We start from the raw sequence: 115,343 nt of genomic DNA on the forward strand, positions 1-115,343 counted from the left end.
GTTTTTTAAAATACGCCCGCCTGGGACAAACCAAAAACCTTGCGCCGGCCGATTGTTACGCCGGCCTAATAGTATTTGTCCCTGCGCATTTTCAACCAGCAAATCTATCGACACCAAGGGCGTACTTGCTAATACGGTGGTAAACGTAGTGTTATCTAAAAACATCAACCTATGCTCTAAAATTATCCTGGTTTTCCAAAAACCATTGATAGGCGTTGCGCAAGCCTGTCTCTAGTTCAATAGAATACTGCCAACCCAGCGCCTTTAGACGGTCAACATTCATCAACTTGCGTGGCGCGCCATCTGGCTTAGAGGTATCCCAGACAATGCTTCCCTTAAAGCCAACTACCTTCGCTACCGTCTCCGTCAGTTGTTTAATCGTGCAATCAACACCGGTGCCCACATTAATATGGCTTAACATGGGTTGGGTATTCGCTTCATAGGTAGCGCTATCCAATTGCATTACAAAAATGCTGGCAGCCGCCATATCGTCAACATGCAAAAACTCCCGCATTGGCGAGCCACTGCCCCAGGCAACAACTTCAGCAGCACCCGCAAGCTTCGCTTCATGAAAACGGCGTAACAAGGCAGGTATCACATGGCTATTATTCGGGTGAAAGTTGTCATTAGGGCCATATAAATTGGTTGGCATAACACTGCGGTAATCACGGCCATACTGGCGGTTATAACTTTCACACAGCTTAATACCGGCAATTTTTGCTATCGCATAAGGCTCGTTAGTGGGCTCTAAAGTACCGGTGAGCAGTGCATTTTCTGCCATAGGCTGAGCAGCTAATTTCGGGTATATACAGCTTGAACCTAAAAATAACAGTTTCTGTACATTATTAAGGTGAGCTGCATGAATAATATTGGCTTCAATCATCAGATTTTCGTATATAAAATCAGCCGGATAGGTGTTATTGGCAATAATACCACCCACTTTAGCCGCAGCTAAATAAACTTGATCTATCTTTTCTGATTGGAAAAATTCAGAGACAGCATGTTGATTTGTCAAGTCCAGTGTTTTACGACTACGCAAAATCAGCTCAACATTTTCTTGCGGCTGTAATTGCCTAACAATCGCGGACCCAACCATGCCAAGATGACCAGCTACAAATATTTTTTTCTTCATAATACGCTTTTCTTTCTATTGTTTATATTTTGGGTTATCAGTAATTCGTCAGCGTTATTCAATTTAAGCAGATTGCAGGCATTCTGATATTTTTCTGAACTGCTGCGCAAATGCCTGAGGAATTAATTTCTCTGCAAGATGAAAGGTGTTATTCCCAACCCCGATACCACCATAGAAGCCTGCTTCAATATGTGTATGGTAGTTGTCCAGCCAGGATTTTTCCCAGTCGGTTTCATGCTCGAATTCGGCAGCATCTGGCATATCAGCCAGTTCATAAACCAACTGCCCTTCGTGATACCTTGCATCAATCCAAAACGAAGGCAACTTTTTACTCCAGACATAGGGTGCAAAAAAGTTGTTGTAACAAACCGTCTGGCCGGCCAGCAAGTGTTCAACAGCTCCCTCTCCTGGATGAACTGATCGTTGATCCATAAATATCAGTAGCTTTTTATTTTTTTTAATCAATCGATCCATTCGACTGAGTTCATAAAGGTTATGACCACCCATAAATCGAGGGCCTAAGTTTATGGCTCTTTTATCCGAAGACAAATTAGTAACGGGAATAACGGCAGACTTTATATAATAAAGGTCAGGCAACAACGTCATTAATGCTGCTATTGCACCCGGCACAATACTATGAGAAGTTACCAAAACAAACGGTTTATTATTAAATAAACTTAACCGACTTAGCACCTGCTCATGGATGTTGCCTTTGCGTTGCATTAAACAAGCAACTCCATCATCAGTAGACAAAAATGGGGGTAATGTATTTTGCAATGCTGTGAGTGCTGACTTTTGATGCAGCCAACTGTCAAAGGTATAATTTTTCCCTTCATATTGCCATAAGTACCGCCACATAATCCGGTTGTCTATACTCTCCCAAACGGGCGGTACTATTACTTGGTTGTCTAAAATACGATTAAATTGCAGATTAGTGGCTGGGGTAATCTCATCATTATTAACCTGCTGAATGAGCTGATTAAAAAGCTCTGGGAGTTCTGCTCTCAGATAAAAGTAATGGGTTTGCAATAACTCTCGGTGTTGTTGCCTGTCCTCACTGAGTTGGGCTAATAAAGCATTTGCTTGCTGCTTGTTTCCATGGGATAACAGTAACCAAGGCACCTGCATCGGGGGCATTCCCTGTAATCGCACCATAAACAACGCTAGCACGCGCTGAGAATCCAGAGTTCGTTGGTTAATCTGCAACCGTACAACCAATCTTAACAGATAATTGGCGGCTATCTTCTTCGCATCGAAATAACGTTTATCAAGAAGCACTAAAAGATCATCAAACGCATTAAACGTGATGAAAAAGCTAAACAGAAGATTCATCAAATCCAGTGAGTCAGGTAGAGATTTTAATGAACGAAGCAGCAGCTCAATGCCTTCATCAAAACGCAGATTACCTAATAGACCTTTGACCATTTCAATGGTTATTTTTTGACATACCGAGATATCTGTTTGGTAAAATAACACGCGGGCTGAATCGATATCGCCAAGTAAGCACAAAATTTTAATTTTCTGCGCAATAAGCTCAGGCTCACTCTCAGCGTTAACAGTGTGCAAATCAATTAGTGCATCAGTAAATTTAAATTCGGCCAGTTTAGCATTAACCCGCTTTTCTAACTCATTCGGTAGTGATAACGCCAAGTGTATTAAGCTCCCTTACTCCAAAAAATCTGTGCTAAACGACACCATAAGCATTGTCTAAAGCGGTTTACAATTTTTCTTTAGTTAAAAGAAGTGTTCCAATAAGCACAGCATCAAGGCCGCTAGTCATAAAAACACTTAAAGCATCGTTAACTGAGTGTACTATGGGTTTGCCCATTACATTAAAGCTTGTATTAAGTAATATAGGCACACCTGTTAGTTCACCAAAATACTCCGTCACACTTTTTAACCAAGGCGCGGTTTCAGTAGTTAACGTTTGTAATCGTCCTGTGCCATCCTGATGGACAACAGCGGGAACTTGTTCACACTCCGGATACTTCCATTTTAATGTAAAAGACATATACGGTGACGGTTGAGGGTCAACAAACCAATCGGCGACTTTCTCAAGAGGGATCACAGGTGCAAACGGCCGATAAGACTCGCGCCCTTTTATCACTGCATTGATCTTGGCTTTCATCTCGGGCGAACGCGGATCAGCTAATATGGAGCGGTTACCCAAGGATCTGGGTCCAAACTCAGCTGCACCGCGCATCACACCAATGATTTTGCCCTGGGCAAGCAATAAGGCGACTTCCTTAGCACCATCGCCGTCACAATATCTAGCATGATAAGCCCCTGCGTTGCTAAAAATTTTATCAATTTGTGCTCCAAATGGCTGACTTCCCAAATAAACACCATACTGATTATGAGGTATTGCGGCATCTCGGCCCGATTCAGAAGTCGCTTTTTGCCAAGCGAGTAACGCAGCACCAACCGCATTTCCATCATCGGCTGGCGCACTCGGTACATGTACCTTTTTAAAAGGCGTTGTCTTAATAATTGTTCCATTAAAAGCCGAATTTAATGCACAACCACCCGCTAAAATCAGATTATCACTGCGAGATTGCACATAAACATCGGCTAGTATTTTCTGCGCATACAAACTAAAAGCAGCCTGAGCAGAGGCAGCTAAATTAGCCGCCTCCATATAAGGCTTATTTTTAAACGAAACGCTAGATTCAAAAAAAGGAATGGTTTCGGCTAACAATGACCGGTTGCCCCAATGAATGCGACCATCGGCAATTTCAAGCAGGTTAGATAATCTGTTTACCCATTCCTGATCAGGCTTACCAAACGCGGCCAGCCCCATCACCTTCCATTCCTCACCTTTTACCGAACTAAACCCACATAACTCAGTTAGCCATGCGTAAAATGCGCCTAAACTTCCTGGCCCCCAGGAACGCCATATGCGTTTAATTTTGCCATCAGACCAAGTAAACAAAGACGCTGCGCCTACTTCGCCTTCACCGTCCAAAATAACACAGGCAGCATTATCGAATGGCGCAGAATAAATAGCGTTTGCCGCATGGCACAGATGATGATCAAACCGCCATACACTTTCACTGACCCGATCCCCAAGTACATAATAGATGTTTTGTCCAGCATATTCTTGTTGCTGCTTCTGCAAAGATGCCATCCAGTCAATAACTTGAGAAGAAATAAAAGCATCCTGTGGATTAGCAATCGTATCTGTTTTAGCAGCCTGCCAGCTTGTTGCAATTTGAAACTGTGCAGCAGGATCATCAGCAAGAATGCGCTCAAAAACCGGGCTAATATGATTAAGTTGGTCAGGCATTGCTCCCCACGCCCTTTTATCTTGCAAAAAACGCTCGGTAGCTTCTGCCAAAATAACCTTACCCTGATCATTAACAATAGCAAAGGCGGGATCATGGCCAGTTGTAGAGAGGCCAACAAAATAGTTACTCATTTTATTTCATTCATTCTTACTATTGCATCGGCGACTTGTTTGGCGGTTTTGTACTGAAACATCACTATTGGTTCTATTTCTAACTCAAACTCATCTTCTATTTTCCCACATAACAATACTGCATATAAGGAGTCCACTCCTACAGCAGCAAGTAAAGTATCAGCGAATAATTCTTCGCGTGGTTTTTTACATAACTGCGCCACATTATCCAAAATAAAGTCGATAATGTTCTGATGATTAGCTTGATTCAATTATAATAACCTCTTGATATGAATATGATTTACATTTATAACTCAGAATTAATGTGGAACATTAACAGGCGAAACCAGAATTTGCTTGTATGCATAAGCAATGTTTAATTCGTCATCTGCAACTTTATGTAACACATTAAGATGGGTAAAACGTGCCATAAACATGGGCACAAGCTCTTTGAGGATCCGCTTTGACAACATCGCACCTACGCAAAAATGCGTTCCAAATCCAAAATCTAACTGCTTAGCTATTTTGTTATTAACTTCAGATTTTATTACAGCTTGCTGTATATCAATCAGTACGGTCATCCCCTCATTGATCTCAAGACCTTCTAATAATATCTTTTTCTTAGAAATACGGTGAATGTATCTAGGCGCAGTAGATAAATGAAACAGGAAATCAAACTGATCTTCAAACTGTGCAACAGTTAGCGCCTTACCATTATTTTCAGAATAAATAAGTGCCAACATATTAACAGTGGTCTGAACTAAGGGTGCCATGGCCGCATACATTGCCGTTACAAAGGCATAGCAAGTTAGCTGGTCAAAAGGCTTGTCAATTTGCACTTGTTCCAATAAAGATTTAGTGGGCAACTTACGATCACCGGTATTCGTTTGCCCAGCCGCCTCCGTAGTTGCTGCCTCTAGCATTTTTATAAGATATTTAAAATCAGATTCACTCTGAAGCCTTTGCTTAAGCGGCAACATTGGCTCTACCATGCGCTGAAGCACCGTAGCTATGCGATCAAAATCTTTTTTATTACTCGGGAAAACCCCCAGTAATGGGCGGGCTATTCTGTCGAAAATTGGCAGGCCAACATTGGCAACTAAATCAAATGAGCCAAGTAAAGGCAAATCATTAATAATGCTCTTAATTTTCTCGGAAAAAAAAGCATCCCACTGCTTGAGATTACTTCTGCTTAAAAACTCCAAAGCGATCTGGCGCAGCATTTTGTGCCGTGAGTTCTCCAGAAAAAACGGTGAAGCATTCACAAAACACCGGGTCATTTCAAACGATTTACCAGATGCCTCTTCCAAGCGTTCTAGATATTGATAAAGATTCGGTATCTCAAAGTATTCATTTTTTAAAATTTGCAAAGCAAGCTTGTAATCAGTTATAAAAACCATGTTAGGGTTGTTTGCAAATTCGTCAATCTGGCGCATATCCGTTATCACTGCTTATTTCCTTGTTCCTCATCTCCCAATAAGACACTGGCAGAAGCGATCCTCTTAGCTAATAGAGATGACTTAAATATTACACTGTGTTGTTCAACCCTAACATCTGGGAACCGCCGAAATAGACCGGAGATAAAAGTCACAATCAGTTGACGGGCTAATTCAGAGCCAGGGCAACGATGAACACCTGCCCCAAACGCAAGATGGCGCTCTGGAGGGAAGTTGGCAATCTGTTCATATTCACAATTACGAAAGTGAGACTTATCCCGGTTGACCGATGGCACATGAATAAACAGAGAGTCATTCTTTTTTAGCTCTATATCGTCTATCACTACATCCGCAGATGCCACTCTGGTCAAATATTCCGTAGATACACAAAACCTTACCAACGTCTGAAAATATGCTGCCACCCACTTTTTATCAGAAAATTTAGACCGCAAGGGCTTCGAAAGAGAGTCGTTTTTAATCACGATGTGCGAAATAGTCTCGCTGCTCGTACGCGAGGCAATTAGAAGTATTGCTATGGTTGCAGCGATTTGATCTAACGAATAAGACCTATTTTCGCCCATTAGCTTACTATGAATATCATACATTAAGCCTGATTTACGTGGGTTTTTCAGCTGCTCAATAATAGAAGTGATCATATTACGCAATACGGCTTGTATTTTTAGTAGCGTTTTTACTGACTGAACAGGCTCTACTATTTTTACACTTACATCGACATCTCTTAAAAACGACCTAACACAAACTGGCGCATAGCCAAATACCCGTTGAACCAAACCCACAAAAAGTGGCTCTTCAATGTCACAAACAATATCGACTACGCCAGATTTTTGCGCCAAAGTAAACAATACCTCTTCACAAACATCGTCGATAATCAATTGATACCGAGATACGTTTTCTGGTCCAAGGGGTTCACGCAATCGCTCTTTTATATCTTGATGAATACTACCTTGCATAAAAAACAACATCTGCTGTGAATAAGCAATAAGTAGCTTTAGATCGACGTTGGCACTATTTTGTATTTTCTCTAAATAATCAACTGGTGAAGGTGCCAGCATAACAGGTTTTGCTAAACACTTTTGTGCTGCCTGATGCAAGCATATTAATGGCCGTTTAGAATGCTGCATGCTACTCCTCGCGCTTCACCCAGCGCTGGATCTTACCACTTGTTGTTCGAGGTAGGGTATTACGTTTGTATAAGTCTATATCTCGTACAAATACCCCAAAAGCATCATTAAAAGCTAACTGAAGCGCCACAGCGATTTCGTTATGCGATAAATTGCTTTGGTTTTGGTAGGTCTCAATCGAGAAACGCAACACATCACCACCTTCCGCTAGTTGAAGTATAATTGCGTGAGGGTTAAGTTGCGGGCAAATTTTATTTGCCAACACAGCAAAATCAAATGGATAGAGGGTTTTCCCCCTTAGTTTGATAATATCTTTTAATCTACCAGTTATAGTTAAAAAATCATTTTGGATGATACCCACATCACCCGTTTTAATCCAACGACGTTGCTGATACTCGAATGAAGGTAGTTCACCTGAAGTGTAGTTTAGCGCCACAGCATCCCCGGTAAGGCAAATTTCACCTTCCAGGCCGTCTTCAAGTGATTCATTATTTTTCAGGGAAAAAATACCTATATCAGCGTGTTCCCGTCCTAAGTAACAAGGTAATGTATTATCACTTTTAGGCTTCATCAGCAGCGGCAAAGCACAAGAGTCTTGTCCCTCAATACACCTTTCGCCACCAGCGAATAATACGGTTTCAGCAAGCCCATAGCAGGCAAAAAACGCACTTTCTGAAAATCCAGCATCAGACAACCCTTCAACTAGATGTTGCTTAAGGCTTGCAGGAATATAGTCAGCACCACAAAAAGCTGAAGTCCAACAACTCAAATCCAGTTCAGCTTTTAACTTGCTGTTCAGATAGCGCAGACAAAGCTCATAGGCAAAAGGGGGACCGCCACTAAAGTTTACTCTATACTGACTAATAAGCTTTAACCAGATTGATGGACGACTTATAAAATCCTTAGACGCCATCATCATTATCCAACCGCACGCCAATATGGGATACAGAATACCGCCAAACAACCCCATATCATGATAATGCGGCAACCAGTTTAAATAACGATGCTGCTCTCCGAGTTTCCAGCTCTGGCGCATCTTCGCAAAATTAGCGAGTATCATTTTCCCGGTAAGCAACACCCCTTTAGGACTCGCGGTAGAACCTGATGAATACTGAATTATCGAGATATCATCCACTGGTTGTAAAAACTCAGTAACTGGCTTTAACACGTTAGCCTTCGCCAACAAGCTTTCAACCGTAACAATCTCAATATTTGGTAAACGCTCTGCTATCTTTTGCTCATCACTGGTATGAACAATCGCCCACTTAAACTTAGTGTCATTATGTATAGCAGATAAACGCTGATAGTCTTGGTCTTTTGTAGGAACCGGACAAGGTGCAATAGTCGTACCGGCGTAAATACCGGCAACTAAAACAGATAAAAACGCCAAACCTCCATCCAACAACACCAAAACCGGTGCTTGCGCTAAATGAGTGTCTATAAACACGGCAGCTAGTTGACGCGCTTCGGTATCAACAGCCGTGCCACTTACACCGGTAACGTGGCCAGACTGATACTGGTTGATAGCACAGGCATGCTTATTGGCTGTGAGGCTTGCATGTAACTGCTGAGCAAGGAACTGTGATTGAATAATAAAAACTCCGATTAATGACCTTTAGGCGAATTTTTAAAACACTTTACACCTAAGGTCAGTGAAAAATGAGCAAAAGCGATCAACACTACTATTTTATTTTCCTGGCAAATAAAATCCAACCTCGCGATACGGTTTGATAGCCCTTTGATCTTAGTAAAGCTTGTATTTCCAGCAGTGGGCTTTGGCCATTGCGTTCTGGCGAGCAGTCAATAGCAAGCTTTTGTATAAGATGCGCCTGCATGCCTTTCACTATTTCTAATTCAACCCCTTCTGCTTCAATTTTGGCAAAAGTAAACTTATCAATGTTATGTTTTTGAGCTAAGGCATCAATGCTCAATACCGGCACTGTGCGTGATTCCAAACGGTTGCCCGCATCTGGCGCTAACATACTATGTTCAACCGGATTATCGACCACATTGATGATCATTTCGCCAACACAATCATACAAACCGGCACATTCAATACTAACGTTATCAAATTGAGCGGTATTTTCGGCAATAAAACGACAATTATTAGTGTCTGGCTCTACACAGAGTACTTTGCAACCTAGTAAAGCCGCCGCATAAGCAAAGCCACCAACAAAAGCACCGCAATCCAGCACAGTGTCACTGCCGTTAATGTCTAAAAAACCCGGTAGAGTGTACTTGCGATATAGCCATTCATTGTAACCAAATGAGCACATTAATAACTTTACTGATGGTATACCTAATGGAAACCGAAAGGCCCTACCCTTTGAAATGATCTCCCAACCATCGCTAAGTTGTTTAGCTGATAGAGGATATCTACGCTGATTAAGGTGAGTTACGTTTGCATATAATTCGAACTGCTGCGTTATCGGTAACGTACTGCAAGCTCTTCGGATAGCAATATCAATCTGCAACTCATTTTTAGACAAAGGAAGAAAATAATTATCGCTATTAGATCTATAACCTTGCTCTTCAGCAAATACCCGAACCCATTCATCACAGATTTTGCCATAATCAAAGCGTTGCTGAACAATTTCAGGGCCATTATTACCAAGGCTTGCTGCATAATCAGGGTTTTTAAGCATACAAATGAGGTTATCTGCCAACTCTTGTACACCTTGCCCCAACAAACCAGTAAGGCCATCATCAACAACATCAAGAATACCTTCCGATGCAGCGGATACAACAGCAGTACCAGCGGCTAAAAATTCAATAGCAGAACCTGGGCAGTTTTCACCTTTACCGGTGGGATTAACTACACCGCAAAGCGCTTGTTTAAGAAGTGGAATTTTTTCCACGCCCATAACACCTTTAAAGTCGACGGAGGGTAACCTATTTCCTTGTTTATCAATCAAGTACGGAATAATCGTTTCATTTTCAAAGGCCTCATCTGCTACACCCCACAAACCAAGCTTGGCATTACGGTTATAAAGCTGACCCGAGCCTATAACAACCAACCTTGCGTTTGGGCATTTTTCAAGCACCCGAGGCCAAGCCTGAGCCAATAGTCCAAACCCTTTTACCGGTATAAGGGAGCCAGTATAAACAACAAGATTTGGATCTTTGTTACAAATCCCTTGATATGCAAAAGGGTAAAACCCGTTGTGGATCCGGGTTAGCTTATGCTGAATATCGCTATGATAAATTGCTCGCTTTTGCCATTCTCCCACTGGAATAAAGCGCCTTACGTTTGGTGCATTTGCCAAGGACTCAATAATATTATTCTGCGGCGTGTTGTGGGCCCAGATAATAAATTTAATCGCATAAACCTGAATACGCTCAACTAACTTTGCAGCGTCTTCACGCACCGTAGGCCGCCAGACAAAAAACTCAAATCCTTGTTCGAGCGCTTTTTCCACTGCAATTAAACAGTTATCTGCCTGCTCTGTGCTTAACTCCTGAGGTAATAATTGCGTAGACTGCGCAAATATTTTAATCTGAAAAAAGTCGTATCGGCGGTGCAATTCCAACGGCAAAGTCACAAAATTAAACTCAGTCCCGCCAATACCAGGGTTACCCTTTTCAGGTTCGCGCAAATCGACGCTTTTTATATTTTTATTTTCCAGATAAAAGGCTATTTTCACAAATTTTGCCATCCCAAAGTTTTTGCAGTGCGTTATTACTATCAGTATAAAAGTCTAAAACTGACTGTTTGGTCTGTGGTGATAATGTATATTGAGCTTTCGGCATTAACTTAAGCGCATTGTTTAGTAGCAGCCGGTTAGTAAGTGAACTGTTAAACCCCGCCAGTTGCTGCCACCGTTGGCGCTGCCGCAGCCTATTGTAGATTTGGGACAAACCTCGATTTTCGACCTGATTAGATAGACGGCTCTCCACAAAATCGCGGGTCACGCCAAGTAAGTTGGCCCACGCCTCATAAAAGCGATAAGGCGCATCTTGCAGCCATTCGTAGCGTATAACCGTTAATCGATTAGCGCCAAATAACCGCTGACATTCACATATTAGATCATAGTAGTTCAATGCGGCTCTCGCTTTTACTAATTGAGGATGCAATAAAAACTTCACCACCCATTCCTCAAACGTATAAGGAGAGCCTCTAGTTAAATTAATCGGATCAAAAGGATGATCAGTATATTGAGAATGCAACCAGCTTAACTGATCTCTTATTACGATTATGATCTTTGCATTAGGAAAAACCGCTTTTATACGATAGAGTTTTTCGTACACCGGTATAGATGAGAAAAATGCCGAGGTTAATGCTTCATGGCTCAGCAAGCTTACGCTGTGCTCGCTATGAGCATTGAGCAACACTTCCCACATGTCCTTAAGCGAATCCGGGCTAACCTCTGGCTGATTATGCAACGCTTTATAAAACGCAAATACTCTGTTGTCTTTTAAATAAAGACTATTCAGGCCTTCTGCTATTTCATTACTACCAGCGACATTATTAGTAGGGTAAAGCGAAAAATTATTTACGTTAGGAACAAACGGAAAAAGCTTCTTTTGCAATGTACTGCTGGCGGTTTTGGGTAAGCCTATATGAAAAATGTATTGCTGATGATTTTCCGTCATGTATTCATCCATATATTTAGCAACAGCTGATACTCTTTTGCTGTATTGGCTCGTTTTACATGTGTTTGCATTTTTTGGGTATCGGTCTCATCAATACCTTTAGGATGAATACGAGATACAAACTTGGCATAGTCTTTATTATAAGAAAGATCAGTTGCCAGCAAAGGCTCAATAGTATACGCATTCACTCGTTCAAACTTGGCTGCCCAGTTGTGTATGAAGATATCAGAGGTAGTTTCAATTGCTACAAACCTGCTTAGCAAAAGCCTAGCCATCGCTTGATTTAAAATGAAAGCAACATTACTCATAACCACGGCCTGGGTAATGTTTACTTCTTGCTTTTCTAATAACGAGACTTGCGTGTCTAAACCAGAATGCCCCATTCTGATCAACAACGGTTCTTCAGTTTGAAGGTTTATTTTATCCAGCGCCAGGCTTAACAACCCCATGGCACCGGGGTAAAACAATACATCATCCTCGCATATCATGGTAAGCCCTTCGTGGATAGCGGCTTTAACCCAGGCTTTTTTAAAAGCCAGCCAGTTGGCAACTTGTTGTGGAATTAGAATATTGTTAGGGCAGCTGCAACTCCGTTGATTGCACCGAAAACAATTAGGGGGCGCTTTTACGCGGTTACTCAGATAAAACTGCTTTACCGCCTGGCTGTTGTAAGCTACGCCATCACTAAACGTAAAATTATCTATGCCTATCTCTGTAAAATGGCGTTTTACGTGCTCACGACGCTCTGTATCTTCAGGTAAAGACACCACACAAACCTGTTGAATTCGATTATCCGGCATATAGCGCTCCTAAAAAATGACACAGCCAGAGACGATTTTAAGCTAAATACGTGCCGTCTTGGTGGGTGAAGCCGGTAATAAAGGCCTTTTCCATACAAACAGGAGCACCAGGCGCCCGTTTGTATTAGAACGTTAAGCGTTATTCTACAGACACAGGCAATTCATAACCATGTTGCTTTAACAGTGCATGACGTTTCGCCGCTTTTAAATCTTCAGCCACCATTTCTGCACACATTTCTTGGGTAGTAATCTCCGGCACCCAGCCCAGTTTTTGTTTGGCTTTGCTTGGGTCACCTAATAGCGTTTCTACCTCAGCCGGGCGGAAATAGCGTGGGTCTACTTTAACAATAACATCCCCCACTTTTAATGCCGGAGCATTGTCACCCTCTATAGCCTCAACAATGGCCACTTCATCTTCACCCGTGCCTTCAAAGCGCAAGGTGATACCCAGCTCTTTGGCAGACCAGCTAATAAATTCACGCACTGAATATTGCACACCGGTGGCAATAACAAAATCGTCCGGCGTGTCTTGCTGCAACATCATCCATTGCATACGCACATAGTCTTTGGCATGGCCCCAATCGCGCAGTGCATCCATATTACCCATATAAATACAAGATTCTAAGCCTTGAGCAATATTCGCCAAACCGCGGGTAATTTTGCGGGTAACAAAGGTCTCACCACGGCGTGGGCTTTCATGGTTAAATAAAATGCCGTTGCAAGCATACATACCATAGGCTTCGCGGTAATTTACGGTAATCCAGTAAGCATACATTTTGGCTACCGCATAGGGCGAGCGCGGGTAAAATGGCGTAGTTTCTTTTTGCGGTATCTCCTGCACTAAGCCATAAAGCTCAGAGGTAGATGCCTGGTAAAAACGGGTTTTTTTCTCTAAACCCAAAATACGAATCGCTTCTAAAATACGCAAGGTGCCCATGGCATCTACGTCAGCAGTATATTCGGGTGCTTCAAAGCTTACCGCAACATGGCTTTGTGCACCTAAGTTATATATCTCGTCTGGTTGTACTTGCTGGATAATACGTACCAAATTCGACGTATCAGTTAAATCACCATAGTGCAAAATAAAATGCTGGTTATCTACATGCGGGTCTTCATAAATATGGTCAACCCGTTGGGTATTAAAGCTGGATGCCCGACGCTTAATACCATGTACCTGGTAACCTTTCTCCAACAGAAACTCGGCTAAATAAGAACCGTCCTGGCCTGTAACACCAGTAATAAGAGCTTTTTTCATTAAAGTAATCCAATTAATTCTTTAGAAATTCTAACAATTTCGTTGTACGAAACCGAACTCACTAACAACCCACCAACATAGTTTACTGGCCGTTCATTAGACCCGAAACCTTTTTTAAGGGTAACATTCGGAACAATATCTAAAGTCTCTATAAAAACGTCACCCTGTAGTTCTCTATCTTTGAAATAATTATAACCCGCCCTCGTGTAGTAACTAAACTCATCTCTGCAAGTCACGTTAATACTTTTCGAAGCATCATTTATTTTTAAAACCCCTGTGTCTGGCCCTAACAAATAACTAACACCATGTCCAAAAAGACCACTTAGTTGAATCTTAATTTTTCTAGTGTTACCTTCCAACTTTGAGTAAACAGCAGAATAACCAGACCTTGAAAATTCAATAACATCTAATCCAGACTCCAAAGGAATAATTAAATCTAATGAAACATTGTCTATAACATTAAAAATGGGATTTAAAAACCCTGGATTCACCCTATAGTCAAGCCTATTGAATGCATCAGAAAAATATTTACCTACAAATCTTGCACCACTCTCGTTGGTATGAATACCATCTCTTAAATAGGGTGATATATCATCCACAACATCCGAAATATTAAACCGGAGAATATCAAACAAACGGGAAACTTTACTGTTTATCGCGAAGACCCAGTCATTTTTAATGTCCAGATCTGCTCTGGGTATGTCAAGAAGTATAGGAGTAATTCCTTTTGATAACGCAACCCTCAACACATAAACCAAAGAAAACAAGTACATTTGTTCTGAAAGAAAACTTCTAAACCCTGCAGTTGCAATTTCAAAAATTACAATATCATAGTTATTCTTTTCTAATATAGAACCTACAAGGTAAGCAAGATGGTGCGGTTGAACTCCACCCAAGGCAACCTTCTCAATTTTAGCATTAGGGATGTCAATATACTTAAAATACCCATTATCTTCAGCCGTAACGCTGAAGCCTAGGAATAAAATATTCATAAAACCCCATCTATTCCACAAAATTATTGATAAATGTTCCTATAACGGCATCAACCATACTTTTTGACACATGCAAACTGTCACTTTGCCAAGCGTTATCTCTAGGTGAATGCATAACCATTTCATAAGATGGAAAGTAATCGACGAAATCATACATTTCAGCAATTTGGTTAGCACATACACGCAAGGTTGACTTAGAAACAGTGTTTGCAACTACAACGTCATTGCTTGTCCAAGTTGTAGATAAAGGCACCGGACTAACCGTAACAATAAATTTGACATCTTTAACACTTTTTTCTCTTACCAACTGAATAAAAGATTCTAAACTAGAAAAAACATCGTTAAAACCGGGAGTTGAAAAAACAAACCTATCACTATTTCGTTTTAACAGGGAAGGTGGTGGACTCGAATTCAAAAATGAACTAGTTTCGTTGTCGAACCAGACCTCATTAAGGCCAAGAGTCAAGAATACAACATCCGCGTCTAATATTTGTTTTAAAAGGTTATCAATATATGTTCTAAATTCACATAACTTGTCAAACTCCATTGGCTTCATTACAGATGCGAGCTGAGGGTCAATCCAATAACCATCGGAAACCTCAATAAATCCGTTATTCACGATTGACCTAACATTTAAAATTCTTTCAAATTCTTCACAGATAGATAGAGTACTATATTTATTCAGTACCGAACGCGGCCCAACCGTATTTGATAGTGCACCAACGGAACCGAGCAACATGTCTGATGGCACTTGAAAATCTTGACCTATAACATCAATACCATTCTCGACTAGAGCTCTTTCTACATTTCGAGCAAAACAAGACCCTATAGTAAAAACTTTACTAGCTTTATTTAATTTAAACTTGGGTATACAATTCACTAAAAAATATGGTTGTGAAAATCTTTCAACAGCATTATTAGTATCACCTTTTTCGGATTCTACAGCAGGAACCCAACGTTTAAATTTATTTTTAAATGCTGCTTTAAGAGCTAGCGAACTAGCCTGAAAATTTAGTTTCATCTTGTTCTCGCATTAATAATATTATTTAATTTTTCTACTATTGACTCTCTTTGAGCTTGTATACAATCAAAATCAGCAAAAGTTTTAGATAGTGACATCAGCTGAGTATAGTAGCAATCTAAGTAGCTAGAATCGATTTTAGTGCTGTTTATAAACTGAATTAGATCGAGGCCATCATCTCCATGCACCTTAAATAGACTTTCTAAGTTAAAATATCTACTCAGCTCTTCGCATTGCTCCAAATGCACTAAAGGAATAGAACATGAAGCAAATGCATCGTATACTTTTTCAGTTACATAAAAAGGTGCATTAACATTTTCAATGCTCATCAGAAACTTAGTCTTTTTTGACGAAAAAGCCAATTTATCCGCATGCCAATCTGGTAAGGCTTGCCGTACAATGTTTCTTCCCCAACCTTTTCCTTGAAGTTCTACATTCTTGTAATTCTCCACATTCGTAGACCACTTAGTTCTTAGAACACTGTATCCTCTAGCATTTTTCTCTATATATTGAACCGCATACTTTTCATTAACTCTCTTTTCAACAAAACACGTTAATGTTTTTTCGGCAAAGTCCCATTTATTTTTTACGTGAGATTTTCCCGCCGACAAGATCTGATCTATCATAAATTTATATCTTATAATATACTTACTTTCCGTAGTAATAAAATATGGAACATAATCTGATTGAAATATTGAAGAGTTATAGTAATTATAGTATTCATACTGAATTCCAGACATTTCGCAAATTCTGCTGGTGACGAATGGGTCACTATTCCATGTCAAATCCCACAAAGGCTCCTCTGAAACAATAAGAACTCGTAAACAAGAGTTCAAATTAAGTAATCGTCTAATTTCGTCTTTGTTCTCAAAAATATCAACATGAAAAGCCAAGACAACTATATCTGGTATTAAATAGTCATCTACCGTTATCTTAAACCCCTTTGACTCAAATATTTTTCTATATATTGGGTAACTAAATGGAGTTCTATTTGAATGCTTTCCTATCAATTTCACAACCAAACTAGTCATCAAAATTAATCCCTCTGAATTTACAAATAGATTCAAAAATTGATTTCTTCCTTGAACTAACTAAATTTAATTGATTGCTTCCCGATAGGTATATAGATTTTAAGTGACTCAGCTCAAAATCTAGAGTAAGAGCTTTAGTACTCAACCAAGTCAAAAGCAATTCAGGGTTACTTTCAATTTCATAGTGAGGTAAAGGTAAATGACAATAATCCACAGATATCAAAGAAAGAATATCATTAACAAATCCATCACGGCCATACAGTAGTTTATAGGATTTCATAATACTGATACGATTTTCATATTCTTCATGCTTAATATTTCTGAGCTCGTTTTCTATTGACTTTACATCATCTATGCACTCTTCAATTATTATTGCAAACTTTGAAAATAAAGTTAGATGAGATGGAGCTTCATAAGTATTGGCAAGAACAACAGGTAAAACCCCCATTTCAATACATTCCCATAACCGTATCGAATTAGGTCCAGTACCGGATGGACAAAGCGCATACTTTGAACGTTCAAGTATATTTAAATATTCTTTCGACTTTACGTCATGTTCTGTGATATCGCTATGTTTTAGCGATTCACCTTTTATTTGTTTTTTATAAACCACATCGTTATAGTGCCAACTATCTCGACCTTTGATAATAACATCTCTCTTATTTTCTATATTATCAAGAATGATATTTCTTATATTAGTCAGGTACCACTGATTAGACCTAGCTCCGACAAATGAAAACAAAATATCTTTAACGACTTCATTCTCACTTATATTTGTTGGAAACAAAGGGAATGGATAAATGTCAATACTGTCAATACAATCCTGACCTTTTATCTTATGAGACCAAAATACATCAGTAATTTTTGCTAGATTTAAATAGCCAGAAAACTCTATCATTCTTATATGCTGACAAACAGTGATTACTCTTTTGTAATTATATTTAGATATTTCAGTTTCGATATAAGAAAGAAAATCAATAAGCTCTTTACAATCCTTACCATTTTTCATTTTATCAATTAGTGTCGCCCATGGAAATGCAATATAGCAATTATCAATTGATCTAATACCAAGTGATGCTATTTTTTCATACGCATGCTTTTCAGTTATCGCTGGAAACTGCCAGTCTTTATTAAAGATATATATCTTCAACTCGATTCCTCTAGATAATTATAATCTTTAGCTAATTTCTTAAACCAGTATGATTGTTTCATTATGCAAATATCGCTAGAAGGTAATTCAACTCTATCTCTTACGCCTATTAAATCCGAACTTCTCCCACTATCGCCTGAAACAATAAACTGCGAAAAAACATCCTCAAACATATCATTCAATTGCAAAGAATAAGCGCCACACATCCTCTTCATATGAGGGATAGGGTCTATTACAAAATCCTCATAACGAAATACATCACCAAAATCAAAACCTTTTAGAAAATTATAAAGGCGCTTACAGTATTCATCGAAATTATCAGGCTCAAAATGAACCCAACCATTTTTACGTAACGATGAAAATGAATCTATCGGGTTTCTTAAAGTAATTACATTCTTAATTTCAAAGTGTGGCGACAATAGACGACTGATAGTGTCAACTTCTGGTATTTCAATGGTAGTGCAATAATCTGCATGCGTATGCGCGCGTATTACTAAATAGCCGCCACGTTCACGTACATGCTTTTCTGTAGCAATAATATTTTCTACAAAGAGCTGCTCAGCAAGTTTATCTACTTCTGGGATCTGGCTGTAAAGCGCTTGAGTAATAACATCCCTCGGTGTGTAGGTGCCCTTATTAGCATTGAAACCAAGCCGGGTAGTCGGATGTAATTCACTTAATAGAAACACATTGGGTTGTGCCGCAATACATTTAGAGATTAGCGTGCCGCCACTGCAGGCAAAATGATGAATAATTCGTAATATTGGCTTTTGTGGCTGACTAGCTTGTACAACCTGCTCACAACGCTGTAAAAGGCTTTCCGTGTGATGAAAACTACGAAGGTCGGTTAATGCAACATCTGGCTTATTGATATTGTTATTTTCAATTAACGCCAAGGCCTGCTGCAATTGCAGCTGCAGCTCACTTAAGTTAGGCATAGTATCTTGCTGTTTACTCATCGTGCTGGCTTTACTTCTAAAAGTTCGGGATGTTCTTGTTCTAGCTGATTATAAAACTTACTGGCCGCAGACAACTTAATATAGAGCTCGCCTATTAGACTGCGCAGTTCTTGTTCTGTTTTTAATAACTGGGCATAGCGTCCACGAAGCTCTGATGCATCTGCTTCTACTTTTGCCAACAATTTAACACTTAACTGCGAGCTACGTTGCTGCTCTTTTAGCTCTTTATTAAGCTGCTCGTTTTGCGTTTTAAGTGTCTCTGCCCAGGATTTATGTTTTTGGTTTAACTCTGATTCTTGCTTTAAACTCTGACTTGTTCGTTTTAGCTCTTGTTCTAACTCTGCCTTTGCAGTGTTCAATTGCTTTGACTGACTATCGCTATCAGCGATTTTAGTGTTTAGTGCGGTCTGTGTGTTATTCAATGCCGTGACTTGCTGCTGTGCTGCTTGTAGCTGCTTAGCTAGTTCAACTTTAGCCTGCTCAGCCTGTTGTTTAGCTGCCTCTAACTGTTTAACCAGCTCTGCTTTAGCCTGCTCGCTTTGTCGCTGCTCTTTAGCTAATTGCTGCTTTGCGGCTTCAAACTGTTTAGCCAATTCAGTCTTATCTTGCTCAGCCTGCTGCTTATCTGCTGAGGCTTGCTGTTTAACAGAGTCCAGTTGTTGTTTACCAGCGTCAAACTGTTTTTTCAGCTCAGCTTTAGCTTGCTCGCTTTGCTGCTGCTCTGTAGCGAATTGCTGCTTGGCTGCTTCAAACTGCTTAGCCAGTTCGGCCTTTTGCTGCTCCGCTTGCTGCTTTGCTGCGTCTAACTGTTGCTTCGCCGCATCAAGCTGCTTTGTTATCTCAGCTTGGGTAGTAGACTGTGCATTAAGTGCTTCATCATGCTGCTGTTTGGCTTGCTGTCGCTGTTGCTGCTCCGTTTCAAGCTGGGTGGTAAGCTCGGCAATGCGCTGATTAGCCTGCTTTAGTTGCTGCGCTTGCGCATCACGGTAAAACCGCAGTAATGGGAAGTCGGCATCAGAATTGTCGGTTTCACTAAGTTCAAAGCCATTAGCTGCCAGGTATTGCGTTAACTCGTTAAGCGGCGCTGCCGACTTGTATAACGGCTGTTCGCTATGCTGTACCACTAAATGGCTAAAATGTTGCAGTATATCGGTCTCGGCCAGATGGGTGAGCAAGGCCAAATTCTGTGCTGGCAGCTCTAATAACAACATATTTTGCTGACCATGCAGTTTACTGGCATTTAACTCGTTAGCTAACGCCAGCGTTTGCACTTCTTTTTCCGGCAAAGCTTTAAGGCCGGGAAATAGCTCGGCTAGAAGCGCCGTGGCCGGGGCTAAGGCATTGCACTGTGCCAGGTTAAAGCATGACATAACCGCCGTACCTGCCTGATCTGATACCGCGTGCGCTTTTACGTTTAGCGCTTTATTACCAGCAAACTGCTTAGCAAGCTGCTGCGCCAATGTGGCGTCAGCCTCAAAAACAGTAACCGAATCTGCCGGTATAGTTAGACACTGAGACAATACGTCACCGGTGCCGGCACCGATGGCAATAAGCTGTTTTACTGAAGGTATTGAAGACCACTGCATGGGAGTTAACATCCTTTAAGGCTTTTGTTTTAGCTGTAATAGCTTAGGCGATGTTTGCCGGCCTTCTATTTGGCCAAACTTAATATAATGAATAAGCGGATTAATACCACTGCTGCCTACATCGGGATAATGGCTTAGGTACCAGTTGCCGTCAAAATCTGGCCCCGGGGTCCGGCCTTCTTTGGCACCGTATTTTAGGTAGTGCTCTATGGCATCGGCACCCGACTGCTCTACGTCTGGGTAACTTTGTAAATACCAGTCTTGGTTAAACAAAGCGCAACTTCTAATAAGGCTGATGTCTTTTTGTAATTGCAGCTGCTTTTTCTTAGCCGAACTGCTTAATTTACGCACCGGTGCCATGGCTTTCCACATGGTAGAGCTTTTAACAGTTTTTAACTCTGCCATGGCCTGATGGCCGCTTAAACTGGCACCGGCTAACTGGCGTTGCAGTTTTTCAATTTCGGCCTGTGCTTTTACCAGCTCTCGTTCGGCTTGTTTTTGCAGTACATTAAGGCTGTTGTGGCGTGCAGTGGCCTGGCGTAAGGCGTCGGCATGTTGCTGCTCTGCCTGATTGCTGCGCTGTTGTAACTGCTGATAGCTTTTAGTTTGCTCGGTTTGCTGCTGTTGATATTGTTTATTTAGTTGTTCCAGCTGTTGTTGATGCTGCTTGATGCTTTGTTCCAACTGCTGCTGATGCTGCTTGCTGTTTTGTTCCAGCTGTTGTTTCTGTTTAGCTAAATCAGCATCTGCTTTTTGCAACACAGTTTGTTGCTGCTTATACTGCAGGTAATATTTTTCCAGCTCTTCTTGCACTTGCAGCAGTTGTAACAGCAGTAATTCGTTTTCTTGCTTAGTGTTGTCGGCTTGTTGTTGCGACGCAGTCAGGCTTGCTGCCAGTTGCTGATTGTCAGCATTAGCCTTAGTCAGTGCAGCGGTTTGTTGCTCTAACTCGCGCTGTAATGGGGTTAATTTAAGCTGCATTTGCTGTTTTTCTGCAAACACCACTTCCAGTTCTTGCTGCACTAATTCCAGTTGCAGCCTAAATTCCTGCAGCTGTTGTTCTAGCTGTGGTATGCGCAGCTGGCTTTGTTGTAATGCACGGTATTCGCTAAACCAATGCTCTACACAGCTTTCTGCATAGCTTTCTGCGTTACTAGCACTGGATTGCGTGGGCAGGCTACTGGCATGCAGCAGATCGGCTAATTGGCTTAATTCAGCCGTTTGCTGAATGGCCTCTTTGGCCATGAGTGCCAGCAAAGACGGTGCTCCAGGCTTAGGCATACCTGATAGCACGCTATCGATATTAGCGCTGTATGCTTGTATTAAGCCGTTTTGCAACGCGTCATCTAAACAAATAAGTTTGAGTTGGCGACGATGTTTGCGCTGGGTTTGTAGCAATGCCTGAGTGCTTTGTTGCCAGGCGTTTAAGGCGTCAGTCACCGATAAATTAGCTAACTGCCCGGCTACAACGACCTGCGGTAAACTATAAAACACAGTTACCTGCGTACCCGCCGCCAAGCTGTTATCAAGAGCAGTGTACGGCATTGTTGTTAAGCGACTGTCGTCGGTTAGCTGTGGTGATACTGCTAGTTGCAACAGCTGCCAGCTGGTGTCACAACCAAGAAAAAAAATGTCTGTCATAAACTCTCTTTGCTTTTAGCCCAAAGTTTCGGGTTAGTTTTTTGCTCGTTAGCCATAATATTCTGCGTTAGAAAACGCGACTGATTGCTGATCTTTTTCTGACAAAATCACCCGCTCTACGTTTGGCCAGACGATACCAAGCGCTGCGTCGTCCCAGCGAATGGCCCGTTCAAACTGTGGCGCATAGTAGTCAGTGGTTTTATATAACACGTCGGCGGTGTCTGACAACACTAAAAAACCATGCGCAAAGCCCGGTGGAACCCACATTTGCTGCTGATTATTTGCCGACAGTGTTGCACCTGTCCACTGGCCAAACTGAGGTGAGCTACGGCGTAAATCTACCGCTACGTCGAATATTTCGCCCTGCAATACCCTAACTAACTTGCCTTGCGGTTGCTGTATTTGATAATGCAAGCCACGCAGTACACCCTTTGCCGAGCGTGACTGGTTGTCTTGCACAAAATTAACGTCACCAATTAGCTGGTTAAAACTTTGCTGGTTAAAGCTTTCAAAAAAATGTCCGCGTTCATCGCCATACACTTTGGGCGTTAACAGCAGCACGTCGGCCAGGGATGTCTTAGTTACCTGCACTTTACTGCTCCGTTAAAAGCCGCCATCCAGCAGGCGGCGTAAATAGTGGCCATAACCGGTTTTGCTTAATGTCCGGGCTATACGTAACATGTCTTTGTCGTTTATCCAGCCATTGCGCCAGGCAATTTCTTCTAAACAAGCAATTTTAAGGCCTTGGCGGTGCTCTATGGTTTGCACGTATTGTGAAGCTTCCAATAACGAGTCGTGAGTACCCGTGTCAAGCCACGCAAAACCACGGCCTAGTTTTTCTACCTGTAACTTACCCTGCTGCAGATAAGCATTATTAACACAGGTAATTTCTAATTCGCCACGCGCTGAAGGCTTAACGGCCTTAGCAATTTCAACCACGTCGTTGTCATAAAAATATAAGCCGGTTACCGCATAGTTAGATTTTGGCTGTTTGGGTTTTTCTTCAATCGACAAGGCTTTACCGGCACTGTCAAATTCAACCACACCAAAACGCTCGGGGTCTTTTACCATATAGCCAAACACCGTGGCGCCCTGCGCTTGCTGCGCGGCTTTTAGTAACTGCCCGGTGAAATGCTGACCATGAAATATGTTGTCACCTAATACTAAGCAAACACGGTCATTGCCAATAAATTGCTCGCCAATAATAAACGCCTGAGCTAAGCCATCTGGTGAAGGTTGCACTGCGTATTCAAATTGCACACCAAACTGACTACCTGTACCTAACAGCTTTTTAAATGAGGGTAGATCTTCAGGCGTACTGATGATCAATATTTGCCGGATGCCAGATAGCATTAATACGGAAATTGGGTAGTAAATCATTGGCTTGTCATAGATTGGCAGCAATTGCTTAGACACACCCAACGTGATGGGATGTAACCGGCTACCTGCGCCACCTGCCAATACTATACCTTTTTGAGCCATATTGTTCCTGCTATGCCTGCGTGTTGCGCCTGTTAGCTGGCGACGATAAAACGCGATAGTTTACTGTTAGCGCTGCCTAATGGCAATCAAGGGTTGCCCAGTAGCACCGGGACAAGCTCTTTACCAACATAAAGTCCTTCGGTGTAACTGACTTTTAATGCTGTGTTGTCAGATGTCTCTATGTCTTGCTGCAGTATTTTTGTGTAGTCGAAACCGGCCATATGCGTAACAGGATAGTGCCCAGATATACGGCAATTTAATTCGGTTACGTATAAGCCATCTTCGCAGACAAAGCAGTCGACAGATAAAATACCTTTATGCTTTATTGCACCAGACAAGCGCTTTGCAATCTCTTCAAAAGGTTGGGCACTTTTTGTTAGGCCAACATCGGTTTCACCGGCACGCATTGAGACTTTTTGTTTTGCAGCACAACCAATGTAGCTCTGGTTTAAACTATTTACCACATCCAGCCCGTGTTCCTGGCCTGCCAGTTTCTGCTGAATAATAATGGCAGCATCTTTTGTTCGCTCACTCTCATATTTGAGGTGTGATTTCTCGATATCTTGCTGACATTTGGCATAGAACACTTCCAGCTCCGCCAGGTTGTCCGCAAAATACACGCCTATAGATGCCATGCCCCAACGTGGCTTCACTACCAACGGAAATTGCAAGCTCCCATCGTTGATAGCCTGTTTCGCCTGGTCCAGATTTAGTACGGTATTAGGTGAGCCAATGCCAAGCGATAACAATAACTGATGTGTTTCCCATTTATCGTTACAACGTTCAACACTGTCTTCAGGTGCAAGAATCAATGTAATTCCGGCATCGGTAAAACGTTGTTGATGCTGCGCCAAAACTAACAGGTCAATATCAAATACGGATAAAACGTAAGTGATTGCATGCTTTTTACAGTAATGCAGTACCGCATCTATATAGCCTGTATCGTATATAAGTGGTGCAATAAAATGGCCATCAGCCAGCGTAAAAGCATGGCTGGGTTCGGAGTTACTCACGTGAATATGACGCTTTGGATTGAAGGTCTGTCGGAAATAACGGACCAGATAGCTTCGCCGTCCAATCGACGTTAATAAAATATGCATTATAACTGCTCCAACGTTGTTATTACCTGCTGTATATCATCACTTTGAAACACGGCGATATGCTTGGCAATGGTATCAAGCGGTAAGTCCCACCATCTTAATGCCTGTAGCCGACAGACGGTATCGGCATCAAACCGGTAGCGAATAACCCGAGCCGGACTACCAACCGCTATGGCGTAAGGCGGTATATCTGATGTGACGGTAGCGTTTGCGCCAATCACGGCACCATCACCAATTGTACAGCCACGAAGCACCGTTACATTTGCGCCCAGCCATACATCATTGCCTAAAATACAAGGTCGACTATACCTGTCGTAAGGGGCAGCAGTGGTGTTTTCGGTTAATTGATATGTTGGGTTATAAAGAAAATCATGTGATGTAACTCTGTGATAATCGTGCTCACCAGGGCCCACCGTCACGCCCCAAGATATCGCACAAAACTGCCCAATCTGGGCATGCATTACCACTGTGTTCATGCCGGTATATGTTAGACGCCCGACATGGCTATGATAAATTAAACTATTGCGGTCTATTCTAACTTTCTCTTGCAGCATTGAGTCATAAACACGACTAAAATCACCCACTACATTGTTACCGGCAAGTGTTGAACGTACGACCCGGCTACCACGAAAGCACTCAGTATTAGGACCTATTGTAGAATGCGGGCAAATATCCACGGCCAAATTAAACTCAGTCATCGGCTTTTCCTGGTTTGATCCCAATGACAATATGTCCGTTCCAGTTCACTTTGCCAATCAGGGAATGTCAGCCCAAATACCTGTTCAGTTTTGTGCAAATTTAATCTGGAATTCTGCGGCCGTACCGCTGCAGTCTTATATTGGGCTGTTGCTATAGGCGTAACGGCATTCGGCGCCAACGTTAATTGCAAACCATGCTTTTGCGCTAACGCAAAGATAGCTTGAGCAAAATCAAACCAGCTCGTCGTCCCCTGAGTTGCCAAGTGATAAATACCACTAAGTGCATGCCGCTGTGCCGTTGCTTGCTTTGTGTCTAACACTTTAGTTAAAGCGTGTACGGTGCTCTTTGCAATAAGCGCTGCTGATGTAGGTGCGCCAAACTGGTCAGCAACGACTTGCAGGCTTTGCAAACGTTGGGCTAATTGCAGCATCGTCAGCATAAAGTTGTTACCGCGCGCGGCATACACCCAACTGGTACGAAAGATAAGGTACTTCTCACAATATCGCTGTATTGCTTCATCACCCGCCAGCTTAGACTGGCCGTAAATCGATAATGGCAGCGCCGTATCCTGTTCTTGCCAAGGAATATCCCCAGAACCAGAATAAACATAGTCCGTTGAATAATGCACCAACCACGCATCTAACCGCTGCGCCAATTCAGCAAGCGCCTCCGGCAAGGTAGCGTTAAGCAGGTAAGCTGCTGCAGGTTCAGTTTCAGCTTTATCTACCGCAGTCCAGGCTGCCGCATTGACTATAATGTCCGGCTTATATTGCTCAATTTTGTCTATTAACTGCGCTATTTGGCTAAAATCGACATCAGCCCGGCTAAGGCAATGCAACTGCCCTAACCCTACCAAACTGTGAGCCAGTTCAAAGCCTACCTGGCCGTTAGGTGCAAGTAATACAATGTTGCGCATTTAGCTGCCCTGCCCCTGTTGATAGCTACCGTCTAAAATTGCTTGCCACCAACTTGGGTTAGCTAAATACCATTGCACTGTTTTACGCAAGCCAGACTCAAAGTTTTCTTCTGGTGTCCAACCCAGCTCGCGCGCTATTTTGCTGGCATCAATGGCGTAGCGCACATCGTGCCCGGGGCGGTCGGTAATATACGTAATCAGGTCTTTATAATGCGTTACGCCATCTGGCTTGTTGGGCGCAAGCTCTTCCAGTAGTGCACACAAAGTTTGCACCACCTCAATGTTTTGTTTTTCGTTGTGCCCGCCAATATTGTAAGTTTCGCCTACGTTACCCTCCGTAGCCACTTTAACCAGCGCGCGGGCATGGTCTTCTACGTATAACCAGTCACGTATTTGTTTGCCATCGCCATATACCGGTAACGGCTTGCCGGCTAAGGCATTTAATATCATTAGTGGAATCAGTTTTTCCGGGAAATGATACGGGCCATAATTATTAGAGCAATTAGTGACAACGGTTGGTAAACCAAAGGTGCGCAGCCAGGCCCGCACTAAATGGTCTGAACCGGCTTTACTGGCCGAATACGGGCTACTAGGCGCGTAAGGCGTGGTTTCGGTGAATAAGTCATCTGTGCCGTGTAAATCGCCATATACTTCGTCGGTAGAGATATGGTGAAACCTAAAGGCGGCTTTTTTTTCGCCGGTTAAACCGCTCCAATACGCGCGAGCAGCCTCTAACAAGGTATAGGTACCGACAATATTGGTGTGAATAAAATCGCCCGGGCCGTCAATAGAACGGTCGACATGGCTCTCGGCTGCCAGGTGCATGACGATGTCGGGCTGATACTGCGCTAACACTTGCGCCATGGCTTTGGCATCGCAAATATCGGCCTGTATAAAGCTATAACGGGCAGAATTGGCAACATCGCTTAACGAATTTAGATTACCGGCATAGGTTAGCTTATCGACATTGATTACCTGATGCGGGGTGTGATGAATAAGATGGCGCACTACTGCCGAGCCAATAAAACCCGCGCCGCCAGTTACTAAAAACGTTTTACTCATGCCTTGTTGGGATCCTCTGGTGCTAAAGCGTTAATAACAATAGCGTTTATTTTTCGTACGTCGTATTTTTGCTCGGCAAGCGCGCGGCTTCGCCGGCCCATTTGTTCAGTTAATGCCGGGAAAGTCACCAGTTTTTGCATGGCGGCAACCAGCGCGTCAACGTCGTGCGGGGGTACTAATAAACCGTTTTCATTGTCTATTACGGTTTCGCGACACCCTGGCACGTTAGTGGTAATAACCGCCAGACCTGCTGCCATGGCTTCCTGGGTGCTGCGTGGCACGCCTTCGCGATAGTATGACGGCAACACAAACACATGCGACTGCTTAAGGTATTCCGCCACATTAAGCACCCGGCCCGGATAAAAAATAGTGCCCTGCTCTACCAAGTGTTGTAACTGCGAGCGATTAATCGCGCCGGGGGCGTTGTCAGGCTCACCCAAAACGACAAACTCAGCCGCAGCACCTTGTTGGCGCAGGATCTTTGCCGCTTCAATAAAATAGCCAATGCCTTTTTCTGGTAATAACCGCCCAACAAAAATGAACCGAATGCTACCCTTTGGCGTAAATGGCTGGTAATCCGATAAATTAATACCAATACCTCCCAAATTAATGCAGCGTTTAACCTTGATATTATTGTTGCGGATAAGGTCTTGCTCATCGTCGGGGTTAAGTACAAATACGGTTTCACAACACGGCAAGGCAATACGATACAGCTGGGTTTGTACCCAACGCAGCAGTTTGGCGCGGCGGGTATCACCGGTGGCCGGTATAGTAAAAATACGGCCCAGGCCTTCAATTTTAGCAACCCGGCGTGGCACGCCTGCTAACCTGGCTGCGATGGTGCCAAAAATAACCGGCTTGGCAAAGTAACAGAAACTTAAATCGATGCGGTATTTTTTAAATAGCCAAATCAACTGCACTAACGTGTAAATGTCTTGCAGCGGGTTCATGCCAAAACGGCTGATATGATATGGCACGGCAATAGCCCCCAGCGCGGTAATTGCACTGCGGGTTTTGTCGGTGTAGTCGCCGGCAAAGGCATAAACAATATGCCCCTGGGCCACAAGGTCTTTTATCAGTTCTGCGCGAAAACCCAGTTTCGCATCTGCGGTTGTGCCAACCAGCGCAATATGTTGCAAGCTTTGTCCTTCGCTTAAGTGGGTTTAACCAACAGATTTACTGCGGTACGCATTATGCGCCGTTTTAAGTCAGCCAGGCTGAATTGCCGCTTAGTACGCAATAATGCTAACTCGTTCAAAATATTTTCCGGTGAAGTATAACAGCCCGTTAGCGTAGAGATATACACCGGATATAAGATCAGTGCCGCGGCAACTAATTGCGCCAGGGTAAGCGTACGTTCTCGCCGCAGTTGCGATACCTGATCTTGCGTTAAGCCCCAGCCCGCATAAAATGGCCGACCATAACAATACACTGGTATACCGCGTAATAACGCCTCAAACCCGGTTAATGAGGTAAGCACATGTACTTCATCTACCTGGCTAAGTAACTGCGCCATACCCACATTACTTATTATTTCGTCGCAATATTGCCCGGCTAATTGCTCACCATCACCTTGCGCCCGCGCTTTAACCACGACGTCCGGGTGCGGCTTGTACAACAGATAAGCATCTGGGCAGTTAGCCCGCACGGCTTTAAGCAGTGCCAAATTATGCCGGATATCTGCCGCACCAAAGCGAATTGATGCATCAGACTCAACCTGCCCCGGCACTAACACTACCCGCCTACCCGCCGGCCGCTGCCAACTACCCTGGCCGGTATTATATTTGGTAATATTTGCCGCGACGATAGCGTGCTGCAAGGCTTCTGCACGTTTTAGCAAGGTGTCGCTGAACGTAGCCTGATTACACAGCTGCTCTAATTCACTTTCGGCCGTGCTGTCAAAATAAATGCCCTGATGATCAAACACCCAGGATACCGGTGTGACAAACTGTGCGCCCAGGCCAACGGAGCGAATAAAACCGTCTTCAATACGAATAATGTTTAGATCTGCCGGAGCTGGGCTATCCAGCTCGCGCCGCCCCCATAACAACACATGGCTGCCTGCAGGAATTTGCCGGGCGTGGCGAACAAAATGAACTTTGCTGTAAGGCGCAAAGCGCCGTAACACCGGGCGCCACAAACGTGCCATACGGTGTACATAAAAGGTGGGCGGAAGCCGGCTAAGTTGCTGTTGTTGCAATGCTAACCAATTGAATAACTCTGCTATAGTTGCCGCAACAGCCGGCTTGCCATTTACTGCAGCACTTGCCGTTTCGGGTAACAGAATATCAGCATGTACTTGCCATAATTGGTGCACTAAACGCTCTAACAGGGCCTGACGTTCGTCGCCGCTACTGTTGCAAAGCGCGGTAAACACCGAGCCGTGGCTTTGCTGTACATTACGCCCGGCAAGAATGGCTTCAAGGGTAAACCAGCCTCCATCGCTGACAATATTATCAGCCTGACGTAATAAGTAGCCAGGGTGGCCACTAAACACAAAGTGCAATTGTAACAACGGCCATTTACGCTTAACCCGATACTGCGCCAGCTTGCTTAATGGTTTAGCGCTGTAAACCACCAGTTGTTGGCTAAATTTGTCACTACCGTCATCCCAATCCCCTGCACCAGTGCCTATTGCCAGCACAATAAGCTGATGCAGCTCACGCTCACTTTGCTGATGCAGCAATATTAATGAAAATCGCTCGTTATCGTCATGCTGTGGCCAGGATGCAGGGTGCCCCGGCATGGCGGACAAGTTTTGCTGTTGCCATTGCGTTATTAGCTCGCGAGCTTGCTGGTGATGCTGGTTATTGATGGGGTGGTACAGTTCAGTCCGTAACGCAGGGGTAAGCCTGTGCTTTAGCACAGGCAAAACACCAGTTGCCGTTAAACACTGTAATACGGTTGACGGTAAGCTGGTGAAAAAAGGCGTTTCACCCGCAGCGGTGTGCTGCTTAGTCACGGTGATCTCTGATGATTAACAGCAACAGATGAACAATACCGGCAAATAACAGCGTCATAACAATAAATACAATGCTGTTTTTTAACCTTTTTGGCTCAACCGCGTATTCTGGCGTGGTGGGGTATTGCAGCACCGACACCTGTTTTAATTTGCGCGAGGCTTCGATACGGGTGTTCTCCAGCGCAATTAAGGTGTTTGAATATAGCTCTAGGGCAAATTTAGCCCGTAGTGATATGGTTTCGTACTCAGCTGACACGCGGTTTAGCGCCTGACCGTCGTCTGCGGCTAAGCGGTTTTGTTCTAATATTATTTGTTGTTTTAATGCCGAAATTTCGGCGTTAAGCCGTTTTAATTCTGGTGAGGCCGAACTTTGATAACTCAGAGCAGCTTTACGCTGCGCTTCAGTTAAGGCTAACTGCCCTTCAAGTTGTGCCACTATGGTGGCAATACTTTGTACTGCCGCCGTTGGCGACACTAAGCCATACTGGTTTTGATACGATAACAGCTCTTCGCGCGCTTGCATTAAGCGCTGGTTTAAAATGCTCACCTGGCCTTCAATAAACCGCACTTGCTCTTCGGCTAAACGACGCCCCATGTCGTTCATATGCGCTTCGCCCTGCTCTAACAACGCATCGGCAATGGCTTTTGCCATCTCGGGTGAAAATGCAGCAACGCGAATACGGAGTAAGCCAGCGTAATCGTCGAAGGCGACATAAATACGCTTTTTATAATAGTCGTGAAAGTGCTCAATGGGTGCATCGCTGTCTAAACGGCTTAACCAGTCGATACTTGGCTGGCTGTAATGCTGGCGTAATTGTAATTTTGCTTCCAGATTTTTCAGCATATCTACTGACAGCAAGTGATCTTTTAACAACAACAGATCCGCTGAACCACCGGTACCCGACAATAATGAGGAGAAATTAAATGAGCTTGGTGCTAGCTCAGGCGATTCCAACACGATATTGGCTTCAGAAATATAACGGTCGGTAGCCAGAGCGCCCCAATAAAATACCGCCAGAACGCAAGCTGCTGCCGCAACTAACCAATGTGCTTTTGCTTTTAGTTGTTGTTTCATTTACCAATACTCTTGTGATACGCCGTTATGGCATCGTCTAATGCGTCAAACCAATATGCCTTGCCCTGGTGTAGCCATAAACCCGCCTGACATAGATCCTGTAATATTCCGGTGCTGTGTGACACCATCACGATGCTGCTTTTACCCATGCGGCTACGAAACGCTTCAGTGGCTTTATCCCTAAAGGCGGCGTCGCCAACACTGGTGGCTTCATCTGACAAATACACATCAAACTCAAATGCCAGTGACAAGCCAAATGCTAAGCGGCTTTTCATGCCACTGGAATAGGTTGCCAGCGGCTGGTCAAAGGCCCGGCCAATTTCGGCAAAATCTTGTACGAAGGCAATAATGCGCTCCATATCAGATTCGCCACCGTTAACCCGGGCAACAAACTTAACGTTTTGCCGGCCGGTCATATTGCTTTGAAAACCGCCACCCAAACCAATAGGCCAGGACACACGGCAGTTACGCTGTATAGTGCCTTTGTCAGGGCTGTCCATGCCGGCCAGCATTCTTAATAGGGTTGATTTACCGGCACCATTACGGCCAAGCACGCCCACACTGGTTGCGGGTGGTATGCTAAAACTGACATCTTTTAACACCCAGTCGCCACCGTGCAAACCATGGTAGCGTTTATATATATTGGCTACTTCGATCATTTTGCAATTAACCTGATGCGATAACGCAAGTGCAGTAACAAGCCTAGAAAAAAGCAGCACAAGGTCCACTGCCCCATGTACATCAGGTCTATGCCAGCAATGGTTTGGTAGTGTTCAAAAAACTGATGCCGCAACGACTCAATACCGTGCGTAATGGGGTTAAGTAGTAAATAAGGATGCAGTGCGTGCGGTAAAAACTGTAGCGGCATCATTACGCCAGACAAGAAATACAGCGGCAGCATAATAAGACCAACTATTTTTTCAGTTTCAGGCAAGATGGTATTTAACACAGAAAGCACTATGCCTATTGATGTGCCCAACAGCCAAATAAAGCCCCAGATTAAAATAACGCCGAGTAAATCGTGCGGTAGGATATGGTGCTCTAATAAAGTGGCACCACCTACGATTAACATCAACACTAAGGTTTTTAATATGCCTTCTATAAAACAGCGTACTAAGACGGCGTCCAGCGGTTGTACCTGTCTATAAGCAAATAAGGCTTTATTACCATTGATAGCACCCATAGAGCGGGTAATTGCCTGGCGAAACAAGAAAAAGCCCATCATGCCCACCACAAACCAGGGTACAAACTCGGCGCCCGGAATAAAGCGTACCCGGCCCATTAATTGGCGTATGGCAACAAACAACACAATGTGCAGCACAGGTTCAATTAATAGCCACACCCAGCCAAGCCGGTCGGCAGAGATACGTGAGACAATTTCGCGTAAGAACATGGCACGCCACACATCAAGCGTAACCTGCCACGAACTGCGGTTAACCTCTATGGTCATCGCTGTTATAGATCCAGTGCAACTTTGGTTGCCACCGCAATCTGATACAGGATCTGACTGATAGACGAGGCAAGCTCCAGATTTTTGCTGCTGACTTTAGGCAAAATAAGAATTTCATCACCAGAGCGAATTTCTACATCATCGGCCAGGCGAATTTCACCATTGGGCCGCACTACTAAAATTCGGCCTTTATCAGCATGTTGGCTATAACCGCCTGCTGCCGCAATGTAATCACTGAGTGACTTATTGGCATTAAACACCACTGACTGCGGCACAAATACCTCGCCGCTTACCAGCACGGCGTCACTAAGCTCAGGTATGGTGATAACATCACCATCTTGCATACGAATATCGGCCACGCCGTTATCGTCGGCGACTACTAAGCGGCCATTAGGCTGCACCTGACGCGCTTTTTGTACAAATTGGCTAATAAGCTCGGCTTCACGCACCCGAATAGCTGACTCTTCCACGGTAGACGATGGTGCACCTAAATAAGTGGTTTCCAAGCGGCGTAACGACTCTAATAAGGATGCACGTTGCCGTTCAGCAATGCTGACCCGGCGTAACGAAATATTGCTAATGTCGGCAATAGCCGGGTCAATAGCAATATTGTTAAGTACTTGTTGTAAGCTGGCATGGCGCGGCACAATAAAGCGCGACTGGCCTAAAAAGCTGCCTTCTACCTGCACCACTATGTTGCTAATTTGCTGGTCAACGCTAAATACCAGCTCGTCACCATTGGCAAGACTTACAGCGGCAAAGTTTTGCAGTTGCAGGTAATCTGAATACGGGGTTGTTGCATTAATACCACGATGCAGCACATGGGTTACACCTGGTTTTAACTGCACCCGGTTCACTAAGTCGGTAGCTGTTTCAGTGGCAATTAACTCGTACTGATAACTGCGGGCTACATCACCGCTTACCTGCACTACGTCGCCACGCTGTTCTACCAATAAGGTATCGCCATTTTTAAATTGTGAATGGGCCAATTGTCCGTGCAACAGAAACTGGTATAAATCGAGGGTTTGTACAATCTCGCCATCACGAATATGTTTAATTTGACGGTAGCTGCCTAGCGTATTGTCGATACCACCGGCCTGATCAAGGAAAAATAAGGCAGAATCAGCGGGCACACCAGCATAACGGCCTGGCAAGCGCACATAGCCAGTAACAAATACCGCTATAGGTTGCACACCTTGTAAGTTGGTATATACCTGTACGTTGTCTGGATAAACCTGACGCACTGCATTACGCACCAGATTATCAAGCTGCTGGTGGCTGGTGCCCATCACTTTAACCGGCCCTACAGCGGGAATAAAAATATTGCCCTGCGCGTCTACCGGCAGCACACGGTCAACTTCTACCGCGCCCCAAATACGTAGCGTAATTTGGTCGCCAGGTAACACTTTATAATCTGGGTTTAAGCCATCTGAGCGTAAGCCACGAAAGCCGCCGCTGAATAAATCGGCGCCAAAGGGCAACATGCTACCCGCCTCACTTTGATCCGCTGCGCCAGGTTGTACCGGGCCATAGCGGCCTACCTGCCAGTTGGTATTTTGCTGCGGTGTTGCCAGTGTTGGCGTGCTATTTTGATTATCGTTTAATAGCTGCTGTACCTGGCTTGATTGCAACGCTGCAGCACGCTGATTACTGGGTAAATCAGCAAAACTTTGCGCTATTACGCTATGCGTTACCAGTAACGCCGCGGCTAAGGTAACAAACATTGCTGTGCCACGTTTGAACACTGTATTTTTTGCTGCACACATATTTATGCCATTCCTGAAAACTGAAGTTTACTTGCCTGCGACCGTAAGGGAGCTTACTGAATGTATGTGGGCTCAGCCACCCACAGGTTGTCTGGCGTTTGGCACGCCAAGGCTGTTTGGCTATCAAGCTTTAGCCGCATACAGTCAAAGCCTGTGGCTGCACGGTATTTTTGCAGTAAAACAACGTAGATATTATTGCCCCAGGGCGACGAAGGTAACCGGGTACTTTGGCCGGGTCTTAAAGGGGTTAACAAATTTAACGCGTCGTAGCTTACAACATCCTGAGGGGCTATAATTCGCCCCGGCACAGCGGTTTGGCTGCACGCGGCCAATAATATGGCGGCTGAAACGGCAGTAAGTAAAGAACACTTCATCGCGTTTATCATCCTTTATAAATTCTTAATAATGTAACATCAGTAAAAAACTTTACCAAACACCTATTTGCTTTCAGCCACCAGATGCTGGCTTTTTCAGCAATTGCTGCAACGCCTGCTGTGGTGTTTGTTGTGGTTGCCAGCCCAGTTGCTGACAGGTGTCATTAATATCAAGCTGTAAACTACCCGCTATACGTCGATATTGCTCGCCCTTACCCAACACGGTGGCCGCCGCGTGCATAAGCCACGTAGGCACCCACCATACCCGTGCGGGTACATTCATGGCTTGCGCCATTAGCCTAACCAGTTCGGCACTTGACAAATCTGCACCATCACTGGCCAGCCATACCCGCCCCGGTGCTGCCGGGTGGGTTAAACAACATATGATGAGGCTGGTAAGATTGGCAACCGACACCATGCTACGTTTGTTGTTAATGCCAGCAAACGGCATTGGCAAGCCACGGCGTACTGCATTACATAACGCCAGAAAATTCGCTTTAACGCCAACGCCGTAAACCATAGGCGGACGAATAATGACAATTTCCATACCGGTTTGTTGGCCCAGTAGCAGTAACGACTGCTCTGCACGCCATTTTGATAAGGCATAGGGATCGGTTGGCGCTACACTATCGCTGGCGGTAAACGGCCGGTCCGATTCGGTATATTCGCCATTCACTTTGATGGTGCTAATAAAAACAAAACGTTTTACACCCGCCTTAGCTGCGGCTTGCGCCAGTAACAGCGTAGCGTCAGTATTAACTGCACAATACGCTGCCAGCGGGTCGGTGGCGGTATCATGCATAACATGCACTTTTGCTGCGCAATGCACTATGGCATCGGTTTGGGCTAACAAGGGCTGAGCTGACGCTAGCCAGTCTGTATTATCACCAAAGGCAGCTGTGGCATGCGCTTCACATAATGCAGGTTTACTGCGACCTAAGCTAAATACACGGCAATGACCGTTTAGCTGCGCAAGTAATGCCGAGCCTACCAAACCTGTGGCCCCGGTAAGCAGCACCGCTGCCGGATACATTGTCATGCCGATGGCCTTTGTTTGTTTCGATGCCTGAGCGCGTAGATTAAGTAATGCCAGATAAACAAGGGGTAGTCGCGTAAAATACGATCCCGCACGTGGCTGTGCTGCACTGCGCGCTGTAACCAGCGCAGGCCCAGGCGATTCATTACCGGATGCCAGTAATCTATATCCAGCGCAGACTGGGTTAGAAACCCGCCGCAAGTAGTTAAAAAGCGCAATGTGGGGCAAGCCTGGCGCGCGGCGAGAATAAACTTCTCCTGATGCGGCGTTCCCATACCACAAATAAGCGCAGTAGCACCGCTAGCGGTAATATCAGCAAAACACTGTTGCCGCTGTTGTTCGTCGTTAAAATAGCCGTGGCGTGAATAAGCAATATTTAGCTTGGGGTAACGCTGCTGTATATTATTGATGGCTGCATCGATTTCGCTATCTTTAGCGCCGACCAGGGCTATTTTGATCCCGGTACTTTGGCAATAGTTAAAAAAGTCGGTGGCAACAGAAGAGAAATCGAAACTGCAACGATTTAGCTTCGGCTTTTTGCGGTTAAACAGGTTATACAACTTTACGTACAAGCCACCATCGACATAAAAATGATCGATACTTTGAATTAGCTCTGGCTGTTGCGTTAACACTTTCGCCGAAAACGGGTTAACAAAGCTGGTGGTCACCGGCTCCGTGCTTTGCTGCATTAGCGCAATAAAGTGCTCTTTAGTGCAAATGCGCTGTTCCAGCAATTGCAGATTAGTGAAATTCATTGCGTAAAACGCCCGTTAGTTAACCACATGTATTCTGCCCAGAAACCGGCTGCACAGATTTTAGTGCGTAATGATAAACAAAAATCGTCAAGGTAAAAACAAAACAAGTCCACATTGACGATTTATATGCATCAGCCGTCGCTGCACTAAGCGAATAAAAGGCTAAAGCCACCATAGAAATATGACAACATAATGCAATCACTGCGGTTTGTGCTGGTATTAACTTAGCATTACTTTGCTGTACAGCACGATACGCGACCATGCCACTTAATAACACCAGCAGACCAATAAACAGTAAATATTGAACTAGTCCCCAAATACCATAGCGAAATAAATAATCCAAATACGCATTTTCTATTACAACACCGCGCAGTACGTCTGGCGAGCCACGAAACCAGTAGGCTAAGCCCTCACCAACCGCCAACTTGGTTTGATATAACCGGGTATAGGTTGACCCATCGGTACTGCCTCGGGTAACCATATCAATAAAATTACTGATGTACTCTAATTCGATGCCAGAATATAACAGAACCAGAAGCAAAAACACTGCCATTAACAGGTACAAAAGTGCAATTCTGCCTGCGCCCACAGCGCCACTAAACCACATAAAAATGAGCAGATATAAAAACACCAATACCGTTGCCAGATAACCGGTTTTAGACTGTGATAGCAAAATGACAATCATTACGGCGCCCAGCAGTATGGCGTTAAAAAATTTATACCGGGACCGGACACTGTTAAGCAATAACATTGGAATAAAGAACGTTAAAAAATAACACGTTGAATAGACCCAGTCGAAAGTACCAGGCGCCCTTTTACCCCAAGGTGTCACGACCTCTTTATGGTTCCACCAGCCTAACCAAGTGGTATCACCAAACACCAGCTGCAGGGCAACAAACATTAGCTGCAGCAATAAGATTAAGTAAAATAAACGTGTCAGGCTTGGCGTGTTGTCAACGTTAAAGCTTTTACGCAACACAGAATACAACGCCACAATAAATAAGCTAAAGGTGAATACTTTTAGGATTAAACCAACATGGAAAAACGTGGTAACCGCGAGGATTTGTGGGAAAACCAGCAAATAAACCGCTAACGGTAAAAGATAAAGTAACGCCAGTTTGGGCATCACTAACCGGGCGCCATTTAACCAGCCAATTAAAACGGCAAACAACGCCACCATCACATAGTGCGCTTTTTGCAAAGCATCAACAGGTAAGCCTGGCACAATGTAAGTAGGCCAATAACACAAAAACAGTAAAATTAACGATACCGGCATTAGTGCTGAACGAAACACATTTATGCGCTGCATCATTAACGACCGCCACAGAGCTGAGTAAACAGCTGATAGTAGTTGCTGGCGGCAGCTTCGGCGAAAAATGCGCTAACGTCTGGTAGCGGTTTATCCTGCCCCTGCGCAATTGCCGCTACCGCTGAAGCAAAACCGGTAATATCACCTGGTGCGACAAGATAGCCGTTGCTGCCTCCATTAAGCAGTTCTTTTGGCCCATGTGGACAATCAAAAGCAACCAGCTGCGTGCCCAGTGCAGCCGCTTCAACCAGTACTGTGGGTAAACCTTCAAAACGAGAAGGCAATAACAACGCCTTAGCATGCTGCATATAGCGGTAAGGGTTATTGTCGGCCCCTAGCAAATGCACCCGCTCTGACAAACCTAGCTGAGCGATTTGTTCAGATAAGGTGTTACTCAGCGGGCCATCGCCAATAATAAAAACCTGCTGCTGTTGCAATTGAGGCTGCCGCCAGATTTGCAGCAACATATCGTAGCCTTTTTGATAATCTAACCGGCCGACACAAAGAAAATAAGACGGTAACGGCAACATAGACGCAGGCAGCTCTTGACGAGCAAGCGCATTGACGCTGCTTGTAAGCACCGGGTTATATATTGTTTTAACTTTAGTGGGCACTAGCCTTAGTGCGTTGCAAACATCCTGATTTAATCCGTCAGACACCGTGACCACTTTGTCCACCAGTCGATAGCATACCGCCGCAATCAGGCGTCGCAATGCATTTTTGCCAGCCGACAAGCCTGGCAGCGCCAATGGCACATGCTGCACCACAACGCTTCGTACACCACGTGGTAAAAATAGCTGATAGCGCGATAATCCCCCTTTAGTAAACAACACTAGCTGGCTATGTAATGTAAGTGCTAACTGACGTATTGCCTTGCCTTGTGCAAAGCTACCAGAGGGCAACTCGGTTATTTGTAACGTTTGATTGAACTCTGACGCCAAAGCGCCGCTATTGTGCTGTACTGCAACGGTAATATTGAGTTCAGGATGCGCTTGCTGCAATGCTTGCAGCAAGCGCAGCGTAACCCGCTCTACACCGCCCATTACAAAGCTTTCCATCACAACCAGCAGCTGTGTAATTGCACCGTCACTCATCAGCTACCTCTGGCTTAGGTACATTAAATAAGGTTTTTGCTTTTAACAGCAAGTTAAGATTGTGCCTTGCCAGATATAGTACCGGCTGACGCCAACCGGCAAAACGGTAACATTGCCAACTTTGCTCAATCAGCGTTTTCGCTGTAGAAAAATGGGATGATCTTACTGCCATAATGGCCGCGAGCATCAACTCTCGCGATTTAGCATAGTCAAAATCTGCGGCGTGGTTTGTCGCGCTGGTCAAACATAGCTGCGATAAGACATGAATATGGGCCTGTGCTACCTTCACCACATGTTGTTGTGTCCAGCCTTTGGTCGACAACGTCCAGGAGTTCTCTGCTTTACGCCGGTAACAACACATTGCGTGGGGCAAATATACCGCTCCCCCTTTTTGAGCACCCAGCATCTGCAAATAATAATCACCTACGGGCGCCGATGAAAACCAATTAGGTAAGTGCTTTAACACGGCTGAACGTATTAGTATCGACGCCGTTGGCATATAGCCGCCGCCACCGCGAATAACATCTGCATAGCTTACCCTAATGGCTTTACTGCCTAAATAACAAGCTCGCTGTTGAGTATCATCCGGAAATAAGTCAATACTTGGATGAAAACAAATATCCGCATCGGATGCGTTGTCTAATGCCGTCACTTGCCGGGATAGTTTATTTTCGTTAAACCAGAAGTCGTCACCTTCGCAAAATGCAATATAACGCCCTTTCGCCAAAGGCCAGACAAAATTAAGCGATACTTGTTTACCCTGACTAAACTGATTGTCCGTTTGTAAAACAGCTTTTATCAGGCTTGGGTAACGCGCGGCATATTGTCGTATAATATCGCTGGTACCATCAGTTGAGGCATCGTCATGTACCAATATTTCAAAGGCAAAACCCGTTTTCTGCCGTAAAAACCCGTCTAATGTCTGCTGAATATAACTGGCCTGATTATACGTAATACAGCATATGCTTACGGTAGGCTCTTGATCAGACCACTGCGATACTATTTCAGCTTCTGTCGGCACACCGGAGGGCATTGCCGGCAACCGGCCTGTTTTACGCCAATATTCACTAATAAAACCTATTGTCAGCATTAATATCAGTGTGACTAACGATATGAAGGCAATATGTAGAATAAGGTTGAAGCGACTGTTATCCATCGCCACTGGCCACCATTTCTGCAACAGTAAAATTAACGCTGCTGTGCTTAAAATAGCAGGGAGTACGTCAGTCAGTAACCAGCGCAAGTGTAAACCAGGAGCAAAGCGATGATGCACTATGGGTGGCCACACCATAAAAAACAAACCACGAAAGCCAAACCATGCCAAACCAGCACCAACAGCACCGTAGTTTACGGCGGCGTAAAAAATAATTGGCACTTGTAGCACGGCGGCAATGGTAGACCCCACAACGTGCAAACGCATGCTACCGAAAGCAAACTGCAAAAAGTACTGGAAAGTACCTAAGGTGAGCATGGCATTACCCAGTGCAAACCACACTAACACTGGTGCCCCCCAGGCCGCGGCAGCTTTGTCTCCGGTCCAGGCAAACAAAAGTGGCTCAGCGTACACCACCATTACGACGACGACAGCACCACTCATTACAGCAACAAAGCGTGTAGCTCGGCGGTATAACAAGTGCATTTCCGCTATTTTACCCTGCGACACTAAGGCGGTTAGGCGAGGTTGAATAGCAACACTTACCGGATAGGTAATGTGCAACAAACCACTGCAAATAACCGTTACTAATGAGAAATAGCCGAATTGCTGTAACGGCAGTAATGTAGACAACATTAGCTTATCGAGTTGCGTAACGGCTACCCATAGCGCAGCGCTATAGGCAACACCCAGTGCAAAGGGTGCTACTTTTCGAACAGCCAGCAAGTCGAAGCGCCAACGTCTGTCTAAATTACCCGGCAAAATGGCATAAAGCTTTAGGCGTAAGACAATAAATTCTAATACTGCCAATAACAGTTGATAATAAAAGAAATGCAGTATGTCATTGCTAACAAAAACGACTAACAGCAAAGAACCGATAAAACGAAAACTGGCATAACCAACAGAGACCAGATTGTTCCAAACATGGTATTCAAAACCCAAAATGCCGCTGCGATATAATGCGGTTTGCCAGCGCAGTGCGATAATAATGCCCATTAACTGCAAAGCATTACAAATATCGTCGCTGCTTAACACCTTGGCCTCAAACCAATGTTCGGCCATCCATGCACTACCGGAAAATACCACCGCAACGGTGATTAACGCCAGTCCGAAGAATATGAGCTCAAAGCTTTTTAACACCGACATAAAATGGGCATAGCCACTTGGTGTTGCGGAGGCTGCAGCAGCTTGCCGGTTTAGTGTCTGACTTAAGCCTAAATCGAGAATATTCAGCCAAACTTGCATCAATGTAAAAAAGCCAACTAAACCATAAGCTTCTGCGCCCATGTACCCAAGGTACAAAGGCAAAATAACAATGCCAATTAGCAGGTTGTAGCCAGTACCTAAGTAGTTGGCGATTATATTTTTTTTAAGTGCCATTAAATAGGTCCGCTACTTCCTAAGCCGAACCAGCAAAATAACAAAACACGTAAGTAATTGAGTTAATAATATGGATAACACGACAATAAACGCACGCTTAGGGGATGCTGGCAACTGTTCGCGAACTGCCGGATCGATTAGCTTAAACACATATTCATCCGAGACCTCTGCCAGCATGAGTGTTTTACTTTGCTCTTCTATCAGCTGGTACAGTGCCTGGCGCAGTGCTTCCAGTTCCGTCGTCTCTAACTGGCGTTGCAAGTACTGTAAACTGTGCTGTGCTTCACGGATGTCGCGTTGTTTCATTTCATTATCCAACATACGACCAAACGCATTGGCCCATTGTGCCGCAAGCGTTGCCGAATAATGTTGGAATGTTAAAGTCACGGTGCCGTATTCTTTTGAGTGATGCAGGTGAAAAATATCGTTAAATGCTTTTAAAGCTTCTTGCATGGAGGGTTCAGTGGTAAAAGGATACTTTACCTCGCGTACCCATTTTCCATCTTGGTACTTGCTGGTGTCGTAACTTAAGGTATCACTTTGTGGATCCCAGTTTTCGGCAGCCATTAACGGTACCAGCATATTTTGTTCGTTAATCATACGGCTGATAAAATCACGTGATTTCGCAATTTCCAAAGCCAGCTTGGATTGATCGCCGCCGTTATCTGATAAGTTAATGCCCGCCAAGGAGGCAATACCACCAAGCTGGCCACTTAATCGAGCCAATGAACCCGAGCCACCTTTACTCACTACAGCCAGCACCGCTTTACCTTCGTAAACGTTGGGCAATTGGCGCACAAACACCACAGACATGACGGCCGTAACCAGCGCCACACCAATTAAAATCCATTTGGCGCGCCACAGTATTTGCCAAATATCAGCTAAGTTAAGTTCATATTGATGGTTGGAGTGAATATTCATGAAAACAGCTACCCCTCGCTGCTAGTCAGCGGCATAAGTTACTTTATCAAACGATGATGTTACAAAGCCGGCTATGCTAGCAAGGCTTGGTGTGCTTGCCAATAAAAAAACCCCCGCAGAGCGGGGGTTTTTACCTGACTATTTAGTCAATTGAGATTACTGCTGCCAAATCGCTGCGCGATCAGCTGGCTTAGTCTCGTCATGGTTACGCAGTACAGGGATCACACGGTCAACACCGCCTGGGATCTTCTGAACAGATACACCGTGAACTTTGTCACTTGGTGCAGTAACCAGGAACGTCACAGTATGACGACCGTTAACTTGTGAACCACGGTTAGTGGTAGCACCTGGAGCTTGTGTATGGTCGTAACCATCTGCACGAGCGATTTCGATAACATCGCTAGCCAGGAACACTTTAGCTGAGTTAGCTGGGATAGTACCTAAGAACACGTTCTCAGTTTGTACAGCGTTTGAACCTTCTTCACCGAAGATGTCGAAGTAAACTTCTGCAGTTTCTGCGTGTTCGTTAGCAATACGTACCCATTGTGCGTTAGTGTCAAACACATAAGGCACTTTCAGCTGTGTACCGTTCACAGTGATGTTGTGTGAAGGAACAGTTACTGAACACGTACGAGCTAAGCTCTTGTCTTTCAGACCAGCATCAGTAAACTCGATACCCCAGTCCATAGCGATGTCGTAAGAATAACCCATGATACGGTCTGCATCATAAGTTACCGGATCAGTACCATTTTCGTCTTCAGCTACTGAGAACGTGTGAGTCTTCAGACCACCAGCGTTGATGAAGAAATCGTCCAGGTAGTAAGAGAATACTGAAGTTGGTGCCAGATCTAAATGGCTCCAAGTAGCAATACAAGTACCAGTAGAAGTTGGTGTAGCACGGCTAGTAGTAGTGAAACAGTAAGCCGTATCTTCCCAGTTCAAGTCAGCAGTTACAGAACCTTGCAGAGCACGGTCACGTACTAAGAAACGAGCTGCTTTGATGTCTTTAGACGCTACTGGATCCAGTAACAGACGGTCAGTTGCTTGAATGTTTACGAAAACATCAAGATCTTGCTCGCCTGGCAGCAATACGTCGCGACGGTTACGGAAGATTTTGTTGTAGTGAACTTCGTCAACACCGTGCATACGCACGTAATCACCAGCAACATTCAAGTCGAACTCAGTCAGACGTGATGGGTCAAGTGAATCAACTGTACCACGAGCTGGAACGCCGTTTTCACCAACCAGTGAATACGCGTTAACGCCAGTAGACATAGTGTTGTGCAGACCAGTGAACTGTTCTACAGATTCAATCAACATACGTGGAGTAGAAGTAACACCACCTTCGATATCACGGCCAGCATCTGTTTCAGCTGAAGTAACAGCAATGCTCACTACTGGAACATTACAGTTGTCGTTATCTTGCAGAGCGATATTCAGACCACCAGACGCTTTAGTGAAAGTGTTCAGGAAATCAGCAGCTTCTTGCAACGTAGTGAAAGATTGCGGGTTGATTGATCTGTTAGTTACTAACAGACGGCTACCAGCACTGATGCTTGTAGTAGCATCAACAACGAACGTTAACTGAGTTTCACCGTTAACCGCGCCATCGGTAGATGCAACGTTAGTAAGTGAATAGCTAGTTACTGTAGTACCGTCAGTTGCCAGGTTGGCTTTTAACAATACGAAATACAGCTGGTTGTCTTCAAAAGAAACACCGTTTGCGTTTGAAGTCAATTCAACTTCAAAACGTGAACCACCAGGAATGTTAGTTGTTGGAACAAAGAACACGTGACGCAGTGCAGTAGGGTTTACTTGAACTACGCTAGAGCCTGGAATACCAAAACCTGGAACGTTTAACGTAACAGTATTGTCTTTAGTGATTTCCTGCGCAATTAATACTGGCTGAGATGGGAACAGCTGAGTAGATTCATCACCAGCAACAGTGTAGTTACACGTTGCGCCAGTGTAGATAGTTGACCAACGGTCAGCTAAAGATACGTCAGCAGCTGAGCTTGAGTATTCGAAACAAGCTTCAGTACCAGCATACGCGTTTGCCGAGGCAAGACCGGCCAGAATGGCTGCGCTTACCAGGGTTTTTTTCATTAGTTTCATTCCATTTCTCCAAATTATTTTTTTGGAAACCTGTTCATAGTTTCCATTGGAACACGTGTCCCAGGGTATGCTGCATAAGCCTTCTAGCTATACACAATCATACCCCAAGTGTGGTTAACATTCTGCGACTTATTACAACAGTAGGCGCTTGCATGCGTTCACCACCTGCAAAAGTCGCCATCCGAAAACCAGCGACCGTAATCATAGCGACCTAGCAACAACAGAGTCAATAAAAAAAACAAATTAAATACCTGTTTTTGCTCAAAGATTAAGCAAAAACGTTAACAATTAATTTCCTATTGATTAACAGGAAAGCTAAACATCTCTGAAAGCTTTGTTCCCAGCTCATCTAACTCTGACGATTCACTGATAATCCTAGGCGTAATTAGGATCATTAATTCTTGCCGATTATTCCCTTTTGACTTAGACGTGAAGAGATGTCTAAGCAATGGGATTTTGCCGAGCAATGGTACACTATTTTCGTTGTCGTCGATATTTTCATTAATCAAGCCACCTAACACAACCGTTTGGCCACTACCTGCTAGTATGCTGGTGCTAACACTGCGAGTTGTAATAATGGGAGAGCTGATATTAGATAACGAATTTACATCACTTTTAGACGACTCTGTGGAAATTTCCAGGCTTATCAGGCCATCGGCATTAATTGTCGGCGTAACCGATAGTGAAATACCAGTTGAGCGATATTGCACCTGGTTTCGAATTACATCCGGGTTGGTATCATTACTGCTGGTTTGGGTGATAATAGGAATTTGATCGCCAGCGTTAATGGTAGCACTTTCGCCATCACGCACCACTAAATAAGGTCGCGCCAACAGATTGGTTTTTTTCTGCGAATCTTGCAAATTAAAATTCATCGTCCAATCACCGCTAATAGCGTTAAATGCCATTAACCCAGTGCCAGACGTGAGATTGCCAGTAGCGCTGCGCGCCGCATTGGCGTTTGAATTGTATGTCCAGTCGATGCCGCGCTTTTCGTTTTCTTCTAACGTAACATCAACAATCACCACTTGCAGGGCTATTTGCCCAGGTAGGCGATCCAACTGCTTTAGTAATGCCAATACTTCCTGAAACTTACTCGGTGTGGCGTGTACTATAATGGCATTTTGTTTTTCATCAGCAGACATACTGAATTTTTTGTCTTGAGCTCCGCTCCCCCTACTCGTCGGGGCACCTGCAGGCAACGAACTCTCACCTGCACCACCCGAACCTAACATAGAGATACTTTTAGCTAAATCTGCCGCTTTGACGTAATCTGGCCGATAAACAAAATAACGCTCGTTTTCACCGCCGGTTGCTACATCCAGTTTTTTCGCCCACATCGACACCCGGTTACCCAGTGTCGGATTAGCCGCGTAAACAACAACGGCATTTAAGCGGCCAAGCGGCACTAACAATACGTCTTCAGTGGTATTTATGCCCTCCGCGCCCATTAGTTTGTTAATTTCTTCCAGCATCTCATCTGGTGATAAATAGGTCATGGTAATTAAGCGGATATCACGGCCACGGGCATGCGGTACGTCCATCATATCAACCACTTGCAATACACGTTCTACGTCAGCCCGGCTGCCTTCAACCAACAACAGCCTATTGCTGTTATCCGGCGTCACAGTGGCTTTACTTAGCTTATTGGTAATTTGCATAATAGAGCGGGCGGAGTTGAACGTATAAGGCACCAGCTGAATAATATCGTCGCCCATGGCTGGCATATCAGCCAGCCGACGGCCAATGCCCACGGAGCGGTTCGCTGAGGCGTTACTTTGTTTGTTAACAAAGACAATGTTATCTTTGCTATACACTTCTACATTTTGCTTTGCCAATAACTCAGTGGTAAGTGAATACAATCGTTGTGGCGTAATGTCGGATTGAATATTTAGCGCGACACGGTCGCGCATGCGTTCAACATCTGCAGAAAGAATATAATCCAGCTTTAACAGCTCACCGAAAACATAGTGTGCCAGCTGCGGTAACTCCATTTCATTAACCGCAATTTTCATTGGTTGCTCTGAGGCAAACTTGGGCGCTTCCAGCAGCAACGGACTACCGTTTTTTAACTGTGCCATGCTTTGAATTTGTTCAGTGCCCGTCTCTGCTGCCGCTTTTTCTTCAAATTCATACTGATTTTGAGCTGTTTTAGAAGTCTCTTTTTGTAAAAAGGACTTAGGTACATCAACAGAGGCTTTAAGCGGCTTATCTTTCTCATCTGGAGTGCTGGCACAACCGGCCATCAACACGGCTGAGCAGGCTAACACCAGGGTTTTCTTGGTAAACATATTCATTGATACTAACCTTTAATTTTCTTTAATCTGGCTAAGGCGCTGCGCATTTGCAACCGATTTAAATAAATCCAATTGCACTAATTCATTTTTGTTTGTTGTCAAAAGTATCTGGAACTTAGTAATCTCGGTAACCTTAAAATCGGCAACAGTGTCGTCTACTTTGACCGTTTTAATGTCTGATTTGTCACGCTGTTGCACGGCAACTACCGCTTGAAATTCCGTACCGTTAAAAGTTACTGCCAACAATTTTAATTGTTCTGCCAAAATGTCTTGCGGACTGTTTTGTGGTGCAGCTACCACCTCTGGTTGCACAAACGGCTTAATATTAAACACATTAGCAAATTGTATCGCGTCAAAATCCCTACGTGCAAGCGGTGCTGAAGACGGGCTGCTATAGTCTACCCCATCAGCTGAAGTGGCATTTTTATCTGGTATAAGCGCTGACATAATCGTAAATGCATGCAATACCAACGCGGCTAAAAAAAGTAAAATGACGCGGGAAAAAAATAGTTTAATCATATGGCCGTTTCTCCTTCAGCAGGTGCGAGCAGCACGATAGCGTCTAAACGCATGTTGACGAACTGCACACTCAAGCCCGGTTTTATGATTGACATGTTGCTGATAACTACCTTTGGAGTCCCTGTTTCGACATCTTGTAAATACGCCAATATCATTTCAGGATGGCCCTGCAGTGTAATTGTAATAGGCAAAGCAGGAAGTGGCGCTTGCTGCAAATCACCCACGGCACGGTTATTAATTTTTAAATGATATTGTTTTGCTTTACTTTCCACGTAGCGCAGCACATCAATGTTGTTATCGCTGCTGGCTGGCAGCAATTTTGTCATCAGTTGCTGATAATCAGCGACAATAACCTCATTTTGTTGCTTTAACGTGTCAGCACGCAGTTGGGTGTTCTGCAATTTGCTCTGCAAACCTTTATAGTAAGCGATTTGCTCAGCGTTATTTAGCAACCATTGCTGCCAAGGCAACAGCACAAACTTTAACAACACCATTATGGCAATAACGAGCAGAGACAACTTATGCCAAGGTTTAATTTCCTGCATCCTTGACCTCCAACGAGTTAAAAATAAATGAGATGGTAAAAGACTCTGCGTCCCTCTCAGCTTGCACTGGTCGGTCAAAACGGGCTTCAGTGATGAGTGGCGAATTACCCAGCTGTGCTAACACCTCAGTCGCAGAGGGGGCTATTCCCTGAATAACCGCAACATTTTCGTTTAACTGACTACGACGTAACTCTGTGCCTGCAGGCAACTGCTCTGATAAAAACATCAGCAGGTTACTGTATTTGGCTGAACCTTCTAACAATGGGGTATAGCGACTCACTAACGCAACTAAATCTTCGGTTTTTTGGCGTTGCAATAACACGACTTCTGCATCTTGCTGACGCTGTGCAACATCTTCTTTGAGATGATCGCGATATAAGGCCAAGCCAGCACTAAGCACTACCGCATAGATTACGCTTAATGTCAGGCCCAGCAGTAGATAAGGTTTCCAACCCGTAACTGAAAACTGCCTTGCCGGTGCACGATAGTAAAGCATACCTGCCCAGTCATACCACTTTGGCAATATCGGCTGTTCCAGGGTTACTTGCTTAATATTTAACACCTGAGCTGACGTTTCTGCCTTGTCGTCAGTGGCACCGATAGCAGATAAAAAATGCTCAGGGTTAACCATTAGCCCTTTTTTATCGGTAAAGTGTGCAGTGCCATCTGCTGCAACATAGGCCCAGTATTTATCACTAGAATCGATGAGATAAAGCTGTTCAGGTTGTAAACATTGCTTAGCAAGCCAGGTTTCAGGATACAGCAAAACGAATTGCCCCTGATAAGCTTGCAAGGCCTGTTGTGAGATACAGACAAACTGCAAGCGAAAGGTATGATCTGGCTTGCGCTGAATACGCCACAGCACTTTTTCATACTGCAGTTGATGCATCGCCAGTTCGTTTTTTAAGATATAAAGCAGCTCCGTCCAGTTTGCTTTAATACTTTTACTGATTTCAACATAATCTGATTTTGCAAGATAAATAACCTTGAACGTCCAACGTTTGCTCTTTGGCTGTGCATCTTTAAGCCACTGTGCACTAAAATGCCTGGCTATCATGTGTTTCATTAAAATTCACTATCCCCATAACCCGACCTGTAGGCCGTGATATAACTAAATTCTGGTGTTCCTACGCCTCTGACCAACAGGAAAGACTCTTTGTACGCGGCTTGCTCGTTGCGGCTACTAAGCTGAATATAGAGATTCCTTGACGGATAAGGTTCTGAGCCCGTCCCCCCCCCTAAAGCTTCGCTTTGTACTTCACCTTGCTGACGTTCGCTTCGCTTCATTTCAGCTCGCTCTTCACCATACAGCAGCGGCAACATACCGTCGGGAGCAAATACTGGATTTAACCGCCCGGCACCAATATAAACAATATGTTTTTTTACACGCTGCCAAAGCTGGGGTGTCATGCTGCGTAGCATAGCAATTTCATCAATACTTTGCGGTATATCGTTTCGGGGCCAGCCATCTTGCTTGTACTCGAAACGTTCGGCGCCATTAAGATGAATAAAATCATCGGGATCAATCCAGTCCGCAAGCTCATCCGTCAGGCGCTGTGGATCAGCCGCACCCGCATATTTAAACACCGTGGACCAGCTCTCTGGTTCAAACGGCAATAACGATACCATACCTGAGCTATCGGTAATACGAACCTGTACCTCATCAAGCGTAAATTGGCTGCCATAAAAATTAAACTCCGGCGGCATGCCGGCTTGCGTAATGACATTGGGCTGACTGCCATAAAACCATAGCCCACTGGTGCTAAGGGCATAAACTAACTGCTCTCGGGCACTGACGACCTTTAACTGCGCTGTGATGTAGGACGATATCTGCTCCGCCTGTTGCAACCGATGCTTAAGCCGGTATTGCTGTAAAATGACCACCGCTGATAACACACCGGTAAGCATTAACACCAATATCAGCGCGACACCGCGTTGTTTAACCGCTGCTTGCATTATTAAAATACCCTGCTTTTGCCGGATCTAGGCCGTGGAGTTGCACCCAGTATTCTTGACTGGAAGTATCGTTTTTTACGGTCATTTTAATTAGACCCGGTAAGGTGCCGGTTTCACTGCTGTAATATTTATCCTGCCACGTGGCAGTACTTGCCGCGTTCATTACCGGGTTAATTGGATTTTGAGACAATTGTGCGGTTAAATCGAGCCATCCATAGTATTCCAGTGTTAATGCTGTAGCAGGAACAATATTCAGTGAAAATTCGCTACATACATCCTGCTGGCTAATATTGGCTTTTGTAAGAAACGTCTCATCGAGTACTTTTTCACAGTAACGTAGATGACCATCTTCGATAGCCATAGCTGACACAGACCCCGTACCAGGTTTTGTTACCGATGTGGTACTTACCCACAATAATGTGTTTTTACTGCCACTAAACAGCAACTGCTTTTTACCCTCAACAGTAGTGACATAATACATGCTGGTAGAGGCTATTTGGTGCTGCAACCACTTTAAGCGCTTAAAGTGTTCCGACACGGTATTAAAACTATCCTGACGCTGATTAAGTTGCACAACAAAATAGCGATAAGCCTCTGAAGATAAAAGCATAATACTGGTAAGGATAACCAGCGATACTAACATTTCTATTAGGGTAAAGCCGTTGCGTGTTGTCATAGGGTTAACTGAAAGCTATATAAGGGGTTGTCGCCACTGCTTACATCTACCTGATACAGGCTTTTTTGTTGATTTGTCTCAGTCAAACCGCCAGACTCCGCATCATAAGCACCAGCGACAGCCGCACTGCGGATAACTTTAGCCTGCCATGCATAAGGCATATCTGACAAAGTCCACTCTCCCTGCACTGCGCCTTGTTGTAACTCATAGCGAATGCGATTAACCACGGAATCCAGTTGCGACGCACGCAACAGAATACGCTCAGCCTGACGCTGCTGCAGGTCATTCTGTTGAAATACAACTGAGGCTACACCCAGTGCCATTGCCAGCAACAAACCGGCAATCAGTACTTCAATTAACGTTAAGCCAGCGTGTTTCTTCATTTGCTAATTGCAATGTCCATCGATTGTAATTAATGACCGCAGCCAGCTCAATTTCCGCTCGCTGATATCCGGGACTAAAAACCAGCTGTTTTTCTTCGGTAAAACTGACATATTCCAACGCAAAACTAACTTGAGTATCTGCTGTTTTTGCTTCAATTTGCTTACCGGCAAAGGTCAGTGTGACATCTTCACTTTTAAAAAATGCCAGCTGTCGGGCGCGTTGCAAAAACAAGATTATCTTTTGCCGCTCTACTTGTTGCTGCTGCTTATCAACTTGCTCTGCTGTGAAAGGGATAATTAATGCCAGCGTCGTTGACATTATAACCATGACAATAAGCAGCTCTATCAGCGTAAAGCCCGCAGCATGCGAGCGGCTACAACGGGACATCAGAGGTTGAAACTATACTAAGCAGCATGGTGACAACAACGGACCCTACCAGGCCGCCCATAATAATAATAAGTAACGGCTCTAACATACTGGTCAGCTTCAACGCCCATTGTTCAAAGCGCCAGCGGGCTCGCAGGTTAATTTCTGCAAACACCGTTTCGAGTTTGCCGCTTTCCTCGCCCACTTTAATCAGCGACATCATTACCGGCTCAAGCAAATCGGTGCTGGCTAAAGACTGCGACAGCATTTTTCCATGGCCGATATCGTCTTTAACCCGCCGTACTTGTAAACTAAAAGCAGGGTTAACAAACACACCTTGTGCAAAGTGCAGGGATTGCGATAGTGGAAGCCCACTTTGCAGCATTAGTTGCATGGCAGAAACGAAACGAATACGTTCGCTCAGTAGTAGCCCCTTGCTAATAAGCGGTGTTTTAACCGCGACCGCTAACAGCATTTTACGAAACCAGGGCTTGCGGCTACTGCTCAGCACTAACAAAATAAAGGCTACAAATACTCCGAGGATAATCATCTGATTTTCACGCACAAAAGCGCTGGAAGATAATAAAAACGCCGTATAGGCAGGCAAATCATCCCGGCTACTAAACAAGCCTTCCATGCTGGGAACAATAAAGTTAAAAATGGCAAATAATGACACCAAACAAACCGCCAGAATAAAGCCCGGATAAACCAATGCTTGCGTTACCTTGCTACGGAGTTCATTTTGGAATTTTAGGTTTTGTGTTAACCGCTCTAATGTTTCGGCCAGTTTGCCTGACTCTTCGCCTATACGCACCATCTCACAATACAGGTTGTCAAAATACCGGCTATAACGGCTAAAGGCCTGATACAGCGGCGTACCGGCTCGAACTTGCTCGGTTAAATCAGCCAGCAAGGCGGCAATGGTGGCATTGGGGTTAGCCTGCGCCATCATTTCCAGCGCTCTGTCCAACTGCACCCCGTTACGCAGCAAAATAGACAACTCTGAGGTTAATTGTTCCAGCTCTGAGGCGGATATACGTTTAAAGAAACCATCAGCAACCTGCAGCGGTGCAACCGTTAGGGGGGTGAGCTGCTGCTGGCTTACCGCCAGCAAGGCGGCAACTTTAGACTGTGCTTTCACCCTGCCTTTAACACGGCCACCATTTGTGTCCAGCGCTTCATATTGCCAAATTTGCATTAGCCCGCTACCCGTATCACTTCATCTAGCGTTGTTGTGCCTTTTAGCACTTTAAGCAAGCCATCCTGCTTTAAGGTGCGCAGGTTATGTTTTTGCCGATAACTATTTACCAATGGCATAAACCGCTGATCTTTAGGGTAACTTTGTATTTCTTCGTTATTGGGCAAATATTCTAAAATGGCCATCCGGCCAAAGTAACCTGAACCTCCGCATTTTTCGCAGCCTACCGCGCGGCACATATTAACCTCACCCTCTAACACGGGAAGGAGTTGTTTAAATTCGGTTAGCTGAAGCAAACGGCTTTGATCGGGTTCGGGGGCTTTACAATGTGAGCATAGCGTTCTAACTAAACGCTGTGCCATAACCGAAATGACCGTGGCATTAAGCAAAAACTCTTCTACACCTAAATCGAGTAAACGGGTAAAGGTGGTGGGGGCATCATTGGTATGCACGGTGCTAAATACTAAGTGACCGGTTAATGAAGACTGCATGGCAATACGGGCAGTTTCATGGTCGCGAATCTCACCCACCATGATGATATCGGGATCTTGCCGCACAATACTGCGTAAACCACGGGCAAAGTCAAAACCAATGTCTGAGTTTACCTGAACCTGATTGATACCATCCAACTGATATTCGATAGGATCTTCAAGCGTAATAATTTTTACGTGTGGCTGATTTAACTGCGATAAAAATGAGTACAGGCTGGTAGTTTTACCCGAACCAGTCGGTCCGGTCATTAGGATGACCCCGGTAGTACGGGTAAGATCTTTACTAATATGATCGATTAAATCCTGCTCGTAGCCAACGGCTTTAAGATCAAACCGTACTGCGTCTTTTACCAGAAAACGCATTACCACACTTTCACCTTCACCCAGCGGCAATGACGACACCCGTATATCCAGTGCTTTGCCGGCAACACTGGTTTCAATCTTGCCATCTTGTGGTTTACGTCGTTCTGCGATATCCATACCAGAGAGTATTTTTATCCTTGAGACAACGCCTAGCTGCAAGTCCATTGGAATAGTATCACCGGCGTGCAACATACCATCAACACGATACCTTACACGGTAACGTCCCGCCAATGGCTCTAAATGCATATCAGATGCACGCAGTTTTATACCGCGCACAATAAGGTTGTTTACCAGATTAACGGTTGGCGCGCCAAAAGCCAGCTCACGCAAGCGCTCTAATTCATTAAGGCTTTGTCCTTCACCATGCACGTCCTGGCTTTGCTCTGCCTGTAAAAACACCCGCAGCGCATCAAAATCAGCCTGACGACACACGCTAACCTGAACGTCGTCAAAGTAACGACCCCAAAAATCGTATAGCGGTAGATGGAATGGGTCGGTGACTGCCAGGCAAATACGACTATCGTCTTGTTTAAACGGCAAGGCCTTATGCTTTATTGCCTGCTCTAAATCAAGCTGGGCAAAAAAACCAACTGGCAAACTTACACTGGTAGCATCGTGCACATATAGGGGTAAATCCAAATAGCCAGCATAGACAGGTGCCAGCTCTTCTTGCTGCATAACGCCAAGGTTAACCAGTATATGCTCAACACGGCCACCTAACTGACGGCGATAGTCTAACGCGCGTTGTAGCTGCTCATCACTGATGATTTCGCGACCACGCAAATAAGCGGCAATGCCACCGTTAAGTGCCGTATTAGGTGTTGATGAGACTGAACTTGACATAATTCGCCCTGTTATTCGACGAAAATATCAGCGTTGAGTTCTTCACCGCCTTCTCTGCCATCTGCACCATAGCTAAATAAATCATAAGGTTGTATTTCACCAGAGCCAGGAAAGCGATAAACATAGGCATTGCCCCAAGGGTCTAACGGCACGTTTTTAGGCAAATACGGGCCGTCCCAACGGGTATTGTCTGACTGGCGCAAGCCATTTAAATCCGCCGGATAGGTACCGGTATCCAGCCGGTGCGCTGACAGTGCAGTTTGTAACATTTGCATTTGCGCAACCGCGGTTTTACGTTGTGACGAATCCACTTTAGAAAACATTTCTGGCGCAACCAATGACGCCAGTAAGCCCAGTATCACCATTACAATCAGCAGTTCTATCAGGGTAAAACCGCTATGCTTTGTTTTTGTATTAGCTTGCTTAATAAACACATTAACTCCTGTGATATTTACATCGTTTACTACAGTGAACTGATAGCGGCCAGCGCGACAGCACTCTGATAGAAAATTTGCGTTACCTGGGTCCACAAACTCAGGCTGTCTTTATATTCGGTATCCAGTGGCACAACGATGGTATCACCAGGTGTTAATTGCTCACTCGTTACCGCAAACCAACGATTACTGGATGGCAACATGACCGAGCCATCAGCGCGGATAACATAAATACCGCTTTCATCGGCACGTTTACGAAACCCACCCGCTTGTTCCAGATAATATTCCAGACTCATACCGTCTTTGAAGCGATGACTGCTAGCATGTTGTACTTCGCCTACCACAGTAATTGCGGTATTTTTACGTGGTACATAGAGTATATCGCCATGCTCTACTTCCAGGTCGGCGCTATCATTACCAGACACTATGGCGGGCAAATCAACCACAAAACGGCCAACAGGCTCTTGCTTCTGTAACTCGTTCACCATCGCAATCGCATCGGCCGGATTAACCAGACTTTTCTCTGCCGACAAAGCACGGGTGGCAACATCGGCTTTTAGTTGCTCAGCCAGTTTATTCATTTGCAGTTTTTCGCGCTCTTTAATCATCTCACGGGTAAAGACTGCACCCTCGATAAAAGCGCCGTTATTCAAGCCCCCTGCGCGCGCAATGACTGACGATAATGTCTCTCCGTTTCGCACAGGATAACGCCCGGGGAAACTCACTTCGCCACGGATCTCAACAATACGTGCTTGATTCCAATCCGCACGGGCAAATACGTTTACATTATCCCGGCTTTGCAAAGTGACAACTTCACTGCCATTTAGCACGTCAGCTAATGACACATCCAGATGCGTCACCTCTAAAGGCTCATTTAACGTGTTATCGCGCCAGTAGCGAGTAAGTTCAGCCCGCTGTAAATTTGCTGAGGCTTTAACACCGCCAGCAGCAATAATTAGCCGGTTTAAATCGGTATTTTCCGCCAAGGGATACTCACCTGGCACGATAACGTCACCAGTTATACTGACTACATTAGGCTGTTTGCCATTTCTGGCTTGTTTTTTTAGCTGCACTAACACCGGATAAAGCAACTCTCGTCTTGTCAGGTGCGGTGTCAGTTGCATTAACGCTTTATCGTGCAGCGTCTGACTCAGAAAATCCTCAAACGTTCCCTTTAACCAATCTTGTTGTTCATAACGCAATTCTTCGATAGACAGCGGCGTAAAATCGGGTTTTCGTTCAACTAGCTGGCTAGCTGACAGGTTATCGCGAATTTTGATGTCGGCGATAAAAGACGCTTGTTTGCCCTGTTGTAATGATGTGTCCGACAACACTTGCTCTACCAACAGGTTAAAGTCTTGCATGCTGCCGATATTTTGCTGTGCTGACTGCTGATGCTTAAGATATTGTTTAGCAAAATAGCGATTTATTTCCTGGCGTTGATACGTATCATTAGCGTAATTAAACACCAATACTTTATCGCCCGGTGCCAATGCCACATCAGCTGCCGAACCCGTGGCTCCAAGCGCTGAACTCACGCTAAATTGCAATACGGTAAACTCGGGTTCAGCCAGATTAGGCTGACGCAAAATTAACGCATAATCTGGATCGGCACTAGCGTGTAAATCTCCCCACAACGAACGAATAAGATCGCTAATCCGCATACCTGACTGATAAGCATAAGTGCCTGGGCGAACTACAGCACCTAATAAAGCAATTTGGTTGTTTACTCTGGGCGAGACCGCATTAACTTTAAGAAAATCGCCTGGTTTAACGGCGCGGTTAAGGTCTTGCTTTGTCGTTAGATTAAGATCCAGTAACTCGCGCTGACGTTGAGCATTTAACCGCTCCAATATGGCAGCATTGGCGTAGGCATCGGCTTTAATACCACCGGCCATCGCCAATACGTCTGCAACGGTTTCCCCCTGTTTAATCTCGAACAGCGCCGGACGTCGAATTTCTCCTTCAACCTGCACCATACCGGCTAATGTCGTGACAAAAACCACGTCACCATGTTGCAGTAGAATGTCGCCGGCAGCATTGCCCTGTAACAGCAAAGCATATAGGTCAAACTCGGCAACCAGATTACCCTGCCGCCTAACCTGAATTTGCCGCAAACTCCCTATATCGCTAACACCACCTGCAGCAAACAACGCTTGGGTAACACTGGACAGCGCAGATAAATTATAGGTTCCAGGATACTTGGCTTCACCGGCAATAAACACATTGATGGTTCGCAGCTTGCCCATACTCACTGCGACATTAACGCCTAACATGGCTTGGCTAATGCGATCTTTAATCAGCAGCTTAACTTCTGGAAAGGTTAACCCCGCAACTAAAATATTGCCAAGCTCAGGGATATGCACATCGCCTTCGCGACTCACCATAAGTTCATACTGCTGATTTACCTTACCGTAAAGCTGCAATAGTAAGGTGTCATCGGCGCCTAACTGATAGCTGTCAGGTACTGGCATAGACGATGGCAAAACAAAATTGCTTTTTTGCTCATCAAACATGGCCATACCAAAACGCTCGACTTTTGCACTATCCTGCTCTAAATCTGGCTGTTCAGTTTTCCGGTTATTGACACGTTGTGTTTGCGGCTCTAAAGGCTGATTGTTATTATCTGCAGTTGCATTGGCAGAAGTTGCCACATTAAGGGCGTCTAGGTTTACACCGTACTGACGGGCTATTTTTTCTTGCTCAGCACGCGGCAACTTTTTAAGCTGCTCTAACATCGCCGGAGATGGCGACATAACTTGTGCTGCTGCCTCAATACAAAACAATGCCGCAACTAAAGTCAGCAACAAAAATACTCTTTTCACATTCAAGCTCCGTGATCCTGCTGTCTGGCGTGTTGTCTTGGGAAGATAACGTGGTTCAACGACATAATTAAGGCGCTACTCTACCGTTTTTTTACCCTTTTATCGACAGTATTATGCAGTCTGATACCATAACCAGGTGTTATAAACCCGGTTATGGATAGAAAATAAACGGTTACAATCTTATGTCACTTGCTGTTATTGGCAACAAGTATTTTAAGTCGTAAATAATGCCATTTGGCTTACACAAAGCCCGTAAACCCTCTGGGCCCATTTGCCGAAATTGTTGGTGGCCTACGGCAAGTATTACGGCATCATAAACGCCGGTTTCAACGCTTGAAATTGGCGTAATGCCATATTCATGCTGGGCTTCATCAGCATCTACCCAAGGGTCAAATACTTCGGCGTGTACCCCGTATTCGTTGAGCTCAGCTAACATATCGACAACCTTGGTATTACGAATATCCGGGCAGTTTTCTTTAAAGGTTAGGCCCATCATCAGTACCTTGGCACCACTTACCTGAATTTTGCGCTTGATCATTACCTTAACCAGCTCACTAACTACATAGCGGCCCATGCTATCGTTAATACGACGACCCGCCAGAATAACTTCCGGGTTGTAGCCAATGGCCTGTGCTTTGTGCGTTAGATAATAAGGGTCAACACCAATACAATGGCCGCCAACCAAGCCTGGCCTAAACGGTAAAAAGTTCCATTTGGTGCCGGCTGCCAGTAGTACTTCTTCGGTATCAATACCTAACTTGTTAAAAATCACAGCTAGTTCGTTTATCAGTGCAATATTTAAATCGCGCTGGGTATTTTCTATCACCTTAGCTGCTTCAGCCACCCGAATAGAGCTGGCTTTATACGTGCCAGCGGTAATAATGCTACCGTACAATGCATCAACAAAGTCAGCAATCTCAGGCGTTGAGCCAGAGGTGACTTTTTTAATAGTGGTTACACGATGCTCTTTATCACCCGGGTTAATACGCTCTGGGCTGTAACCCGCGAAGAAGTCTACATTGTAAGTTAGACCTGATATCCGTTCGATAACCGGTATACAGTCTTCCTCTGTCGCCCCCGGATAAACAGTTGATTCATAAATAACGACATCGCCCGCTTTTAGCACCTTGCCTAACGTTTCCGAGGCTTTAATCAACGGTGTTAAATCGGGTTGGCGATGTTTATCTATGGGTGTTGGCACTGTGACAATAAACACATTGGCTTGACGTAAAGTGTCAAGCTCACAGCTATACTGCAGCTTGTCGGCAAGTTTAAGCTCGTCAACACTGACTTCGAGCGTGTGATCCTGGCCCTGATTTAATTCATTAATCCGAGCTTTATTGATATCAAAGCCAATGGTTGGATAGTGCTTGCCAAATTCAACGGCAAGCGGCAAACCTACATAGCCTAAGCCAATCACGGCAATTTGACTGTCTGCAATATTTTTCATACTTAAATCCTGTGTAAGTCCATTTACGTTGTTGTAAGTTGTCAGGTTAGCGCTGTTGAATATACCATGGCATGGCCAGTTTTATGCCATCGTGAATACGGTAAAATGGGTCATAGCCCAGCGTCTCTCTGGCTTTACTGATATCCGCTTGAGAGTGGCGCACATCACCAGCGCGAAAATCGCCATATTGTGGGGCCTGATCGTATGTCACGTTATTATCTGCCAGGCCTTGTTTAATTGCGTTAAACAGCTCATTAAGGGTCGTGCGATCGCCAAGCGCCACATTAAACACATCGCTTTGCTCGATATTGGCCAATGCGGCACGAATATTGGCTTGCACGGCATTGGCGATAAAGCAAAAATCACGGCTGGTTTCACCATCGCCGTTTATCACCACAGCCTGATTGGCAATCATGGCGGCAGTCCATTTCGGGATAACTGCAGCGTAAGCGCCGTTGGGGTCTTGCCGCGGGCCGAAGACATTAAAATACCGCAGCCCAATGCTGTGAAAACCGTAACAGCGGGAAAATACATCGGCATACAGTTCGTTGACGTATTTAGTAACGGCATAAGGTGATAAGGGTTTGCCAATGTTCGCTTCCATTTTAGGCAGCGCGGGATGATCACCATAGGTAGAGCTGGACGCCGCATAGACAAACCGTTTAACACCAGCGTCACGCGCAGCCACTAACATGTTCAAAAAACCGCTAATGTTGGTGTCATTAGTGGTAATAGGATCGTTGATTGAACGAGGTACCGACCCCAATGCCGCTTGATGCAGCACATAATCAACGCCACTACACGCCAGCTGGCAGTCTGCTAGTGTACGAATATCTGCGTTAAAAAAGCTAAAATTAGCCCACTGCTGTGGGCTTACCAGTTGCTGTACTTCATCAAGATTACGTTGATGACCCGTGGCAAAGTTGTCTAGCCCAACAACTATTTGGTTAGCTTTTAGCAATGTTTCCAAAAGGTTGGAGCCAATAAAACCAGCACAACCGGTAATGAGCCAGCGTTTAGGTTTAGCACTTAGGTGTTGTAGAATATCCATATTCCCCGCTCTGTTTGTCATTGAACTACGCTAGCATTTGTTCTAATAGCATCAATAATTCGCTGACAGGCTTTGCCGTCTCCATACGGATTATGTGCGAAGCTCATACTATCGTAATACGCTTTGTCAGTCAGTAACTTAGTCACTTCATTTACTAAGGACTGGGTATCGGTGCCCACCAGTTTTACTGTGCCGGCTAGCACTGCCTCCGGCCGCTCTGTGGTATCTCGCATCACCAATACCGGTTTGCCTAAAGAAGGTGCTTCTTCCTGAATACCGCCAGAGTCTGTCAGTACCAGCGTGCTGCGGCTCATAAGGTACACAAACGGCAGATAATCCTGTGGCGCTATTAAATGTACATTGCTGGCATCAGACAACAAACGGTATACCGGCTCACGTACATTCGGGTTTAAATGCACCGGATAAACGATATCGCAATCTGGAAACTGCTGGGCAATGTGCTTTAACGCAGCGCAAATATTTTCAAAACCGCTACCAAAACTCTCACGACGATGCCCGGTTACCAGTATTAACCTGCGACCATCTTGGCCAAAAGGAAATTGTTTGGCGAAATTGTCACTGAGTACCTGATCAGACTCTATTTTAGCAACCACTTCCAACAGCGCATCAATAACGGTATTGCCGGTCACAAAAATATGCGCCGGATCTACCTGCTCTTTTAGCAAGTTTTGTTCTGAGGTAGTCGTTGGCGCAAAATGAAAGCGTGTAATGGCACCAGTTAGCTTGCGATTAGCTTCTTCTGGCCAGGGGCTATAAATATTGCCGGTACGTAAGCCCGCTTCAACATGCCCGACGGCAATTTTTTCATAATAGCAGGCCAATGCCGCCGCAAAGGTGGTGCTGGTGTCACCGTGCACCAACACAACATCCGGTTTAAAATCACGTAACACCGGTTTAATGTTGAGCAAAATACTGGTGGTAACGTCGTATAGATCTTGCCCGGCTTTCATAATGGCCAGGTCATATTCTGGTTCGATATCAAATAGATGTAATACCTGGTCTAGCATTTCACGATGCTGCCCCGTTACACACACCCGGCTATCGATATCTGCTTGTTGTTTAAGCAGGTTTACCAGTGGAGCCATCTTTATCGCTTCTGGTCGGGTGCCAAACACACTAAGAACTTTAATCATTGCAGATCCTTATTGCACTAATGCCGTAAAGCTTACCAAAAGCCCTTTTAAAGCGATAGAGCGAAAAGGTAAACTGCGCCTTGCTGAACTACAGGATTTAACGATGTTATTTTTTAATAGTAAAAACATTCCCGAATTAGCCGGCTTGAACTTTGCAGAGCGCATGGACGTGATCCGCCGTGCTACCGACATGCTGCCGGTACCAACAAAAATTACCCTTAATATTGTAAAGCTACTGATCCTGATCCCCTTATTTTTGCTCATTGCCCGTAGCACCGGCTGGGACATTGCCGCTTACGCCGCGTTACTGGTGGTGTTGTATCCACTTATTATGCGCCCTCTGACTTTTGCCTTAAGCCGGCGTTATTTTGTTAAGGTACGGCAACAATTTTTTCCCCAACAAGGTTAGACCAGCATTAATTTAATGCTTTTATGCTTATTAAAGCGCCATTGTAATACGAGGGTGGGTGACAACATGGCGTTTCATCTGCATAATCGGCTCAGCTTGGTGCATACGCATGCCGGGCATATATTCTAATAAAATTGGGGAATCCATGACAGAATCCAGCACTATTGCGGTGGCGCCTGCCAACCAACCGCAATTTCTCGGCCATCCGGTCGGGCTCTATGTGTGCTTTCTCACTGAAATGTGGGAACGCTTTTCGTTCTACGGCATGAAATACCTGCTGTTACTCTATTTAACAAAGTATCACTTGTTTAGCGACGCTGGCGGCTTAGACGTATTAGGCAGCTATGCAGGCTTAGTGTATGCCATGCCAGTTATTGGCGGCATGTTGGCTGACCGCTATTTAGGTATGCGAAAGGCTGTCACTTTTGGTGCAATATTGTTGTGTCTTGGGCACTTAGGCTTAGCCTATGAAGGCTTTCAAGCCTACACCGAAAATGGTGTTGTAGTGCAGGATACCCAAGCGATACAGGTGTTTTACTTCTCACTGGCACTGATTATTATGGGTGTGGGCTTTTTAAAGCCGAATATTTCAACCATCGTAGGTCAGCTGTATGGCAAAGAAGACGCACGCCGTGACTCTGGTTTTACCATTTTTTATATGGGTATTAACCTGGGCTCATTTATCGCGACCTTGTCAGTAACCTATTTAGGTGAAACTTATGGCTGGGGCTACGGATTTGGTTTGGCCGGTATTGGTATGGTTATTGGTTTAGTGGTGTTTTTAACCGGCCAGAAATACCTGTACGGTTATGCTGAACCTTCGAATCCTGCACTGTTAAAAGAAAAAGTGTTTGCTGGCATAAATAAAGAGTGGTTTATTTACTTAGCCACCCTGCCTGCCTTAGCTATTATGTGGCAGCTGGTTCAATACAACCCCGTTGTGCACACCACTTTGCTGGGCATGTCTTTTATAGTACTCGTCGGTATTATTTGGTTTATTACTACGCAATGTACTAAAGAAGAACGTGACAGAATGATCGTTCTAATTGTGCTGACGATGTCTACCGTGGTGTTTTGGGCATTGTTTGAACAATCAGCGTCATCAATGACACTGTATGCCGACCGCGTTTTAGATAGAAACGTATTTGGATATGAAGCGACTGCAGGACAGTTTGGTTCACTCAACGCATTCTTTATTATTACGCTGGCGCCTCTGTTTGCCTGGCTGTGGATTGCACTAGCTAAACGTAAGCTGGAGCCAAGCACGCCGGTAAAATTTGCCTTGGGTATTATTCAGGCAGGTTTAGGTTTTGGTGCACTGGTTTATGGCGCGACACATCCTAACGAAGCGGGTTTTGTGGCTGCCTGGTGGTTAATTCTGGCTTATGCACTACATACTATGGGTGAGCTATGCTTGTCTCCTGTGGGCTTGTCTGCCGTAACGAAGTTAGCCGTACCTAAGGTGGTTGGCGTAATGATGGGCGCATGGTTCCTTGCCACTGCGTATTCAGAACTCCTGGCAACACAGTTAGCCAAATTAGCGGCTATTGATACCAATGCAGGCGAAGTTGCTAACGTGACGCAAGCGCTGGGTGCTTACACCGAGTTGTTTAGCTTCTTGTTCTACGTTGGCGTTGGTTTTGGTGTGTTTATGTTGCTGATTAGCCCATGGCTGAAAAAGCGGATGCACGGCGTGCATTAAGTTAACACTAAAAGTAAAAAGGTCAGCAAATGCTGACCTTTTTTATTACTCGACTAACTACAAATATCAGTACACACATCAGTGCACACATTACTGACCGCGCCACTGCGCGTGGCAAAGTGATTCATATTTCTCCCGGCTAAGCAGGATACGCGCCAGCACCATATCCGCCTCGCCCGCTTCACCGGTTAAGCCAATCTGTGCTTCAAAATGTAATTCAGGATCTAAGTCTTGCATCATAATATCGACCCAGTCTTCACCCGGCAGGGTTAAATCAGCGTAGCCGCGCGTTTCATAATGCTGCTGATACAAGGCATAATCTTGTGCTGACAAACTTTCGGCAGCTAATTCTTCAAAAATATCAAACGCATGGTCACATAATTCGTCCAGCGTCCACAACTCCAGTTCTTGCATTCCTGCTCCGCTTCATTCGCAATTGCCGCCAGTATAGCAAGCCTTTGCCGAAAAGGCCGCTGTGCTGCTACACTGTCGGCCATTTTTCCAGGCAGAAATAACTATGTATCTGTGTCCGCTTTGCCAACAGCCTCTGTCATTGCACGATAAACACTATCAGTGCCCACAACGCCATAGCTTCGACATTGCCCGCGAAGGCTATGTTAATTTGCTGCCGGTGCAAAATAAAAAGTCTAAAGATCCGGGTGATAACAAAGAGATGATGCAAGCCAGGCGGGATTTTTTGCAAGCGGGTTGGTACGCGCCGCTAGCACAAGCGGTTAACACTATCTGGGCCAGTCTGTCACCCACTACCTTACTCGACATCGGCTGTGGTGAAGGCTATTACACTAATCAAGTAAAGCAAACGCTACCTGGTTGCGATATTTACGGTGTTGATATATCAAAAAGCGCCATTAAGTTTGCAGCTAAAGCGTGCCCGGCTATTAAGTTTAGTGTGGCCAGCGCATACCAACTTCCATTTGCAGATCATAGCTTTGACGGGATATTGCGTATCTATGCGCCATCTAAACCTGAAGAGCTGCAGCGTTTAATTAAGCCCGCGGGGCACTTGTTAACGGTGACTCCGGGACCTGAGCATCTGGTAGAAATTAAACACGCAGTGTATGAAAACGTTCGTTTACACGACGATGCTATTGCGACAATACCGGGTTTTACACACTTGAGCCGGCAATCTTTACGTTATCAATTGCCTTTTAGCCAAGAGAAAGATGTATTAGCACTAATACAAATGGTGCCGTTAGCATGGAAATTTAGCCCAGTGCAAAAACAGCAGTTTGCCGCTAGCACACCAGCAATTAGCGTAGAATTTTCACTTGATTTGTATCAAGAAAATACGCCGGTCTGATTGGCGTAAACTCAATTGTCTGTGGTGTTGGCGTCGAGTTCCTGCTGGTGAATAGCGGTTAGTGCACCCGACCAAAAATAGGTGCCTAATTCATTGATTAAATTAGATTCTGCATTCATCAACATCACCAAGCCAAGTTGATGCTCTTGCGAATAGGCAATTTCTGCCCGATATCCCTGCACCCAACCACCGTGATACATCAGCTGATCCTGGCCAAACTGGTATACCCGCCAGCCTAAAGCATAATGCGCATCGGTTAAATATCGGCGCCATTCCCTGCGGCGTAAATCTCGCCGGGTTTTAACTCTTTTTTTGCTGATATTTTGCAGTACGTCATGTGACAATACTTGCGGGTTGTGTCCCAGCTGGGCAATCAGCCAATAGCCTAAATCGATAGCACTGGCATTGACACCCGCTGCAGGGCCAAAACGATAATAGCTCTCTGCAACTTTTGTCGGGTACCACTTACCGCGCGCTTTCACATGCGGCATAGCACGATTTTCAGTACTAAACAGCCCATCCAGCCCCACAGACGCCGTAGGCAGTTGCAAAGGGGTGAATATGCGTTCCTGCAATAACTCGGCGTAAGGTTTTCCCGTTGTTTTAAGCATGACCTGTTCAATTAAACTAAACAGCACATTCTGATAACCGTAGCATTGGCCTGGCGCGCAAAGGGGGTCAATTTTACTAAATTGCGGCAGAATTTTTTCCAGCGGCACGTTGGCTTCTATCAGGTTATCGTAAGCATTGGGCATAACCCCTGTGCTTTGCGACAGAAGGTGCTCCAGCTTCAGCTGATTATTGTAACGTTTAGATTTGAACGAAAAGCCGGGAACATACTTGGTTAGTTTATCATCCCAGCTAAAGTGGCCTTCTGCCGCCAAAATACTGGACAAGCCACTGGCAAAGGTTTTAGACACCGACGCAATGCGAAACACGGTGTAGGGATCTACCGGCTCAGTTTGTCCAAGTTGTCGCACACCAAAACCGGCGGCAGCAATAATTTTATTGCCTCTGACGATGGCGTAAGCCGCACCAGGAATGTCATGTTCCGTTAATTTACCGGAATAATACGTATCAAAGTCACTGATTATTGGCGCAAGAATATCATCCGCCTGCAAGACGACGTTGCCAGAGACGGATATAGCATCATTAGCTTGCGCTACTGCAAGATTAGGCTGAAACATAACACTGAATAAACAGCCTAATACAACACAAAAAATCGGCTTCACTTGAAATTATTATCCGTTGTTATGGTGTAAAGCAGTACGGTATTGTAGGGGCTTTACCCCTAATTGCCAAGCGCAACCCACCTGTTGGCCCCCTGGCTTGCTGGTAATACTAAGCCTGTGGGCATTGCAATACCGTGCTCGTAGGACGAATAGCAACAAGCTGGCCGGCGTCGTTACTGACAAATTCAACCCACTGCTGTAATTGAAAATCATCAGGCGTTGGCACCACATTTAATTGAGCGAGCAACTGCCTGTCTACTGTTAACAGCAAATCGTTACACACGCTAATTTGCCATTGCTCTGCGTTTTGCCGTAATAAGCCAGTTTGAGTATGAAATGCATCATTGCGTTGTGCAGTCTCGACATATTGCTGGTAAGCGTTACTGGCATCACCCGGTAGCATTGCTAAGGCTTGTTCCTTCTGAACTGTTATGCGATGTTGCTGCACTTCACGATATTGGGAATCGCTGGTGACTACAATTTGATAGTACAACGGCGACGACGGCTGTTGAAGCAATAACAAATAGCCCAATACCAAAACAAAAGCACTACTTAAAGCCAACTGCATATTTCGCCAGGCCGGCCACCACCGCTGTGATACCGGTGGTTTTGCTCGCTGCATTATACGCTCGCTAAGCTGCGGCGGAGCGGCATGTCTGGCTTTTTCATGTTGATACTGTTGTTGTAAGTCTCGCTCAAACTGTTCAGGCGTTGTCATCTGACACTCCGGCTAGCTGCTGTAGAAATTGTCTGGCGTATCGCAAACGGCTTTTAATAGTTTCGTCAGGTTGCTGTGTTATGTCACTTATTTGCGCAATCGAAAATCCCTCCAACTGCAACATTAATGCTTCACGTTGCAAAAATGGCAATAACTGCAATTGCTTACCTAATTGCAATTGTTGCTTTGCTCGCGACAATTGCTGTTCGGGACAATGACCATCCGTAGACATATCATCTAACAACGCCTCGGGTTGCCAGCGTTTTAACCGCCTTAATTCATCAATCAAACAGTTACGGCCTATGCTAAACAGCCAGGTTTTAAAACTACTGGCACCACGAAAACTGCCGGGCTGCTCCAGCAACGTTAACCACACTTGTTGGCTAATATCTTCCGCCAGAGTACGGTCCGATTGCTGCAGTAAAAAGTGATATAAGTCGCTACCATGCATGGCAAACAGTTTTTGCAAATACGCGACATTGCTGCTGTCCTGGTAACGGCAGAACAATTGCTCTGCCGTTTCTTCAGCACCCATCCACCCTGCCAGGAAAAAGGATAACGCCATAGTACTGCTCCTTTATCTAAGTCCTGTGAGGTTATCTATGCTGTTTTTTTCAGACTAATCGTTCTGTAAACTAAAATCGAGCTGAACTTGCATGTTATGTTGTTTAATTGGTTTGCCTTCAACCATTTGCGGCTGGTATTTCCAACGTCGCAGTGCCCGTGTCGCCTCGCGATTAAACACGTTTGCCGGTTCTGCCGCTAACACGGAAATATCGGTTACTGCGCCGCTTTCATCAATACTAAAGCCTAAACGCACCCAACCGGTTATGCCATCACGCGCGGCGTCAACAGGGTAACGCGGCTCAACCCTAACCAAGGGTGCAGCCCCCCTATCTGTTTGAGATTGCTGCAATATCGGGCCTGCACTGCTGGGTAAGGTCACCGGCCCCAGCGTAATTAAACCGGGGGCAATATTGGAGGGATCAACCGTTAATGGTTGCGGTTTAGGAATATCTCTGTTTTGCGGCTCAGGCGGCTTTGGCATAGGTGGCCGAACCTCTACCTCACTGTCCTCTGGTGCCGTAAACAGTTGGATAGGACCAAACTCAGTTACTTCCTGTCGTTGCAACGCATCGGCTTTAATAAGTTGCTGCATGGCGGCAAACAGTAAAAAAGTAATGGTTAATGCTGCGCCCCCCGCGGTCATCAGTTTTAAGGCGGGGTTTTGCGGTAAATTCGTAGCGGTTAGTAACGTCATAGTCTACTCCTTGATTGCCATATTATTAATTAGACGAATGACCAGCTAAAAAGGGGTTAAATATTTTTTGCCTTTACATAACCTTTACCCAACCTCGCTGTAAGCCAGGGCTGCAGCTGGTTATAGTGTTGTGGTAATTAGTTTATGGAGTGATTTAGGTGCGTTACGGAATTAGTATTATTGTTGTGTGTATTGCCGCGGTGCTGGCCTGGTTTAATATCAGCCCCGCTCAACCTGAAGTTCGCTATCAAACACAGCAGGTAGATAGCGGTGCAATTGAAAGTGTAGTTAATACCGCAGGCACCACTAAAGCCGTCGTTACGGTTGAAGTGGGTACCGAAGTGTCAGGGCTCATCACAGAACTTTATGTCGACTTTAACGACGATGTTGCGCAGGGACAAGCTATTGCGAAGCTTGACGACAGAACCTATGTTGCAAGGTTACGACAAGCTGACGCCGACGTTGTAATGGCAAAAGCCAGCCTGGCACAACAACACGCTACACACCTAAAAGCAGAAGCAGAACTGGCCCGCACAGATCGCGCATTTCAACGCCAGCAACAATTAATGGCTAAAAGCTTAACCAACCAAACCGAACTGGATAATGCACAAGCGGCTTTTGATACGGCTAAAGCACAAGTTTCATTGGCAAAGGCTCAAATTCAGAGCGCCGATGCACAACTACTGCAACGTAAAGCACAGCAAGAACAAGCTCAGTTGGACTTAGACCGCACCACCATACGTTCGCCGGTCAACGGCACGGTAATTGACCGACAAGTCGATATTGGGCAGACCGTTGCTGCCAGCTTATCGGCGCCAACATTATTTACTATTGCTCAGGACCTGTCGCAAATGCAGATAGAAGCCGATGTTGATGAAGCCGACATTGGAAAAATACAGCAAGGCCAGCCGGTGCGGTTTCAGGTAGATGCCTACCCTGAACGTCAATTTCGCGGCGATGTTGCACAAGTTCGTAAAGCCGCGACTAACACCAATAATGTTGTAACCTACAAGGTCATTATCAATGCACCCAATCAGCAACAACTGCTATTGCCGGGTATGACAGCAAACTTGAATATTGTTCGCGGCCAGCAAAACGATGTTTTGCGTGTACCCAATGCGGCGTTACGCTTTAAACCTGCTGGTATAGCAGCAACACCCGCCGCCAGAACTGATATGGCAGCAGAAGTGATTACTCAGTTACAGCTCAGTGGTGACAGCAGTAATGCGGTAAAACAACTGTATAAAGACTTTGCCGCCAGCCAGCAACAGGCCAGAACTCAGCTGACAAATAACCCTATGACCGACATGCGACAAATCATGGCCAAGGAGCGACAAAAGCTGCAAAACGCCATGCAACAAGTGCTAAATGAGCAACAATACCAACAGTATCTCGAGCTTAATGAACAACGCCGTGCAAAGCGGGCTCAAGGCACTGCTGGCATTGCTGCACAACTATGGCGCTTAAACGCCGATGGCCAACCCGAGTCAGTGACAATACGTATTGGCCTGACAAACGATGAGTACAGTGAATTACTCAGCAGCGAACTACAGGCAGGTGATGCCGTTATTGTCCGTGCCACAAGAGTAGATTAACGATGGCAGCCGTAATTCAAACTAAAGCGCTGGAAAAACACTACCAGATGGGTTCTGAGACACTTCGCGCACTTAAAGGCATCGATGTACAGATTAACACTGGTGAATTTGTCGCCGTAATGGGCCCATCAGGCTCGGGGAAATCAACTTTTATGAATATGCTTGGCTGCCTGGATATCCCGACCTGTGGTCAGATCCTGCTGCAAGGCGAAGATGTTACGCATTTGCCAGCGGCGACATTGGCCCAAATGCGTAATAAATACATTGGTTTTATCTTTCAGCAATTTAACTTGCTACCGCGAACCAGTGCACTGGATAACGTGGTTTTGCCGATGCTGTACAACAATACCCCACGACAACAAGCCCTAACACAGGCGCGTGAATGCCTGGAGTTAGTCGGTTTAGGCAGTAGAACGACACATCAACCGTCACAGCTGTCTGGCGGCCAGCAACAGCGTGTTGCCATCGCGCGCGCATTGGTTAATCAACCTGCCTTATTATTAGCTGACGAACCCACCGGGGCTTTAGATACTGAAACCGGGCTGGAAATCATGCAGCTGTTTCAACAATTGCATCGACAAGGTAAAACACTGGTGTTAGTGACGCATGAGCCTGACATCGCAGAGTTTGCCAGCCGACAATTAGTATTTCGTGATGGCAAACTGGTTTCTGATAAACGATCAACACCGGCATGTGCTCAAACAGCCCTAGCTCACTTTCGTCAACAACGTTTGGCTGAGGCACTGGCATGAATAGCATAACCTTGTTGCAAGTGGCCTGGGTGGCACTGAAGGTAAACTTACTGCGCAGTATACTTACCATGTTGGGTATTATTATCGGTGTCGCCGCCGTAATTATTATGCTGGCATTAGGTGCCGGCGCACGTTATGACGTAGACCAACAAATTAAAAGCTTAGGCGGCAATGTGTTTGTTGTGTTTTCCCGTGGACGCTTTTCAGGTGGAGCGCGCCAGTCCAGTGGCAGTAGTCAGGGATTAACAGAACTAGATGCGCTGGCAATAGAACAACAAATACCTGAGGTGAACGTCGCCGCACCAACCTTACGTGCCAATGGCCAACTTATTTTTGGTAACCTTAACTGGTCACCCGATATTCATGGCGTGACCAACAGTATTTACCAGGCACAAAGTTGGACGCTCTCTGAAGGCCGTACCTTTAGTGACGCCGAACTTGCCAGTGCCGGGCGGGTCGCAGTCATTGGTGAAACAGTAAAGCGTGAGCTATTCGGCCAAAGCGACCCTGTTGGCCAAACGGTTAGGGTAAATAAGCTCCCGGTAACGATTATTGGTGTGCTTAAAGGCAAAGGACAAAATACGCAGGGTAATGATCAGGACGACTTAATTTTTATGCCGCTTGATACGGTGCGCAAACGTATCTCAGGCATGACGTTGTCCAGCCCCAAAGCCGTTCGTAGCATTATTGTGCAAGTGCACGACGAACGGGATATGGCTTCAGTGGAGCAGCAAATGGACAGCCTGCTGCGTCAACGCCTGCGCGCAACCGATGGCCAAACACCGTTTAGTATTCGAAACTTAGCTGAGATGATAGAAACACGCTCTCAAACATTGCAAATTTTTAATGGCTTGCTGGCCGCTGTGGCTTCCGTGTCATTGCTGGTAGGCGGTATTGGTATTATGAATATCATGCTGGTGTCTGTTACGGAGCGCACACGGGAAATTGGTTTAAGAATGGCCGTGGGTGCAGAGCCTAAAGTGATTATGAAGCAGTTTCTCATTGAAGCCGTTTTACTGTGCGGTATCGGTGGCATCATTGGTGTTACGCTAGCCGTCATCACCAGCTTAAGCATGCAATATTTTGCTGGCTTTACCGCCATTATAGACCCTTATGTGGTGTTAATGAGTGTCGGCTTCTCCTGCCTTATTGGCATATTCTTTGGCTATTATCCCGCGACAAAAGCTGCAAAGTTGCAACCAATAGACGCATTGCGCTATGAGTAATACGATTAGACTTTAGTCTTTAGCGATTAATAAGTAATTGACAGCCCTGTACAAACTGCTAACACTGCAAAAAGAATCAATTTTGCAGTGTTAGGATATATTTATGCGAAAAGTATCGCTAAGACCCGCGTTGTTTGTGTTGATATTCACCCTGCTGCAAGCCGCAAGCTATGCTTTAACGTCCTCGATTATCCTTCCTTTGGTATTGGGCGCATCGTTGTTATTAGTCTTTAGCTACTGGCCTCGACAACCCGAGCTAATCATTACAGATAATAAGGATGAAAACCTGGCACAAACGGCTGACAATATTACCCAAGCCACATCGACTATGGCCATTGGCGCCGCGGAGGTATCGTTTTTCATCGATAGCTTGATTAAAGAGATTAAGCTAAGTAGTGAGGACAGTAGCAATATTGCCGGCGTTAGTGAAAAACTCGCTAATGCCGGCAGCGGACTTAACAACGCACTGCAAAGTATTGGCAATAACTTACAAAGCACAGCTTGTGCATCACAACAAGCCGATAAACTATTACAAAGCAGCGTAACCAATATTGCTGCTTTGGTTAGTGCCGTTAGTAATACCGCCGTTCAACTGGAGAAATTGCGCAGCAGCAGTGACAACATTCAGCGGATTACAGAGGTTATTAATAACGTTGCAGAGCAAACCAATTTACTTGCGTTAAATGCAGCAATAGAAGCTGCACGTGCAGGTGAACAAGGCCGCGGCTTTGCCGTGGTGGCTGACGAAGTAAGAGCACTGGCAGGTAAAACGGCCAGAGCAACAAATGACATTGCCGCCATGCTGTCTGATATTCGAGAACAAAGCCAACAAACAGCAAAACAAATGACCCAGCTTCAACAGGCTGGCGACCAGGTACAACAAGAACTACAGCAGGTTGCTATTGGTGTTACCGATATTAATAGCCAAATTAGCGCATCATCAATTGATTTGGTTAATATTGAACAAGTTAGCGCTGACTTACAGCACACCAGTAAAGAACTGACACAGTCAGTGACGAGTATTAGTCACTCACTACAGAGCATAGGTGAGAAAGGCCAATCTGTAGCTCAGCAGGCTATTGAGCTATCTGAAGAAACAGAAAGTATCTATCGCGAACTGAATACGTTAAGTGAGCACACCTTTTTTAGCCCGATATTGTCAGAAGCACAACACGCTGCACAGGCGATTGGCGCACTCTTCTCCCAAGCTATTTCAAACGGTCAGTTAAATGCAGAGTCTTTATTCGCAGAAAAGTATCAATTAATTACTGGCAGTAATCCGGCAAAATATCACACCGCCTATGATGACTTTACCGACAGACACTTCCCAACGATTCAAGAGCCTATTCTAACCCGGCAAACTAATATTCTTTATGCTGGCGCCGTTGACCGAAAAGGCTATTTCCCGACTCATAATAAAAAATTCAGCCTGCCACTTAGCGGTAACTATGACAAAGATTTATTACAAAATCGGACTAAACGCATTTTTAACGACCGCACCGGCAGCCGTTGCGGTAGTCATACCGAATCCATGCTTTTACAGACATACAAACGTGATACCGGAGAGATTTTACACGACTTATCAGTGCCTATTTTTGTTAATGGCAGGCACTGGGGTGGTTTTCGTATTGGTTTTAAACGCTAAACCGGGTTTTACCCGGTTTTGTTACTCTAGATCATCCAGCAAATCGTCAAACGCTGCTTCGTCAATCTCAGGCTCAGGCGGCTGTGGTGGATTACCGTCGTATATTTTAAACTGCTGGCGCTGAAAATAAGACTCTTTAATAAAAGCATAAGGATCCAGTGATTCCTCTAACAAGCTTTCCATTGACATAAGCTGCTCCCGTGCGTCCAGTGCCCCTATCGCGGCGCGAGTCAAACTTAGCGGAGTGTTGAGTAACGCCAGCGGGAAATACAAACTATCAACCACTGTGCCCGTGGTATCGCGAACAGTCGAAGGCCCAAGCGCTGGGATCATTAAAAAAGCACCATCACCAACGCCCCACACTGCAAGTGTTTGGCTAAAGTCTTCACTTTTCTCAGCTAAACCAATTTTAGTGGCTACATCAAACAAGCCAAATATGCCAAGCGTGCTGTTTACCAGAAAACGACCCGCACTAATTGCTGCACTATTAGGTTTAGCCTGCAAAGTACTGTTTAAAAAACTGGCAGGTTCATTCAGATTATTAGCAGCGTTTACCAAACCTTTTCGAGCGGGTTTAGGTACCACTGTCATGTAACCTACCGTTGCTGGTCGCAATAGATATTGATCCAAAATATCGTAGTTAAAATCCCAAAACGACCGGTTAATACTTTCCAGCGGATCGCGACTGTCAGCATAATGTGCGCCCATATTATCGGCTTCCGCTTGCACGGTATCAGCAGGTTTACTCGCGCAACCGCACAGCACTAAGGCCGCGCCAATCAGGCCATATTTAGACAACGAAAACGGCATATCATGGCTCCAGACTAAGAGAAATTGTTAAGGCGGGTTCAGTAAAGCTTAAGGCTTCCGATACGGTTTGAATGTCGCCCGGGCGCTGCTCTACGGTACCGGATTGTGACATCCGCGCCACAACCTCAACACTGTCAGCATTGGCCAGGCTCCAGCCACTTTGCATCGCCATCTGCTCAGTTAATACCAAGGTTAATTCGCCCTCAGGCAAGGGGATGCGCTGCACTGCCAATGGCAGTGGTGCACCACCAATTGCTCTGGCAAACAAAAAAAGGCTGGCATTTGGGTTAGCTTGCTTAAGCGCAGGGTCGACAAACAACTGCACGGTAATTTGCCGACCGTCGGCTGGCACCTCAACACCCATTTCAGCTAATCGCTGCTGTACTGCTGCATAACGCGGATCAGTAGATGGTAATTGCCCAAGTAGTAGCTGCCAGGCTGACTTAGCTTGTTCCATATCCCCTTTTTCGTAGGCAATAAGCGCCATTAACGACAAGGCATCATTGTTTTGCGGCTCTTTGCTCAATACTCTGGCAACAGCACGTCCGGCTAATGCCAGCCGATTGTCGTCAGCTTGTAAAATAAGGGCCTGTGCATAACTTAATAGTAACGGCGTACGCTCTGGAGTAAGCTGCAATGCACGTTCAAATGCGTCTATCGCCTGCTCTATTGCTCCTTGCGACATACGAATACGGCCGAGTAGCATCCAGGCGATAGCATCATCACCTTCGTTAGCAAGCTTGGTACGCAGCGCAAGCGCAAACCAATCTATTTCTTGCTCTGATAACGGCTCACCTTGGTTTAGTAGTGCTCGCTCGCCATAGGCCTGCAAATTTTGCTGTGCCAGCTGCCAATCTTGCAATTGACGATAATGGCCATTGACACTGTAAACACCACCGACAATAACAGCGACAACCAATAGTAAGACAAGCGGCAGGCGGCCAAAACGCTGATTTTGCGTTAACGATACACTTTGCTGCTGCAGAAACTGACTTTTAAGCTCTTGTGCAGCACTGTCAAAATCTTGTTCGGCAAGCTCGCCGCTATCTCGCGCTAATGCCAGTAACTGCAACCGTTCTTCGAATAGCTGTGCCGGGGTTTGCTGTGGCAGCTCTGTGGCACGACGTGGCCAAAATAAACACAGCGCCGTCAACAACAGCATGGTAAAGCTGGCGATAACCAAAGGCCAGATCATGGTTTTTTACTCCGATAACGTGCAATTAGCTGATCTAATTCAACTGCTGAGGTGTTAACTTCCGGGGTCTCTAATGCAGAAGTTTGCCGCGAACGACGATAAACTCCCGTTGCAAACAGCGCGAGTAACATAAGTAATGGTAACAACCATAACCATAAGGTATACCGATTGACTGGTGGCAAATAATGCACAAAATCACCATACCGATTGATCATATAATCGACAACCTGCTGGCGGTCTTGCCCTTCGCGAATAAGCTGGTAGGTTTTTTGCCGCATATCAACCGCGACGACAGCATTAGAGTCGGCAATATTCTGATTCTGACACTGCGGGCAACGTAGCTCTGCTGTGAGGTCTTGATACAATTGGCGCTGAGCATCAGTGTCAAACGACAACACTTCCTGACACAGCGCATTTACACTAAACAGGAGTATGAGTAAACAAGCTAAACGGCTCATGGTTTCCTCCACTCTTGGTAAATCGGTGCCAATTTGCTGCGCCATACCAATGGATTAATGTCACCAATATGATGCGCGCGGATTATGCCATCAGCATCAACAATAAAGGTTTCCGGTGCACCGCTAACGCCTAAATCAAGTGACAGACTGCGGTCAATATCCAACATATTGAACTGGTAGGGATCACCTTGTTGCTGCAATTTTTGCTGTACGTCTTTTTGTAATTCGGCAAGGTTAAATGGTGCGTCAAATGCCGGATCGCGTGGTAATTCATAGTACAGCCCGACAATTTTGACGCCCTGTTGGCGTAACTCAGTAAGATAACCCAGTTCGGCATTGCAGGTTGGACACCAGGTACCCCACACATTCAGCAAATAGGTTTCACCTTTCAACTCAGACGGCGTCCAGATTTTATCTGGCTGCATAACATCGGCCAGGGCAAACTCTGGCAGGGCTTTATTCAGGCTGGCAGAGTCACGCTCACGGGGATCTGAAAACAAACCGCTAAGTAAAAACAGCGCCAGCGCCAGAAAAGCGAACAGAGGCAAATAATACAGTACTTTACGCATGCTCAGCTCCAGGCTCGCGTTGAGTCTGTTTACGGCGGTAGCGTTTATCACACAGCGCCAGCAACGCGCCTAATGCCATCAAAACGCCACCTAACCAAATCCAACGAACAAAGGGCTTAACATGGATGCGCAGTGCCCAGGCATCACCAGGTAGCTCTTCGCCTAAAGAAACATAAAGGTCCCTGCTCAGTCTGGCATGCACCGCTGACTCGGTCATTATCGTCCGTTGAATACGGTAAAAACGTTTTTCTGCGTGTAAATGTGTAACAAATTGGCCATCTTTGCGCACATCCAACTCTGCCGCCTGACCGCCGTAATTAGGGCCGTTAAGCTCGTATACTTCGGTAAGTGTAAATTCGTAACCAGCAACCGTTGCCACATCACCTTGCTGCATTCTGACATCACGCTCAGTAGTATAGGTTTTAGTCATTGCCACACCGATAACCAATACTGCAAAACCAATGTGCGCTAATGTCATACCGTAGTGGCTGGCATTTAACTTAGTGATACCTTTACTAATTGAACCAAACTGGCGCAGCCTCAACATAACCTCAGCAAGCGCTGAGATACCAACCCAGGCGCCTAATAACATGCCTAATAAAGCAAGGTTTGCTTGCACACTTTGCATGCTGGCCAACACGCCAAGTGAGACAATAAGTGCTGCTACGGCAACCATTGCTAAAGGCCGGATTAACGGCATAACCTGCTGTTGCTTCCATCGCACCCAAGGCCCTAGCCCCAACAGCAAAGCAAAAGGAATGGTAAGGTAATAAAACATCTGATTAAAGAATGGTTCACCTATGGAAATTGAACCTAAACCAAGTTCTTTATGAAATAACGGGAATAAGGTGCCCAAAAATACAATCAAGCAGGCAGTCAGCAAAAAGATATTATTGCCCCACAGCAGCATTTCACGAGAAAACAGCTGGTACCGCGCCTGACTTCGCACCGAGTTCATTCTGCTACCGTAAAGCAGCAATGAGCCACCAATTACCACTAATAAAAACGCCAACAAATATAGACCGCGCCCCGGATCGGTGGCAAAAGAATGCACCGACACCAGCACACCGGAGCGCACTAAGAACGCGCCAACTAAACTTAGTGCAAAAGCGGACAATGCCAACAGCACTGTCCAGCTTTTAAAGGTACCACGCTTTTCAGTCACTGCCAGACTATGTATTAGCGCTGTACCGGCAAGCCAAGGCATAAAAGACGCATTTTCAACTGGATCCCAGAACCACCATCCGCCCCACCCCAGTTCGTTGTATGCCCACCAACTGCCAAGCATAATACCGAGGGTTAAAAACAACCATGCAGCCAGCGCCCAAGGCCTTACCCAGCGCGCCCAGACGCTATCAAAACGCCCGCCCATTAACGCAGCAATAGCAAAGGCAAATGCGACTGCAAAACCCACATAGCCCATGTACAATGTAGGTGGATGCATTATCATGCCAAAATCTTGCAGCAGCGGATTTAAGTCACGCCCTTCCACCGGATAAAACGGCAAACTGCGGGCAAAAGGGTTAGACATAAATAATGAGAAGGCAATAAAGCCGGCGCTAATGAGTCCCAAAATCCCCAGGATCCGGCCTTGTAGTAACAAGGGGAGCGCCTTAGAAAATTGTGCTACCAGTGCCGTCCAGCCGCATAGCATTAACACCCACAGCAACATTGAGCCTTCATGAGAACCAAAACTAGCGGTGATTTGATAATACCAGGGTAAGGTTGAACTGGAGTTTTGCGCAACATTAATGACGGTAAAGTCGCTTGTGCAAAAGGCGTATATCAATGCGGCCATTGCCACAGCACTAAAGATAAACAAGCCAAAAGCAAATGGTTTCGCTAACAGCAACAGACGTTGATTAGCGGTAAAACTGCCATACAATGGTACAGTAGATAACAATAAGGACAGTGCAAAGGCAAAGGTAAGAGCCAGCTGACCTGCTTCAACGATCATCTAGTAACGTCCTTCTGTCGATGTTGCATTAGCTGCCCCTTGCTGCGATGGTGGCACATGCTTAATACCTTTCAATGCTTCAGCAACTTCTGGTGGCATATATTCTTCATCGTGTTTCGCTAACACTTCACTGGCAGCAATAGTGGTGGCGTCAATCAACACACCTTGTGCGACGATACCCTGGCCTTCACGAAACAAGTCTGGCAGTATCCCTTCGTAAGTCACACGAACGATAGGTCCGGTATCAACCAAGTCGAAACTCACCTTTAACGAGTCTGGATCACGTGTTACCGAGCCATTAACAACCATTCCGCCAATACGCAGGCGTTGGCCAACCTGGGGTTTAATCTTATCTTTTCCCAACCCATCAACCAATTGTGACGGCGTATAAAACAAATCAATATTTTGTTGCAGTGCATATAACATGGCACCGATAGCACTCGCTAACAGGCTAATAACCAGAACGACTGCGATGAGGCGTTTTTGACGTCTTGGATGCATTATTGTGTTTGCTCCTGATGCTGTTTAACGCGCTGCTCTCTTGCCAGCCTGTTTTTCAGATGCTGCTTAAATTGTGCCTGTTGATAATGGCTATAGCCGATTAATGCTGCCAGCAACGCATAGGTGCTAGCGAAAGATAACCAGACAAAAAGGCCATAGCCTCCCATATGCCAAAAATCGGCTAGTGATTGAAAATACATCTATTGCCCCTTTGCCATAGCTTTTACCCAAGGTCGGTGCTGCTCGTTTAACAAAATAGCGGTGCGCAAACGTAAACACACCAATGCCAGCATAATCACCTTAAACGCCAGTATGCTAATAAGTAAGGGCCATAACATACTTGGGTCAATTGATGGCTTAGCGAACTTCGTTATAGACGCGCCCTGATGCAAAGTGTTCCACCATTCAACGGAAAAATGTATCACCGGTAGATTAATAACACCTACGATTGCAAGCAAAGAGGCGGCTTTAGCACCCGTTTGCCGGTCAGTGAAAGCGCCACTTAATGCAATAACACCAAGGTACAAAAACAATAAAATAAGCTCTGACGTTAGACGGGCATCCCACACCCACCAGGTACCCCACATGGGCTTACCCCAAGCCATGCCGGTAATAAGTGCAATAGCAGTATAAATTGCGCCCACAGGGGCAATAGCTAAAACTGACCACTGCGCCACTTTTACTTGCCAGACTAACGCAATAAAGGCCGCGATAGCCATAGCGGAATAGGTTCCCATTGACATAATGGCTGAAGGTACGTGAATGTGGATAATACGATAGCTGTCGCCCTGCTGATAATCGGGCGGTGTGAACGCTAAGCCCCAGATATTTCCTAACAATAACAACAGTATGCCTGCTGATATTAACCAGGGATAAAAACGACCGCACAGATGATATACGGTTTCAGGCTTGGCAAAAGGATGCAACCACTTAAACATATCAGCTCACATTCAGTTTTAAAGCACTGATCACCGCCATGGGGATCAGTGCCATCGCAAACAACAACATAGCTAGCATAATCGCTAACTGACCATGATACGGCATATTCATTGCTGCCGCCTCCATTGCCGCACTGGCAAAAATTAACAGCGGAATATACAGCGGTAAAATTAACAGTGCTAGCAAAATACCGCCCTTATCGGCGGATACTGTTAACGCAGCCCCCATTACGCTGAGCAAACTAAGCAAAGGCGTGCCAAGTAATAATGTCAGTAACATTGCGACAAAACCTGCCGTCTCAATATTTAATAACAGGGCAACGACGGGTGATAACAGCACCAATGGCAACCCTGTACTTAACCAATTGGTCAGTAATTTGGCCAGCACGAAACTTAGCAGAGGCTGACGGGCTGCAACCAGCTGCTCAATAACACCATTACGATAATCATCTTTAAATAAACGTTCAGCTGCCAACAACACGCTAAGCAATGCTGCAATCCACACAATACCTGGCGCCATAATACGTAATAAATTGGCTTCTGGCCCAACACCCAGCGGAAATAAGCTTAATACAATAACAAAGAACAGCAGTGGATTTAGCCAGTCGGCTTTCTGCCTTGCCAACAGCCTAAGCTCACGCTGAATAAAGCTAACTAAGACTACCATCGGTATGCCAGCTCCAGTGTAGTTTGGTGGGGAAAAGACACACTCAACGCCTGATGTGTAGTAATAACGATGGCGCCACCCTGCTGTAAATGTTCAACAAAATGTTGTTGCAGCATGTTGATAGCTGATTGATCTAACGCGGTAAAAGGTTCATCCAAAATCCACAGCTGGCGCCGTGTAAACCATAAACGAGCTAAGGATACTCGCCTTTGCTGGCCCGCAGATAACATACGGCAAGGTATATCTTCTAACCCTGCCAAACCTAACTTGGCCAGCAAAGCAAAATCGTCAGCTTGATCTACCTCAGAGGCTGCCCGCCAAAAACTAATATTTTCAAGCGCCGTTAATTGCTCATGAATTCCGCTTTGATGGCCGATATAACATAAATTAGCGGCATACTCAGCTGCGACGTCTGACAAACTATGCTGTTGATAACCTAGTTGCCCATCATCTGGTTGAGCTAAACCCGCAAGAATGCGCAGCAAAGAGCTTTTGCCAGCGCCATTTTTACCGGCTATCTGCACTAGCTCACCAGCTTGCACACTGACATTAAGCTGTTCAAACAACACACGGTCTTGGCGTATGCAGCTTAAGGCAGTACCCTGCAGTATTAACTGACCGGGGTTAACAGGAAAAGGTTGTGGTGTAATCACTACGCTCTGGCTATCGACGATGATAAAAATTGGGCGCATATTAGCATATTGACACCATAATACGAATGCAGTGACACGCAAGAGCAATGGAAATTGGGTAAGAATATGAACCATGATTAATCTGGATACACTATTGCAGCTGACGGGGTCGGGTAAGCCTGACACTGCCGCGTTAAAACTGATTGTGGCACAAATATATCAAGGCCAAATCCAGCAACTGAGCCAAGGACAATTCCGTCTGCAATTACCCTCGCCACAAGGTGCGTTGCACATTAGCTTACCCATGTCAGCAAATGATGCCTTGCAAAAGTTGATGCAAAACGTTAACGCTGGCAATCTTCTGTCACAGACCACTAAAACAACGTTAAGCAGTGACAATTTCTCGCTAAATCCGGTTAACACTTTTCAGCAAGTGACAAACAGCGCCTCACTCCAGCAACTGAGCAACAATCAGATAGCCGCATTAACACAACTACAGCTAAGCACCCTATTACCGCAACAGTTAACCACTTTGACTGCTAGTCAATTAAGTACGCTATCATCTAGCCAACTAAGTGCGTTATCAGCACAGCAGCTAAGTGCACTGCAGCCGTCTCAGCTAAGTTTACTTTCCCCTCAGCAATTACAAATAGTCAACCGCTCACAGCTCAGCAATCCACAACCCGCTTTAGCAGTACAGGTTCAGTTTCAGCCTCAATCAGACGGGCGTATTTTGCTTAACGTGCAACAAGCCACCACAGCAATTACCTTGCCTTTACCCGCCGCACAGCTGCGCCAGCTGTTAGTGGCGGTTTATAATAATCAGGTTAATGCCGGTACGGTGCAAACTGAAAGCAAAGATGCCAGCAGCACCTTAGTCTCAGCAAAAATACAAACGCCCGTTACGGGTAAACTGATTCAGTTACCCGGCTTAGCGCCTTTAGCTTTGTCTTCAACATCAGTTGCCAAGCTGTTATCTGCGGGTAGATTAAGTGATAGCCTGAATGTGCAACTACAACTTCACAGCAATAACCAGAAGATAACGGCAGATATTGTGTTGCCGGCAATACAAGGCCAACCATTCACCGGTACCGTTATTGACAAAGCGCAGCAAGCGGTCTTACTTCAGCAGTTGGTTAAATGGTTTAATCAGTTGCAATTGCGCTCGCCTGCGAGCATTGCAACAATAGCAGATGATAAATCAGCTCAGTCATCAGCAACGGTGACATTGCAGCTGGTTGCCCAAGATAAAAACATCGTATTACCGTTGCAACCCAAACCACAAGCCTCTGACGAGTCGTTAAGTTTACGACACCTAAGTACACTTCAACCTAATGCAACATCATTGAAAATCAACCTGACGCCAAGCCAACTATCGCAGTTGCAATCTGTTAGTTCAGCGCCTGTGCAATTGCAGCTTCAACAGCAAGGTAATAGCTATCAATTACAGCTTGTGCCGCTAAAAACCACATTACAGCTGCCAGTGATACCACAAGATGCTAACCGGCCGTTGCAATTTGTCAGTCTGGCTCCAGGGGCTAGCGTCACACAAATAGCACAACAAGTCATGAGTAATGACATTTCACAACAATTGGTACAACACGCTTGGCGACACTTATTGCCCATGCTCCCCAGACAAACGGATCCGCTCAGCGTATTACCCGAGCTACCGCAAGCTGCACAACAAATATTGCAGCAGGTTAAACTAAGCCAGTTAGATGGAAAAAAAATGATCCCCCCACCCCAGCTGCTGGCGCAACTCCAGAGCTTACTGCAGTTTCAACCGCTGCAAAGCAATGCCAACATACAAACCAGCGGAGGAACCTTAGCTATTGCTATACAGTTGCTTTTAGGACAATTATTACAAAAACCACAGCCTGCAGCTTCGCAGCCAGCTAACCAAAAGCTGGCACAATTAATCAGCACGTTAGAACCGGCACAAACTAGCGGATTACTGCGTCAATTAGCAAGCCACAGCAGCACACTGCAGCAAAGCCAGCTTGCGACACTGGACAGTGCGACAAATCAACAACATATCTTGCTGCAACTGCCGATGCAGCAAGGGGATCAATCAGTCTATAGCCAGCTGCAGCTTGAACAACGTGAAGCCGACGGTAAACAGACAGGTGAAAAACAAACACAATGGCAACTGACCATGCGCTTTGATTTGCAGCAACTCGGCCCATTGCTGGTCGTCGCTAAACTGCAACAACAACAGCTTCAACTGCAACTTTATACTGAGCAACCGCAGGCAAAATTCTTGGCCGATAAATTTCTGCCCATTTTAACGGATCGCTGTAATATGCAAGGCCTTGCCATTAGTGCTGCCGATTGCACCCTGGGCAAAATTCCAGATAGTCTATTACCACGGGCAAATAGCTTACTCGCGGTTAAAGTATAGGACATTGTTATGACGGAAGATAAAAAAAACAGAACGGCAACAGCGCTACAGTATGAGGGCAAGCATGCCCCAACCATAACAGCAAAAGGCCATGGTGATTTAGCCGACGACATTATTGCTGTAGCACGTGAACACGGTGTGTTAGTGCATCAAGATGACCAACTGAGTCAGTTACTCAGCCAGCTGCAACTAGGAGATCAAATTCCTCCTGAGCTTTATATTGTAATCGCGGAGCTTATTGCATTTTCGTATGTATTACAGGGGAAATTTCCGGAGAACTGGCACAACATACATCAGCGTATTGATCTTAAATCTTAAAACTGTTTATTTTGTTGATGCAGATTAAATAGCAACTCAGCTTCAGCACGCGGCAGCTCACATTCACGTATGATCTCATCCAGATCCGCGCCTAATTTCACCATTTTCATTGCTCTACTGTATATTTTTGACTCAGGGTCAGTAAGTTGCAAAGCTTGTTGCTTGTCTGCTAACGCCTGCATATCAACGTTAAGTTGGTCATTCAACTCAGTCAACGCGGCATCAAGTTGCAATACACGTTGCCCTACACCAATAATACCGGCTCTTAATTCTTCCACATCAAGCTGGCTTTGCTGTTGCTGCTGAGCGCTATACTCCAGCCTTTTTTCCAGCTCATTTAACTGCTTAGTGACGCTTTGCTGATAACGACGACACCATAAAAAGGTAAAAAAAGCCAATACCAATAATAGTGCCGTTTGTATTACTACACTAAGCCACATAGCCATTCCTAAATCGAGGTTATCTCGTCCCACTCTTCGTCACTGAGCAGTTTATTCAAGTCGACTAAAATGAGTAACTCACCTTCACGGTTTGACACGCCTTGGATAAATCGTGCACTTTCATCGGTGCCTACATTTGGTGCTGTATCAATTTCTGACGACTTCAAATACACCACTTCTGCAACACTATCGACCAAAATGCCAATAACCTGCTTTTCAGCTTCAATAATAACGATACGGCTATTATCAGTGACTTCGGCAGGCTCTAAGCCAAACCGCGAGCGAGTATCAATAACAGTAACAACGTTACCGCGCAGGTTAATAATACCCAACACATAATCCGGAGAGCCCGGCACAGGTGCAATTTCGGTATAACGCAATACTTCTTGCACTTGCATTACATTAATACCGTAAGTTTCCTCTTGTAGTTTGAAGGTAACCCACTGTAAAACAATATCAGCAGCCGCATTCTTTTTGGCAGATTGTTTGGTTAAATCACTCATGCATAACTCCTGTAGTAATACCTTACCCGTTAGGCACTGATATCCAGACCACGGTTTAATAAATCAATCATAGCGTCAACGTCGAGTAAAACACACATATGTTTTTTAATCAGACCCGCCATCCAAGGACGTTTACCTTCAGCTTCACGCCATTTAACATCATCTTGCTCAAGCACGAAAGTATTAACTAGCGTTTCGCAGCACAATCCCCAATTGCTATTACCAAGCATAATAACATATTGATAGTTTAGCTTTTGCTGGAAATCTTCGTCATATTTTTCTGGCATAACCCAGCGCGCGGTATCGACAATATTAATTTTCTGCTCGCGATACAACATAACGCCTTTAAACCAATCTGGTTTACCAATCAGGCTGTTTATTTTCGCAATTTGATGAATACCGCCGAGTTCTTTAAGCGGTACCGCAACTTTAAGGCCGGCAACATCAAAGAACAATGCCTGAAATTTGCCCTGACGATAGTCTTTCTCCACCGGAGAAACTGCCGCAATACTTGGCTTAGGTGTTTCATTGGGCGGCGCTAAAGTAAGGCGCTCAGCAACCGGTACATCCCGTTGTTGTAAGTGTTGTGACTGTTCAGCTGCAGCAAACTTCGCTTTTAATGTCGCAAGCGCATCTGTCTCTGTGGCTACTGCCGTTGGCAATACAACCGGCGGTTTAACATCAACCTTTTTTTCCTCAGCCGCGCTAACAACAGCCTGTGCTAAAAGTGCATTAAGCTGCTGCTTTTTTTGCTCTTCCTGCACCACTGCGTCTGCTTCAGCGTCTTCGGTCAATAACGCCGACAAATAATGCTTCATTACCTTTTGACTGGCAATTAAATTACTCATGCCTTACTCCGGCGCCAATTGCAATAAAAACGTCAATAGCGTGTTGTATGCAAATACGCCTCGTGACGCAGAAGCAAACTCGCTGGGCGGCGTCTGGGCTAAACTGGCATCACGAAATTTGGTGTCTATCGGAATGACAGCAGACCACACTTTATCTTCGTACTTCAATTTTAATTCTTTATAAGCTTCAAGTGATGCTTTAGTTCTTTTGTCATACATAGTAGGAATAATAGTGTAGGCGTAGTCTTTTTCCTCTGAAGTGCGCATTAAGGCCATCGTTGCAATCATTCGTTCCAGACCTTTTAATGCCAAAAACTCCGTTTGCACGGGGATAAGGATCCGGTTACACGCAGCGATAGCATTTACCATTAAAACCCCCATTACCGGAGGACAGTCGATCAACACATAATCATAATCTTGGCGAATTTGATGCAGCGCTTTTTTGAGCATCAGGCCCATTCCGCCTTTAGCACCTAAGGAACGATCCAGTGTTGCCAGCGCCATTGAGGAAGGCAAAATATCTAAATTGTCGACTCCACTTGGGCATAATGACTGCAGAATCTCTTCACTGGTAATATCTTTTCCGCGAATAAAAATATCGTAAACACTGACTTCCAGTTCTTCTGCATCAATACCAAAATAGTAAGTAAGTGACGCGTGCGGATCGGTATCTACCAGCAACACTTTAAAACCACGCTTTGCGAGTAGACCGCCTAAAGTGACGGTAGTCGTGGTTTTACCTACACCACCTTTCTGATTTGCAACTGTCCAAATAACCACTTCATGGTTCCTGTTGTTCTGGAGGCTCGACATCGGGGCTTTCGTCACGTGTCGTGACACGTATACCACCACCTGGCAACGTAATAACTTTAATACTGCCATCTTGCTGTGAAACTTGTTCTAACTGACGCTGCAAGGTATCTGCTTCAACGGCTCTTGCTGCCGTTTCATCTGTCTCTTCAGTACTGCTGGCTTGATAACCATAACGCGAAATCGCAATCACAACTTTTCTATTTGCAGCACGCCCTTGCACGCTATCATTTGGATTAAATGGATAATACTGTCCATACCCTTCTATTGCCAAACGTTCTGATGCAGTGCCAGAACGCTCAAGCACTCTTAATACAGATGTGGCCCTTGCTACAGATAACTCCCAGTTTGATGCAAACAACTCATTATTAATGGGTTGATCATCAGTATAGCCGCGAACGCGAATAAAATTCTCAATTGGATTGATAACTGTCGCAATTTCATTAAGCACAGTCTGTGCAGATTGTGTCGTGGTCGCACTGCCACTGGCGAATAATAGCGCACTGCTAAGCTCAATGATTAACCAGTTTTCATCTTGTTGGAGTTTCGCAACGCCTTGTTCCAGCAATGAAGCTAAAGCTTGGGTAAGCTGCTCCTCAACCGAGTGCAGTGGGCTACCTAACTTGCGTTTAGCAACATCAGACAACTGGTGAATATCAGCCGGCACTACCGACGCACCATAAAGCGCTATTTCTTTTTGCACGACGGGTTCAGGCAGCAATGATTGCGCGGGTTGACTTGAACTTGAGGGCTGAGGTTTCTCAAACATTTGAGTGAGGCTGTTTGCCAGCACATCGTACTCTTCTTCTTTTACAATCGACATAGCATACAACACCACAAACAGAGCAAACATCAGTGTCATATAATCGGCATATGACACTAACCAGCGGTCTAACTGCTCTTGTTCTACATACTTATGCTTTTGTTTGTGCCGGTACATAAACGTTACCCTGGATGGTAAGCGGCCAGCTTACGCTCGATATTGCGTGGATTTTCACCATGCGCAATAGAAACCAGACCTTCGATAATTAACTCGTGATACAAAGTACGTTGATGCACCAAACTTTTTAATTTGTTGCCAATAGGAATAAATAAAAGGTTGGCAAAACCAACACCATAAATAGTCGCAACAAACGCGGTTGCGATACCAAGCCCTAGCAGTTGTGGCTCGGAAATATTTGTCATCGCTTGAATTAATCCTAACACGGCGCCGACAATACCAATGGTTGGGCTGTAGCCCCCCATAGCGTCAAAAATGCGTGCACCGCGCAGGTAGCGTTCACGTTCGAGTGTTAATTCCGCATCTAGCGTATCTTGCAATGTTTTAGGCTCAACGCCGTCAACTAACAAGTTAAGACCCCGATGCAAAAAAGTATCTTGCTCGGACAGTGCATCATTCTCCAACGCTAAAAAGCCGCTGCCTCGTGCTGCAGTTCCCCAATGCACGATACGTTCAGCAGTATGCTCTAATGGCAACAAATTTGGCTTTACAACCCAAGGCAACATCTTTATGCCTAACACAAACTGATTCACTGGTGTCTGTAACATAACGGCGCCAATGGTACCGCCAAACACAATTAAGAACGCAGGGAAATGCAGCAAGGTTGTTAAGTTACCACCTTCAATAACAAAGCCACCAGCAACGGCCAAAACAGCTAATAGAAAACCACCTATTGCCAACTTATCCATGCATAATTTCCGCAATTAGCCGCGATGCGACATCATTTAAGCTAACTTCTTGATCCATTAAGCCTGCCGCTGCTATCGCCTGAGGCATACCATAAACAACACAACTGGCTTCATCCTGAGCCCAAATGCGCGCTCCAAGTTGCTTGAGCAAACGTGCGCCTTCCCGGCCATCTGCGCCCATGCCGGTTAATACAATGGCTAATACTTTGTCACTAAACACCTTTGCTGCTGTAGCAAAAGTAATATCGACACTGGGTTTAAACGTAATGCGAGGTGAATCATCTTCTTTTATCCGCAATCGGGCATCTCGCTCGTTGCCATCAATAAGCATTTGTTTACCACCCGGCGCTAAATATGCGACTCCGGGACGCAATACCTCATTGTCTGTTGCTTCGCGCACTTCAATTTTAGACAATGAGTTTAAACGCTGCGCAAAGGCGCCAGTAAAGGCTGCAGGCATATGCTGGATCAACACGATAGGCAATGGAAAATCAGCCGGTAGTGCCGTAATAATTCGCTGCAATGCTACTGGCCCACCGGTAGAGGTTCCTATTGCAACTAACTTATATTGTTTACCGCTGGCTTGTATTCTCGTAGGTGGAATTGTAACCCGGTCACTAAGCTTGGGGCGCTCAAAGCTGTTACGTGTCAGTGAAGGCCGTTCACTTAAACGCGGAGAAGCTGGTGTATCAGAGCGTGTTGGTATTGAACTACTAAAGGTGGCTCGGCCAAGCTGCCGCTTACGTGCAACCGCTTTTACCCTGTCTCTGAGCAACTGGCCGGCTTCGTCTTTATCACGGGCAATATCTTCAAACTTTTTCGGCAGAAAATCTACCGCTCCAGCTTCCAGTGCTTCAAACGTTGCTTTAGCACCTTCGTGGGTTAATGATGAAAACATCAAAATAGGAATACGCTGCTGTTGCATTATTTCGCGTACAGCAGAGATGCCATCAAGCACTGGCATCTCAACATCCATGGTAATTACGTCAGGCTTAAGTGCCCTGGCTTTATCCACAGCTTCTCGGCCATTTACGGCAGTATCGATGATCTCAATATCGCCATCTTTTGCCAGAATTTCGGTTAGGCGACGGCGAAAAAAACTTGAATCGTCTACCACTAATACCTTAATGGCCATACGTTACTCTCTTTAGGCTTTCATCTTATTAAAGCGATCAAACTTAATCTTTGATTTCTTCGCATAGTGTTTCAGCAGGTTTGGTACATCAAGGATCAACGCAATACCACCATCTGAGGTGATGGTTGCCCCCGCCATACCCGGTGTACCTTGCAGAAGCGCATCTAATGGTTTTATTACCACTTCTTCCTGACCAATTAAGGAGTCAACCACGAAACCGACTTGCTGTGTACCAATTTGTACAATAACTACATGCCCCTGCTCGCGCCGACGCTTTTTATCTGATCCTTTGACCAACCAGTGCTCGAGGAAGAACAAGGGTATGGCTTTGTTGCGCACAACAATAGTTAACTGCCCGTCAACCACATTTGTTTTATTTAAATCCAAATGGAATATTTCGCTCACCCCGGCTAACGGCAAAGCAAATGTCTGCTTGCCAACTACGACCATTAGAGTAGGTAGTATGGCCAATGTCAGCGGAACTTTAATTTCTAGTAAGGTACCCTCACCCATTTTTGAGTGAATATGCACAGTACCATTAAGTTGATTAATCTTGGTTTTCACCACATCCATGCCCACACCACGGCCAGAGATGTCAGAGATTTGCTCTTTAGTAGAGAATCCCGGTGCAAAAATCAGATTAAACGCCTCGGTATCAGACATACGAGCAGCTGCATCAACATCAAGAATGCCTCGTTTTATCGCGATACCTTTTAGCTTCTCCGGATCCATACCGGCACCATCATCGTGGATGGTTAACAGGATATGATCACCCGCTTGGGCGGCAGCCAACTTAACAGTGCCCGTTCGTTTTTTACCAGCATTTTGACGCACTTGCGGCATTTCAATACCGTGGTCAACTGAGTTGCGCACTAAATGCACTAACGGATCAGCCAGTGCTTCTACCAAATTTTTATCCAGGTCGGTTTCTTCACCTTCCAGCACTAACTCTATATCTTTTTGCAACGAGCGCGCTAAATCCCGCACAACCCTGGGAAAACGTCCAAACACTTTCTTAATGGGTTGCATGCGGGTTTTCATTACAGCGCCTTGAATATCCGCAGTTACTACATCCAAGTTAGAAATGGCTTTACTCATTTCTTCGCTTTGTACTGTGCCTGACAAACTTACTAGCCGATTACGCACTAGTACAAGTTCACCCACCATATTCATAATTTGATCTAAACGTTTAGTATCAACTCTGACGGTTGTTTCCGCTTGAGCTGCCTGCTGTGCTGCCGCAGCTTTATCTGCTACTGGCGCAGCAGGTGCGGCGGTTGTCGGTTTAGTAACAATAGGTTCCGCTTTTGCTGCAACCACTGGCGCTGGTGCTGGCTCTGCAGGAGTTGATTTTGCGGCTGCGACAGGCGCCTGACCTTTACCGTGTAATTGATCTAGTAAGGCTTCAAACTCGGCGTCATCAATCTCATCTGACGACTTAGCTTTAGCTGTCTCCGTTGCTGGTTTTGGTTTAGCTGGTTCAGGCTCTGGCGCAGAGTCAGGTATAAAAGCCCCCTTGCCATGCAACTGATCAAGGATGGCTTCAAATTCATCATCGGTAATATCATCGCCAGCTACCGGAGTAGCCTTACTAGCTTCGGATACTGAAGCTGGCGCAGCAGTAGTAGGCGAACCTTTTTTACCGTGAAGTTCGTCCATCATCCGATCGAACTCTTCTTCTGTCATGTCCTCGACATTATCGCTTTGAGCTGCAACTACGGGAGCCGAAACAGGTTCTGGAACTGGTTGTGGTTGCTGCACTGGCGCTGATACCACAGGAGCTGGATTACTAGCAGACTCAGGCTCACTGTAATGATGCAAAGCGTCAAGTATGGCTTGAGATGCCGGGGTCAGAGGTTGACGATTTTGTACTTCAACAAACATGGCGTTAATGCTATCTAATGACTGCAAAATAACATCCATCAATTCTGGTGTAACGCGGCGCTTACCTGTGCGCAAAATATCAAATACGTTTTCAGCACCGTGGCAGGCATCAACTAATTCGGTTAATGACAGAAAACCAGCACCGCCTTTAACCGTATGGAAACCACGGAAAATAGCATTCAATAAATTGGCATCATCTGGATTGTTTTCCAGCTCAACCAACTGCTCTTGCAACAACTCCAGGATTTCACCGGCTTCAACCAGAAAGTCCTGCAGTATATCCTCATCCATATCAAAACTCATGCAAAGACCCCTCTGTTAAAAACCTAAGCTGGACAATAAATCATCAACGTCGTCCTGACCGCTAACCACATCTTCACGCTCTGCAGCGTCAATAATAGGGCCTTCTGCTTCATGCGCTTTAGGTTTATTTCTGGCTGGTTTGGCTTCTGCTTGCATCATAATACTTGACTGGCCAAAAGCGGTTAATAAGCCAATCAGGCTCTCTTCCACTTCTCGCACTAATTCAATAACACGCCGCAATATTTGGCCGGTTAAATCCTGATAATCCTGCGCCATTAACACATCAGTTAACAGTCCATTAAGAGTGGTTGAATCACCGCTAGCTTGCTGGAAAAAACTATCTAACGTCGCGCATAGCATCTTAAAATCGCCAAGCTGCATTTGACGATGCATCAATTTTTGCCACTGAGGCTTAATTTTATCGAGTTGCTGAGTCAATTGATCAGCAATAGGCAGGCAAGACTCAACCGCATCCATCGTCCTGTTTGCTGCTTGCTCTGTCATATCAATAACATGATTTAAACGCTTTTTAGCGTCGGGAATATCTTCTTCAAGCAAATTGTTTAGTGAAGGATCGATTTGAAAGTTTTTTAGAGAGTCATGTAATTGACGTGTTAGCTTGCCAACTTCGGCAAAAAGCTCTGATGAACCAGGTACAGCAAGTTGCTGCACCAGCTCATTAGCCGCGTCATTTTCACCCATCTCAAGGAGCTGTACCAGCTCCCTAGCTTGATCTAATGAAATTAAAGGCGCCGTAATTGCGGACATGGCAACGCTCCTTTGTCAGTAACGGTTAGCCGATCCGCTCAAATACTTTAGCTAGCTTCTCCTGCAACGTGGCGGCAGTAAAAGGTTTAACAATATAGCCATTCACACCAGCTTGCGCTGCTGCAATAATTTGTTCCTTTTTAGCTTCTGCGGTTACCATCAATACCGGTATATGCTTCAGCTTAGCATCGGCCCGAATTGCACGAAGCAAATCAATCCCTTGCATACCTGGCATGTTCCAGTCTGTAACCACAAAATCAAACTCACTGTTTTGCAGCATTGGCAACGCTGTACTGCCATCGTCTGCTTCAGATACATTGGTAAAGCCAAGGTCACGTAACAGATTTTTTATTATGCGTCTCATGGTTGAAAAATCATCTACCACAAGAATTTTCATGTTCTTATCCAAAATCCCCTCCGACGAGATATTACTGTTATCTCAGAATAGGTTACAACCAATCCTGCATTCTGGCTTTTAATCTGACCAATGCCTGACTATGGATTTGACTGATCCGGGACTCACTGACATTAAGTACAGCCCCGATCTCCTTCAAGTTTAGTTCGTCATTATAATACAGCGACAGCACTAATGCTTCTCGTTCTGGTAAACTACTGATTGTTTTTGCTAAATCTTGATGAAAAGCCTCACTAGCCTGGCTTTCATACAAATTATCGCTGTCTGTATCACCAGACGTTACCAGTACATCTTCCGACACCCCAAGGTCTTCAATACCGATAATTCGACCGCTACTGATATCACTTAACATATGATGGTACTCATCAAGAGATATATCAAGTTTTTCAGCAACTTCACTGTCTTTTATATCTCTGCCATGTATAGATTCAAGTTGCGCAATTGTTTCTGCTATTAGCCTTGCATTACGATGGACTGAGCGCGGGGTCCAATCACCTCTTCGCATTTCATCTAACATGGCACCACGAATTCGTATTCCGGCGAAGGTTTCAAAACTGGCACCTTTACTACCATCAAAATTTTTCGCCGCTTCAATCAAGCCAATCATACCCGACTGAATAAGATCATCTACCAATACGCTAGCGGGCAAACGTGCCATCAGGTGATATGCAATTCGCTTTACCAAAGGGGCATGACGTTCGACCATCTGCTGCATATGGTCAACACCGCCATAGGCCGCTATTTTGCTATTCACACTAAACCCCGGTCAGTTTGTGGCTGAACCAATTGCTCCAAAAAAAACTCCAGATGACCTGACGCTGATGCTGGTAACGGCCACTTTGCCGTTTTAAGTGCTAAGCTCTTTACGGCCATGCTCGCCGGCGATCTTGGAAACGCATCAACAAACGCTTTTTGTTTGCGCGCAGCTTTACGTACATTTTCATCGTAAGGTATCGTAGCAACTAATTCTAAATTCACATCCAAAAAGCGATCAGTTACCCGGGTTAATTTTGCGAATAATTCTTGCCCTTCTTTAAGGCTACGTACCATATTGGCAACAATTTTAAATTTTTCGACACCATGATCACGACTTAATATTTTCATTAGCGCGTAAGCATCAGTAATTGAGGAGGGTTCATCACATACCACTACCATCACATCTTGTGACGCTCTGGAAAAACTCAATACCATGTCGGAAATACCCGCAGCGGTATCAACCAGCAATATATCAACTGGTGTTTTTAATTCACTAAACGCTCGTATCAGTCCGGCATGTTCTGCTGGTGCGAGTTCAGTCATGTTTTGAGAGCCAGAGGTGGCGGGAATAATTTTGATACCGAAAGGACCATCAATAATAACGTCATCCAGCTCTGCTTCGCCTGAAAGCACGTGTGACAAATTCTTATCAACTCTCAACCCTAGCATCACATCACAGTTAGCCAAGCCAAGGTCTGCGTCCAGCACCAGCACTCTCTTGCCAAGTTGGGCTAGAGCCATGGCAAGATTCAGGGTAACGTTAGTTTTACCTACCCCACCTTTGCCGCCGGTAACTGATATTACTTTTACCATCTGCTTACTCATTCTTCTCAGGCCATTGGCTTGATCGTCAGTATTTTCATGACTATGCATAGGTTCCATCCGCTCGGTGCATCTCGTCGTTGTACCACTGATGAGCCGTGCTACTTTGTGCAATTCGTAAATTTTCTGCTTGTTGTACCAATTTTTTTGCCTCTGCAACGGCGATATCTTCTGGTACACGCTGGCCGTTAGTTAAATAACTGACCGGTAATGCATTGGCGATAGCAACATTGATAACTTCACCTAAGCTTAAGCATTCATCAAGTTTGGTAAAAATACAACCTGACAATGGAATACGTTTAAAATGTGCAACGGATTCCTGCATTACCCTTGCCTGTGCTGTGGCAGACAATACCAGATAACTTTTTATTTTGACACGACTATTATGCACTAGACTGGCAAGTTTTTCCGCTAAGCGCACATCACGCTGACTCATTCCAGCGGTATCTATCAATATTAGTTTACGTTGTTGTAACTGATTGATTAACAAAGCCAGTTCATCACTGTCTTTTGCTTGTTTAACCGGACAACCGATTATTCTGCCAAAAGTTGCCAATTGTTCAAAAGCACCAATACGGTAACTGTCTGTCGTAATAAGCGCGACCTGATCTGCACCGTGGCGTTTGGCAAACTCCGCCGCTAACTTTGCCACAGTAGTAGTTTTTCCTACTCCGGTTGGGCCAACAAGCGCCACAACACCGCCACGACGTAAAATATCATCATTGGTTGTACTTAACTGCCCAGCTAATAATTCTAATGCCGTATCCCAGGCATCAGCGCTATTTGAGTCTTCTGGCATAAAACAGGCAAGCTGATCGGCAACCTGCTCCGACAAACCTAACTGCTGCAAGTTTTCAATAATCAGTGCTCTTACCGGTTCACGGCGAGCTAAGTCCTGCCACATCAAACCTGATACCTGATGCTGCAACAATTGGCGCATTGATAACATTTCGTTGCGCATTGCATCCATTTGTTGCTGAACAAGTTTAGCTTGATGTTCTTGCTGCTTCGTCAACTCGGTCAGGTTTACCTGGCTAATACCGCCACCTACGCCAGAATTTTGACGTTCAAATTGCGGCGCTTTTGCTGTATTAACCGTATTGGTTTTAGCTACTGGTTTTGCCGATGGTGTTTGCTGCGCACTGACCTGTTGCTTAATCATCTGCCGGGCTAACAAGGCTTTTAAAGAGTCTGCCGGAGCATCTGTTTCTGCCTCGTCATCATCAGCTACCGTGGCAGTAAAACGCGGTTCTGCACGCTTAACCTGCACCGGCGCTGGGGTCGCAGCGGCTGTGCCTGCTGGCTCATGGTCTATTGCAGCGACAATTTCGACGCCTTCGGCAACTTTTTTGTTCGACAGAATAATAGCGTCCGGACCAAGAAATTCCTTTACCTCAGTTAAAGCGGTACGCATATCTTTTGCCACAAAGCGTTTAATTTTCATGAGCTAACTCCTAACTTGCCTGGCCAATGACGCTGACAATTCGAATTTGTTTATCATCGGGTATCTCCTGATACGACAATACCCGTAGTCCTGGAATGGTATACTTCACGAATCGTGCCATGACTGTGCGTAAAATTCCTGACGTTAATAAAACAGCGCTATCGCCGTTTAATTCCTGGCTCTGATGTGCGTCTTGTAACGATTGCTGGATACGATCGGCCAGCCCCGGCTCAATGCCTGCGCCGTCATTGCCAGCAGCCTGCATAGATTGATGCAGCATTTGCTCTAGTTCAGGTGCAAAGGTAATAACCGGAATTTCTTTACGGCTACCGCCAACCTCTTGCACGATAAGACGACGTAAAGCTATACGACAGGCGGCAGTCAGCACGTCAACATCCTGACTTTTGGCGCCATATTCAACCAACGTCTGCACAATGGTACGCATATCGCGAATCGGCACACCCTCGTTAAGTAAATTCTGTAGCACTTTAACCACCGTTGTCAGTGCCAATGTATCGGGCACTAAACCTTCAACTAACTTAGGAGAATGTTTTGCCAACATATCAAGCAGGTTTTGTACTTCTTCATGCCCTAATAAACTGGCCGCGTGGTTGGTTAAGATCTGGCTTAAATGTGTTGCCACTACTGTGGCGGCATCAACTACGGTATAGCCCAACGTTTGGGCATGTTCACGCTGATCTTTGCTTATCCAGACCGCATCCAGACCAAAGGCTGGATCTTTGGTGGCAATCCCTTTAACGGTTCCAAATACCTGACCAGGGTTTATCGCCAGCTCATTGTCGTGGCGTAGCTCGCCTTCACCGCTGGTAACGCCCATCAACGTCATACGATAAGTGTTGGGTTCTAAATCGAGGTTATCCCGAATGTGTACAGCAGGTACCAGAAACCCAAGCTCCTGTGATAGCTTTTTACGCACACCTTTGATCCGGCTTAACAGCTCTCCACCTTGTGTTTTATCTACCAGGGGGATCAAGCGATACCCTACCTCTAATCCTATCGTGTCGACACCTTGTACGTCGTCCCAACCAATTTCTTTAACCACGTTATTTTCAACCGGCGCCACGTCAGACTTATTACGATTAACCACTTCAGCTTTAGTTTCTTTGCTGCGTTTATACATTAAATACGCCGTTCCCCCGACAATGGCGGCAAGCGACAAAAAAGCAAAATGGGGCATACCTGGTACCACGCCCATCAGGGTTAATACACCTGAGGCAACAGCCAACACCTGAACATTGCCAAGCTGTGCAGTCATTTGCTGGCCCATGTTCTCTGACTTATTCTGTCGTGTAACGATAATTGCGGTGCCAATAGATAACAACAACGAAGGAATTTGTGCCACCAAGCCGTCACCAATGGTTAATAGCGTATATATTTCCATCGCATCACCAAAGGAAAGGTCGTGCTGCATCATGCCAATGAATAAGCCGCCTACCAGGTTGATGACCAAGATAACAATACCGGCAATAGCATCACCCTTAACAAATTTACTGGCACCGTCCATCGAACCGTAAAAGTCGGCTTCGCTGGTAACTTCTTCACGGCGAACCCGTGCTTCTTCTTGGGTGATAAGCCCGGAGTTTAGATCTGCGTCAATGGCCATTTGTTTACCTGGCATAGCATCCAGAGTAAAACGTGCCGACACTTCAGCAATACGGCCCGCACCTTTTGTAACCACCACAAAGTTAATGATAATCAGAATTAAAAACACCACGATACCGACAGCGTAATTACCGCCAATAACCACAGAGCCGAAGGCTTCAATCACTTTACCTGCGGCATCACCACCTTCATGGCCTTCCAGCAACACCACGCGGGTACTGGCAACGTTTAGCGCAAGGCGCATTATGGTCGCGACCAGCAAGATGGCAGGAAAGGCCCCAAAATCCAGCGGGCGCATCGTGTAGATGGTTACCAGCAACACCACTAACGCTAACGCAATATTGAACGAAAACAGCACATCCAACAGCAATGGAGGCAATGGCAGTATCACCATCGCCAATGCAGCAAGAATAAATAGAGGTGTACCAAGGCCTTGAGCAAAGGCAAATTTCGACCGGTCGAAATTGGTAAAGAAGCTGGCTAACTGCATGACAACCCTGACAGTAAATTGGCACTATTCTCGATTAAAGCAAGAAATGTTCCAATACTATTTAGCGCAGCCTTAGTGGCGGTATCCTTCTGGAATTGGCAGTTCTTTTGCTAAGGTTTTTGGCCGGCTGCCCTTGCCTTTTTTGTACATTTTTAATTGATAAACATAAGCCAATACCTGCGCCACTGCTGAAAACAATTGTTCCGGAATAGGATGGTCGAGTTTAGTGGTGTAATAAATAGACCGGGCAAGTGCCGGAGATTCAATGACAGGCACTTTATGTTCATTAGCAATTTTACGAATATGCATCGCCACCTCATCTACACCTTTGGCTACCACCACAGGTGCGCGAAACTTACCTTGGTCGTATTTTAATGCGATGGCGTAGTGTGTCGGGTTGGTTACAATAACATCGGCTTTCGGCACTTCCTGCATCATCCGCTTCATCGACATTTGCATTTGCGTGCGACGAATACGGGCTTTAATTTGCGGATCACCCTCACTGTTTTTGTATTCGTCTTTAATTTCCTGCAGCGACATTTTAAGCTGCTTAACATGATTCCACTTTTGGTAAGGTGCATCGACCACGGCAATCACCGATACACTGGCACACAAGCCCAGAAACAACCAAGCCAGAAAATACAATGCTGACTCAATGTTGTTCGGCTCACTCATCAATGACAATGCCATAATGTCGAAGAAGAACATTTTCAGCAATAAATAGGCAATCCCCACGACAACCAACACTTTAAGAATGCTTTTAAGCAGCTCGACCAATGCCTGCAGGCCAAACATGCGCTTAAAACCGTTAAGAGGGTTCATTTTGCTGGCTTTAGGCCCGGCTGCCTCCCAGCTAAAATTAAACCCGCCCAATAAAGTGTTACCAACAAAAGCAGCAACAAGAATAATCAAAAACATGCCTGCCAAGGGCGGTACAACATGCATGCCGACATCGCCCCATGCGGTAAACATCGAATTAGTCTCAAAGATATCTTTAGGGTTTAGTCGCAGCATACGCTGACCAATATCTAAAATAGCCATCGCCAGCATTTTACCAAACACCAATATCGCCACGGCACTGCCAATCAACACAAAAGCCGTTCCCATATCTTTAGAGCGGGCTATTTGGCCTTTTTTCGCGGCGTCTTCCAGCTTTTTGGCTGTGGGCTGTTCGGTCTTTTCTGCGCTATCATCTGCCATTAGCGTGCCTTTTAGTTAACAGCCAATCAGCCGGCAGCTGTAGTCAATGCTATGCTGCCACTGTTTGTCGTAGTGAAATAGAAACGTGTCCAACGTTAGCCATAAAATAATTAAGCCTGCAAGCATCGTTATAGGAAAACCAATGGAAAAAATATTCAACTGTGGCGCGGCACGCGTCATAATACCAAAAGATAAGTTCACCACTAACATAGACACTATCGGTGCCAACGCTATCGCAAGTGACGTTGCAAACATCCAGCCGCCAAATTCAACGACGGTCCAGTAACTTGTCACTTCCCACCATTGGCCATTAATTGGCAGAGTATCAAAGCTAAATACCAGCATCTGGATCATGATCAGATGACCATCAAATAACCAAAACAATAACGTCGCCAAAATAAGATAAAACTGGCCGATGGCTGGCACGCTGACACCGCTGGCGGGGTCGACCATGGAGGCAAAACCAAGACCGGTTTGAGTCGCTAGTAATTGTCCAGCTAACACAAAGGTGTTGATAAACAACAAAGAGATAAACCCCAACGCAAAACCAATCAACAGCTGCAATAACACCTCTAAAAACATCTGTCCAGACATTAGATTCGGGTTAGCCACAGGGGGTAAAGTTGGCATAATAATCAAGGTAATCATAACAACTAAGCCGGTTTTTATCCGCATAGGGATATTACGCACACCTAAGCCCGCCATGATCAAAAACATGCCTGTTACCCGGCATAGTGGTAACAAGTAATCCGCGATAGTTTGCATTAAAATGCTAAGCGGAAAGTCCATCGAAACTTACCCGACTATCGTAGGAATACTAAGAAACAACTCGTGGGTGTATTCCATAATCACCTGAGTAAACCAATGGCCACCGAACATCAACGCGAGCAATGTAACGATAAGCCGGGGTAAGAAACTTAATGTTTGCTCGTTAATTGACGTCGCCGCCTGAAACACCGCAACAATAAGGCCTACGAACAAGGATGGCAGAATAATGGCACTGACCAGCAAAATAACCAAAAACAGTGCATCACGTAGTACATCGACAAAAATTTCCGGGCTCATGTACCTACTCCATAGCTGGTTGCCAAGGTACCCATCACCAATATCCAGCCGTCAACTAAAACAAACATCATTAATTTAAATGGCAACGAGATAATCATGGGGGACAACATCATCATACCCATCGCCATCAGCACGCTGGCGACAACTAAGTCGATAATCAAAAACGGAATAAATAACATAAAGCCAATTTGAAACGCAGTTTTCAGCTCACTTGTAATAAACGCCGGAATAACGACGGTAATGGGATAATCCTGCGGCTGCTCTGCTACGTCTAACCCCGCAATTTGGGCAAAGGTATCCAAATCTTTGGTGCGGGTTTGATGCAACATAAACGCTTTCATCGGCACAATGGCAGCATCCAATGCTTGTACCGGCGAAATTTCTTCGCTGAGATACGGTTGAATTGCGGTGTCGTTAATGGTTTTAAACACCGGCGCCATTATAAAAAAGGTTAAAAACAGTGTGATACCGATCAATACCTGATTAGACGGTGATTGCTGAAGACCAATAGCTTGCCGCAAGATGGCTAACACCACAATAATGCGGGTAAAGCTGGTCATCATAATAACAATGGAGGGAATAAAGCTGAGTGCTGTCATTAATGCCAGCACTTGCAATGTTACGCTATATTGCTGAGAACCATCAGCACCGGTCGTTACCGTTACCGCAGATAAGGTGCCATTATCAGCCAGAACATCGGGGCTTAACAGCAGGGCAAGCACCACAAACAACAGTCGCAACATAATTCACACTATTTTTTCAGCAAAGATTGTAACTGTGTATGAAAGTCTGATGCCAACTTTTCTTCAGGTAACGAATTTTCTAGTTCAAATAGCAAATTTATGCTGTGTGCCGTGACACCCAAAACACGCTGTTTTCCTTGCATTTCAATAACTAACAAGCGTTCTTTTGGGCCTAGTGGCATAGTAGAAATAATTTTAATATGCCGACTACCTGGCATACGTAGTGTCAATTTTTTGAACGTCCACCCCAGTGCCAGTACTACAGCGACGACAATAGCCAACGATAACGCCATTTTTCCAAGACCAAGACCCGCCGTTGGCCGAGATGTTTTGCTCTCGCTGTTAACCGGCGATTTTATCATGGGGTTTTCAGCAGGGATAACAGCTCCTGCCGGCGGTATTTCAGCCGGCACAGGCTCAGCTTTCTGCGCTGTATCGGCCATTTTTTCGCTATTGTCAGTGTCGGTAACGGCCTGTTGCGCAAGCAGCGAGCCTGGTAACAACAGCGAGCACAGTAAAACAAACATAAATATGCGCATTAGCGTAATTTCTTTATCCGTTCAATCTGGCTAATAACGTCCGTCAGGCGAATACCAAATTTATCATTCACCACAACCACTTCACCATGAGCGATTAGTGTGCCGTTAACCAACACGTCTAAAGGTTCACCCGCAACGCGCTCCAGCTCAACCACGGATCCCTGGTTTAATTGCAGTAGATTACGAATACTAATTTTTGCCCGGCCCACTTCCATTGAAATGGTAACAGGTATATCTAAAATGGTGTCGAGCTTACGTTTTTCATCTACAGTAATATCGGCTTTTTCATCCCGCAACTCTTCCAACTCTACCGGTTCAGCACCGTCACCACCGCCCTCAGCTTCTGCCATCGCAGCTGCCCATTCGTCCATGGTGTCTTTATCATCAGCCATTCTCGTTACCTTCTATCACGATCTGATAAATTCAGATCGGCCTCTAATTCAGAAATATCGGCATCGCTGTCGAGCCGACGTCCGCCCTTGGTGAACACATGCATTTCAGATTTAACCGACTCTGGCCGCTTGATCTTTTCGGTGATCTTAAGTGCCACATTCTCACGTGAACGGCCAAGTTTCGCCCTGTAGGTGGGTAAATCTTCAATTAACACGGTTATATGTTCAGGTATTTCAATAGGTATAATGTCGCCCGCTTTAAGCTCCATGATTTCACGCAGCGTTAAATCGACATCCATCATTTTGGTTGTCAAATCTACCTTTACATCCATTATTTCATCACGCAGCGCCTTACTCCAGCGCAGGTCCGTATCTTCTTTATCGCTTTGTACACCAGCATCTAATAGCTCACGAATTGGCTCAAGCATGGAATAAGGTAACGCGACATGGAAGTCACCCCCTCCGCCATCAAGTTCAATATGAAAAGAGCTAATGACCACAACTTCTGTCGGACTAACAATGTTTGCCATCGCCGGGTTAACTTCTGAGTCGAGGTATTCAAACGACACATCCATTACCGGTGCCCAAGCTTCTTTGTAATCTTCAAAAATCAATTTGAGCAACATCTGGATGATGCGCCGCTCAGTTGGCGTAAATTCCCGGCCTTCAATTTTTGCGTGATAGCGGCCATCACCGCCAAAAAAGTTATCCACCAAAATAAAGACTAACCGCGCTTCCATCGTAATAAGGCCAGTGCCTTTAAGCGGCCTGAACCGCACCATATTCAAACTGGTGGGTACAAATAAGGTGTGAACATATTCGCCAAACTTAATCATCTGTACGCCGTTAATAGATACTTCAGCGGTACGTCGCATCATGTTAAACAAACTAATTCGCATATGACGGGCAAAACGTTCGTTCACCATTTCCAGCGTAGGCATACGGCCACGCACAATACGATCCTGCGATGAGAAATCGTATTCCATGGTAGAACGGCTCCGGCCTTCGCCGGATTCGTCTATTTCTTCTTCTTCAACGTCATCGACACCATGTAGTAGCGCATCAATTTCATCTTGTGACAGTAAATCGGTCACGGCTGCTCACTCTTATTGCATGACAAAACCGGTGAAAAGGACTTCATCGACCACCACCGAACCTACCACTTCAATCATTGCTTGTTGCAAATCGCTTAACGCTTTGTTTTTCAAAGCATCGCGGCCTGCTACCGTTACCATTTCATCTGCATTTCCTGCACTGAAGGTTTCCAGTAAACTGCCTTCAATCAGCGGAATATGACGCAGCGCGATGATCTCATTATTACTACCACGCACTAATAGCTGCACTTTAATTTGCACCATCCTATCGCGTGAAGCGCCAGGTACGTTAAAAACGAAAGGCCTGGGTAACGGCACATACAAGGCCGAACCTTTAGCTTCAGTACCGTTGGCTACTGCACCAGCTCCAGCGTTACTGCCTGCATCTGTATTCCCTGTGGAATCATCACCACCGGACATCATCAAAAAGCCAACTACACCTAGTACAAGTAGCAACACCACGCCACCGATGATAAATAGCAATTTCTTTTTACTGCCACCTTCTGCGATGACTAAATCTTTCTCTGCGGCCATAATTGGTTTATCCGTTAATTATTCTGGCTTTATTATGCTCATCTGTAAGGCGTAATGTAAATCATCGCCGGTTAAATTCACTGTGCAACCTATCTTATGCGTAATAATCCACCAAACGCTCGTTGATACTGGTGGTAATCTGCACAGTCTCTGATGGCCCATTAATATCTGACGCGTCTGAACCGGCTTGCTGTGACCTGCTATTGCCATCTTGGCTATCACGCTGTGCCATTTGTCTATCTTGTTGCTGAGATTGCTGCTGCACATTACCTTCGGTTAAGGCAATGCCTTGCTGTTGCAGCATTTCGCGTAAACGTGGTAGCTGTTGCTCTAACAATTCTTTTGCTTGTGGTTGTTGCACAACAAACTGTACTGAGGCCTGATCTTGTTGCATATCTATCTTAATTTGCATCTGGCCAAGCCCGGCCGGATCAAGACGTATTTCTGCTACCTGAATATTTTGCCGCACCATCAGACTAACCCGCTCACGCAACTGACCGGCTGCATCAGTTTGTTGCAAGTTCAAACTTTGCTTTAATTGCTCAGCAGGCGATTTTGCTGCTGATTTTTGTATGGCAGATTGCTGTCGCAACTCCGCCGCCTGCAAACTGCTACCAAAGAGCACATCCTGGCGGGGTGTTACCGGCTCTGATGTCAGTTTAGCGGCGCTATGTTGATGCTGCTCGGCTGCGGTTTGCAATTGTTCAAATATTTGTGCCGTGTTGCCATGCTGCCCTTGTTGCTGCTGCGAATTTTGTTGCTGCGCCGATTGTTCAGACGCTTTATTGCCAGCCGATAAATTAACATTGGCTTCAGCGCTAAGCGCAGCACCTGCTCTGTTGCCTGGTTTAGCTTCAGTACCAGCCTGACCCGCTACATCGACTTTAGCTATTTGCGCTGCTATCGTCGGTGCATTTGTTTCAACCGACTGGCTAGCAACTAATTCTGCGCTATTTAGCATTTGAGCGCGTGCGCCGGGCGTATCCTGCTCGATAAGCGACGGTTTTTTGACATCATCTATCGCTGCCTCTGCTAACGGCAAATCGTTCTCGCTGCCAATTTGCTCGGTGGTCAGTTGCAGTGCAGACAATGCCGCGTCTTGCTCACCCGATGCAGCAGTTGGCCGCTGCTCTACTTTTATTGGCGAGACCGACTCAGAATTGCCGTTTTTACTAATAAGCGGCTGAGCGTATCGCGAACTAACGGTTGACGCTGTTGTTTGATGCTGTGCTTCGCCGCTCTGTTGCGCAGCCTTGCTTTGCTGCACAGCATCGCTTTCTGAAGTGGCTGTTGTGCCTGACTCAGATAGAATAGTCTGTTGCGATATTGCTGTTAAATCTGCAGCAGAAACTGGTTTCTTATGCTCTGCACCCTTCTCAGCGTTAAGTGTCTCTACTTTGCCTTTTAGCGATGCCAACGTCTGTTTTAGTTCATTGCGGTCAACCAATGATTTATCGGTGTCGTGATTCTTTGTGTTGTTATCTGCAGTATCACTGGGCAATTCCGTTAAATTATCCTTTACCGCGCCGGCATTTGCTTGCGCTTTAGCAGCTGATAATGCCTGTTGACGTTCTACTTCATTATCTGCGGCGTCATTAACTGCATTACTTTGGTTTGCCTTAGCATTGGCAGCACTATCTATTGCTGCCATATTGACACTTTCATCACTGGTTAACTTAGCCGTTTTATCGCCAGCAATCTGTTGCTGTGCGCTATTGCTCAGTATTTTATCAGTTTGAGTCGCAGTAGTAGCTTGGGTTTTGTTCTGCGCATCTTGCGCTGCGGTGGAGGCTTGCTTTAACACGGCTTCATCGGCTAGCTCATTCGAATTATCGCTAGCCTCTGCAAGATGTTCCACAACATCAGCTTCGCTGTTGTTCAACAAGGTATCATCTTCAGCGCTTACATCAGGCTTTGCTGCTGCATTAGCAGCTGCTAGTGTTCTGTCTTTTAGCGCAATTTGCCCAAGTATGCTTGCAGTGAGTGCGCCAGCGCCTTCGCTGTTAATATCATCGGTAAGAGGTACATCGCCCAGTATCGCCTGACTTATCTCAGATAACACACTGATACCGGCAGGGAGCTGCCGTAGCGCCGAATTAGCCGGGCTGTTTTTTGCCGGTTGCGCCGCATCGCTCAAGATGTCGCCGAACATGATGCCAGGCTTGTCACTGTCAGCGCCAGACCAAGCATTATCAGACTTCAGGGCCAGATCAGTCCCCGTCATCAATATTGATATTTGTAAGCCTTGCGTCATACCACTCTCCCGTTAACCAGCGTTACTGTTATTTCCAAGCTGGTGTCACTGCGCGCGTTACGTTATTAGTAATATTCCATTCAATTTTCAGGCCACTTTTAATCTTGTTCGGCCGTAAATAGGCGCCGCATAAACTGTTGGCTGGCAAATTCGTCAGCATTGCGTTGCTCTTGTTGTAATTGCTTCTGTAGTTCAGCCATATTACTGCGTTCAACCAACAGCTCGAGCGCTTTGCGCTTTTTCTGCATGGCAAGCCAACTTTGCTTGCGCTGCTCTGCGGCGGCTTTTGCTTGCGCTACCGCACGTCCTTGTTGTAACAACGCCTGATCCAACTTACCAATAAAACTAACAAACTGGGTATATTGCCGGCTTTGCAAACCTGCACTACCCTGTTGCTGACTTTGATGAATATATTCAGTACGATAATTAGCAAGGCCTTGATACTTTTGTTCAGACTGCTGAAAAAACTGTTGAGCGGCAACAAATTGTGCCTGCAGTTTTTCTTCCCGTTCCTGCTGAATTTTAATTAACATACTAAAACGTGGGTTAATCATAAGCCGTTACTCCGAGCTGCCGGTAACAACTGGCTAAGCAACAATAAGCTGTCATCGTACGCCACCACATCGTGCATACCCTGCTGTAAAAAACGGTTGATGTTTGGCATCATACTGATGGCTTTATCCAGTTGTGGATCACTGCCACGCACGTAAGCCCCAATCGCAATAAGATCTTTGCTTTGCTGAAAGCTGGAATATAACTGTTTAATACTTCGCGCCATTTGCTGATGCTCGGCACTGGTCACGGCTGGCATAACACGGCTGATAGATTTTTCAATGTCGACAGCAGGAAAGTGTCCGGCGTCTGCAAGCGCTCGTGACAACACGATATGGCCATCTAGTATGGCGCGTGATGCATCCGCAATAGGATCCTGCAAGTCATCACCTTCAGACAAAACTGTATAAAATGCAGTAATTGACCCCTGACTACCACTACCATTACCCGCGCGTTCCACCAATGCTGGCAATTTGGCAAACACTGATGGCGGATAACCCTTGGTTGCTGGCGGCTCCCCCACGGCCAGAGCAATCTCACGCTGCGCTTGAGCATAACGCGTGATAGAATCTATAAGGAGCAGCACATCCATACCTTGATCACGAAAATATTCTGCCACCTGAACCGCGGTTTCACAGCCTTTTAACCGCATTAGTGGCGAAACATCCGCTGGTGCTGCAATAACAACCGACCGGGCTTTACCCTCTTCGCCCAGAATTTCATCAATAAATTCTTTTACTTCACGACCACGCTCTCCCACTAAGCCGACAACAATAACGTCAGCTGAGGTACCACGCGTCATCATGCCTAACAACACACTTTTACCCACGCCTGAGCCAGCAAACAGCCCCATACGTTGACCTTTACCAACGGTAAGAATACTGTTGATGGCCCGCACGCCAACATCCAAGGGTTGCTTAATAGGCCTGCGATGCAACGGATTTATCGGTTTACCTTTACTACCAGCATAGTGCTGCGCTGCTATAGGCCCTTTACCATCAAGCGGCGCACCAACACCATCAATTACGCGTCCAAGTAAATTCATACTTAATGGTACGCCTTTATAATTGAGTAAAGGCGTAACCTTGGCCCCAGGGACCACACCAGACACATCGTCCTTGGGCATCAAATATATGCGATCGTTAGCAAAGCCAACTACCTCAGCCATAATGTCACCACGCGCGGTTTCTACACTACAAGGCTGTCCAATAGCCGCGCTGCACCCCACCGCTTCTAACGTCAAACCGACAACCCTGACTAAATGGCCCGACACCGCAGGTTTAGCGCGGTGAATATAGCTATGCTGTTGCTGTAGAAATTGGCTAAGTGCATCGCTGCTATACATGCTTATTCCTTAGCATCCGATGGCTGGGGCTGCTCGTGTTGTTGCAGCTGTAAAAAATGTTCCAAACTGCCTTGCAACCGCTGTGATAACGTTCTATCTACACTGGAACGGCTGCTTTGGACAACGCAACCGCCTTGTTCAATAGCCGGGTCTTCGCGTAACTGCCAGCCGCGCTCGTTTAAAGTATCCTTACTGTAAAACTGCTCAACAATATTGATATCTGCAGGGTTTAATTTGATTAGCATTTGCGTTGCATCCAGCGGCAAGGCGCTTGTAGCCTCACTTATAGCCTTTAACACAACATCGGTGTTAGTTTTTACCTCTACGCCAATAACCGCTTGCGCCATCGCCAGACTTAACTGCACCAACTGCTGCTGCACTTGCTCATTCACCTTCGCCAATGGTTTTTGCAACTGATCTAACAGGCTGGTGAGTTGTGCTAAGCGTGCGTTGAGTTCGTCCTGCCCCTCGACTAAACCTTGTTTTTTCCCTTCTGCCTGGCCTTGGTTGAATCCATCTTGCTGGCCTTGCTCGCGTCCCTCTGCGTAACCTTTGCTAAAACCGTCTTCTTTACCTTCGGTAACACCTTCGTCGTATGCCGCCTGCCGAATTTGCTCAATATCGTCTGCAGTTAACGGCTTTATAACCAACTCGTCTTCTTCCAGCGCCCGAACTGTCTTTGCTATTGGCTGGGTTTTGTTTAACGCGTTAGTCCGGCTGGTCTTTAATGTTCGCTCGTCAGTCAACTCAGGCGTTTGCCAGTGCCGCAGCTGATCTTGAGTATCATCATCCGGCGAAAATGGCCGTTTATACTTAAAAGAATCAGTTGTCATTAGCCGTCTCATTCAGCTTATAGGAAGTCATCGCCACCACCGGCACCCAGCATAATTTCACCCGCATCTGACAGCCTGCGTGCAACTGACAGTATTTCTTTTTGCGCAGCTTCTACATCGCTCACGCGCACTGGCCCCATGGCTTCCAGGTCATCCTGCAGTAACTCTGCCGCCCGTTTAGACATGTTTTTCAAGATTTTTTCTTTTAAGTTTTCATCTGTGCCTTTCAGCGCTTTCATTAGAGCATCTTGCTGCACTTCACGTAATATGGTTTGAATACCACGATCATCCACATCAATTAGGTTTTCAAACACAAACATCAGATCTTGGATTTGCTGCGCCATCTCTTCGTCATGCTCACGGATAGAGTCCATCAGCTGGCCTTCAATATTGGTATCCATATAGTTCAGAATGTCCGCTGCAGCTTTTAAGCCGCCCATTTTAGCGGTCTGTGTTCCGGCTTGACCGGCAAATTGTTTCTCCATTATCTCGTTCAACTCCTGCAATGCTGCTGGTTGTACTTCTTCCAGATTGGCGATACGCATGGTGAGATCAAGTCGCACTTTTTCTGGGAATTGCGATAAAATCTCGGCAGATTGCTCCGGTTCAAGGTAAGACAACACGATGGTCTGGATCTGCGGGTGTTCGTTGCGAATAATATTGGCTACTTGTTTTGAATCCATCCATTTTAACGAATCCAAGCCTTTCGCACCGCCGCCCAATACAATTTGATCAATAAGGTTTGCTGCTTTTTCTTCACCCAATGCCGCGGTTAACGCACGTTTAATAAACTCTTCACTTTGGAAGCCAATGGTGCTGAAGTTTTGGATCTGCTCTATAAACAACCGATGAACTGCTGAAATTTTTGCTTGGTTCAGATCGGTCATCTGCGCCATCGCCAGACCTACTTTTTGTACCTGCTTTGGCTCTAAGTGTTTTAAAATCTGCGCAGCATCTTCTTCTGATAAACTCAGCAATAAGATGGCGGCTTTCTCAACACCGTCCAGTTTGCCTACATCAAAAGCAGGCTTTGTTGCTTCTATGCTACTCATCTTCAGCCAACCAGTTTTTCACTACCAGAGAGGATAGTTCAGGCTCATTTGCGACCAATGCCCGAACCGCACGTAATAAATCTTCGTCGCCGTGTAAATCAGGTAGCATTAGCGTACCATCGGGTGCAAAACCCACAGCGTTTTCATCAAAAGTAGAGCTTAGCATGTCAATGGTGTCGTCACCCAAATCCAGGCCAGCACTCAGCGCATTTTCATCATAAGCTTCTTTAGTATCTTCAGGGTAAATCAGTTTCTTCAGCATTGGCCTTACTATCGCCAGTATCAGCACAATAATAATCAAGCCACCAATAGCCAAACGAACAACCCGCAAGAACCATTCTTCTTCATAAAACTCAGGCACTACGGCTACAACGGCTTCATCTTTAATAAAGGGAACAGAAATAACTTCAATCATATCGCCACGTTGCGCATCGAAACCAATACCGCCTTGTAATAACCGGCGAATGTTAGCTTGTTCAGCCTGATCCATAGGTTGCGGCTCGCCATTTTCGCCAGCAACATAATCAATCGCAACCGAAACGCTTAAACGACGAATAACCCCGCTTTGCTGAGAAATATGACTGATAGTAGTATCTAACTCATAGTTACGGGTTTCTTCTTTGTGATTACGTCCCGGTACTACAGGCTTGGCATCGCCTCCATTAGCTTGCTCAGGAATAGTTGAATTTAGCGGTGGTTGGTTTGACAAGGCGCCAGGGATACCGCCGCTTAAGCCTCCTACACTATTTTCTTCAATTGTCATTTCGCTGCGTATTGCAGGTAAATCAGGATTAAACCGTTTTTGCGTTTGCTCAGTTGCGGTAAAATCCATGTGTAAGTCAACCTGAGCCGTGTAATTACCGTATCCCAACACTGGCATTAAAATAGAGTCAACTTTCTGACGATACTCTTCTTCCCGCGTGCGCTGTAGTTCATATTCTTTGCGGGTACGGGCCGAACTGGCATCTTGTGAGCCACTATTAAGTAACCGGCCGTTTTGATCCGTTACTGTTACTTTAGATGGCGATAAACCTTGCACTGCAGAAGCAACAATATCGACAATAGCATCAACTTCGCTATCCCGGATCACCGTACCACCACGGGCCGTTACAAGTACCGTTGCTGAGGGCTGTTTTTCTACTCTGGCAAACACATTTTCTTTAGGAATGGCCAATAATACCCGGGCACGGGCTACACTTTGTAATTCTTCAATAGTGCGAGACAGCTGTTGCTCACGACTATGCTTTAAACGCTCCATTTCCAATCGCTGACTTACACCAAAACCACTGTCTTGTAATAAAAACTCGGTGCCTGTTGAGGGCTCTTTTGACAACCCGGCGCGTGATAAAGACAGCTTGATACGTTGGAACTCATCTTCAGGTACATAAATCACATTACCTTCAAGCTTGTAGTCCACTTTCTCGGCGTCCAGATGATCCAGCGTCTGAATTAATTCTTGTGTCGCATAGGTGCCTAACGGGCGAAATTCAGGTTGACGCGCCCACATAATAATTAAAATGGCAATTGCCAGACAAATTGTAAGGGCGACAATGAGTGTGATCTGACGTACCAGATCCATGCCACCCAGTGAGCCAACAAAGCCCGGTTTCTGTTCCTGTTCTTCACCACTGCTATAATCGTTTGCAGTCAGTGCCAATTCGGTGGATTGATTCTCAGCCACAACTTATTCCTCCGTTACACCGGCATCGACATGATTTCTTTATAAGCCTCAACCAGCTTATTGCGCACTTGCACTGTGGCTTCAAACGCCAGTGAAGATTTTTGACTGGCAATCATTACCTGCGCCAGAGACACGCCAGGATCACCCATTTCTACAGCAGAACGCATTCTTCCGGTTTCTTGAGCCAGGTTATTAACCTGACTTAACGCGCTGGTTAACATAGAACTAAAATCGCTTTGACTGGGATTCACCTGCTCAGTATTTTGCACCTTCAGCTCGGTGCCAGCGCCTCGCGCCTGACCAACCAGTGACTGCATTTCAGCATAAAGAGCCTGACCTTTGATATTCATAGCGTTACCTGTCAAAAAAATGCTGCGACCTAGATTAACGTGAATAAAGCAGGAGTTATGCCAAGTTTTAAGTTGTTGATTTTTATAAAAATAAACCCTCGAAAGAGGGTTTATTTTTGCTTAGGCAGGAAGTTCTATACCGACATCGCGCATGCGTGCTAATTTATAACGCAAAGTACGGTCGCTGATACCCAGCTTTTGAGCAACGTCTTTACGTCTATTATCACACGCTTTCATGGTTGCAAGAATAATACGGTGCTCTTGCTCATGCACACTGTGCTTAAACTGCGTGGTACCGTCATGCTCGGTTAAATCGTTGGCCTCCTCGATAGGTTCTGCGCGGCTTGATAGCGGTTGACACGCAGCAGTGTTCACCGGCTCAGCTATCGGCATGTCAGCAAGCTCAAGCATAATGTCATCCACATCAATGTTGTCGGTTTGTGCAATAATAAGCGCCCGTTGCATTACATTGTCTAGCTCTCGAACATTGCCCGGCCAGTCATACTGCTGTAAACGTTGTTTTGCCGCGGCAGTTAAGTTAACCATGCTACGACCACCCTGCTTGCAATGCCGTTGTAATAAATGCTGCGCTAAAGGAACAATGTCTTCCCGACGCTGGCTTAGTGCAGGCCATACCAATGGGAATACATTAAGCCGATAAAACAGATCTTCACGAAACTCTCCTTGTGCCACTGCTTGTTTTAGGTTGCGGTTGCTGGTTGCCAGCACGCGAACATCCAACTTAATGGTTTTACGCCCACCCAAACGTTCAACCTCACGCTCTTGTAATACACGCAACAATTTGGCCTGCAGGTTTAAATCCATTTCGGTTATTTCATCTAGTAAAATAGTACCTTGTTGTGCCTGTTCAAACTTTCCGGGGCAGGCATTGATAGCGCCGGTAAAAGCACCTTTTTCATAGCCAAACAAGGTCGACTCCAACATGTTTTCAGGTATGGCCGCACAATTAATGGCAATGAAAGGGCCGCCGCTGCGTTCGGACAACTGATGAATATAACGCGCCAACACTTCCTTACCCGACCCACTTGGACCACTGATCATGACACTGGCATCAGTGCGGGCGACTTTGGCGCACAACGCTAACAGTTGTTTACTGCCAGGCGCTTCAACAACCGGCTCAACTGTACTGACCGGATCGGAGTTAACGTAACGTCCAACGGTGCTAAGCAACACCTCTGATGAAAAGGGTTTAGCCAAATAATCAATAGCGCCTAACTGAATAGCCTCAACAGCGGCTTGCACAGTAGCATAGGCTGTCATCATCAGCACAGGCAATTGCGGATACTGCTCTCGCACGGTTTTAAGTAAGACTAACCCTGATACACCTTGCATTTGCACATCACTTATTACCAACTGCACTTTGTGCTGTTTTAGTAACAGCAAGGCTTTTTCTGCACTTTCAGCTAAAAGTACCTGATAATGCGCCAACATTAAGGTGTCCTGCAGCGCTTCGCGCAGTCCCGCGTCATCTTCCACTAACAATATGCGTTGTGTCATATGCATTACTCCTGCTTATCTTCGTGCTGTAATGGCAACAACAGTTCAAAACAAGCTCCGTGCTCTGATGGGATATACCTTACCGATCCCTGGTGCGAATGTGCTACCGCCTGCACCACCGCTAACCCAAGACCAGTGCCTTGAGCACGCCCGGTAATAAAAGGATCAAATAAGTTTTTTTGCAAAGCCGCCGGAACCCCAGGGCCATTGTCTTTCAGCAGAATTGATAACATACCAGGGTGTTTCTGACTGGGTGCTAGCGTTAGCGTTATATTGGCTTCGCCATTCACTGCTTGAATGCTGTTTTGAACCAAATTTTGTAACGCACCACTTAATGCATTGACATTGCCGAGTAAACACAATGAGGCATCTTCGCACTCTAGCGTTAGTTTAGCCTGATGCTGCAATAGCAAGGCTTCAATATCAGTATTTAATTGTTCGTTAAGCTTTTGCAGCGTAAAGACGCTGACCTGCTGCGCACTGCCGCTTCGGGCGAATAACAACATATCGTTGACTTGCTGTTCTAAATCCTGCAAGCGTGACTGCAGTTTCCGCTGAAATTGCAGCTGCACTTGCATGGTAGCGCGCGGATTAGCCAGGTTTTGAGCATATAGCATCGCTGCAGACAGCGGCGTCCGAATTTGATGTGCCAGCGTGGCCATCATTTTACCCAACGTGGATAAACGCTGCATATGGCCTAATCGACTTTGCAGTTCTCGTGTTTCAGTTAAATCGGTCAGCATGATCAACTGACCAGGTTGCGTGTATTGAGTATGCGTTAGTAAAGCACTAATTTGCAGTTTAACCCGGCGACCATCTTTTAGTGACACTTCAAGGCCATCATCACTGCGAGGACTAAAACAACGGCTTATAATGGTAAACCAGGCTTGTGCCACAAGAGGCTCGCCTAGCATCGCAATTGCAGCCGGGTTAGCCTGATACACCACACCACGCTGATCTAACAAGATCACTGCTGCGGGCAATACCTGCAACACCGGGTCCAGCGCAGAAGTTGTTAATAATTGCAGTGATGGACGTACAGCAGAAACAGCATCGGGTACGCCGTTGCCTTTTAAGCGTTGTGGCGAGAAGTGCATAGCATTAACTGATGTCATAAGTCCCCCTGAAACAACATATTCAGTAGGGTTAATGCAGGCATTGTGCCAGTATAATCGTGTTATTTTTTATATAGTTATGTTTGTCAATTCTCTGACAAGCACATTTACTCGTCTTTACCGAGGTTATATTTACGCATTTTTTCAACTAAGGTGGTACGACGTAATCCCAATACTTCAGCGGCGCGTGCCACCACAAACTCATGTCGTTCCAGGGCTTGGGAAATAAACCTGATTTCCAGCTCAGCCAGATACTCTTTCAGATCCAAGCCTTGCTCGGGCAAATGTTGCGGTGCATCCATGTCGAATACTCGTGCAACATCGGTATCGGTATCGCTATCATCGTCGGTCGACTGAAACAGTTCGTTAATTAAATCGCGTTCCTGTAAACCTTCAGGATACTGAGGCATGTAACTTTCTACATCTAAATGGCGGTATTTCAGCGGCAGCTCAGCCACATCAACAACTTGATCCGGGTACATTATTACCATGCGTTCAAGTAAGTTAGCCAGCTCGCGCACGTTGCCAGGCCAGGCATGCAGCTGCATACTTTGCATCGCATGTTCAGTAAATTTAACTTTTGCCTGGCTGACTTTTTCTTGCCTTTTAAGCAATTCACTAATCAATAACGGAATATCGTCTGCGCGTTGACTTAGTGCCGGTGTTTCAATTGGAAAAACATTTAAACGATAGTATAAATCTTCACGAAAACTACCGTCAGAAATCATCTGTTCTAAATCGCGATGGGTGGCTGCAACGACTCTGACATCTGCTTTTATAGCCTGAGTCCCACCGACACGCTCATAGGTGCGTTCTTGCAATACCCGCAGCAATTTTACCTGCATTGGTAGAGGCATATCACCTATTTCATCCAGAAATAGGGTGCCCCCCTGCGCTAATTCAAACCGCCCCTTTCGGGTCGAAATCGCGCCAGTAAAAGCGCCTTTCTCATGACCAAACAACTCACTTTCCAACAACTCTGCCGGTATAGCACCGCAGTTAATAGGCACAAAAGGGCCTGCCTGACGATGCGACAACAAATGAATATTTCGCGCGACAACTTCTTTTCCCGTGCCCGATGGCCCAAGTACCAACACATTAGCTTCTGTTTTTGCCACCTGTTGAATGAGAAAACGGACTTGTTGCATCGAGTCTGAACTGCCTACCATGCCATCAAACTTAACCGTATTCTCTTGCTGACGTTGCAATGGCAACAATCGGTGATACTGCTGGCTGTCGCGCAATAATTGGGTAAGTGAGGCGTACGAGAAAGGTTCACTTAGCAACCCCACCGCATTACCATACTCTAATAACGATTGCAGGGTTTCACCTAACAACAAAAATGCCGTCGCCGGGTAGCGAAGTAATAATTCGGCGTGCTGTTGATTATCAAGCGCACCAAGCAACACAACCGCCGGCTGATCGCTATTAAGTCGTATCAGCAATTCCTGGTAAGTCAGCATTTGGTGAGGTTCATGAATAAAACTCAGCACCGTGCTTAAC

The 115,343-nt window shown here is 45.4% G+C and carries 109 protein-coding genes and 1 pseudogene (2 of these 110 cut by a window edge); 9 read left to right on the top strand and 101 right to left on the bottom strand.

The features are described 5' to 3' along the window. From ORJ00_RS09925 to wecB, 54 genes and pseudogenes are all read right to left on the bottom strand, one after another. Positions 1-165, bottom strand: the start of a protein-coding gene (locus tag ORJ00_RS09925; RefSeq protein ID WP_306139742.1) for a GDP-mannose mannosyl hydrolase. 297 nt of this gene lie to the left of the window's left edge; only the first 165 of its 462 coding nucleotides appear in the window; the start codon lies at positions 163-165; its stop codon lies beyond the left edge, outside the window. A 4-nt stretch (positions 166-169) separates the two neighbouring features. Then, positions 170-1,132, bottom strand: coding sequence for a GDP-L-fucose synthase (gene fcl / locus ORJ00_RS09930; protein ID WP_306139744.1), 963 nt, complete (start codon positions 1,130-1,132; stop codon positions 170-172). A gap of 63 nt (positions 1,133-1,195) precedes the next feature. Continuing rightward, complete coding sequence (locus ORJ00_RS09935; RefSeq protein WP_306139745.1) at positions 1,196-2,782, bottom strand: hypothetical protein; 1,587 nt, start codon at positions 2,780-2,782, stop codon at positions 1,196-1,198. Positions 2,783-2,849: 67 nt separating this feature from the next. Beyond that, positions 2,850-4,550, bottom strand: coding sequence for a carbamoyltransferase family protein (locus tag ORJ00_RS09940; protein ID WP_306138098.1), 1,701 nt, complete (start codon positions 4,548-4,550; stop codon positions 2,850-2,852). Continuing rightward, on the bottom strand, positions 4,547-4,801 hold the full coding sequence (locus ORJ00_RS09945) for an acyl carrier protein (RefSeq protein ID WP_306138097.1): 255 nt from the start codon (positions 4,799-4,801) through the stop codon (positions 4,547-4,549). Before ORJ00_RS09945 ends, ORJ00_RS09940 begins: the two co-directional genes overlap by 4 nt. A 48-nt stretch (positions 4,802-4,849) precedes the next feature. Continuing rightward, on the bottom strand, positions 4,850-5,965 hold the full coding sequence (locus ORJ00_RS09950) for a cytochrome P450 family protein (RefSeq protein WP_306021668.1): 1,116 nt from the start codon (positions 5,963-5,965) through the stop codon (positions 4,850-4,852). Positions 5,966-5,973: 8 nt separating this feature from the next. Continuing rightward, positions 5,974-7,107, bottom strand: coding sequence for a cytochrome P450 (locus ORJ00_RS09955; protein WP_306021667.1), 1,134 nt, complete (start codon positions 7,105-7,107; stop codon positions 5,974-5,976). A gap of 1 nt (position 7,108) precedes the next feature. Beyond that, complete coding sequence (locus tag ORJ00_RS09960) at positions 7,109-8,713, bottom strand: AMP-binding protein (protein WP_370304643.1); 1,605 nt, start codon at positions 8,711-8,713, stop codon at positions 7,109-7,111. 76 nt (positions 8,714-8,789) lie between these two features. Further along, positions 8,790-10,751, bottom strand: coding sequence for an FkbM family methyltransferase (locus tag ORJ00_RS09965; protein WP_306139748.1), 1,962 nt, complete (start codon positions 10,749-10,751; stop codon positions 8,790-8,792). Beyond that, positions 10,723-11,700, bottom strand: a complete 978-nt coding sequence (locus ORJ00_RS09970; protein WP_306139749.1) for a sulfotransferase — start codon at positions 11,698-11,700, stop codon at positions 10,723-10,725. Before ORJ00_RS09970 ends, ORJ00_RS09965 begins: the two co-directional genes overlap by 29 nt. Next, a complete protein-coding gene (locus ORJ00_RS09975) occupies positions 11,697-12,500 on the bottom strand; it encodes a glycosyltransferase family 25 protein (RefSeq protein ID WP_306139750.1) in 804 nt (267 codons plus the stop codon). Before ORJ00_RS09975 ends, ORJ00_RS09970 begins: the two co-directional genes overlap by 4 nt. A 139-nt stretch (positions 12,501-12,639) precedes the next feature. Next, positions 12,640-13,755, bottom strand: a complete 1,116-nt coding sequence (gene gmd, locus ORJ00_RS09980; RefSeq protein ID WP_306139751.1) for a GDP-mannose 4,6-dehydratase — start codon at positions 13,753-13,755, stop codon at positions 12,640-12,642. After that, positions 13,755-14,747: a hypothetical protein gene (locus ORJ00_RS09985; RefSeq protein WP_306139753.1), complete on the bottom strand. Its 993-nt coding sequence runs from the start codon at positions 14,745-14,747 to the stop codon at positions 13,755-13,757. Before ORJ00_RS09985 ends, gmd begins: the two co-directional genes overlap by 1 nt. Positions 14,748-14,757: 10 nt before the next feature. Next, positions 14,758-15,768: a GSCFA domain-containing protein gene (locus ORJ00_RS09990; protein WP_306139754.1), complete on the bottom strand. Its 1,011-nt coding sequence runs from the start codon at positions 15,766-15,768 to the stop codon at positions 14,758-14,760. Then, entirely contained in the window at positions 15,765-16,799 is a 1,035-nt protein-coding gene (locus ORJ00_RS09995; RefSeq protein WP_306139756.1) for a glycosyltransferase family 10 domain-containing protein, read from the bottom strand. Before ORJ00_RS09995 ends, ORJ00_RS09990 begins: the two co-directional genes overlap by 4 nt. Continuing rightward, entirely contained in the window at positions 16,792-17,949 is a 1,158-nt protein-coding gene (locus ORJ00_RS10000; RefSeq protein WP_306139757.1) for an exostosin domain-containing protein, read from the bottom strand. The genes ORJ00_RS09995 and ORJ00_RS10000 overlap by 8 nt, the downstream gene beginning before the upstream one ends. After that, complete coding sequence (locus tag ORJ00_RS10005; protein WP_306139759.1) at positions 17,946-18,908, bottom strand: sulfotransferase family protein; 963 nt, start codon at positions 18,906-18,908, stop codon at positions 17,946-17,948. The genes ORJ00_RS10000 and ORJ00_RS10005 overlap by 4 nt, the downstream gene beginning before the upstream one ends. Further along, complete coding sequence (locus tag ORJ00_RS10010; protein WP_306139761.1) at positions 18,905-20,494, bottom strand: coiled-coil domain-containing protein; 1,590 nt, start codon at positions 20,492-20,494, stop codon at positions 18,905-18,907. The genes ORJ00_RS10005 and ORJ00_RS10010 overlap by 4 nt, the downstream gene beginning before the upstream one ends. Before the next feature lie 15 nt (positions 20,495-20,509). Continuing rightward, positions 20,510-22,135 carry a coiled-coil domain-containing protein gene (locus ORJ00_RS10015; protein ID WP_306139762.1) on the bottom strand — a complete coding sequence of 542 codons (1,626 nt, stop codon included), beginning with the start codon at positions 22,133-22,135 and terminating at the stop codon, positions 20,510-20,512. A 48-nt stretch (positions 22,136-22,183) separates the two neighbouring features. Then, entirely contained in the window at positions 22,184-22,726 is a 543-nt protein-coding gene (gene rfbC / locus ORJ00_RS10020) for a dTDP-4-dehydrorhamnose 3,5-epimerase (RefSeq protein ID WP_027672770.1), read from the bottom strand. A 12-nt stretch (positions 22,727-22,738) separates the two neighbouring features. Next, positions 22,739-23,617, bottom strand: a complete 879-nt coding sequence (gene rfbA, locus ORJ00_RS10025; protein WP_306139763.1) for a glucose-1-phosphate thymidylyltransferase RfbA — start codon at positions 23,615-23,617, stop codon at positions 22,739-22,741. 86 nt (positions 23,618-23,703) lie between these two features. Then, positions 23,704-24,717: an ATP-grasp domain-containing protein gene (locus ORJ00_RS10030; protein WP_306139764.1), complete on the bottom strand. Its 1,014-nt coding sequence runs from the start codon at positions 24,715-24,717 to the stop codon at positions 23,704-23,706. A gap of 160 nt (positions 24,718-24,877) precedes the next feature. Continuing rightward, positions 24,878-25,007 (bottom strand): annotated as a pseudogene (locus ORJ00_RS19010) (DapH/DapD/GlmU-related protein); the annotation flags it as partial. A 404-nt stretch (positions 25,008-25,411) separates the two neighbouring features. Next, positions 25,412-26,332: a dTDP-4-dehydrorhamnose reductase gene (rfbD, locus tag ORJ00_RS10040; protein ID WP_306139766.1), complete on the bottom strand. Its 921-nt coding sequence runs from the start codon at positions 26,330-26,332 to the stop codon at positions 25,412-25,414. Further along, positions 26,333-27,394 carry a dTDP-glucose 4,6-dehydratase gene (gene rfbB / locus ORJ00_RS10045; protein ID WP_306139767.1) on the bottom strand — a complete coding sequence of 354 codons (1,062 nt, stop codon included), beginning with the start codon at positions 27,392-27,394 and terminating at the stop codon, positions 26,333-26,335. Continuing rightward, entirely contained in the window at positions 27,391-28,533 is a 1,143-nt protein-coding gene (locus tag ORJ00_RS10050; protein ID WP_306138281.1) for a glycosyltransferase family 4 protein, read from the bottom strand. Before ORJ00_RS10050 ends, rfbB begins: the two co-directional genes overlap by 4 nt. 14 nt (positions 28,534-28,547) lie before the next feature. Beyond that, positions 28,548-30,356: a capsular polysaccharide export protein, LipB/KpsS family gene (locus tag ORJ00_RS10055; protein ID WP_306139768.1), complete on the bottom strand. Its 1,809-nt coding sequence runs from the start codon at positions 30,354-30,356 to the stop codon at positions 28,548-28,550. Further along, entirely contained in the window at positions 30,349-31,431 is a 1,083-nt protein-coding gene (locus ORJ00_RS10060; RefSeq protein ID WP_306139769.1) for a KpsE/RkpR family capsule polysaccharide export protein, read from the bottom strand. The genes ORJ00_RS10055 and ORJ00_RS10060 overlap by 8 nt, the downstream gene beginning before the upstream one ends. Beyond that, positions 31,428-32,090 carry an ABC transporter ATP-binding protein gene (locus tag ORJ00_RS10065; RefSeq protein WP_027672766.1) on the bottom strand — a complete coding sequence of 221 codons (663 nt, stop codon included), beginning with the start codon at positions 32,088-32,090 and terminating at the stop codon, positions 31,428-31,430. The genes ORJ00_RS10060 and ORJ00_RS10065 overlap by 4 nt, the downstream gene beginning before the upstream one ends. Further along, positions 32,087-32,881, bottom strand: a complete 795-nt coding sequence (locus ORJ00_RS10070) for an ABC transporter permease (protein WP_306139770.1) — start codon at positions 32,879-32,881, stop codon at positions 32,087-32,089. The genes ORJ00_RS10065 and ORJ00_RS10070 overlap by 4 nt, the downstream gene beginning before the upstream one ends. Positions 32,882-32,886: 5 nt before the next feature. Continuing rightward, positions 32,887-34,647: a polysaccharide biosynthesis/export family protein gene (locus tag ORJ00_RS10075; protein ID WP_306139771.1), complete on the bottom strand. Its 1,761-nt coding sequence runs from the start codon at positions 34,645-34,647 to the stop codon at positions 32,887-32,889. Between the two features lie 53 nt (positions 34,648-34,700). Next, positions 34,701-35,021 carry an RT0821/Lpp0805 family surface protein gene (locus ORJ00_RS10080; RefSeq protein WP_306139772.1) on the bottom strand — a complete coding sequence of 107 codons (321 nt, stop codon included), beginning with the start codon at positions 35,019-35,021 and terminating at the stop codon, positions 34,701-34,703. A 73-nt stretch (positions 35,022-35,094) separates the two neighbouring features. After that, complete coding sequence (locus tag ORJ00_RS10085) at positions 35,095-36,060, bottom strand: NAD-dependent epimerase/dehydratase family protein (protein ID WP_306139773.1); 966 nt, start codon at positions 36,058-36,060, stop codon at positions 35,095-35,097. Then, positions 36,057-36,812 (bottom strand): WecB/TagA/CpsF family glycosyltransferase, encoded by a 756-nt coding sequence (locus tag ORJ00_RS10090; protein WP_306139774.1) that lies wholly within the window; start codon positions 36,810-36,812, stop codon positions 36,057-36,059. Before ORJ00_RS10090 ends, ORJ00_RS10085 begins: the two co-directional genes overlap by 4 nt. 19 nt (positions 36,813-36,831) lie before the next feature. Next, positions 36,832-38,124 (bottom strand): O-antigen ligase family protein, encoded by a 1,293-nt coding sequence (locus ORJ00_RS10095; protein ID WP_306139775.1) that lies wholly within the window; start codon positions 38,122-38,124, stop codon positions 36,832-36,834. Further along, complete coding sequence (locus ORJ00_RS10100) at positions 38,124-39,215, bottom strand: glycosyltransferase (protein WP_306139776.1); 1,092 nt, start codon at positions 39,213-39,215, stop codon at positions 38,124-38,126. The genes ORJ00_RS10095 and ORJ00_RS10100 overlap by 1 nt, the downstream gene beginning before the upstream one ends. After that, positions 39,208-41,748: a glycosyltransferase gene (locus ORJ00_RS10105; protein ID WP_306139777.1), complete on the bottom strand. Its 2,541-nt coding sequence runs from the start codon at positions 41,746-41,748 to the stop codon at positions 39,208-39,210. The genes ORJ00_RS10100 and ORJ00_RS10105 overlap by 8 nt, the downstream gene beginning before the upstream one ends. A 12-nt stretch (positions 41,749-41,760) precedes the next feature. Then, complete coding sequence (locus ORJ00_RS10110; protein ID WP_051220022.1) at positions 41,761-42,669, bottom strand: Wzz/FepE/Etk N-terminal domain-containing protein; 909 nt, start codon at positions 42,667-42,669, stop codon at positions 41,761-41,763. Between the two features lie 156 nt (positions 42,670-42,825). Then, on the bottom strand, positions 42,826-44,775 hold the full coding sequence (locus ORJ00_RS10115) for a hypothetical protein (RefSeq protein ID WP_306139778.1): 1,950 nt from the start codon (positions 44,773-44,775) through the stop codon (positions 42,826-42,828). A gap of 305 nt (positions 44,776-45,080) precedes the next feature. Then, positions 45,081-47,081 (bottom strand): secretin GspD/PilQ domain-containing protein, encoded by a 2,001-nt coding sequence (locus ORJ00_RS10120; protein ID WP_306139779.1) that lies wholly within the window; start codon positions 47,079-47,081, stop codon positions 45,081-45,083. Between the two features lie 12 nt (positions 47,082-47,093). Continuing rightward, complete coding sequence (locus tag ORJ00_RS10125; protein ID WP_027672757.1) at positions 47,094-47,600, bottom strand: hypothetical protein; 507 nt, start codon at positions 47,598-47,600, stop codon at positions 47,094-47,096. After that, a complete protein-coding gene (locus ORJ00_RS10130) occupies positions 47,597-48,145 on the bottom strand; it encodes a hypothetical protein (protein WP_306139781.1) in 549 nt (182 codons plus the stop codon). Before ORJ00_RS10130 ends, ORJ00_RS10125 begins: the two co-directional genes overlap by 4 nt. Next, a complete protein-coding gene (locus ORJ00_RS10135) occupies positions 48,132-49,211 on the bottom strand; it encodes a PilN domain-containing protein (RefSeq protein WP_306139782.1) in 1,080 nt (359 codons plus the stop codon). The genes ORJ00_RS10130 and ORJ00_RS10135 overlap by 14 nt, the downstream gene beginning before the upstream one ends. After that, positions 49,211-50,101, bottom strand: coding sequence for a type II secretion system minor pseudopilin (locus tag ORJ00_RS10140; RefSeq protein ID WP_306139783.1), 891 nt, complete (start codon positions 50,099-50,101; stop codon positions 49,211-49,213). The genes ORJ00_RS10135 and ORJ00_RS10140 overlap by 1 nt, the downstream gene beginning before the upstream one ends. Beyond that, positions 50,085-50,777 carry a PulJ/GspJ family protein gene (locus ORJ00_RS10145; RefSeq protein ID WP_306139784.1) on the bottom strand — a complete coding sequence of 231 codons (693 nt, stop codon included), beginning with the start codon at positions 50,775-50,777 and terminating at the stop codon, positions 50,085-50,087. Before ORJ00_RS10145 ends, ORJ00_RS10140 begins: the two co-directional genes overlap by 17 nt. Beyond that, complete coding sequence (locus ORJ00_RS10150; protein WP_027672752.1) at positions 50,774-51,160, bottom strand: PulJ/GspJ family protein; 387 nt, start codon at positions 51,158-51,160, stop codon at positions 50,774-50,776. The genes ORJ00_RS10145 and ORJ00_RS10150 overlap by 4 nt, the downstream gene beginning before the upstream one ends. Further along, a complete protein-coding gene (locus ORJ00_RS10155) occupies positions 51,129-51,548 on the bottom strand; it encodes a pilus assembly FimT family protein (RefSeq protein WP_027672751.1) in 420 nt (139 codons plus the stop codon). The genes ORJ00_RS10150 and ORJ00_RS10155 overlap by 32 nt, the downstream gene beginning before the upstream one ends. Then, positions 51,535-52,725 carry a type II secretion system F family protein gene (locus ORJ00_RS10160; protein ID WP_027672750.1) on the bottom strand — a complete coding sequence of 397 codons (1,191 nt, stop codon included), beginning with the start codon at positions 52,723-52,725 and terminating at the stop codon, positions 51,535-51,537. The genes ORJ00_RS10155 and ORJ00_RS10160 overlap by 14 nt, the downstream gene beginning before the upstream one ends. After that, complete coding sequence (locus tag ORJ00_RS10165) at positions 52,725-54,422, bottom strand: GspE/PulE family protein (protein WP_306139785.1); 1,698 nt, start codon at positions 54,420-54,422, stop codon at positions 52,725-52,727. The genes ORJ00_RS10160 and ORJ00_RS10165 overlap by 1 nt, the downstream gene beginning before the upstream one ends. Positions 54,423-54,433: 11 nt before the next feature. After that, entirely contained in the window at positions 54,434-54,856 is a 423-nt protein-coding gene (gene gspG, locus ORJ00_RS10170) for a type II secretion system major pseudopilin GspG (RefSeq protein ID WP_240474959.1), read from the bottom strand. 29 nt (positions 54,857-54,885) lie between these two features. Next, positions 54,886-57,681, bottom strand: a complete 2,796-nt coding sequence (locus tag ORJ00_RS10175; RefSeq protein WP_306139786.1) for an SLBB domain-containing protein — start codon at positions 57,679-57,681, stop codon at positions 54,886-54,888. A 172-nt stretch (positions 57,682-57,853) separates the two neighbouring features. Continuing rightward, positions 57,854-59,131 (bottom strand): Vi polysaccharide biosynthesis UDP-N-acetylglucosamine C-6 dehydrogenase TviB, encoded by a 1,278-nt coding sequence (gene tviB, locus ORJ00_RS10180; protein ID WP_306139787.1) that lies wholly within the window; start codon positions 59,129-59,131, stop codon positions 57,854-57,856. Between the two features lie 46 nt (positions 59,132-59,177). Further along, a complete protein-coding gene (locus tag ORJ00_RS10185) occupies positions 59,178-60,182 on the bottom strand; it encodes an SDR family oxidoreductase (protein WP_306139788.1) in 1,005 nt (334 codons plus the stop codon). 17 nt (positions 60,183-60,199) lie between these two features. Then, entirely contained in the window at positions 60,200-61,336 is a 1,137-nt protein-coding gene (gene wecB, locus ORJ00_RS10190) for a non-hydrolyzing UDP-N-acetylglucosamine 2-epimerase (RefSeq protein WP_027672744.1), read from the bottom strand. A 103-nt stretch (positions 61,337-61,439) separates the two neighbouring features. Between wecB and ORJ00_RS10195 the strand changes: the two genes are divergently transcribed. Both ORJ00_RS10195 and ORJ00_RS10200 read left to right on the top strand, forming a co-directional pair. After that, positions 61,440-61,745, top strand: coding sequence for a DUF6170 family protein (locus ORJ00_RS10195; RefSeq protein WP_306139789.1), 306 nt, complete (start codon positions 61,440-61,442; stop codon positions 61,743-61,745). Positions 61,746-61,890: 145 nt separating this feature from the next. Beyond that, positions 61,891-63,447: a peptide MFS transporter gene (locus ORJ00_RS10200; protein WP_306139790.1), complete on the top strand. Its 1,557-nt coding sequence runs from the start codon at positions 61,891-61,893 to the stop codon at positions 63,445-63,447. 90 nt (positions 63,448-63,537) lie between these two features. Here ORJ00_RS10200 and ORJ00_RS10205 read toward each other — a convergent pair whose 3' ends face one another. Continuing rightward, positions 63,538-63,861, bottom strand: coding sequence for a DUF440 family protein (locus tag ORJ00_RS10205; RefSeq protein ID WP_027672741.1), 324 nt, complete (start codon positions 63,859-63,861; stop codon positions 63,538-63,540). 103 nt (positions 63,862-63,964) lie between these two features. Between ORJ00_RS10205 and rlmA the strand changes: the two genes are divergently transcribed. After that, positions 63,965-64,768: a 23S rRNA (guanine(745)-N(1))-methyltransferase gene (gene rlmA, locus ORJ00_RS10210; protein WP_306139791.1), complete on the top strand. Its 804-nt coding sequence runs from the start codon at positions 63,965-63,967 to the stop codon at positions 64,766-64,768. An 11-nt stretch (positions 64,769-64,779) separates the two neighbouring features. Here rlmA and ORJ00_RS10215 read toward each other — a convergent pair whose 3' ends face one another. The 4 genes from ORJ00_RS10215 to ORJ00_RS10230 form a co-directional block, all read right to left on the bottom strand. Next, positions 64,780-65,955: a serine hydrolase domain-containing protein gene (locus ORJ00_RS10215; RefSeq protein ID WP_306139792.1), complete on the bottom strand. Its 1,176-nt coding sequence runs from the start codon at positions 65,953-65,955 to the stop codon at positions 64,780-64,782. Between the two features lie 154 nt (positions 65,956-66,109). Further along, positions 66,110-66,718, bottom strand: a complete 609-nt coding sequence (locus ORJ00_RS10220; protein WP_027672739.1) for a hypothetical protein — start codon at positions 66,716-66,718, stop codon at positions 66,110-66,112. Continuing rightward, a complete protein-coding gene (locus ORJ00_RS10225; RefSeq protein ID WP_306139794.1) occupies positions 66,705-67,283 on the bottom strand; it encodes a sigma-70 family RNA polymerase sigma factor in 579 nt (192 codons plus the stop codon). The genes ORJ00_RS10220 and ORJ00_RS10225 overlap by 14 nt, the downstream gene beginning before the upstream one ends. A 54-nt stretch (positions 67,284-67,337) precedes the next feature. Then, complete coding sequence (locus ORJ00_RS10230; RefSeq protein ID WP_051220017.1) at positions 67,338-67,979, bottom strand: energy transducer TonB; 642 nt, start codon at positions 67,977-67,979, stop codon at positions 67,338-67,340. A 158-nt stretch (positions 67,980-68,137) separates the two neighbouring features. On the opposite strand from ORJ00_RS10230, the gene ORJ00_RS10235 reads away from it, so the two are divergent. The 4 genes from ORJ00_RS10235 (at position 68,138) to ORJ00_RS10250 (ending at position 73,197) form a co-directional block, all read left to right on the top strand. Further along, positions 68,138-69,574, top strand: coding sequence for an efflux RND transporter periplasmic adaptor subunit (locus tag ORJ00_RS10235; RefSeq protein WP_306139795.1), 1,437 nt, complete (start codon positions 68,138-68,140; stop codon positions 69,572-69,574). Between the two features lie 2 nt (positions 69,575-69,576). Continuing rightward, on the top strand, positions 69,577-70,326 hold the full coding sequence (locus tag ORJ00_RS10240) for an ABC transporter ATP-binding protein (protein WP_306125948.1): 750 nt from the start codon (positions 69,577-69,579) through the stop codon (positions 70,324-70,326). Next, a complete protein-coding gene (locus tag ORJ00_RS10245) occupies positions 70,323-71,552 on the top strand; it encodes an ABC transporter permease (protein WP_306125949.1) in 1,230 nt (409 codons plus the stop codon). Before ORJ00_RS10240 ends, ORJ00_RS10245 begins: the two co-directional genes overlap by 4 nt. A 103-nt stretch (positions 71,553-71,655) precedes the next feature. Continuing rightward, positions 71,656-73,197, top strand: a complete 1,542-nt coding sequence (locus ORJ00_RS10250; RefSeq protein WP_306139796.1) for a methyl-accepting chemotaxis protein — start codon at positions 71,656-71,658, stop codon at positions 73,195-73,197. 21 nt (positions 73,198-73,218) lie between these two features. On the opposite strand, the gene ORJ00_RS10255 is transcribed toward ORJ00_RS10250, so the two are convergent. Genes ORJ00_RS10255 through ccmA form a run of 10 tightly spaced genes read right to left on the bottom strand, consistent with a single transcriptional unit; the run spans position 73,219 to position 80,984 of the window. Further along, positions 73,219-74,007, bottom strand: a complete 789-nt coding sequence (locus ORJ00_RS10255) for an MlaA family lipoprotein (RefSeq protein ID WP_306139797.1) — start codon at positions 74,005-74,007, stop codon at positions 73,219-73,221. Between the two features lies 1 nt (position 74,008). Beyond that, a complete protein-coding gene (gene ccmI, locus ORJ00_RS10260) occupies positions 74,009-75,202 on the bottom strand; it encodes a c-type cytochrome biogenesis protein CcmI (RefSeq protein ID WP_027672731.1) in 1,194 nt (397 codons plus the stop codon). Then, positions 75,199-75,660: a cytochrome c-type biogenesis protein gene (locus tag ORJ00_RS10265; RefSeq protein ID WP_027672730.1), complete on the bottom strand. Its 462-nt coding sequence runs from the start codon at positions 75,658-75,660 to the stop codon at positions 75,199-75,201. The genes ccmI and ORJ00_RS10265 overlap by 4 nt, the downstream gene beginning before the upstream one ends. Then, positions 75,657-76,229: a DsbE family thiol:disulfide interchange protein gene (locus ORJ00_RS10270; RefSeq protein WP_027672729.1), complete on the bottom strand. Its 573-nt coding sequence runs from the start codon at positions 76,227-76,229 to the stop codon at positions 75,657-75,659. The genes ORJ00_RS10265 and ORJ00_RS10270 overlap by 4 nt, the downstream gene beginning before the upstream one ends. Then, positions 76,222-78,186 (bottom strand): heme lyase CcmF/NrfE family subunit, encoded by a 1,965-nt coding sequence (locus ORJ00_RS10275; protein WP_306139798.1) that lies wholly within the window; start codon positions 78,184-78,186, stop codon positions 76,222-76,224. Before ORJ00_RS10275 ends, ORJ00_RS10270 begins: the two co-directional genes overlap by 8 nt. Beyond that, complete coding sequence (gene ccmE, locus ORJ00_RS10280; protein ID WP_305973679.1) at positions 78,187-78,687, bottom strand: cytochrome c maturation protein CcmE; 501 nt, start codon at positions 78,685-78,687, stop codon at positions 78,187-78,189. It abuts the gene before it with no gap. Next, on the bottom strand, positions 78,687-78,887 hold the full coding sequence (ccmD, locus tag ORJ00_RS10285; protein WP_027672726.1) for a heme exporter protein CcmD: 201 nt from the start codon (positions 78,885-78,887) through the stop codon (positions 78,687-78,689). The genes ccmE and ccmD overlap by 1 nt, the downstream gene beginning before the upstream one ends. Next, positions 78,888-79,625, bottom strand: a complete 738-nt coding sequence (locus ORJ00_RS10290; RefSeq protein ID WP_027672725.1) for a heme ABC transporter permease — start codon at positions 79,623-79,625, stop codon at positions 78,888-78,890. 1 nt (position 79,626) lies between these two features. Then, a complete protein-coding gene (ccmB, locus tag ORJ00_RS10295) occupies positions 79,627-80,292 on the bottom strand; it encodes a heme exporter protein CcmB (protein WP_027672724.1) in 666 nt (221 codons plus the stop codon). After that, a complete protein-coding gene (ccmA, locus tag ORJ00_RS10300) occupies positions 80,286-80,984 on the bottom strand; it encodes a cytochrome c biogenesis heme-transporting ATPase CcmA (RefSeq protein WP_084153684.1) in 699 nt (232 codons plus the stop codon). Before ccmA ends, ccmB begins: the two co-directional genes overlap by 7 nt. Positions 80,985-81,057: 73 nt before the next feature. Here ccmA and ORJ00_RS10305 point away from each other — a divergent pair, with 73 nt between their 5' ends. Continuing rightward, positions 81,058-83,325: a flagellar hook-length control protein FliK gene (locus tag ORJ00_RS10305; RefSeq protein WP_306139799.1), complete on the top strand. Its 2,268-nt coding sequence runs from the start codon at positions 81,058-81,060 to the stop codon at positions 83,323-83,325. 9 nt (positions 83,326-83,334) lie between these two features. Further along, positions 83,335-83,643 (top strand): EscU/YscU/HrcU family type III secretion system export apparatus switch protein, encoded by a 309-nt coding sequence (locus ORJ00_RS10310; protein ID WP_027672722.1) that lies wholly within the window; start codon positions 83,335-83,337, stop codon positions 83,641-83,643. Here ORJ00_RS10310 and ORJ00_RS10315 read toward each other — a convergent pair. From ORJ00_RS10315 to ORJ00_RS10470, 32 genes are all read right to left on the bottom strand, one after another. After that, positions 83,640-84,083, bottom strand: a complete 444-nt coding sequence (locus ORJ00_RS10315) for a DUF2802 domain-containing protein (RefSeq protein ID WP_051220015.1) — start codon at positions 84,081-84,083, stop codon at positions 83,640-83,642. The genes ORJ00_RS10310 and ORJ00_RS10315 overlap by 4 nt on opposite strands. Positions 84,084-84,091: 8 nt before the next feature. Beyond that, positions 84,092-84,586, bottom strand: coding sequence for a chemotaxis protein CheW (locus ORJ00_RS10320; RefSeq protein ID WP_027672720.1), 495 nt, complete (start codon positions 84,584-84,586; stop codon positions 84,092-84,094). 29 nt (positions 84,587-84,615) lie between these two features. Then, positions 84,616-85,434, bottom strand: a complete 819-nt coding sequence (locus ORJ00_RS10325; RefSeq protein ID WP_306139800.1) for a chemotaxis protein CheW — start codon at positions 85,432-85,434, stop codon at positions 84,616-84,618. A 3-nt stretch (positions 85,435-85,437) separates the two neighbouring features. Continuing rightward, the gene (locus ORJ00_RS10330; protein WP_306139801.1) at positions 85,438-86,214 is read right to left on the bottom strand and encodes a ParA family protein; all 777 of its coding nucleotides are present in this window, start codon (positions 86,212-86,214) and stop codon (positions 85,438-85,440) included. Between the two features lies 1 nt (position 86,215). Next, a complete protein-coding gene (locus ORJ00_RS10335; RefSeq protein ID WP_306139802.1) occupies positions 86,216-87,184 on the bottom strand; it encodes a flagellar motor protein MotB in 969 nt (322 codons plus the stop codon). 5 nt (positions 87,185-87,189) lie between these two features. Further along, a complete protein-coding gene (locus ORJ00_RS10340) occupies positions 87,190-87,933 on the bottom strand; it encodes a flagellar motor protein (RefSeq protein ID WP_027672716.1) in 744 nt (247 codons plus the stop codon). After that, complete coding sequence (locus tag ORJ00_RS10345) at positions 87,926-89,068, bottom strand: protein-glutamate methylesterase/protein-glutamine glutaminase (RefSeq protein ID WP_027672715.1); 1,143 nt, start codon at positions 89,066-89,068, stop codon at positions 87,926-87,928. Before ORJ00_RS10345 ends, ORJ00_RS10340 begins: the two co-directional genes overlap by 8 nt. Before the next feature lie 12 nt (positions 89,069-89,080). Beyond that, the gene (locus tag ORJ00_RS10350; protein WP_306139803.1) at positions 89,081-91,255 is read right to left on the bottom strand and encodes a chemotaxis protein CheA; all 2,175 of its coding nucleotides are present in this window, start codon (positions 91,253-91,255) and stop codon (positions 89,081-89,083) included. A 15-nt stretch (positions 91,256-91,270) separates the two neighbouring features. Further along, positions 91,271-92,023: a protein phosphatase CheZ gene (locus ORJ00_RS10355; protein ID WP_027672713.1), complete on the bottom strand. Its 753-nt coding sequence runs from the start codon at positions 92,021-92,023 to the stop codon at positions 91,271-91,273. A gap of 25 nt (positions 92,024-92,048) precedes the next feature. After that, positions 92,049-92,420, bottom strand: a complete 372-nt coding sequence (gene cheY, locus ORJ00_RS10360) for a chemotaxis response regulator CheY (RefSeq protein ID WP_205623276.1) — start codon at positions 92,418-92,420, stop codon at positions 92,049-92,051. A 52-nt stretch (positions 92,421-92,472) separates the two neighbouring features. Further along, the gene (locus tag ORJ00_RS10365) at positions 92,473-93,192 is read right to left on the bottom strand and encodes an RNA polymerase sigma factor FliA (RefSeq protein ID WP_027672711.1); all 720 of its coding nucleotides are present in this window, start codon (positions 93,190-93,192) and stop codon (positions 92,473-92,475) included. Beyond that, positions 93,189-94,067 carry a MinD/ParA family protein gene (locus ORJ00_RS10370; RefSeq protein WP_027672710.1) on the bottom strand — a complete coding sequence of 293 codons (879 nt, stop codon included), beginning with the start codon at positions 94,065-94,067 and terminating at the stop codon, positions 93,189-93,191. The genes ORJ00_RS10365 and ORJ00_RS10370 overlap by 4 nt, the downstream gene beginning before the upstream one ends. Then, the gene (flhF, locus tag ORJ00_RS10375) at positions 94,060-95,460 is read right to left on the bottom strand and encodes a flagellar biosynthesis GTPase FlhF (RefSeq protein WP_306125958.1); all 1,401 of its coding nucleotides are present in this window, start codon (positions 95,458-95,460) and stop codon (positions 94,060-94,062) included. The genes ORJ00_RS10370 and flhF overlap by 8 nt, the downstream gene beginning before the upstream one ends. Positions 95,461-95,470: 10 nt before the next feature. Then, entirely contained in the window at positions 95,471-97,573 is a 2,103-nt protein-coding gene (gene flhA / locus ORJ00_RS10380; RefSeq protein WP_306125959.1) for a flagellar biosynthesis protein FlhA, read from the bottom strand. A 72-nt stretch (positions 97,574-97,645) separates the two neighbouring features. Beyond that, positions 97,646-98,773 carry a flagellar biosynthesis protein FlhB gene (gene flhB, locus ORJ00_RS10385; RefSeq protein WP_027672707.1) on the bottom strand — a complete coding sequence of 376 codons (1,128 nt, stop codon included), beginning with the start codon at positions 98,771-98,773 and terminating at the stop codon, positions 97,646-97,648. A 15-nt stretch (positions 98,774-98,788) separates the two neighbouring features. After that, positions 98,789-99,562, bottom strand: coding sequence for a flagellar biosynthetic protein FliR (gene fliR, locus ORJ00_RS10390; protein WP_027672706.1), 774 nt, complete (start codon positions 99,560-99,562; stop codon positions 98,789-98,791). A gap of 6 nt (positions 99,563-99,568) precedes the next feature. Beyond that, a complete protein-coding gene (gene fliQ, locus ORJ00_RS10395; protein ID WP_027672705.1) occupies positions 99,569-99,838 on the bottom strand; it encodes a flagellar biosynthesis protein FliQ in 270 nt (89 codons plus the stop codon). Continuing rightward, complete coding sequence (gene fliP, locus ORJ00_RS10400) at positions 99,835-100,581, bottom strand: flagellar type III secretion system pore protein FliP (protein WP_027672704.1); 747 nt, start codon at positions 100,579-100,581, stop codon at positions 99,835-99,837. The genes fliQ and fliP overlap by 4 nt, the downstream gene beginning before the upstream one ends. An 8-nt stretch (positions 100,582-100,589) precedes the next feature. Beyond that, the gene (gene fliO / locus ORJ00_RS10405) at positions 100,590-101,120 is read right to left on the bottom strand and encodes a flagellar biosynthetic protein FliO (RefSeq protein WP_305973663.1); all 531 of its coding nucleotides are present in this window, start codon (positions 101,118-101,120) and stop codon (positions 100,590-100,592) included. Continuing rightward, positions 101,120-101,512 carry a flagellar motor switch protein FliN gene (fliN, locus tag ORJ00_RS10410; RefSeq protein WP_027672702.1) on the bottom strand — a complete coding sequence of 131 codons (393 nt, stop codon included), beginning with the start codon at positions 101,510-101,512 and terminating at the stop codon, positions 101,120-101,122. Before fliN ends, fliO begins: the two co-directional genes overlap by 1 nt. A 5-nt stretch (positions 101,513-101,517) precedes the next feature. After that, positions 101,518-102,606, bottom strand: coding sequence for a flagellar motor switch protein FliM (gene fliM / locus ORJ00_RS10415; protein ID WP_305973661.1), 1,089 nt, complete (start codon positions 102,604-102,606; stop codon positions 101,518-101,520). A gap of 12 nt (positions 102,607-102,618) precedes the next feature. Continuing rightward, positions 102,619-103,140: a flagellar basal body-associated protein FliL gene (fliL, locus tag ORJ00_RS10420; protein ID WP_027672700.1), complete on the bottom strand. Its 522-nt coding sequence runs from the start codon at positions 103,138-103,140 to the stop codon at positions 102,619-102,621. Positions 103,141-103,234: 94 nt separating this feature from the next. Next, complete coding sequence (locus ORJ00_RS10425; RefSeq protein ID WP_306139804.1) at positions 103,235-105,394, bottom strand: flagellar hook-length control protein FliK; 2,160 nt, start codon at positions 105,392-105,394, stop codon at positions 103,235-103,237. Positions 105,395-105,492: 98 nt separating this feature from the next. Then, complete coding sequence (fliJ, locus tag ORJ00_RS10430; protein ID WP_027672698.1) at positions 105,493-105,948, bottom strand: flagellar export protein FliJ; 456 nt, start codon at positions 105,946-105,948, stop codon at positions 105,493-105,495. Beyond that, complete coding sequence (gene fliI, locus ORJ00_RS10435) at positions 105,945-107,291, bottom strand: flagellar protein export ATPase FliI (protein WP_306139805.1); 1,347 nt, start codon at positions 107,289-107,291, stop codon at positions 105,945-105,947. Before fliI ends, fliJ begins: the two co-directional genes overlap by 4 nt. Before the next feature lie 2 nt (positions 107,292-107,293). Beyond that, positions 107,294-108,124 (bottom strand): flagellar assembly protein FliH, encoded by an 831-nt coding sequence (gene fliH, locus ORJ00_RS10440; protein WP_306139806.1) that lies wholly within the window; start codon positions 108,122-108,124, stop codon positions 107,294-107,296. 17 nt (positions 108,125-108,141) lie between these two features. Beyond that, positions 108,142-109,176 carry a flagellar motor switch protein FliG gene (fliG, locus tag ORJ00_RS10445; RefSeq protein ID WP_027672695.1) on the bottom strand — a complete coding sequence of 345 codons (1,035 nt, stop codon included), beginning with the start codon at positions 109,174-109,176 and terminating at the stop codon, positions 108,142-108,144. Next, positions 109,169-110,857 carry a flagellar basal-body MS-ring/collar protein FliF gene (gene fliF / locus ORJ00_RS10450; RefSeq protein ID WP_306125968.1) on the bottom strand — a complete coding sequence of 563 codons (1,689 nt, stop codon included), beginning with the start codon at positions 110,855-110,857 and terminating at the stop codon, positions 109,169-109,171. Before fliF ends, fliG begins: the two co-directional genes overlap by 8 nt. A 14-nt stretch (positions 110,858-110,871) precedes the next feature. After that, a complete protein-coding gene (gene fliE, locus ORJ00_RS10455; protein WP_027672693.1) occupies positions 110,872-111,207 on the bottom strand; it encodes a flagellar hook-basal body complex protein FliE in 336 nt (111 codons plus the stop codon). Between the two features lie 120 nt (positions 111,208-111,327). After that, positions 111,328-112,725: a sigma-54-dependent transcriptional regulator gene (locus ORJ00_RS10460; protein WP_306139807.1), complete on the bottom strand. Its 1,398-nt coding sequence runs from the start codon at positions 112,723-112,725 to the stop codon at positions 111,328-111,330. 5 nt (positions 112,726-112,730) lie between these two features. Further along, the gene (locus ORJ00_RS10465; protein WP_306139808.1) at positions 112,731-113,840 is read right to left on the bottom strand and encodes a sensor histidine kinase; all 1,110 of its coding nucleotides are present in this window, start codon (positions 113,838-113,840) and stop codon (positions 112,731-112,733) included. Positions 113,841-113,947: 107 nt separating this feature from the next. Beyond that, positions 113,948-115,343, bottom strand: the 3' portion of a protein-coding gene (locus tag ORJ00_RS10470; protein WP_305973650.1) for a sigma-54 dependent transcriptional regulator. The gene runs 56 nt beyond the window's last position; 1,396 of the gene's 1,452 nt are visible here — the last part of the coding sequence; its start codon lies off the right edge, out of view; its stop codon occupies positions 113,948-113,950.

The organism is Rheinheimera baltica, from assembly GCF_030731985.1.
Taxonomy (GTDB): Bacteria; Pseudomonadota; Gammaproteobacteria; order Enterobacterales; family Alteromonadaceae; genus Alishewanella; species Alishewanella baltica.

Bases quoted from the DNA above. Each gene is read 5' to 3' on its own strand.
- fcl (WP_306139744.1), bottom strand. From the start codon at position 1,132: ATGAAGAAAAAAATATTTGTAGCTGGTCATCTTGGCATGGTTGGGTCC.
- ORJ00_RS09940 (WP_306138098.1), bottom strand. From the start codon at position 4,550: ATGAGTAACTATTTTGTTGGCCTCTCTACAACTGGCCATGATCCCGCC.
- ORJ00_RS09950 (WP_306021668.1), bottom strand. From the start codon at position 5,965: ATGCGCCAGATTGACGAATTTGCAAACAACCCTAACATGGTTTTTATA.
- ORJ00_RS09955 (WP_306021667.1), bottom strand. From the start codon at position 7,107: ATGCAGCATTCTAAACGGCCATTAATATGCTTGCATCAGGCAGCACAA.
- ORJ00_RS09970 (WP_306139749.1), bottom strand. From the start codon at position 11,700: ATGACGGAAAATCATCAGCAATACATTTTTCATATAGGCTTACCCAAA.
- ORJ00_RS09975 (WP_306139750.1), bottom strand. From the start codon at position 12,500: ATGCCGGATAATCGAATTCAACAGGTTTGTGTGGTGTCTTTACCTGAA.
- gmd (WP_306139751.1), bottom strand. From the start codon at position 13,755: ATGAAAAAAGCTCTTATTACTGGTGTTACAGGCCAGGACGGTTCTTAT.
- ORJ00_RS09985 (WP_306139753.1), bottom strand. From the start codon at position 14,747: ATGAATATTTTATTCCTAGGCTTCAGCGTTACGGCTGAAGATAATGGG.
- ORJ00_RS09990 (WP_306139754.1), bottom strand. From the start codon at position 15,768: ATGAAACTAAATTTTCAGGCTAGTTCGCTAGCTCTTAAAGCAGCATTT.
- ORJ00_RS09995 (WP_306139756.1), bottom strand. From the start codon at position 16,799: ATGACTAGTTTGGTTGTGAAATTGATAGGAAAGCATTCAAATAGAACT.
- ORJ00_RS10005 (WP_306139759.1), bottom strand. From the start codon at position 18,908: ATGAGTAAACAGCAAGATACTATGCCTAACTTAAGTGAGCTGCAGCTG.
- ORJ00_RS10010 (WP_306139761.1), bottom strand. From the start codon at position 20,494: ATGCAGTGGTCTTCAATACCTTCAGTAAAACAGCTTATTGCCATCGGT.
- ORJ00_RS10015 (WP_306139762.1), bottom strand. From the start codon at position 22,135: ATGACAGACATTTTTTTTCTTGGTTGTGACACCAGCTGGCAGCTGTTG.
- rfbA (WP_306139763.1), bottom strand. From the start codon at position 23,617: ATGGCTCAAAAAGGTATAGTATTGGCAGGTGGCGCAGGTAGCCGGTTA.
- ORJ00_RS10030 (WP_306139764.1), bottom strand. From the start codon at position 24,717: ATGCATATTTTATTAACGTCGATTGGACGGCGAAGCTATCTGGTCCGT.
- rfbD (WP_306139766.1), bottom strand. From the start codon at position 26,332: ATGCGCAACATTGTATTACTTGCACCTAACGGCCAGGTAGGCTTTGAA.
- rfbB (WP_306139767.1), bottom strand. From the start codon at position 27,394: ATGAGTAAAACGTTTTTAGTAACTGGCGGCGCGGGTTTTATTGGCTCG.
- ORJ00_RS10060 (WP_306139769.1), bottom strand. From the start codon at position 31,431: ATGAAACAACAACTAAAAGCAAAAGCACATTGGTTAGTTGCGGCAGCA.
- ORJ00_RS10065 (WP_027672766.1), bottom strand. From the start codon at position 32,090: ATGATCGAAGTAGCCAATATATATAAACGCTACCATGGTTTGCACGGT.
- ORJ00_RS10070 (WP_306139770.1), bottom strand. From the start codon at position 32,881: ATGACCATAGAGGTTAACCGCAGTTCGTGGCAGGTTACGCTTGATGTG.
- ORJ00_RS10075 (WP_306139771.1), bottom strand. From the start codon at position 34,647: ATGTGTGCAGCAAAAAATACAGTGTTCAAACGTGGCACAGCAATGTTT.
- ORJ00_RS10080 (WP_306139772.1), bottom strand. From the start codon at position 35,021: ATGAAGTGTTCTTTACTTACTGCCGTTTCAGCCGCCATATTATTGGCC.
- ORJ00_RS10085 (WP_306139773.1), bottom strand. From the start codon at position 36,060: ATGACAATGTATCCGGCAGCGGTGCTGCTTACCGGGGCCACAGGTTTG.
- ORJ00_RS10090 (WP_306139774.1), bottom strand. From the start codon at position 36,812: ATGAATTTCACTAATCTGCAATTGCTGGAACAGCGCATTTGCACTAAA.
- ORJ00_RS10095 (WP_306139775.1), bottom strand. From the start codon at position 38,124: ATGATGCAGCGCATAAATGTGTTTCGTTCAGCACTAATGCCGGTATCG.
- ORJ00_RS10100 (WP_306139776.1), bottom strand. From the start codon at position 39,215: ATGAGTGACGGTGCAATTACACAGCTGCTGGTTGTGATGGAAAGCTTT.
- ORJ00_RS10105 (WP_306139777.1), bottom strand. From the start codon at position 41,748: ATGGCACTTAAAAAAAATATAATCGCCAACTACTTAGGTACTGGCTAC.
- ORJ00_RS10110 (WP_051220022.1), bottom strand. From the start codon at position 42,669: ATGAATATTCACTCCAACCATCAATATGAACTTAACTTAGCTGATATT.
- ORJ00_RS10115 (WP_306139778.1), bottom strand. From the start codon at position 44,775: ATGAAAAAAACCCTGGTAAGCGCAGCCATTCTGGCCGGTCTTGCCTCG.
- ORJ00_RS10120 (WP_306139779.1), bottom strand. From the start codon at position 47,081: ATGAATATGTTTACCAAGAAAACCCTGGTGTTAGCCTGCTCAGCCGTG.
- ORJ00_RS10125 (WP_027672757.1), bottom strand. From the start codon at position 47,600: ATGATTAAACTATTTTTTTCCCGCGTCATTTTACTTTTTTTAGCCGCG.
- ORJ00_RS10130 (WP_306139781.1), bottom strand. From the start codon at position 48,145: ATGCAGGAAATTAAACCTTGGCATAAGTTGTCTCTGCTCGTTATTGCC.
- ORJ00_RS10135 (WP_306139782.1), bottom strand. From the start codon at position 49,211: ATGAAACACATGATAGCCAGGCATTTTAGTGCACAGTGGCTTAAAGAT.
- ORJ00_RS10140 (WP_306139783.1), bottom strand. From the start codon at position 50,101: ATGCAAGCAGCGGTTAAACAACGCGGTGTCGCGCTGATATTGGTGTTA.
- ORJ00_RS10145 (WP_306139784.1), bottom strand. From the start codon at position 50,777: ATGACAACACGCAACGGCTTTACCCTAATAGAAATGTTAGTATCGCTG.
- ORJ00_RS10150 (WP_027672752.1), bottom strand. From the start codon at position 51,160: ATGAAGAAACACGCTGGCTTAACGTTAATTGAAGTACTGATTGCCGGT.
- ORJ00_RS10155 (WP_027672751.1), bottom strand. From the start codon at position 51,548: ATGTCCCGTTGTAGCCGCTCGCATGCTGCGGGCTTTACGCTGATAGAG.
- ORJ00_RS10160 (WP_027672750.1), bottom strand. From the start codon at position 52,725: ATGCAAATTTGGCAATATGAAGCGCTGGACACAAATGGTGGCCGTGTT.
- ORJ00_RS10165 (WP_306139785.1), bottom strand. From the start codon at position 54,422: ATGTCAAGTTCAGTCTCATCAACACCTAATACGGCACTTAACGGTGGC.
- tviB (WP_306139787.1), bottom strand. From the start codon at position 59,131: ATGAAAAATATTGCAGACAGTCAAATTGCCGTGATTGGCTTAGGCTAT.
- ORJ00_RS10185 (WP_306139788.1), bottom strand. From the start codon at position 60,182: ATGGATATTCTACAACACCTAAGTGCTAAACCTAAACGCTGGCTCATT.
- wecB (WP_027672744.1), bottom strand. From the start codon at position 61,336: ATGATTAAAGTTCTTAGTGTGTTTGGCACCCGACCAGAAGCGATAAAG.
- ORJ00_RS10195 (WP_306139789.1), top strand. From the start codon at position 61,440: ATGTTATTTTTTAATAGTAAAAACATTCCCGAATTAGCCGGCTTGAAC.
- ORJ00_RS10200 (WP_306139790.1), top strand. From the start codon at position 61,891: ATGACAGAATCCAGCACTATTGCGGTGGCGCCTGCCAACCAACCGCAA.
- ORJ00_RS10205 (WP_027672741.1), bottom strand. From the start codon at position 63,861: ATGCAAGAACTGGAGTTGTGGACGCTGGACGAATTATGTGACCATGCG.
- rlmA (WP_306139791.1), top strand. From the start codon at position 63,965: ATGTATCTGTGTCCGCTTTGCCAACAGCCTCTGTCATTGCACGATAAA.
- ORJ00_RS10215 (WP_306139792.1), bottom strand. From the start codon at position 65,955: ATGTTTCAGCCTAATCTTGCAGTAGCGCAAGCTAATGATGCTATATCC.
- ORJ00_RS10220 (WP_027672739.1), bottom strand. From the start codon at position 66,718: ATGACAACGCCTGAACAGTTTGAGCGAGACTTACAACAACAGTATCAA.
- ORJ00_RS10225 (WP_306139794.1), bottom strand. From the start codon at position 67,283: ATGGCGTTATCCTTTTTCCTGGCAGGGTGGATGGGTGCTGAAGAAACG.
- ORJ00_RS10230 (WP_051220017.1), bottom strand. From the start codon at position 67,979: ATGACGTTACTAACCGCTACGAATTTACCGCAAAACCCCGCCTTAAAA.
- ORJ00_RS10240 (WP_306125948.1), top strand. From the start codon at position 69,577: ATGGCAGCCGTAATTCAAACTAAAGCGCTGGAAAAACACTACCAGATG.
- ORJ00_RS10245 (WP_306125949.1), top strand. From the start codon at position 70,323: ATGAATAGCATAACCTTGTTGCAAGTGGCCTGGGTGGCACTGAAGGTA.
- ORJ00_RS10250 (WP_306139796.1), top strand. From the start codon at position 71,656: ATGCGAAAAGTATCGCTAAGACCCGCGTTGTTTGTGTTGATATTCACC.
- ORJ00_RS10255 (WP_306139797.1), bottom strand. From the start codon at position 74,007: ATGCCGTTTTCGTTGTCTAAATATGGCCTGATTGGCGCGGCCTTAGTG.
- ccmI (WP_027672731.1), bottom strand. From the start codon at position 75,202: ATGATCTGGCCTTTGGTTATCGCCAGCTTTACCATGCTGTTGTTGACG.
- ORJ00_RS10265 (WP_027672730.1), bottom strand. From the start codon at position 75,660: ATGAGCCGTTTAGCTTGTTTACTCATACTCCTGTTTAGTGTAAATGCG.
- ORJ00_RS10270 (WP_027672729.1), bottom strand. From the start codon at position 76,229: ATGCGTAAAGTACTGTATTATTTGCCTCTGTTCGCTTTTCTGGCGCTG.
- ORJ00_RS10275 (WP_306139798.1), bottom strand. From the start codon at position 78,186: ATGATCGTTGAAGCAGGTCAGCTGGCTCTTACCTTTGCCTTTGCACTG.
- ccmE (WP_305973679.1), bottom strand. From the start codon at position 78,687: ATGCATCCAAGACGTCAAAAACGCCTCATCGCAGTCGTTCTGGTTATT.
- ccmD (WP_027672726.1), bottom strand. From the start codon at position 78,887: ATGTATTTTCAATCACTAGCCGATTTTTGGCATATGGGAGGCTATGGC.
- ORJ00_RS10290 (WP_027672725.1), bottom strand. From the start codon at position 79,625: ATGTTTAAGTGGTTGCATCCTTTTGCCAAGCCTGAAACCGTATATCAT.
- ccmB (WP_027672724.1), bottom strand. From the start codon at position 80,292: ATGGTAGTCTTAGTTAGCTTTATTCAGCGTGAGCTTAGGCTGTTGGCA.
- ccmA (WP_084153684.1), bottom strand. From the start codon at position 80,984: ATGCGCCCAATTTTTATCATCGTCGATAGCCAGAGCGTAGTGATTACA.
- ORJ00_RS10305 (WP_306139799.1), top strand. From the start codon at position 81,058: ATGATTAATCTGGATACACTATTGCAGCTGACGGGGTCGGGTAAGCCT.
- ORJ00_RS10310 (WP_027672722.1), top strand. From the start codon at position 83,335: ATGACGGAAGATAAAAAAAACAGAACGGCAACAGCGCTACAGTATGAG.
- ORJ00_RS10315 (WP_051220015.1), bottom strand. From the start codon at position 84,083: ATGTGGCTTAGTGTAGTAATACAAACGGCACTATTATTGGTATTGGCT.
- ORJ00_RS10320 (WP_027672720.1), bottom strand. From the start codon at position 84,586: ATGAGTGATTTAACCAAACAATCTGCCAAAAAGAATGCGGCTGCTGAT.
- ORJ00_RS10325 (WP_306139800.1), bottom strand. From the start codon at position 85,434: ATGAGTAATTTAATTGCCAGTCAAAAGGTAATGAAGCATTATTTGTCG.
- ORJ00_RS10335 (WP_306139802.1), bottom strand. From the start codon at position 87,184: ATGTACCGGCACAAACAAAAGCATAAGTATGTAGAACAAGAGCAGTTA.
- ORJ00_RS10340 (WP_027672716.1), bottom strand. From the start codon at position 87,933: ATGGATAAGTTGGCAATAGGTGGTTTTCTATTAGCTGTTTTGGCCGTT.
- ORJ00_RS10345 (WP_027672715.1), bottom strand. From the start codon at position 89,068: ATGGCCATTAAGGTATTAGTGGTAGACGATTCAAGTTTTTTTCGCCGT.
- ORJ00_RS10350 (WP_306139803.1), bottom strand. From the start codon at position 91,255: ATGAGTTTTGATATGGATGAGGATATACTGCAGGACTTTCTGGTTGAA.
- ORJ00_RS10355 (WP_027672713.1), bottom strand. From the start codon at position 92,023: ATGTCCGCAATTACGGCGCCTTTAATTTCATTAGATCAAGCTAGGGAG.
- cheY (WP_205623276.1), bottom strand. From the start codon at position 92,420: ATGAAAATTCTTGTGGTAGATGATTTTTCAACCATGAGACGCATAATA.
- ORJ00_RS10370 (WP_027672710.1), bottom strand. From the start codon at position 94,067: ATGCATAGTCATGAAAATACTGACGATCAAGCCAATGGCCTGAGAAGA.
- flhF (WP_306125958.1), bottom strand. From the start codon at position 95,460: ATGAAAATTAAACGCTTTGTGGCAAAAGATATGCGTACCGCTTTAACT.
- flhA (WP_306125959.1), bottom strand. From the start codon at position 97,573: ATGCAGTTAGCCAGCTTCTTTACCAATTTCGACCGGTCGAAATTTGCC.
- flhB (WP_027672707.1), bottom strand. From the start codon at position 98,773: ATGGCAGATGATAGCGCAGAAAAGACCGAACAGCCCACAGCCAAAAAG.
- fliR (WP_027672706.1), bottom strand. From the start codon at position 99,562: ATGGACTTTCCGCTTAGCATTTTAATGCAAACTATCGCGGATTACTTG.
- fliQ (WP_027672705.1), bottom strand. From the start codon at position 99,838: ATGAGCCCGGAAATTTTTGTCGATGTACTACGTGATGCACTGTTTTTG.
- fliP (WP_027672704.1), bottom strand. From the start codon at position 100,581: ATGTTGCGACTGTTGTTTGTGGTGCTTGCCCTGCTGTTAAGCCCCGAT.
- fliO (WP_305973663.1), bottom strand. From the start codon at position 101,120: ATGCGCATATTTATGTTTGTTTTACTGTGCTCGCTGTTGTTACCAGGC.
- fliN (WP_027672702.1), bottom strand. From the start codon at position 101,512: ATGGCTGATGATAAAGACACCATGGACGAATGGGCAGCTGCGATGGCA.
- fliL (WP_027672700.1), bottom strand. From the start codon at position 103,140: ATGGCCGCAGAGAAAGATTTAGTCATCGCAGAAGGTGGCAGTAAAAAG.
- ORJ00_RS10425 (WP_306139804.1), bottom strand. From the start codon at position 105,394: ATGACGCAAGGCTTACAAATATCAATATTGATGACGGGGACTGATCTG.
- fliJ (WP_027672698.1), bottom strand. From the start codon at position 105,948: ATGATTAACCCACGTTTTAGTATGTTAATTAAAATTCAGCAGGAACGG.
- fliI (WP_306139805.1), bottom strand. From the start codon at position 107,291: ATGTATAGCAGCGATGCACTTAGCCAATTTCTACAGCAACAGCATAGC.
- fliH (WP_306139806.1), bottom strand. From the start codon at position 108,124: ATGACAACTGATTCTTTTAAGTATAAACGGCCATTTTCGCCGGATGAT.
- fliG (WP_027672695.1), bottom strand. From the start codon at position 109,176: ATGAGTAGCATAGAAGCAACAAAGCCTGCTTTTGATGTAGGCAAACTG.
- fliE (WP_027672693.1), bottom strand. From the start codon at position 111,207: ATGAATATCAAAGGTCAGGCTCTTTATGCTGAAATGCAGTCACTGGTT.
- ORJ00_RS10460 (WP_306139807.1), bottom strand. From the start codon at position 112,725: ATGACACAACGCATATTGTTAGTGGAAGATGACGCGGGACTGCGCGAA.
- ORJ00_RS10465 (WP_306139808.1), bottom strand. From the start codon at position 113,840: ATGACATCAGTTAATGCTATGCACTTCTCGCCACAACGCTTAAAAGGC.